This window comes from Pseudomonas sp. dw_612 (assembly GCF_018449725.1).
In the GTDB taxonomy this organism is placed as follows: domain Bacteria; phylum Pseudomonadota; class Gammaproteobacteria; order Pseudomonadales; family Pseudomonadaceae; genus Aquipseudomonas.
Genome location: NZ_JAAVVC010000026.1, coordinates 1 through 110623, shown reverse-complemented (window position 1 = coordinate 110623; position 110623 = coordinate 1). Strand labels below are relative to the sequence as shown.

Annotated in this window: 105 protein-coding genes, 1 pseudogene and 1 riboswitch; of the genes and pseudogenes, 62 read left to right on the top strand and 44 right to left on the bottom strand. The window is 60.0% G+C overall.

Annotated features, from left to right (window positions below; translation table 11 throughout):
• The 5 genes from HB680_RS29055 to HB680_RS29035 all read left to right on the top strand — a co-directional run.
• On the top strand, positions 1-267 hold a 267-nt coding region (locus tag HB680_RS29055; protein WP_213941753.1), incomplete at its 5' end, for a hypothetical protein.
• A 12-nt stretch (positions 268-279) separates the two neighbouring features.
• Positions 280-1275 carry a metalloregulator ArsR/SmtB family transcription factor gene (locus tag HB680_RS29050; protein WP_213941752.1) on the top strand — a complete coding sequence of 332 codons (996 nt, stop codon included), beginning with the start codon at positions 280-282 and terminating at the stop codon, positions 1273-1275.
• Positions 1276-1293: 18 nt separating this feature from the next.
• On the top strand, positions 1294-2484 hold the full coding sequence (metK, locus tag HB680_RS29045) for a methionine adenosyltransferase (RefSeq protein ID WP_213941751.1): 1191 nt from the start codon (positions 1294-1296) through the stop codon (positions 2482-2484).
• Positions 2485-2727: 243 nt separating this feature from the next.
• Entirely contained in the window at positions 2728-4401 is a 1674-nt protein-coding gene (ligB, locus tag HB680_RS29040; RefSeq protein WP_213941750.1) for an NAD-dependent DNA ligase LigB, read from the top strand.
• Positions 4402-4500: 99 nt separating this feature from the next.
• Entirely contained in the window at positions 4501-4896 is a 396-nt protein-coding gene (locus HB680_RS29035; RefSeq protein ID WP_213941749.1) for a DUF1090 domain-containing protein, read from the top strand.
• A 130-nt stretch (positions 4897-5026) separates the two neighbouring features.
• Here HB680_RS29035 and HB680_RS29030 read toward each other — a convergent pair whose 3' ends face one another.
• Positions 5027-5476 carry a cytochrome c gene (locus HB680_RS29030; RefSeq protein ID WP_213941748.1) on the bottom strand — a complete coding sequence of 150 codons (450 nt, stop codon included), beginning with the start codon at positions 5474-5476 and terminating at the stop codon, positions 5027-5029.
• A gap of 128 nt (positions 5477-5604) precedes the next feature.
• Here HB680_RS29030 and HB680_RS29025 point away from each other — a divergent pair, with 128 nt between their 5' ends.
• A complete protein-coding gene (locus tag HB680_RS29025) occupies positions 5605-6777 on the top strand; it encodes an MltA domain-containing protein (RefSeq protein WP_213941747.1) in 1173 nt (390 codons plus the stop codon).
• Between the two features lie 104 nt (positions 6778-6881).
• Here the strand turns inward: HB680_RS29025 and HB680_RS29020 are convergent, their stop codons facing one another.
• Both HB680_RS29020 and HB680_RS29015 read right to left on the bottom strand, forming a co-directional pair.
• The gene (locus HB680_RS29020) at positions 6882-7265 is read right to left on the bottom strand and encodes an MAPEG family protein (protein WP_213941746.1); all 384 of its coding nucleotides are present in this window, start codon (positions 7263-7265) and stop codon (positions 6882-6884) included.
• 40 nt (positions 7266-7305) lie between these two features.
• Positions 7306-8139 carry an EamA family transporter gene (locus tag HB680_RS29015; RefSeq protein WP_213941745.1) on the bottom strand — a complete coding sequence of 278 codons (834 nt, stop codon included), beginning with the start codon at positions 8137-8139 and terminating at the stop codon, positions 7306-7308.
• Positions 8140-8425: 286 nt separating this feature from the next.
• Between HB680_RS29015 and HB680_RS29010 the strand changes: the two genes are divergently transcribed.
• A complete protein-coding gene (locus HB680_RS29010) occupies positions 8426-9595 on the top strand; it encodes an MFS transporter (protein ID WP_213941744.1) in 1170 nt (389 codons plus the stop codon).
• Between the two features lie 190 nt (positions 9596-9785).
• Entirely contained in the window at positions 9786-11051 is a 1266-nt protein-coding gene (locus HB680_RS29005; RefSeq protein ID WP_123404264.1) for a sodium:proton antiporter, read from the top strand.
• On the opposite strand, the gene HB680_RS29000 is transcribed toward HB680_RS29005, so the two are convergent.
• Together HB680_RS29000 and HB680_RS28995 are read right to left on the bottom strand one after the other, a co-directional pair.
• On the bottom strand, positions 11052-11936 hold the full coding sequence (locus HB680_RS29000; protein WP_213941743.1) for a formate/nitrite transporter family protein: 885 nt from the start codon (positions 11934-11936) through the stop codon (positions 11052-11054).
• A 180-nt stretch (positions 11937-12116) separates the two neighbouring features.
• Positions 12117-12521: a hotdog domain-containing protein gene (locus tag HB680_RS28995; RefSeq protein WP_123404261.1), complete on the bottom strand. Its 405-nt coding sequence runs from the start codon at positions 12519-12521 to the stop codon at positions 12117-12119.
• A gap of 192 nt (positions 12522-12713) precedes the next feature.
• A riboswitch (S-adenosyl-L-homocysteine riboswitch) is annotated at positions 12714-12812 on the top strand.
• 23 nt (positions 12813-12835) lie between these two features.
• Here HB680_RS28995 and ahcY point away from each other — a divergent pair.
• The 4 genes from ahcY to HB680_RS28975 all read left to right on the top strand — a co-directional run bounded on the left by ahcY (position 12836) and on the right by HB680_RS28975 (position 18387).
• A complete protein-coding gene (gene ahcY, locus HB680_RS28990) occupies positions 12836-14245 on the top strand; it encodes an adenosylhomocysteinase (protein ID WP_213941742.1) in 1410 nt (469 codons plus the stop codon).
• A gap of 184 nt (positions 14246-14429) precedes the next feature.
• The gene (gene metF / locus HB680_RS28985) at positions 14430-15275 is read left to right on the top strand and encodes a methylenetetrahydrofolate reductase [NAD(P)H] (protein WP_213941741.1); all 846 of its coding nucleotides are present in this window, start codon (positions 14430-14432) and stop codon (positions 15273-15275) included.
• 193 nt (positions 15276-15468) lie between these two features.
• Positions 15469-16284 (top strand): transporter substrate-binding domain-containing protein, encoded by an 816-nt coding sequence (locus HB680_RS28980; RefSeq protein WP_213941740.1) that lies wholly within the window; start codon positions 15469-15471, stop codon positions 16282-16284.
• A 222-nt stretch (positions 16285-16506) separates the two neighbouring features.
• Positions 16507-18387: a DEAD/DEAH box helicase gene (locus HB680_RS28975; RefSeq protein ID WP_213941739.1), complete on the top strand. Its 1881-nt coding sequence runs from the start codon at positions 16507-16509 to the stop codon at positions 18385-18387.
• A 354-nt stretch (positions 18388-18741) separates the two neighbouring features.
• Here HB680_RS28975 and HB680_RS28970 read toward each other — a convergent pair whose 3' ends face one another.
• Complete coding sequence (locus HB680_RS28970) at positions 18742-19335, bottom strand: YceI family protein (protein WP_213941738.1); 594 nt, start codon at positions 19333-19335, stop codon at positions 18742-18744.
• Between the two features lie 32 nt (positions 19336-19367).
• Entirely contained in the window at positions 19368-19919 is a 552-nt protein-coding gene (locus HB680_RS28965) for a cytochrome b (RefSeq protein ID WP_213941737.1), read from the bottom strand.
• A gap of 406 nt (positions 19920-20325) precedes the next feature.
• Between HB680_RS28965 and HB680_RS28960 the strand changes: the two genes are divergently transcribed.
• Positions 20326-20838, top strand: a complete 513-nt coding sequence (locus HB680_RS28960; protein WP_213941736.1) for a hypothetical protein — start codon at positions 20326-20328, stop codon at positions 20836-20838.
• 367 nt (positions 20839-21205) lie between these two features.
• Here the strand turns inward: HB680_RS28960 and HB680_RS28955 are convergent, their stop codons facing one another.
• Positions 21206-22978: a flavin monoamine oxidase family protein gene (locus HB680_RS28955; protein ID WP_213941735.1), complete on the bottom strand. Its 1773-nt coding sequence runs from the start codon at positions 22976-22978 to the stop codon at positions 21206-21208.
• 221 nt (positions 22979-23199) lie between these two features.
• Between HB680_RS28955 and HB680_RS28950 the strand changes: the two genes are divergently transcribed.
• A complete protein-coding gene (locus HB680_RS28950) occupies positions 23200-24606 on the top strand; it encodes an adenosylmethionine--8-amino-7-oxononanoate transaminase (RefSeq protein ID WP_213941734.1) in 1407 nt (468 codons plus the stop codon).
• Positions 24607-24759: 153 nt separating this feature from the next.
• Complete coding sequence (locus tag HB680_RS28945; protein ID WP_213941733.1) at positions 24760-25479, top strand: 16S rRNA (uracil(1498)-N(3))-methyltransferase; 720 nt, start codon at positions 24760-24762, stop codon at positions 25477-25479.
• A 108-nt stretch (positions 25480-25587) separates the two neighbouring features.
• Here HB680_RS28945 and HB680_RS28940 read toward each other — a convergent pair whose 3' ends face one another.
• Positions 25588-26205 (bottom strand): hemolysin III family protein, encoded by a 618-nt coding sequence (locus tag HB680_RS28940; protein WP_213941732.1) that lies wholly within the window; start codon positions 26203-26205, stop codon positions 25588-25590.
• Positions 26206-26418: 213 nt separating this feature from the next.
• Between HB680_RS28940 and HB680_RS28935 the strand changes: the two genes are divergently transcribed.
• Positions 26419-27339 (top strand): LysR substrate-binding domain-containing protein, encoded by a 921-nt coding sequence (locus HB680_RS28935; protein WP_213941731.1) that lies wholly within the window; start codon positions 26419-26421, stop codon positions 27337-27339.
• A gap of 185 nt (positions 27340-27524) precedes the next feature.
• On the opposite strand, the gene madM is transcribed toward HB680_RS28935, so the two are convergent.
• The 11 genes from madM to HB680_RS28880 all read right to left on the bottom strand — a co-directional run bounded on the left by madM (position 27525) and on the right by HB680_RS28880 (position 35994).
• A complete protein-coding gene (gene madM, locus HB680_RS28930; protein WP_213941730.1) occupies positions 27525-28289 on the bottom strand; it encodes a malonate transporter subunit MadM in 765 nt (254 codons plus the stop codon).
• Between the two features lies 1 nt (position 28290).
• Positions 28291-28707: a malonate transporter subunit MadL gene (gene madL, locus HB680_RS28925; RefSeq protein ID WP_213941729.1), complete on the bottom strand. Its 417-nt coding sequence runs from the start codon at positions 28705-28707 to the stop codon at positions 28291-28293.
• Between the two features lie 67 nt (positions 28708-28774).
• Entirely contained in the window at positions 28775-29686 is a 912-nt protein-coding gene (gene mdcH, locus HB680_RS28920) for a malonate decarboxylase subunit epsilon (RefSeq protein WP_213941728.1), read from the bottom strand.
• Positions 29683-30303 (bottom strand): malonate decarboxylase holo-ACP synthase, encoded by a 621-nt coding sequence (locus tag HB680_RS28915; protein ID WP_213941727.1) that lies wholly within the window; start codon positions 30301-30303, stop codon positions 29683-29685. Before HB680_RS28915 ends, mdcH begins: the two co-directional genes overlap by 4 nt.
• Positions 30297-31085, bottom strand: a complete 789-nt coding sequence (mdcE, locus tag HB680_RS28910; RefSeq protein WP_213941726.1) for a biotin-independent malonate decarboxylase subunit gamma — start codon at positions 31083-31085, stop codon at positions 30297-30299. Before mdcE ends, HB680_RS28915 begins: the two co-directional genes overlap by 7 nt.
• Positions 31082-31924: a biotin-independent malonate decarboxylase subunit beta gene (locus HB680_RS28905; RefSeq protein ID WP_213941725.1), complete on the bottom strand. Its 843-nt coding sequence runs from the start codon at positions 31922-31924 to the stop codon at positions 31082-31084. The genes mdcE and HB680_RS28905 overlap by 4 nt, the downstream gene beginning before the upstream one ends.
• Positions 31917-32216 (bottom strand): malonate decarboxylase subunit delta, encoded by a 300-nt coding sequence (locus HB680_RS28900; protein WP_213941724.1) that lies wholly within the window; start codon positions 32214-32216, stop codon positions 31917-31919. The genes HB680_RS28905 and HB680_RS28900 overlap by 8 nt, the downstream gene beginning before the upstream one ends.
• The gene (locus HB680_RS28895) at positions 32216-33067 is read right to left on the bottom strand and encodes a triphosphoribosyl-dephospho-CoA synthase (RefSeq protein ID WP_213941723.1); all 852 of its coding nucleotides are present in this window, start codon (positions 33065-33067) and stop codon (positions 32216-32218) included. The genes HB680_RS28900 and HB680_RS28895 overlap by 1 nt, the downstream gene beginning before the upstream one ends.
• Positions 33068-34738 (bottom strand): malonate decarboxylase subunit alpha, encoded by a 1671-nt coding sequence (gene mdcA, locus HB680_RS28890; protein ID WP_123404220.1) that lies wholly within the window; start codon positions 34736-34738, stop codon positions 33068-33070.
• Between the two features lie 238 nt (positions 34739-34976).
• Positions 34977-35402, bottom strand: coding sequence for a hypothetical protein (locus HB680_RS28885; RefSeq protein ID WP_213941722.1), 426 nt, complete (start codon positions 35400-35402; stop codon positions 34977-34979).
• A complete protein-coding gene (locus HB680_RS28880) occupies positions 35365-35994 on the bottom strand; it encodes a transcriptional regulator (protein ID WP_213941721.1) in 630 nt (209 codons plus the stop codon). Before HB680_RS28880 ends, HB680_RS28885 begins: the two co-directional genes overlap by 38 nt.
• A 442-nt stretch (positions 35995-36436) precedes the next feature.
• Between HB680_RS28880 and HB680_RS28875 the strand changes: the two genes are divergently transcribed.
• From HB680_RS28875 to HB680_RS28850, 6 genes are all read left to right on the top strand, one after another.
• Positions 36437-36808, top strand: coding sequence for a DUF6124 family protein (locus HB680_RS28875; RefSeq protein ID WP_213941720.1), 372 nt, complete (start codon positions 36437-36439; stop codon positions 36806-36808).
• Positions 36809-37184: 376 nt separating this feature from the next.
• Entirely contained in the window at positions 37185-39257 is a 2073-nt protein-coding gene (locus tag HB680_RS28870; RefSeq protein ID WP_213941719.1) for a type VI secretion system tip protein VgrG, read from the top strand.
• Entirely contained in the window at positions 39254-40108 is an 855-nt protein-coding gene (locus HB680_RS28865) for a DUF4123 domain-containing protein (protein WP_213941718.1), read from the top strand. Before HB680_RS28870 ends, HB680_RS28865 begins: the two co-directional genes overlap by 4 nt.
• Positions 40105-40878, top strand: a complete 774-nt coding sequence (locus HB680_RS28860; RefSeq protein ID WP_213941717.1) for a hypothetical protein — start codon at positions 40105-40107, stop codon at positions 40876-40878. The genes HB680_RS28865 and HB680_RS28860 overlap by 4 nt, the downstream gene beginning before the upstream one ends.
• 12 nt (positions 40879-40890) lie before the next feature.
• Entirely contained in the window at positions 40891-43077 is a 2187-nt protein-coding gene (locus tag HB680_RS28855) for a lipase family protein (protein ID WP_213941716.1), read from the top strand.
• Positions 43078-43160: 83 nt separating this feature from the next.
• A complete protein-coding gene (locus HB680_RS28850) occupies positions 43161-44135 on the top strand; it encodes a helix-turn-helix domain-containing protein (protein WP_213941715.1) in 975 nt (324 codons plus the stop codon).
• A gap of 213 nt (positions 44136-44348) precedes the next feature.
• Here the strand turns inward: HB680_RS28850 and HB680_RS28845 are convergent, their stop codons facing one another.
• The 6 genes from HB680_RS28845 to pilG form a co-directional block, all read right to left on the bottom strand.
• Positions 44349-44804: a chemotaxis protein CheW gene (locus tag HB680_RS28845; RefSeq protein WP_213941714.1), complete on the bottom strand. Its 456-nt coding sequence runs from the start codon at positions 44802-44804 to the stop codon at positions 44349-44351.
• Complete coding sequence (locus tag HB680_RS28840) at positions 44797-50691, bottom strand: Hpt domain-containing protein (protein WP_213941713.1); 5895 nt, start codon at positions 50689-50691, stop codon at positions 44797-44799. The genes HB680_RS28845 and HB680_RS28840 overlap by 8 nt, the downstream gene beginning before the upstream one ends.
• 40 nt (positions 50692-50731) lie before the next feature.
• Positions 50732-52789, bottom strand: a complete 2058-nt coding sequence (locus HB680_RS28835) for a methyl-accepting chemotaxis protein (RefSeq protein WP_213941712.1) — start codon at positions 52787-52789, stop codon at positions 50732-50734.
• Positions 52790-53006: 217 nt separating this feature from the next.
• Positions 53007-53561 carry a chemotaxis protein CheW gene (locus HB680_RS28830; protein ID WP_213941711.1) on the bottom strand — a complete coding sequence of 185 codons (555 nt, stop codon included), beginning with the start codon at positions 53559-53561 and terminating at the stop codon, positions 53007-53009.
• Positions 53562-53571: 10 nt separating this feature from the next.
• On the bottom strand, positions 53572-53937 hold the full coding sequence (gene pilH / locus HB680_RS28825; RefSeq protein WP_007897961.1) for a twitching motility response regulator PilH: 366 nt from the start codon (positions 53935-53937) through the stop codon (positions 53572-53574).
• Positions 53938-53994: 57 nt separating this feature from the next.
• Positions 53995-54399, bottom strand: a complete 405-nt coding sequence (gene pilG, locus HB680_RS28820; RefSeq protein ID WP_008152601.1) for a twitching motility response regulator PilG — start codon at positions 54397-54399, stop codon at positions 53995-53997.
• Positions 54400-54634: 235 nt separating this feature from the next.
• Between pilG and gshB the strand changes: the two genes are divergently transcribed.
• The 9 genes from gshB (at position 54635) to HB680_RS28775 (ending at position 62585) form a co-directional block, all read left to right on the top strand.
• Positions 54635-55606, top strand: coding sequence for a glutathione synthase (gshB, locus tag HB680_RS28815; protein ID WP_213941710.1), 972 nt, complete (start codon positions 54635-54637; stop codon positions 55604-55606).
• A 105-nt stretch (positions 55607-55711) separates the two neighbouring features.
• On the top strand, positions 55712-56611 hold the full coding sequence (locus tag HB680_RS28810; protein ID WP_213941709.1) for an energy transducer TonB: 900 nt from the start codon (positions 55712-55714) through the stop codon (positions 56609-56611).
• A gap of 219 nt (positions 56612-56830) precedes the next feature.
• Entirely contained in the window at positions 56831-57403 is a 573-nt protein-coding gene (locus HB680_RS28805) for a YqgE/AlgH family protein (protein WP_213941708.1), read from the top strand.
• A complete protein-coding gene (gene ruvX / locus HB680_RS28800) occupies positions 57403-57840 on the top strand; it encodes a Holliday junction resolvase RuvX (protein WP_005792259.1) in 438 nt (145 codons plus the stop codon). Before HB680_RS28805 ends, ruvX begins: the two co-directional genes overlap by 1 nt.
• An 82-nt stretch (positions 57841-57922) precedes the next feature.
• Positions 57923-58426 (top strand): bifunctional pyr operon transcriptional regulator/uracil phosphoribosyltransferase PyrR, encoded by a 504-nt coding sequence (gene pyrR / locus HB680_RS28795; RefSeq protein WP_213941707.1) that lies wholly within the window; start codon positions 57923-57925, stop codon positions 58424-58426.
• Positions 58427-58453: 27 nt separating this feature from the next.
• Positions 58454-59458, top strand: a complete 1005-nt coding sequence (locus HB680_RS28790; protein WP_007897943.1) for an aspartate carbamoyltransferase catalytic subunit — start codon at positions 58454-58456, stop codon at positions 59456-59458.
• A complete protein-coding gene (locus HB680_RS28785) occupies positions 59455-60726 on the top strand; it encodes a dihydroorotase (RefSeq protein ID WP_213941706.1) in 1272 nt (423 codons plus the stop codon). Before HB680_RS28790 ends, HB680_RS28785 begins: the two co-directional genes overlap by 4 nt.
• 413 nt (positions 60727-61139) lie before the next feature.
• The gene (locus tag HB680_RS28780) at positions 61140-62132 is read left to right on the top strand and encodes a lipid II-degrading bacteriocin (RefSeq protein WP_213941705.1); all 993 of its coding nucleotides are present in this window, start codon (positions 61140-61142) and stop codon (positions 62130-62132) included.
• 48 nt (positions 62133-62180) lie between these two features.
• Positions 62181-62585 carry a hypothetical protein gene (locus HB680_RS28775; RefSeq protein ID WP_213941704.1) on the top strand — a complete coding sequence of 135 codons (405 nt, stop codon included), beginning with the start codon at positions 62181-62183 and terminating at the stop codon, positions 62583-62585.
• 129 nt (positions 62586-62714) lie between these two features.
• On the opposite strand, the gene HB680_RS28770 is transcribed toward HB680_RS28775, so the two are convergent.
• Positions 62715-63149: a TM2 domain-containing protein gene (locus HB680_RS28770; RefSeq protein ID WP_213941703.1), complete on the bottom strand. Its 435-nt coding sequence runs from the start codon at positions 63147-63149 to the stop codon at positions 62715-62717.
• Between the two features lie 250 nt (positions 63150-63399).
• Between HB680_RS28770 and HB680_RS28765 the strand changes: the two genes are divergently transcribed.
• The gene (locus HB680_RS28765) at positions 63400-64020 is read left to right on the top strand and encodes a C40 family peptidase (protein WP_213941702.1); all 621 of its coding nucleotides are present in this window, start codon (positions 63400-63402) and stop codon (positions 64018-64020) included.
• 106 nt (positions 64021-64126) lie between these two features.
• On the opposite strand, the gene HB680_RS28760 is transcribed toward HB680_RS28765, so the two are convergent.
• Positions 64127-65161: a type IV pilus twitching motility protein PilT gene (locus tag HB680_RS28760; RefSeq protein ID WP_201190041.1), complete on the bottom strand. Its 1035-nt coding sequence runs from the start codon at positions 65159-65161 to the stop codon at positions 64127-64129.
• Between the two features lie 56 nt (positions 65162-65217).
• On the opposite strand from HB680_RS28760, the gene HB680_RS28755 reads away from it, so the two are divergent.
• The 9 genes from HB680_RS28755 (at position 65218) to HB680_RS28715 (ending at position 72055) form a co-directional block, all read left to right on the top strand.
• Positions 65218-65904 (top strand): YggS family pyridoxal phosphate-dependent enzyme, encoded by a 687-nt coding sequence (locus HB680_RS28755; RefSeq protein ID WP_213941701.1) that lies wholly within the window; start codon positions 65218-65220, stop codon positions 65902-65904.
• Between the two features lie 25 nt (positions 65905-65929).
• Positions 65930-66748 (top strand): pyrroline-5-carboxylate reductase, encoded by an 819-nt coding sequence (gene proC, locus HB680_RS28750; protein ID WP_213941700.1) that lies wholly within the window; start codon positions 65930-65932, stop codon positions 66746-66748.
• 24 nt (positions 66749-66772) lie between these two features.
• A complete protein-coding gene (locus HB680_RS28745) occupies positions 66773-67360 on the top strand; it encodes a YggT family protein (RefSeq protein WP_213941699.1) in 588 nt (195 codons plus the stop codon).
• Between the two features lie 325 nt (positions 67361-67685).
• A complete protein-coding gene (locus tag HB680_RS28740; protein ID WP_213941698.1) occupies positions 67686-68825 on the top strand; it encodes a homoserine O-acetyltransferase in 1140 nt (379 codons plus the stop codon).
• Between the two features lie 7 nt (positions 68826-68832).
• Positions 68833-69453 carry a methionine biosynthesis protein MetW gene (gene metW, locus HB680_RS28735; protein ID WP_201198314.1) on the top strand — a complete coding sequence of 207 codons (621 nt, stop codon included), beginning with the start codon at positions 68833-68835 and terminating at the stop codon, positions 69451-69453.
• A gap of 26 nt (positions 69454-69479) precedes the next feature.
• On the top strand, positions 69480-69914 hold the full coding sequence (locus HB680_RS28730; protein ID WP_213941697.1) for a DUF4426 domain-containing protein: 435 nt from the start codon (positions 69480-69482) through the stop codon (positions 69912-69914).
• On the top strand, positions 69911-70507 hold the full coding sequence (gene rdgB / locus HB680_RS28725) for an RdgB/HAM1 family non-canonical purine NTP pyrophosphatase (RefSeq protein ID WP_213941696.1): 597 nt from the start codon (positions 69911-69913) through the stop codon (positions 70505-70507). The genes HB680_RS28730 and rdgB overlap by 4 nt, the downstream gene beginning before the upstream one ends.
• Positions 70504-71709 carry a radical SAM family heme chaperone HemW gene (gene hemW / locus HB680_RS28720; RefSeq protein WP_256735639.1) on the top strand — a complete coding sequence of 402 codons (1206 nt, stop codon included), beginning with the start codon at positions 70504-70506 and terminating at the stop codon, positions 71707-71709. Before rdgB ends, hemW begins: the two co-directional genes overlap by 4 nt.
• Positions 71710-71731: 22 nt before the next feature.
• Positions 71732-72055: a DUF3392 domain-containing protein gene (locus HB680_RS28715; RefSeq protein WP_150642306.1), complete on the top strand. Its 324-nt coding sequence runs from the start codon at positions 71732-71734 to the stop codon at positions 72053-72055.
• Positions 72056-72186: 131 nt separating this feature from the next.
• On the opposite strand, the gene trmB is transcribed toward HB680_RS28715, so the two are convergent.
• The 4 genes from trmB to HB680_RS28695 all read right to left on the bottom strand — a co-directional run bounded on the left by trmB (position 72187) and on the right by HB680_RS28695 (position 74519).
• The gene (gene trmB / locus HB680_RS28710; RefSeq protein WP_213941695.1) at positions 72187-72912 is read right to left on the bottom strand and encodes a tRNA (guanosine(46)-N7)-methyltransferase TrmB; all 726 of its coding nucleotides are present in this window, start codon (positions 72910-72912) and stop codon (positions 72187-72189) included.
• A gap of 9 nt (positions 72913-72921) precedes the next feature.
• Positions 72922-73716: a thiazole synthase gene (locus tag HB680_RS28705; protein WP_008068101.1), complete on the bottom strand. Its 795-nt coding sequence runs from the start codon at positions 73714-73716 to the stop codon at positions 72922-72924.
• 60 nt (positions 73717-73776) lie between these two features.
• Positions 73777-73977: a sulfur carrier protein ThiS gene (gene thiS, locus HB680_RS28700; protein ID WP_054044430.1), complete on the bottom strand. Its 201-nt coding sequence runs from the start codon at positions 73975-73977 to the stop codon at positions 73777-73779.
• A gap of 170 nt (positions 73978-74147) precedes the next feature.
• Positions 74148-74519 carry a DUF423 domain-containing protein gene (locus HB680_RS28695; RefSeq protein ID WP_201198306.1) on the bottom strand — a complete coding sequence of 124 codons (372 nt, stop codon included), beginning with the start codon at positions 74517-74519 and terminating at the stop codon, positions 74148-74150.
• 74 nt (positions 74520-74593) lie between these two features.
• Here HB680_RS28695 and mtgA point away from each other — a divergent pair, with 74 nt between their 5' ends.
• A complete protein-coding gene (gene mtgA, locus HB680_RS28690) occupies positions 74594-75316 on the top strand; it encodes a monofunctional biosynthetic peptidoglycan transglycosylase (protein ID WP_213941694.1) in 723 nt (240 codons plus the stop codon).
• A 13-nt stretch (positions 75317-75329) separates the two neighbouring features.
• Here mtgA and HB680_RS33155 read toward each other — a convergent pair.
• From HB680_RS33155 to ftsY, 5 genes and pseudogenes are all read right to left on the bottom strand, one after another.
• Positions 75330-75428 (bottom strand): annotated as a pseudogene (locus HB680_RS33155) (metal ABC transporter ATP-binding protein); the annotation flags it as partial.
• A 71-nt stretch (positions 75429-75499) separates the two neighbouring features.
• Positions 75500-76354, bottom strand: a complete 855-nt coding sequence (rpoH, locus tag HB680_RS28685; protein ID WP_003176698.1) for an RNA polymerase sigma factor RpoH — start codon at positions 76352-76354, stop codon at positions 75500-75502.
• Positions 76355-76467: 113 nt separating this feature from the next.
• Positions 76468-77490 carry a permease-like cell division protein FtsX gene (gene ftsX, locus HB680_RS28680; RefSeq protein ID WP_213941693.1) on the bottom strand — a complete coding sequence of 341 codons (1023 nt, stop codon included), beginning with the start codon at positions 77488-77490 and terminating at the stop codon, positions 76468-76470.
• On the bottom strand, positions 77487-78158 hold the full coding sequence (gene ftsE / locus HB680_RS28675) for a cell division ATP-binding protein FtsE (RefSeq protein WP_201190075.1): 672 nt from the start codon (positions 78156-78158) through the stop codon (positions 77487-77489). The genes ftsX and ftsE overlap by 4 nt, the downstream gene beginning before the upstream one ends.
• Positions 78155-79675 (bottom strand): signal recognition particle-docking protein FtsY, encoded by a 1521-nt coding sequence (gene ftsY / locus HB680_RS28670; protein WP_213941692.1) that lies wholly within the window; start codon positions 79673-79675, stop codon positions 78155-78157. Before ftsY ends, ftsE begins: the two co-directional genes overlap by 4 nt.
• A 344-nt stretch (positions 79676-80019) precedes the next feature.
• Between ftsY and HB680_RS28665 the strand changes: the two genes are divergently transcribed.
• From HB680_RS28665 to HB680_RS28635, 7 genes are all read left to right on the top strand, one after another.
• A complete protein-coding gene (locus tag HB680_RS28665; RefSeq protein ID WP_213941691.1) occupies positions 80020-81375 on the top strand; it encodes a pitrilysin family protein in 1356 nt (451 codons plus the stop codon).
• The gene (locus HB680_RS28660) at positions 81368-82858 is read left to right on the top strand and encodes a pitrilysin family protein (RefSeq protein ID WP_213941690.1); all 1491 of its coding nucleotides are present in this window, start codon (positions 81368-81370) and stop codon (positions 82856-82858) included. Before HB680_RS28665 ends, HB680_RS28660 begins: the two co-directional genes overlap by 8 nt.
• A complete protein-coding gene (rsmD, locus tag HB680_RS28655) occupies positions 82858-83466 on the top strand; it encodes a 16S rRNA (guanine(966)-N(2))-methyltransferase RsmD (RefSeq protein WP_213941689.1) in 609 nt (202 codons plus the stop codon). Before HB680_RS28660 ends, rsmD begins: the two co-directional genes overlap by 1 nt.
• 116 nt (positions 83467-83582) lie before the next feature.
• On the top strand, positions 83583-84929 hold the full coding sequence (locus tag HB680_RS28650; RefSeq protein ID WP_213941688.1) for a pitrilysin family protein: 1347 nt from the start codon (positions 83583-83585) through the stop codon (positions 84927-84929).
• Positions 84922-86400 (top strand): pitrilysin family protein, encoded by a 1479-nt coding sequence (locus HB680_RS28645; RefSeq protein WP_213941687.1) that lies wholly within the window; start codon positions 84922-84924, stop codon positions 86398-86400. The genes HB680_RS28650 and HB680_RS28645 overlap by 8 nt, the downstream gene beginning before the upstream one ends.
• Before the next feature lie 74 nt (positions 86401-86474).
• Positions 86475-87473, top strand: a complete 999-nt coding sequence (locus tag HB680_RS28640; RefSeq protein WP_213941686.1) for a hydrolase — start codon at positions 86475-86477, stop codon at positions 87471-87473.
• A 4-nt stretch (positions 87474-87477) separates the two neighbouring features.
• Positions 87478-88317, top strand: coding sequence for an AraC family transcriptional regulator (locus tag HB680_RS28635; RefSeq protein ID WP_213941685.1), 840 nt, complete (start codon positions 87478-87480; stop codon positions 88315-88317).
• Between the two features lie 128 nt (positions 88318-88445).
• Here the strand turns inward: HB680_RS28635 and HB680_RS28630 are convergent, their stop codons facing one another.
• Both HB680_RS28630 and HB680_RS28625 read right to left on the bottom strand, forming a co-directional pair.
• Entirely contained in the window at positions 88446-89300 is an 855-nt protein-coding gene (locus HB680_RS28630; RefSeq protein WP_213941684.1) for a sulfurtransferase, read from the bottom strand.
• A gap of 33 nt (positions 89301-89333) precedes the next feature.
• Positions 89334-90005: a TetR/AcrR family transcriptional regulator gene (locus HB680_RS28625; RefSeq protein WP_213941683.1), complete on the bottom strand. Its 672-nt coding sequence runs from the start codon at positions 90003-90005 to the stop codon at positions 89334-89336.
• A gap of 147 nt (positions 90006-90152) precedes the next feature.
• On the opposite strand from HB680_RS28625, the gene HB680_RS28620 reads away from it, so the two are divergent.
• From HB680_RS28620 to HB680_RS28600, 5 genes are all read left to right on the top strand, one after another.
• A complete protein-coding gene (locus HB680_RS28620) occupies positions 90153-91583 on the top strand; it encodes a coniferyl aldehyde dehydrogenase (RefSeq protein ID WP_213941682.1) in 1431 nt (476 codons plus the stop codon).
• A 28-nt stretch (positions 91584-91611) separates the two neighbouring features.
• Complete coding sequence (locus tag HB680_RS28615) at positions 91612-92157, top strand: twin-arginine translocation pathway signal protein (RefSeq protein WP_213941681.1); 546 nt, start codon at positions 91612-91614, stop codon at positions 92155-92157.
• Between the two features lie 154 nt (positions 92158-92311).
• Entirely contained in the window at positions 92312-93907 is a 1596-nt protein-coding gene (locus HB680_RS28610) for a GMC family oxidoreductase (protein WP_213941680.1), read from the top strand.
• A 115-nt stretch (positions 93908-94022) separates the two neighbouring features.
• Positions 94023-94502, top strand: coding sequence for a pantetheine-phosphate adenylyltransferase (coaD, locus tag HB680_RS28605; RefSeq protein WP_123509806.1), 480 nt, complete (start codon positions 94023-94025; stop codon positions 94500-94502).
• A 170-nt stretch (positions 94503-94672) separates the two neighbouring features.
• Positions 94673-94924 (top strand): YfhL family 4Fe-4S dicluster ferredoxin, encoded by a 252-nt coding sequence (locus tag HB680_RS28600; RefSeq protein ID WP_038358877.1) that lies wholly within the window; start codon positions 94673-94675, stop codon positions 94922-94924.
• Positions 94925-95085: 161 nt separating this feature from the next.
• Here HB680_RS28600 and HB680_RS28595 read toward each other — a convergent pair whose 3' ends face one another.
• The 3 genes from HB680_RS28595 to HB680_RS28585 are packed head-to-tail and all read right to left on the bottom strand — an operon-like array spanning position 95086 to position 97117.
• Entirely contained in the window at positions 95086-95409 is a 324-nt protein-coding gene (locus HB680_RS28595) for a multidrug transporter (protein ID WP_213941679.1), read from the bottom strand.
• Between the two features lie 54 nt (positions 95410-95463).
• Positions 95464-96276, bottom strand: a complete 813-nt coding sequence (mutM, locus tag HB680_RS28590; RefSeq protein WP_213941678.1) for a bifunctional DNA-formamidopyrimidine glycosylase/DNA-(apurinic or apyrimidinic site) lyase — start codon at positions 96274-96276, stop codon at positions 95464-95466.
• A gap of 25 nt (positions 96277-96301) precedes the next feature.
• Positions 96302-97117 carry an HDOD domain-containing protein gene (locus HB680_RS28585; protein ID WP_213941754.1) on the bottom strand — a complete coding sequence of 272 codons (816 nt, stop codon included), beginning with the start codon at positions 97115-97117 and terminating at the stop codon, positions 96302-96304.
• A gap of 229 nt (positions 97118-97346) precedes the next feature.
• Here HB680_RS28585 and HB680_RS28580 point away from each other — a divergent pair, with 229 nt between their 5' ends.
• The 5 genes from HB680_RS28580 to ilvD all read left to right on the top strand — a co-directional run bounded on the left by HB680_RS28580 (position 97347) and on the right by ilvD (position 104307).
• Entirely contained in the window at positions 97347-98543 is a 1197-nt protein-coding gene (locus HB680_RS28580; protein ID WP_054044466.1) for a class I SAM-dependent rRNA methyltransferase, read from the top strand.
• Positions 98544-98970: 427 nt separating this feature from the next.
• Complete coding sequence (locus tag HB680_RS28575) at positions 98971-100047, top strand: SagB family peptide dehydrogenase (RefSeq protein WP_213941677.1); 1077 nt, start codon at positions 98971-98973, stop codon at positions 100045-100047.
• Positions 100044-101009 (top strand): diiron oxygenase, encoded by a 966-nt coding sequence (locus HB680_RS28570; RefSeq protein WP_213941676.1) that lies wholly within the window; start codon positions 100044-100046, stop codon positions 101007-101009. The genes HB680_RS28575 and HB680_RS28570 overlap by 4 nt, the downstream gene beginning before the upstream one ends.
• Entirely contained in the window at positions 101002-102207 is a 1206-nt protein-coding gene (locus tag HB680_RS28565) for an MFS transporter (protein WP_213941675.1), read from the top strand. Before HB680_RS28570 ends, HB680_RS28565 begins: the two co-directional genes overlap by 8 nt.
• A 258-nt stretch (positions 102208-102465) precedes the next feature.
• Positions 102466-104307 (top strand): dihydroxy-acid dehydratase, encoded by a 1842-nt coding sequence (gene ilvD / locus HB680_RS28560; RefSeq protein WP_213941674.1) that lies wholly within the window; start codon positions 102466-102468, stop codon positions 104305-104307.
• A 174-nt stretch (positions 104308-104481) separates the two neighbouring features.
• Here ilvD and HB680_RS28555 read toward each other — a convergent pair whose 3' ends face one another.
• Positions 104482-105537: a haloacid dehalogenase-like hydrolase gene (locus HB680_RS28555; RefSeq protein ID WP_213941673.1), complete on the bottom strand. Its 1056-nt coding sequence runs from the start codon at positions 105535-105537 to the stop codon at positions 104482-104484.
• Between the two features lie 250 nt (positions 105538-105787).
• Between HB680_RS28555 and HB680_RS28550 the strand changes: the two genes are divergently transcribed.
• Positions 105788-107179 carry an L-cystine transporter gene (locus tag HB680_RS28550; protein ID WP_213941672.1) on the top strand — a complete coding sequence of 464 codons (1392 nt, stop codon included), beginning with the start codon at positions 105788-105790 and terminating at the stop codon, positions 107177-107179.
• Between the two features lie 94 nt (positions 107180-107273).
• Here the strand turns inward: HB680_RS28550 and HB680_RS28545 are convergent, their stop codons facing one another.
• Positions 107274-107786 (bottom strand): dihydrofolate reductase, encoded by a 513-nt coding sequence (locus tag HB680_RS28545; RefSeq protein ID WP_213941671.1) that lies wholly within the window; start codon positions 107784-107786, stop codon positions 107274-107276.
• Positions 107787-107871: 85 nt separating this feature from the next.
• Between HB680_RS28545 and HB680_RS28540 the strand changes: the two genes are divergently transcribed.
• Both HB680_RS28540 and HB680_RS28535 read left to right on the top strand, forming a co-directional pair.
• Entirely contained in the window at positions 107872-109242 is a 1371-nt protein-coding gene (locus tag HB680_RS28540) for a DUF2868 domain-containing protein (protein ID WP_213941670.1), read from the top strand.
• Positions 109235-110599 (top strand): GTPase/DUF3482 domain-containing protein, encoded by a 1365-nt coding sequence (locus HB680_RS28535; protein WP_213941669.1) that lies wholly within the window; start codon positions 109235-109237, stop codon positions 110597-110599. Before HB680_RS28540 ends, HB680_RS28535 begins: the two co-directional genes overlap by 8 nt.
• Positions 110600-110623 lie beyond the last annotated feature (24 nt).

Here is a 110623-nt window from a genome sequence, read left to right as displayed (position 1 = left end):
TGGCATCGCTGTTCTCCTGAGGATTCTGTATCGAGAGTGAATAAAACGAATCGGAAAAAAGGCGAGCATTTTCCCTCACCCACCCGCCTCGGGGCAATGACAGATAATCATCTAGAGGCGTTTTTCCAATGGATAACGACGGTTTCGACTGATGAAACCTTTCTGCTATTCGTTTGTAGAGACAACAGAGCATTGAGAAGTGCCATCTATCGAGCAATATCAAAACTTTTTGATATTGCTCTTGCGAGGTTTTCCGACCATCACTAGACTGCTGGCCTTATGAATTTACGCGCGCCTTCCATTCAACATGACGATTGCGATGAGCTGGCGGCCCTGTGCAAGGCCGGCGGTGATCCTCTGCGACTGAATGTATTGCGCGCACTGACCAACGATTCGTTTGGCGTGCTGGAACTGGCGCAAATCTTCGGCATCGGCCAATCGGGCATGAGTCATCACCTCAAGGTCCTGGCTCAAGCCGACCTGGTGGCGACCCGCCGTGAAGGCAATGCGATTTTCTACCGTCGCGCCCTGCCCCACACCGACCTGCCGGGCGGCAAAATGCACGCGGCCTTGCTCGAAGAAGTGGATAACCTGACCCTGCCGGCGGATGTGCAGTCGCGGATTGGTCAGGTCCATGGGCAACGGGCGGCGGCCAGCCAGGACTTTTTCTCACGGGTGGCGGAGAAGTTTCGCGCCCAGCAAGATTTGATCGCCGGCCTGCCGCAGTACCGCGAAAGCGTGGTGGCTCTGCTCGACAAGCTGAGTTTCAGCGAAGGCGCCACAGCCATTGAAGTCGGCCCCGGCGACGGCGGTTTCCTGCCGGAACTGGCGCGCCGCTTCACCCAGGTCACGGCGCTGGACAACAGCCCGGCGATGCTCGAACTGGCACGCCAGGTCTGCGAACGTGAAAGGCTGGCTAACGTCAGCTTGCAATTGGCCGATGCATTGAATGGTGTGAGCCTTACCGCCGATTGCGTTGTACTGAACATGGTGCTGCACCATTTCGCCGCGCCGGCCGAAGCGCTCAAGCACATGGCCGGCTTGCTGCAACCAGGCGGTAGCCTGCTCGTGACAGAGTTATGTAGCCACAACCAGAGTTGGGCCAGGGAGGCCTGCGGTGATCTCTGGTTGGGGTTTGAACAGGACGATTTGGCCCGTTGGGCCACCGCTGCGGGACTCGTTCCCGGGGAAAGCCTCTATGTAGGCTTACGCAATGGTTTCCAGATCCAGGTCCGCCATTTTCAGCGGCCGACTGGCGACACTCACCATCGGTAAATTCAGGAAAACATCGAGATGAGCGAATACTCCCTCTTCACCTCCGAGTCCGTGTCTGAAGGGCATCCGGACAAAATCGCCGACCAGATTTCCGATGCGGTGCTGGACGCCATCATCGCTGAAGACAAGTTCGCCCGTGTGGCGTGCGAGACTCTGGTCAAAACCGGCGTGGCAATCATCGCGGGTGAAGTCACCACGTCGGCTTGGGTCGACCTGGAAGAGATCGTGCGTAACGTCATTCTGGACATCGGCTACAACAGCTCCGATGTCGGCTTCGACGGCGCCACTTGCGGTGTGATGAACATCATTGGCAAGCAGTCCCCAGACATCAACCAGGGTGTCGACCGCGCCAAGCCTGAAGATCAGGGCGCCGGCGACCAGGGCCTGATGTTCGGCTACGCCAGCAACGAAACCGACGTGCTGATGCCTGCACCGATCACCTTCTCGCACCAGCTTGTGCAACGGCAAGCCGAGGCCCGTAAGTCCGGCCTGCTGCCTTGGCTGCGCCCGGACGCCAAGTCGCAAGTGACTTGCCGTTACGAAGGCGGCAAGGTTGTCGGTATCGACGCCGTTGTTCTGTCGACCCAGCACAACCCTGAAGTGTCGTACAACGACCTGCGCGAAGGCGTGATGGAGCTGATCGTCAAGCACGTGCTGCCTGCCGAACTGCTGACCAAAGATACCCAGTTCCACATCAACCCGACTGGCCAGTTCATCATCGGTGGCCCGGTTGGCGACTGCGGCCTGACCGGTCGCAAGATCATCGTCGACAGCTACGGCGGCATGGCCCGTCACGGCGGCGGCGCGTTCTCCGGTAAAGATCCATCGAAGGTTGACCGTTCGGCGGCCTACGCCGGTCGTTACGTCGCGAAGAACATCGTCGCTGCCGGCCTGGCCGAGCGTTGCGAGATTCAGGTTTCCTACGCGATCGGTGTGGCCCAGCCTACGTCGATCTCGTTGAACACCTTCGGCACCGGCAAAATCAGCGACGATAAAATCGTCAAACTGGTTCGCGAAGTGTTCGACCTGCGTCCATACGCAATCACCACCATGCTTGACCTGCTGCACCCGATGTACCAGGAAACCGCTGCGTACGGCCACTTCGGTCGCACCCCGGAAACCAAGACTGTTGGTGACGATACTTTCACCACCTTCACCTGGGAAAAAACCGACCGCGCCGACTCCCTGCGCGCGGCGGCCGGTCTGTAAGACTTCCCCGGCGGTACCAAAAGCCCCGCACGGTTCGCGCCGTGCGGGGCTTTTTCATGGATGAAGTTTAAAAGATCGCAGCCTTCGGCAGCTCCTACATTGAACCGACGCACACCTGTAGGAGCTGCCGAAGGCTGCGATCTTTTGATCTTTTCACCTCGAAACACCCAGCAAAATAACCAAACACTCAACACCTAAAGACCAACTAGCCTTCAAGCATCTCCCCGAGCAAGGACGCTCTCGATGCTCCCCAACCTGCGCCTGTTTTTCGCCCTCCTACTGACATCGCTGACCGCAAGCGCCACCGATTGCCCCGACTGGCCGCTCACTCGCGCCATGGTCGAGATCAACGCCGCTCAACAACAAATCGACTCGTGGGACGACAGCTACCACCGCAGCGGCCACTCACTGATTGCCGACGAACTCTACGACCAGTCCCGCGCCCGGCTGACACACTGGCGCACCTGCTTCAACCTCGGCGCTTCGGCTGAGCCACTTCGAACAGCGGCCGGCAAGGTGCCCCACCCGATCGCCCACACGGGTCTGGAAAAACTGCACGATCAGCGCGCCGTCGAAAACTGGCTGCGCGACCGTAAGGACGTCTGGATTCAACCCAAGGTCGATGGCGTGGCCGTGTCGCTGATTTACCGCAACGGCCTGCTGCACCAGGCGATCAGTCGCGGTGACGGGTTGAACGGCCAGGACTGGACTGCGTCCGCACGTCAGATCACCGCCATTCCTCAACAACTGACCCAACCGGCGGATTTGCTGGTGCAAGGCGAACTCTATTGGCGCCTGACCGATCACGTACAAGCCAAGGCCGGCAGCCTTAACGCCCGCGCCACCGTGGCGGGATTGATGGCGCGCAAGACGCTAAGTGCAGAGCAGGCAGCCGGAATCGGACTGTTTGTCTGGGACTGGCCGCAAGGTCCGGCAGCCCTGCCTGCCCGGATGACGGCACTGGATAAATTGGGCTTCCCGACCACCGAGCCCTACAGCCAACCGCTCAACACGTTTGCCGATGCAGAACACTGGCGGGATGACTGGTATCGCTCCCCGCTGCCCTTCGCCAGCGACGGCATTGTCCTGCGCCAGGATCAGCGCCCGTCTGCCGAGCGCTGGCAGGCTCGGCCGCCTTACTGGAGCGTCGCCTGGAAATACCCGTTCGCCCAGGCACTGGCCGAGGTGCGCAAGGTCAATTTCAAGATTGGCCGAACCGGGCGGATCACCCCCGTGCTGGAGCTTGTGCCGGTAAAGCTTGATGACCGGCAGATCAAGCGCGTGAGCGTCAGCTCCCTGCAACGCTGGGAGCAACTGGATATTCGCCCCGGCGACCAAGTCGCCATCAGCCTCGCAGGCCTGACCATTCCCCGGCTCGATGAGGTGGTGCTGCGCAGCACCGAACGCCCGGAAGTGAGCGCACCGCTGGCGGCGGACTTTCATTCATTGAGTTGCTGGCAGCCGACAGCGGGGTGCGAAAGCCAGTTTCTCGCACGCCTGACCTGGCTCAGCGGCAAGCAGGGGCTAGCCCTGCCCCACGTCGGCCCTGGCACCTGGCAGAAACTTCTCGAAACAGGCCGCCTCAACAGCCTGCTGGATTGGTTGACCCTCGATGCCCAAGAGCTTGCTAACATTGCCGGCTTCGGCGAGCGCAGCAGCGCTCGTCTTTTAAACAGTTTTGAAAGTGCCCGGCAACGTCCTTTCGCTCGCTGGCTCAAAGCGTTGGGTTTGCCCCCCACGGGCCAGGCGCAGCTCGCCGATTCATGGCAGGCCCTGGCTCAACGCAGCAACGAACAATGGCAGACCGAAGCGGGCATTGGCCCGGGACGCGCAGCGCAATTGAGCGCGTTTTTCCGCGACCCGCAGGTCCTCGCCTTGAGTGAAACATTACGTGCGGCAGGGATTGACGGTTTTTAGCAACCAACAATGCCTGTCAGCCCGGGAACCCAATGGTGGCGCTGCGCTCAAACAGCCCATTGCCACATCGACCCGATTGCCTTTGCGCATGGAGCTTTTATGAAACTTCTTTCACCGCTCGCCCTGCTGGCCCTTTGCGCCGCGATGGCGGCCCCCTTGATGGCCGCCGAAGAAATCCCGGAACTGACCGGCTGCGCCGCCAAGAAGCAGGGCATCGTCAACCAGATCGAGTTGGCCAAGAGCCACGGCAACGCCGAGCAGCAAGCTGGCCTGGAGACCGCCTTGAGCGAAGTCACCGCCCATTGCACCGACGCCTCCTTGAAGAAGGAACGGGAAAACAAGGTGCTCGACGCCAAGCATGAAGTCAGCAAGCGTCAGGCCGATCTCGACAAGGCCATGAGCAAGGGCGATGCCGAGAAGATCAACAAACGCAAAGACAAACTCGCCGAGTCCCGCAAGGAATTGCAGGAAGCGCTGGATGAGTTGGATAAGTAAGAAAAGGCAAAACACGAAGACGTGTGTCGACCTTCAGGCAGCCATCGCGAGCAAGCTCGCTCCCACAGGGAAATGCGGTCAACTGTGGGAGCGAGCTTGCTCGCGATGACGTCAGCCAGGACACCGCAAATCAATGATCCCGAAACTGTTTATGGCACGCACTGCAGGCATCTTCGACTTTCTGCACCGCCGGCCCAAGGTTGCTGGCCTTGTACGGCTGGACCTGGCTGGCAATCACCAATTCACCGGTGGCGCTTTCAAGATTGCGGGCCATTTCCTGAAAGCGTGCCTGCTGCTGCCACACAGTGTCCTTGGCGCTGGTGTGATCCTCTTCGCGCACCTGCGGGAAATGTTTCCATGGCTCGTGGGACAACGAATCAAGCTTGACCGCACCGTCGGCAAATGTCGGCCCGTCGAACGGAATGCGCCCACGCAACATGCCACCCAGGTCTTCGCCGGTCTTGAGCATTTGCTTGAAGATCGCCTTGCGCTGGCCCAGCGGAGAGTTCGGGTCGACACCGCCGCAGGCAGACAAGGTCAGGCAGGCCAGCAATACAACAGAAAGTCTTTTAAGAGTCATGGTGGCTTCAGGTCACGGGGAACGGCGGCCAGTATCCTCGCGTCATCGTTAAAGACCAATAGCCCTATTATCAATAAGGGTTGTTTGAGCGCATGGAGCACTCAGGCAACCGTCAAAGGAATTACTCCATGAACAGCCGTTTCAAGGCATGGCGCCCCCGCCTGACCTGGACCCTTCCGATGGTGGCCGTGCTCGCGGGCTGCACCGGCGGCGAAAACAACACACCGAAAACCCATGCCCTGGCCACTTACACCAGTGCGACCTGGGAAGCGTTGCCGGCCGTGTCCGACAGCGACCTGGTGGCGGGCTTCGGTTCCTGGCGCAGTGCCTGCACCCGACTGAAAGCCGACCCGGTCTGGGGCTCGACCTGCGCAGCGTCTGTCAATGTGCCGCAAACCGCCGGCGAGATTCGTGGTTTCCTCAAACAGAACCTGGACGTCTATGGCCTGCGCGCCGCCAACGACAACCCCAACGGCCTGATCACCGGCTACTACGAACCGGTGTACCCCGGCAGCCTGACCCAGACTGAAGTGGCTAACATTCCGGTGTACGGCGTGCCCGAAGACATGATCATTGTGTCCCTGGACAGCATTTATCCGGAACTCAAGGGCAAGCGTCTGCGCGGTCGACTGGAAGGTCGCGTACTCAAGCCGTATGACGACGCCGCCACCATCGAGAGTAAAGGAGTCAAGGCCCCGGTCGTTGCGTGGCTGACCGACCCGATGAACCTGCAGTTCCTGCAAATCCAGGGCTCCGGGCGCATCCAGCTCGACAGTGGTCGCCAACTGCGTATCGCGTATGCCGACCAGAACGGCCACCCGTATCGTCCCATCGGCCGCTGGCTGGTGGACCAGGGTGAGCTGAAGAAGGAAGACGTGACCATGGGCGCCATCAGCGCTTGGGCCAAGGCGAATCCGTCGCGTATTCCGCAACTGCTTGGCAGCAACCCCAGCTACGTGTTTTTCACCCAAAACCCGGACAGTAACGAAGGGCCTCGCGGCTCGCTGAACGTTCCGCTGACGGCCGGCTACAGCGCGGCGGTGGATCGCAAAGTGATTCCGTTGGGCAGTCTGTTGTGGTTGTCGACCACCAAACCGGACGGCAGCGCACTGGTTCGCCCGGTAGCGGCTCAGGACACGGGCGGCGCGATTGCCGGCGAAGTACGCGCAGACCTGTTCTGGGGCACTGGCGAAGCGGCCGGGCAACTGGCCGGGGATATGAAACAGCAGGGACAGATCTGGATGTTGTGGCCCAAAGGGGCTGAATTGCCGAAAGTGCCGCAAGTCGCGGATAAACCTTAACGTCAAAAGATCGCAGGCTTCGCCAGCTCCTACACCGATCGTATTTACAACAACGATCTCCGGTAGGAGCTGCCGAAGGCTGCGATCTTTTGCTCTTGCTTCAATCAGACCGACACAAAAAAGAAACTCGCAATCAACCCCATCCCCACAAACCACACCAGCGACCGCAAGATCGCCCAGTCCGCCAGATAGCAAATGATGTACAGCAACCGACTGGTGATAAATAGCACCGCCAGCACGTTGACCGTCACCAGTTGCGCCGTACCCACCAGGTGCGCCGTGAGCACTGCCACCGCGAACGCCGGCATCACTTCGAAGCTGTTCAACTGCGCCGCATGCGCACGCCTGGCGAAACCATTCAACGATTCAAGAAAGTCCCGGGGATCATGGTTGTCTTGCAACCGATACCCGCCACTGGCCTTGGCAATGGCCGTGCAGATATACGGCAGGAAAATCGCGATCAAAACACACCACAGAGCAACCGTCATAAAGCCGTCCCTTCTTCAATTTTAGAAATCCGAGCGCCGGTCAAAACTTCATCACCAACATGCCGACCAGCACCAGCCCACAGGCTAAGAGCCGTGGCCGGCCGAAAGGTTCTTTCAAGTAACGCATGCCGAACAACACCACCAGAATCACACTGATCTCACGCAGCGCCGCCGCTTCGGCAATCGAGCCCAGCTGCATGGCCCACAGCACCAAAGCGTAGCTGAACAACACGCAAAACCCGACCGCCAGCCCCAGTCGCCACTGCTCGCGCCAGAACAGCATGAACGCCGCACGTTTACGCACCAGCGCCAGCAACGGGAACGGCCAGGCACTGATCAGCGTGACCCAGACCAGGTAATCCAGCGGATGAGACCAGCGGCGCAAGGCCTGGCCATCGATGAAGGTGTAGCAACCGATGCACAGGCCGATCAGCACCACCACCGGCAGCATCGACCACGGCAAGCGTGCACCGCCACCGCCCTGCCAGAGCAGGCACAGCATGCCGAACGGGATCAGCAAAATGCCGAAGATCTGCTGGTTGGTCAGCACTTCCCCGGCGAAGATCAGCGTCAACGCCAGCACCACCAAGGGCGACAGTCCCCGCATCAGCGGATAAACCAACCCGAGGTCGCCGACCCGATAGGCCTGGATCAGCAGATAACGATAGAGCAACTCGAACGCCGCCGACGCCAGAATCCATGGCCATATTTCCATGGGTGGCACACTCACGAACGGCAGCATTGGCGCGACAACCAGCATCGCCACGCTGTCCATGCAAGCCACCACCAGCAACCGCTCGGCGCTGAATTTGATCAGGGTATTCCACGCCGCGTGCAACAGCGCCGCCACCAACACCAACGCCGTCGCAAGCACGGCACACTCCTTTTGTAGCCCGCCCCGCCCCCGTAGGAGCAAGGCTTGCCCGCGATGGCGATCTCAATGACGCCATCGCGAGCAAGCTTTGCTCCTACAGGAAGGAGGGGCAGATAATTGATTCGCCATATGTCCGCAGCTGTTTATACTGCAAGCGACCACGCCGCACTCAGTTGCGCACAGACTAATTCCAATAATTTTTGCCCCCGCCCGTCCTCATCGAGAATGGTCGTTGGCCTGCGTATGCCTGATCAGAGCGTCAAGACTACCGACAGAGACCTTGCGCATGCCACTCGCCCTGCTTGCCCTCGCTGTTGCCGCGTTCGGCATCGGCACCACTGAATTCGTCATCATGGGCTTGCTGCCCGATGTCGCCCGCGACCTCGCCGTGAGCATCCCCCACGCTGGCCTGCTGATCACCGGTTACGCCCTGGGCGTGGTGTTCGGCGCGCCGATCCTGGCGATCGGCACCGCCAACATGCCGCGCAAAGCCACACTGCTGGGGATGACGCTGATGTTTATCCTCGGCAACATTCTCTGCGCCTTGGCGCCGAATTACGCGACGCTGATGGCCGCGCGCGTGGTCACCGCGTTGTGCCACGGCGCGTTCTTCGGCATCGGCTCGGTGGTAGCCGCCGGTCTGGTGGCGCCGAACAAACGGGCCCAGGCCATTGCGATGATGTTCACCGGCCTGACCCTGGCCAACGTGCTCGGCGTGCCGTTGGGCACGGCGCTTGGGCAATACGCGGGTTGGCGCTCGACGTTCTGGGCGGTGTCGGTGATTGGCGTGATTGCCGCCATTGCCCAATGGGTCTGGTTGCCGAAAGACATCGCCATGGACAAGGCCAACCTGGCCAGCGAGTTCAAGGTGCTGGGCAAGGTCAACGTGCTGCTGGCTTTGGGCATGAGCGTGCTGGCGTCCACCAGCCTGTTCAGCGTATTCACGTACATCGCGCCGATCCTGCAAGACATCACCGGCGTCAGCCCCCACGGCGTGACCATCATGCTGCTGTTGTTCGGCGTAGGCCTGACGACGGGCAGCATGCTTGGCGGTCGTCTGGCGGACAGTCGCTTGCTGCCTTCGCTGGTGGGCATGGCGCTGGCGGTGGTCGTCGTATTGGCGGCGTTCAGCCAGACCAGCCATTCGGTGATCCCGGCGGCGATTACGTTGGTGCTGTGGGGGATTTTTGCGTTCGCCCTGTGCCCGATCCTGCAACTGCTGATTATCGATCAGGCCCATGAAGCGCCGAACCTCGGCTCGACGTTGAACCAGAGTGCATTCAACCTCGGCAACGCCGCCGGCGCCTGGATTGGCGGGCTGGTGGTTGCCAGTGGCGCGGACCTGGCGGACTTGCCGTGGACCGGTGCGCTGGTCAGTGGCCTGACGGTGCTGACAGCGCTTTTCTATATCTACCTGCAACGTCGTGGTGCGGCTGCGGTCAATGTGTCCGGCTGAATCATTGCGTTGTCCATAAGATTGCTTTCGCGAGCAAGCCCGCTCCCACAGTGGATCTCGAGTGAACACAGATTTTGTGTACGACCTGGACCCCATGTGGGAGCGGGCTTGCTCGCGAAGAAGTTGACGCGGTGTAACTGCCCAACCCTGAACTCCTTTTCTATTTACCTCTCCATCCAAAGGACCCCGGATGCTTGAACTTGTCGCTGCGTTTATCTGCCTCACCTCCCTCCTCACCTACGTGAATTTCCGCTTCATCGGCCTGCCCCCGACCATCGGCGTCATGGTCACCGCGCTGATGTTTTCCCTGCTGTTGCAAGGCCTGAGCTTCATCGGTTATCCCGGCCTGGAAGAACGCGTGCAGCAGTTGATCGGCCAGATCGATTTCGGTGATCTGCTGATGAATTGGATGTTGTCCTTCCTGCTGTTCGCCGGCGCGCTGCACGTCAACCTGAACGACCTGCGCAGTTACCGCTGGCCCATCGGCCTGTTGGCGACGTTCGGTGTGTTGATCGCCACCGCGGTGATTGGCAGCCTCGCCTGGTACATTTTTGCCCTGTTCGGCTGGCACGTGAGCTTCCTCTATTGCCTGCTGTTCGGCGCGCTGATTTCCCCCACCGACCCGATCGCGGTACTCGGCGTGCTGCGGACCGCCAACGCCTCCAAACCACTGAAAACCACGATCGTCGGCGAGTCGCTGTTCAATGACGGCACGGCCGTGGTGGTGTTCACCGTGCTGCTGGGCATCGCGCAGCTGGGTGAAACGCCAACCGTCGGCGCCACGGCGATGCTGTTCGCCCATGAGGCGATTGGCGGCGTGGTGTTCGGTGGGCTGATCGGGTATTTGGTGTACCTGATGATCAAGAGCATCGAGCAGCATCAGATCGAAGTGATGCTGACCCTGGCGCTGGTGATCGGCGGTTCGGCCATGGCCTCGGAGCTGCACGTTTCCGCACCGATCGCGATGGTGGTCGCCGGCCTGATCATCGGCAATCTGGGCCGCAACCTGGCGATGAACGACATGACGCGAAAGTACCTGGACGGTTTCTGGGAACTGCTCGACGACATGCTCAACGCCCTGCTGTTCGCGCTGATCGGCATGGAGCTGTTGCTGCTGCCATTCAACTGGCTGCACGTCTTGGCCGCGAGTTTGCTGGCGCTGGCGATTTTACTGTCGCGCTTGCTGACCGTGGCCCCGGCCATTCTGCTGCTGCGGCGCTGGCGCACCGTCCCGCGCGGGACGATCCGGATTCTGACTTGGGGTGGTTTGCGTGGCGGTGTGTCGGTGGCGCTGGCCCTGGCGTTGCCGCTGGGGCCGGAGCGGGATCTGATCTTGAGCATCACCTACATCGTGGTGTTGTCGTCGATTCTGTTGCAGGGCTTGAGCATCGGCAAACTGGTCAAGCACGTGACCAAGGATGAGCCTGCGCCAACGGCGCAGGCCGAGCATCACTGATCACTTTTTGATCTTTCGCGGGTCGGCCACGTCCGGCTGATCCGCCTTCTTCGGCGCGCCGCTTTCACTGCGCACCTGCGCATGGCTGATCAAGGCAAAGATGAAACTGCCGCCAATGATGTTGCCCGCCAACGTCGGCCCGGCGAACACCAGCCAGAAATCCTTCCACGGCAATTCGCCGGCAAACACCAGATACGACACTTCCGCCGAACCGACGACGATGTGGGTGAAGTCCCCCAGCGCCATCAGGTAAGTGATGAGGATGATGATCCACATCTTGGCGCTCTCCATGGATGGAATCATCCAGACCATGGTGGCGATCATCCAGCCGGAAATAATGCCTTTGGCGAACATCTGGCTCGCGCTGTTTTCCATGATCTTGCGGCCGATGTCGAGGAAGGCCAGGTCGGTCTTGGTGTCGAAAATCGGCAGGTGCAGCATCACGTAGGCCACCAGCAACGTACCGCACAGGTTGCCAAACAACACGACACCCCACAGACGCAGCAGCCGACCGAAATTGTTCAGCGTGGGTTTGGTCATGACCGGCAGCACGGCCGTCAGGGTGTTTTCGGTGAACAGTTGCTGGCGCGCCAGAATGACCGCGAGGAAACCGGCGCAGTAGCCGAAACTGGCGATCACCTTGAAGCCTTCACCGTCCGGCAGTCGTGAATTGAGCAGCCCCATGGCCATTAGCGACAGGCCCATGGTCAGACCCGCCGCGAGGGCCGACCACCAGAGCGCGGCGACACTGCGCTCGAGTTCCTGATCGCCCTGGGTGCGGATGATTTCGTGCAGCACCGCCGCGCGCGGTGGCTGGTTACGGTCGGCTTCGTGTTGTTCTTCAGCCGAGAGGTTCGGGGTCTTGCCGTCTTTTTGAGTGTCCATGGAGCTCCGGAACCGGTGGCGTGTCATGTAAGTACGACACGCGGGGTTCGGAGCTGTTCACTGACCGCCGACGAAACCTGCTCTGTAGGAGCGAGGCTTGCCCGCGAAGGGTCCACCTCGATTTTGGGGGTGATGCAAATGACGCCTTCGCGAGCAAGCTTTGCTCCTACAGGGCTCGCATTACTCGCTGGCGACGTCATCCTTGAACTGATCTTTGACGTACAGGATCTCGGTCCGCCCGTGCGGTGCCGGCAAGCCGTCTTCACCCAGGTTCACAAACACCATCCGCTCTACCGTGAGGATGCTTTTGCGCGTGATCTTGTTGCGCACTTCGCAGGTCAGGGTGATCGAGGTGCGGCCGAACTCGGTGGCGGTAATGCCCAGTTCGATGATGTCGCCCTGGCGCGAGGCGCTGACGAAGTTGATCTCGGAAATGTACTTGGTGACCACGCGCTGGTTGCCCAGCTGGACGATGGCATAGATCGCCGCTTCTTCGTCGATCCAGCGCAACAGGCTGCCGCCGAACAGCGTGCCGTTGGGGTTGAGGTCTTCGGGTTTTACCCATTTGCGGGTGTGGAAATTCATGGGGGGCTCCGGAGTGTTTGAGCGATTGCGGTAGATGTGCCCCCCAGCTTCAAGTTTCAAGCTACAAGCTGCAAGTAAAAACCGATCCGCTTGCAACTTGTCGCTTGCGGCTTGCAACTTGCCGCTCAAAGAAAGCTATAATCGCCACCGTTTCAGAACGGTCATCTTCACCTGATACCGTTTTCCCGCCACCTGTCCGAGGGGCGCTGCAGCAGGTCAAACCTGTCAGGCTCGGATGGGGCGTTGACTGGCCCTGGCCAGACACTAAACGCACAACGGCGCCCATTCGCATACATTACGAATGGAGGCTCATCATGAGCGCTGTTATCACGCCTGCAGATTTTTCCGATTACAAAGTCGCCGACATGTCCCTGGCTGCCTGGGGTCGTCGCGAAACCATCATCGCCGAATCCGAAATGCCAGCCCTGATGGGTCTGCGCCGCAAGTACGCCGGTGAGCAGCCGCTCAAAGGCGCCAAGATTCTCGGCTGCATCCACATGACCATCCAGACAGCCGTGCTGATCGAAACCCTGGTTGCCCTGGGTGCCGAAGTTCGCTGGTCGTCCTGCAACATTTTCTCGACTCAAGACCAGGCCGCTGCTGCTATCGCCGCTGCCGGCATCGCGGTTTATGCCTGGAAAGGCGAAACCGAAGAAGAGTACGAGTGGTGCCTGGAGCAAACCATCCTGAAAGATGGCGCGCCTTGGGATGCCAACATGATCCTCGACGACGGCGGCGACCTGACCGAGCTGCTGCACAAGAAATACCCGGCGATCCTGGACCGCGTCCACGGCGTCACCGAAGAAACCACCACCGGCGTTCACCGCCTGCTGGACATGCTGGCCAAGGGCGAGCTGAAAATCCCGGCCATCAACGTCAACGACTCGGTGACCAAGAGCAAGAACGACAACAAGTACGGCTGCCGTCACAGCCTGAACGACGCGATCAAGCGCGGTACCGACCACCTGTTGTCCGGCAAGCAAGCGCTGGTCATCGGTTACGGTGACGTGGGCAAGGGCTCGGCCCAGTCCCTGCGTCAGGAAGGCATGATCGTTAAAGTCTCCGAAGTCGACCCGATCTGCGCCATGCAGGCCTGCATGGACGGTTTCGAACTGGTTTCGCCGTTCATCGACGGGATCAACACCGGCACCGAAGAAAGCATCGACAAAGCACTGCTGGGCAAGATCGACCTGATCGTGACCACCACCGGCAACGTCAATGTTTGCGACTCGAACATGCTCAAAGCCCTGAAGAAGCGCGCTGTTGTCTGCAACATCGGCCACTTCGACAACGAAATCGACACCGCTTTCATGCGCAAAAACTGGGCATGGGAAGAAGTGAAGCCACAGGTTCACAAGATCCACCGTACCGGTCCTGGCGCATTCGATGCCCAGAACGACGACTACCTGATCCTGCTGGCCGAAGGCCGTCTGGTTAACCTGGGTAACGCCACCGGTCACCCAAGCCGCATCATGGACGGTTCGTTCGCCAACCAGGTTCTGGCGCAGATCTTCCTGTTCGGCCAGAAGTACGCCGACCTGTCGCCAGCCCAGAAAGCCGAGCGCCTGACCGTTGAAGTACTGCCGAAGAAACTCGACGAAGAAGTGGCCCTGGAAATGGTCCGCGGTTTCGGCGGCGTCGTGACTCAACTGACCAAGACCCAGGCCGACTACATCGGCGTGACCGTCGAAGGCCCGTTCAAGCCGCACGCTTACCGCTACTGACAGCAGCTGTAAGTGGCAAGCTTCAAGCGGCAAGTAAGAGCGGTTCGTTTACTTGCACTTGAGGCTTGCTGCTTGCTTCTTCATCGCTATTACGCAGCCGTGAGTTGCGGGCTTCAACTACGAGAGTCGGCGCTACGCTCTCTTGTAGCTTGCAGCTTGCAACTTGCAGCTGGAGGTCCCCTCCATGTCCCAAGACCGTCGCTACAGCTTCGAGTTCTTCCCTACGAAGACCGACGCTGGGCATGAAAAACTGCTCGCCACTGCCCATCAACTGGCGACGTACAACCCCGATTTCTTTTCCTGCACCTATGGCGCTGGCGGTTCGACCCGTGATCGCACGATCAACACCGTGTTGCAGCTGGAAAGCGAAGTCAAAGTCCCTGCCGCACCGCATCTGTCCTGCGTGGGCGACAGCAAGGACGACCTGCGTGGCCTGCTGACGCAATACAAGGCCGCCGGTATCAAACGTATCGTTGCCCTGCGCGGTGACCTGCCTTCGGGCATGGGCATGGCCAGCGGTGAATTGCGCCACGCCAACGACCTGGTTGAATTCATTCGTGAAGAAACCGGCGATCATTTCCACATCGAAGTCGCCGCCTACCCGGAAATGCATCCGCAAGCGCGCAATTTCGAAGACGATCTGAACCACTTCGTGCGCAAGGCCAACGCTGGCGCCGACAGTGCGATCACCCAGTACTTCTTCAACGCCGACAGCTACTTCTACTTCGTCGAGCGTGTACGGGCGATGGGCGTGAACATCCCGATCGTGCCGGGGATCATGCCGATCACCAACTACAGCAAACTTGCGCGCTTCTCCGATGCCTGCGGTGCGGAAATCCCGCGCTGGATCCGCAAGCAACTGGAAGCCTACGGCGACGACACCCAAAGCATTCAAGGCTTTGGTGAGCAAGTCATCACTGAGATGTGCGAACGTCTGCTGCAAGGTGGCGCTCCAGGGCTGCACTTCTACACGCTGAACCAGGCTGAACCGAGCCTGGCGGTGTGGAATAACCTGAAGTTGCCGCGATAAAAATCGTACAAGCAAGATCAAAAGATCGCAGCCTACGGCAGCTCCTACAGGGATTACACAAACCCGATGTAGGAGCCGCCGAAGGTTGCGATTTTTTGCTTTCAACGCCCTTTTATTGTGCAGCAACATACTGAGTTAGAGCTTCTGCGGCCAGTTTCTGGCTCTTTACGGTTTCTCGTCGTAATCTCAAGCCATGCCTTTGATCACGCAGTTACTGACCGTGCTTCTTTTCACTTGCCTGAGCTTTGCCGCTCGGGGCGAGAAATTGCGCATTGTCACGGAGCCGTGGGCACCCTATGTGTACGAGGAAAACGGCAAATCCTTAGGGCTTGACTACGAAACCACCGCCATCGTCTTCAAACGCTTGGGGATCGAAGTCGAATGGCAATTCCTGCCCTGGAAACGCTGCCTGTCAATGCTCGACACCGGCCAGGCCGACGGTGCGCTGGACATTTTCCACAGCGATGAACGCGACGCCACCCTGCTCTACCCCAGCGAACCGCTCTCGGAAGTCGAGTTCGTGATGTTCTACGCCAACGAACGGCCCCATCCGTTCAGCACCCTCAATGACCTGAAAGGTCTGACCATCGGCACCTCGCCGGGTTATCTCTACAGCGAGGACTTCAGCGGCTCGACGCTGTTTACCCGCGAACCGGCGCCGACTCATGAAGCCAACTTCGGCAAACTGCTGCGCGGGCGGATCGATCTGTTGATCACCGACCGCCGGGTCGGCCAGCATTTGCTCGATGAGCTGAAGATCCGCGACCAGATCACCGAAAACCCGACGATCATCAGCCACCAGAGTCAATTTCTGGCGGTTCGGCGCAACGCCGGCATGGATTTGCTGGTGCAGCGCTTCGGTGCCGAGCTCAAGCGTTTCAAGCGTGAGCCCGCCTACGCGGAGCTGAGCGCCCGCTATGGCGCGAGTCCGGCCCCGGTCGTGCAGGCGACAAGCGCTTCTGCCACGGGCGGAAAAACCGTTGAGCAGCAGGAAAGCGGCGCGCAGTGATTGCTCTGTTATACTCCGGCCTTCCCGCCAGGCTCACGCCCGGACGCTCGGAATCGTTCAAGGCATCTCGACCCCGCTACAGCGCAGCTTTTCAGCCCGCGCGAGCGCTCCAGACGAGCCTTCGAAACCCAGCAGGACCGGACGGGATTGCGTCCTCTTAAACGCCATTCGCGCCAGGCAAGACTCCCATTGGGCCAAGCCCTAACTAAAACAGGATTACTCATGTCCTTTGCTTCCCTCGGTCTCTCCGAGGCTTTAGTCCGCGCCATCGAGGCAGCGGGCTATACCGAGCCTACTCCGGTGCAACAGCGGGCCATTCCCGCCGTGTTGCAAGGTCGCGACCTGATGGTCGCGGCACAGACAGGTACTGGTAAAACCGGCGGCTTCGCCCTTCCGATTCTGGAGCGGTTGTTCCCCAACGGTCACCCGGACAAATCCCAGCGTCACGGCCCGCGCCAACCGCGCGTACTGGTCCTGACCCCAACTCGCGAACTCGCGGCTCAAGTACACGAGAGCTTCAAGGTCTATGCCCGTGACCTGAAGTTCGTCAGTGCCTGCATCTTCGGCGGCGTCGGCATGAACCCACAGGTTCAGGCCATGTCCCGCGGTGTTGACGTGCTGGTGGCCTGCCCTGGCCGCCTGCTCGACCTCGCCGGCCAAGGCAGCGTCGATTTGTCCCACGTGGAAATCCTCGTGCTGGACGAAGCCGACCGCATGCTCGACATGGGCTTTGTCCATGACGTGAAAAAGGTCCTGGCCCGTTTGCCGAGCAAACGTCAGAACCTGTTGTTCTCGGCGACGTTCTCCAAAGACATCACCGACCTCGCCGGCAAGCTGTTGCACAACCCGGAACGCATCGAAGTCACGCCGCCAAACACCACGGTCGAGCGTATCGAACAGCGTGTGTTCCGCCTGGCCGCGAGCCACAAGCGTTCGCTGCTGGCGCACCTGATTACCGCTGGCGCCTGGGAACAGGTCCTGGTTTTCACCCGCACCAAGCACGGCGCCAACCGCCTGGCCGAGTACCTGGATAAACACGGCCTGAGCGCCGTCGCCATCCACGGTAACAAGAGCCAGAACGCTCGCACCAAAGCCCTGGCCGACTTCAAGGCCGGCGAAGTGCGCATCCTGGTCGCTACCGACATCGCCGCTCGCGGCCTCGACATCGACCAGTTGCCACACGTGGTCAACTTCGAACTGCCGAACGTCGATGAAGACTACGTGCACCGCATCGGCCGTACGGGCCGTGCCGGTCGTTCGGGCGAGGCGATCTCGCTGGTGGCCCCGGACGAAGAAAAACTGCTGAAAAGCATCGAGCGCATGACCAAGCAGAAGATTGCCGACGGCAACCTGATGGGCTTCGACTCCAGCGCTGTAGAAGCCGAGAAACCAGAAGTCCGCGAGCGTCCGGATGTGCGTAACCCGCGCAACCCACGTGGCCCGCGCGGCGACGGTCCGAACGGCACTGGCGGTGGCGGCGGTCGTAAAGACAAAGGCAAGGACAAGGGCGGCAAGGAAAAAGCCCCTGCGGCCACTGGCCGTGGCGATCGCCCTGCCCGTGAACACAAACCACGCGAAGGCACCCCGGCTCGCGAACAACAGCGTCCGGCACCACGCGCGGCCGCCGCTGATCGTGCTCCGGACGAGTTCCTGGACGACGACGTGGATAACTTCGGTAACCGCGTTGACTACGTGCCGCAGGCCAAACCGGCCCAGGGTCGCGGCCGTCGTCCGGGTGCTCCGGCACAAGGCGCGGCAGCTGGCGCAGGTGCCCCGCGCACCGGCGGCAAGCCTCAGGGTCGCCAAAGTGGCCCGCGCAGCAGCGACGGCGCCACCACCGGCACTCCGCCGGCCAAGCGCAGCGGCCCACGCAACGGTGCTCCACGTGACGGTCAGGCCCGTCGCGAGGAGTCCCGCAACCGCCGCCCGGCCCGTGACGAGCAGCCTCGTTCCGAACCGGCCGTGCAAAACCCGCGTGGCCCGGCACCGAAGATCATCCATAAAGAGTCGAAGACCGATCGGTTCCCGACTCCTGAGCAACTGGATCAACTGCCAGGTCGTCCGCGCGGCGAGAAACCAGCGTTGCTGACCCGCAATCGCTGATTTAACGCTGCACTAAAAAATGCCCCGGCTCTCACGATCCGGGGCATTTTTGTTTTCGGGGACGAACACAAATCCTCAACTCACCAACAACCCCCTGTGGGAGCGAGCTTGCTCGCGATAGCGGTAGACCAGTCAGCAGAGATGTTGAATGTGAGGGCCTCATCGCGAGCAAGCTCGCTCCACAGGGGATTGGCGGTGGGGTGTAAATTTTGGCTGGCAATAAAAAACGCCCCCGGTCGCGAGATCGAGGGCGTTTTTGTGTGCGCTGAAAAATGCTTTTGTAGGAGCTGGCGAAGCCTGCGATCTTTTGATCTTTAAAAATCGCAGCCTTCGGCAGCTCCTACGGTCTCAGCATTACTTCGCTTTGACACCTTCAAACGTCACATACAACTCGACTGCATCGGACGATGGGCCCAGGTCTTTCTGCTTGCCGAAGTCGGAACGCTTCAGGCTGGTAGTACCTTCGAAGCCGGCACGGTAGCCGCCCCATGGATCCTTGCCTTCACCCAGGAAAGTCGCCTTGACCACGACTGGCTTGGTCACGCCAGCAATCGTCAGGTCGCCGGTCACGTCAGCAGTGTCTTTGCCCGCGGCGTTTTTGCCGGTGGATTTGACGCTGGTGGAGACGAAGGTGGCTTGAGCGAACTTGCTCGCGTTCAGGAAATCAGCGCTGGAGATGTGCTTATCGCGCTCAGCGTTGTTGGTGAACACACTGGAAGTGTTCACATTGAACTCGATCTTGCTGTCTTCTGGCTTGGCAGCATCGAAGCTGAACTTGCCGTCGATATCCTTGAAAGTACCGGTGATGAAGCTGTAGCCCAGGTGGCTGATCTTGAAGTCGACGAAGGCGTGCTGACCTTCTTTGTCAACTGTGTAGTCAGCAGCCATCGCGTTAACCGACAGCAGAGCAGAACCGATTGCCAGAGCGGCGAGAGTCTTTTTCAACATGCTTTCTATTCCTTTGGAGTCGAGGTTGAATTTCAAGCTTTGCGGCCGAACATTCGCGTCAGCGTCGCATCACGGTCGATAAAGTGGTGCTTCAATGCTGCCAGCGCATGGAGACCGGAAAAAATTACCAGCATCCACGCCAGATACAGATGAATCACCCCGGCGGTATCTGCCTGATCCGGTAGTCCGGAAACCAGCGCAGGAATCTCAAACAGGCCAAACACCGGAATCCCGACACCGTCTGCGGTGGAAATCAGGTAACCGGCAAGCATCACAGCGAACAGACTGATATACAGGAACGTGTGGCCGAACTTGGCGCCAAGGCGCGTCATGCGGCTATAGCTCTGCAACGCTGGCGGCGGCGGGCTGATGAAACGCCACAACACCCGCAGCAGCATGATGGCAAACAGCGTCAGACCAATGCTTTTGTGCAGGTCCGGCGCGTCTTTGCGCCAAGTGCTGTAGTAATCCAGACCGACCATCCACAGGCCCAACGCGAACAGCCCGAAGACCGCCAGCGCCACGCCCCAGTGCAGGAAAACGCTGACCCAACCGTAGCGAGAAGAAGAGTTACGTAGCTGCATTGCCCATATCCCGTGAGAACTGCGACCAAGACTATCGAGTTATCTATCGATTTAAAGCGGAAAATTTCGCTTTGAAATATCGAGAAATACGATCAAGAGTCTGAGATAGGTGAGTTAAGGAAAGATTAAAGGCCAATTTCTCGAAAAATGTGGCTCATGTGAAGAACACCCCGGCCACGGGATTTATTCGCAGCTGACCGCAATTTTCCGGCTGGGGCCCTTGGACGGCCCCTTGCTGCCCAGGTCGGCCACACCGATTCAGCGCACCGGGTGGTCGTCACGCCCGCTCTTGTTTCACCTGAATGGCAATGGATGTTTTTTACAAAAGCTATAAATATGTATGACCATTTATGTATCTGAACTTGATCAAATGAAACCTCAACCATTCATTATCAAGGTGAAATACATGGCTATTCGTTATACCCCATTTCAAGCAAGTGGCTCGCCGGTACTGCCGCCCAATCAAACGATGTCGCCGGGGCAGTACCTTATGTCCGAGAACGGAAGATTTCGATTGGTATTGCAGGCTGATGGCAACTTGGTCATCAAGGAGGGTGAAACTGCTGTCTGGGTGGCAGACGGCAATCAGCCTTATAGCAGAACCTTGCCTCAGAAAAGAATGCGTGAGCCTCTGCAGTTTGTGATCAGCAACAATGGTTTTCTTTATGATCCGTCCAGAAGGCGTTTATGGATTGCCGACAGCACCCATAGTATTGACAAGTCTCTTTGGTACAACACATGCCTGGTGATTCAAAATGATGGAAACCTGATCATCTACGATCAGCGCACAGGCGGCCTGTGCTGGGCTCGCTTTGGATTCGTCCCGGGTCGTATTCCAAAGCCAAATCAAAACTGGATCAGAGAGTTACCGGAAGGTAGACAGATTCACGAGTGGAAGTTTTCATTAGGCAATCTCTAATCATGATTGATTATTTACATACTCAAGAACTTTTGAAGAGCGGCGGTGGATCAAGGCAATCAGGGGCATAGGGATTTATCTGGCATTTGTGCGCCAATTCAGAGTTGACGCCTCGAGGAAATAGACGACCATCTACACAACCAAAAAGTGTGATCAACATTATTACCAGCGCTAGTACTTTCATAAGCCCTCCAATTTCTTGAAGAGCATAAAGATTGAACTCAAGCGCTATCTATCATTTCTTTCCGATTCATCTGTGGGAAGTCTCTGATGTGTCGCTGAAGCGTGTAGGACCGGCATATTCCTACCTGATAAATGAGCAAAAAAAAGCGCGACCCCAGGGCCGCGCTTTTTTTAACTCAAAGCCTTACTGCGCTTTGGTATCCGTCGCTGCCGGGGTCGTTGCAGCTGGCTTGGCCGCTGGTTTCTTCGCCGGTTCAGCTTTCTTCGCTGCAGGTTTGGCCGGTGCCTTTTTGGCATCGGTTTTAGCCGCAGGCTTCTTCGCCGCAGGCTTGGCCGCTTTTTTCGCTGGCTCAGCTTTAACCGGTGCCGCAGGCTTCGGTGCTTCCACCGGCGCTGGGGCCGGGGTTGGCACTGGAGCAGGCGCCGGTGCTGGCGGAGCTACAGGTTCTGGCGCCTTGACCGGTTCCGGTTTCTTGTCGTCATCCGAACCACCAAACAGGTTGGAGAAGAAGTTACCTTTCTTCGCCGCCACCGCGCCGGCCGCTGCTGCGGTGGCTGCCGGAACAACTTTCACAGGTTCAAACGACTTGCCCGCCGCCAGGTCTTCAACCTGACTGGCCGCACGCTGACCGGTGCGCAATGCGCCTTCCAGGGTGCCCGGGTACAAGGTGTCGGTGTGTTCGCCAGCAAAGGCTACACGTTGCAGCGGACGTTCCCACAGGCGCCAGTACTTGCTGATCTGGCCCGGACCGAAGGCCAGGTAAGCGCCGCCCATCGACGGGTCGGTGCTGTAGCGGCGGATTTCATAACCGGTGAACGAACCGCGGGCCTGTGGATAAAACGCGTGCAGACGGATCAGCACCTGATCGACCATCTGCTTGTCGCCGAAGGCCTGCATCACCCGGGCGTTGTCGCCGGACAGGTTGATCACCACGTTGGCGCCGCCCTTCAGCGCCGGCTCTACCCACAACATGCCGAGTCCGGCGTTGCTGTAGATCTCGCCGGACATCCGCGCCTTGCTTTCCCACACTGGCGTCTTGAACTTCAACATGATCTGGTCGCGCCAGCCGTAGTTGGTGCCCTTGATCGCTCCCATGTGCTGGGCATCCAGCGACGGGGTCATGATGATCTTGCTCAGCGCACGCAATGGCACGGCGACCACCACGTAATCAGCCTGGTAGCCCACGCTGCCGACTTTGACGGTCACGCCGTCCTTGTCCTGGGTGATGGCCGACACCGGTGAACTGGTCTTGATGGTTTTCAGCTGTTTGACAAAGGCCTGGGCCAGCACCGGGCTGCCACCGATCAGGCGCGAAGCGCGCAGGTCACGGTCGGAAACGCCTTGGTACACCCGGCTCTGTTGTGCGAAATACAGCAGCGACAGACGCGAAGGTTCGTCGTAACGAGTACGAATCTGCTGATTCACCAACTGACGGGCCGTGGCCGGCAGGGTCAAGCGATCGAGCCAGTTGGCCACGTTGATCTGGTCCAGCGCGAACAGCGTGCTGTTGGCGGCCGGGTTCTGCGGGTCGGTGATCGAGCGCGCCAAGTCATCCAGGGTCTTTTCGTAGCGCTTGAGCGCTTCGGCGGTGGCCGGTTGCTTGGTCGCCAGGTCGGCGGCGGTAAAGTATTCGCCATCGATCAAGTAGCCCGGCGTACGCACGAACTCAGGCGCTGGCGTGGTGCCGAGCTTGAAGGTGGACACGTATTTGTTCAGTACCGGCTGGGTCTTGTCGTTGCCGATCCACTCGCTGGTGGCCATGCCGGAGCGACCGCCCAGGCTTGGCTTGGCTTCCAGCAGCGTCACCTGCCAGCCTTTGTTTTGCAGCTCGTAGGCCGCGGTCAGGCCCGAAAGCCCGCCGCCGATCACGATCGCCGTTTTATCCTTGGCCAGCGCCGAAACGCTGAACAGCCCCAACATCACCAGCGCACAGGCGCGCAGCCAACCAGCAGACATTCAGCGAACTCCGGAAATACACGAGAAAAAGCAGTTGTGCGAGCCAGACGGCTCAAAGAACCGCGAAGAATACGTCAGCCATCAAAACGCCGCCAGCGACGTCTATCGCCCCTTACAAAGTAGCTCAATCGACACAATGGGTTGTCCCCGCGCGATGCATTGCATAGGCTTGCGCGATTGTTTGCCCGCGCCCGCCGCGGACCGCCTCGAGGAGACTGTAAATGGGCCTGAATAATCAGTGGATGCAACGGGACCTGGCCGTGTTGTGGCACCCCTGCACCCAGATGAAAGACCACGAACAGCTGCCGCTGATCCCGATCAAGCGCGGTGAAGGCATCTGGCTGGAAGACTTCGAAGGCAAGCGCTACCTCGACGCCGTCAGCTCCTGGTGGGTCAACGTGTTTGGCCACGCCAACCCGCGCATTAACCAGCGCATCAAGGATCAGGTCGATCAACTGGAACACGTGATCCTCGCCGGTTTCAGCCATCAGCCGGTGATCGAGCTGTCCGAACGCCTGGTGAAGATGACCCCGGAAGGCCTGACCCGGTGCTTCTACGCCGATAACGGCTCGTCCTGCATCGAAGTCGCGCTGAAAATGAGCTTTCACTACTGGCTCAACCGCGGCCAGCCGAACAAGAAGCGCTTTGTCACCCTGACCAACGGCTATCACGGCGAAACCATGGCGGCGATGGCAGTCGGCGACGTGCCGTTGTTCACCGAAACCTACAAAGCCCTGCTGATGGACACCATCAAGGTGCCGAGCCCGGATTGCTACCTGCGCCCCGACGGCATGAGTTGGGAAGAACACTCGCGCAACATGTTCGCCGCCATGGAACAGACCCTGGCCGAGAACCACGACACTGTCGCTGCGGTGATTCTGGAGCCGTTGATCCAGGGCGCCGGCGGCATGCGCATGTACCACCCGGTGTACCTCAAGTTGCTGCGCGACGCCTGCGACCGTTATGGCGTGCACTTGATCCACGACGAAATCGCCGTCGGCTTCGGCCGCACCGGCACCATGTTCGCCTGTGAACAAGCCGGCATCCGCCCGGACTTCCTGTGCCTGTCCAAGGCCCTGACCGGCGGTTACCTGCCGCTGGCGGCGGTGCTGACCACCGATGACGTCTACAGCGCCTTCTACGACGACTACCCGACCCTGCGCGCCTTCCTGCATTCCCACAGCTACACCGGCAACCCGCTGGCGTGCGCGGCGGCACTGGCGACACTGGATATCTTCGAAGAAGACAACGTCATCGAGAACAACAAAGCCCTGGCCCAGCGCATGGCCACGTCCACCGCGCACCTGGTCGATCACCCGAACGTCGCGGAAGTGCGCCAGACCGGCATGGTCCTGGCCATCGAGATGGTCAAGGACAAAGCGACCAAGGAAGCTTATCCATGGCAGGAGCGGCGTGGCTTGAAAGTGTTCAAGCACGCACTTGAGCGCGGTGCTTTACTTCGTCCGTTGGGCAGCGTGGTGTACTTCCTGCCGCCGTATGTGATTACCCCGGAGCAGATTGATTTCCTGGCTGAAGTGGCCAGTGAAGGGATCGACATTGCGACCCGCAATAGCGTCAGCGTGTCGGTGCCTGAGGACTTTCACCCGGGGTTTCGTGATCCGGGCTGATTGAACCTGCTTGATTGCTGTGGTGACTGGGCCGCCGCCTTCGCGAGCAAGCCCGCTCCCACATTTGGAATGCATTCCCCTGTGGGAGCGGGCTTGCTCGCGAATGAAGTCGACACAAATCCAGATGATTCACACCCTTTCCAGAGACCCAAGATGAGACTGTCCCGCTTCTTTATCGACGCCCCCCTGAGCACCGGCGAACACGAGTTGCCCGAGGCCCAGGCCCATTACATCAGCCGCGTGCTGCGCATGGCCGAGGGTGATGCGGTGCAACTGTTCGACGGCTCGGGCCACGAGTTTCGCGGCTCGCTGGTGGAAGTCGGGAAAAAACGCGTGGTGGTGCAGCTCGATGAAAGCTTTATCGGGCAGGTCGAATCGCCGTTGCAGATCCACCTCGGCCAGGGCTTGTCCCGTGGCGAGCGGATGGATTGGGCGATTCAGAAAGCCACCGAACTGGGCGTCACGGAAATCACCCCGATCTTCACCGACCGCTGCGAAGTCCGCTTGAAGGATGAACGCGCCGACAAACGCCTGATGCACTGGCGCCAGGTGGCAATCAGCGCCTGCGAGCAATGCGGGCGTTCACGGGTGCCGGTGATTCATCCACCGCTGCTGTTGGCGGATTGGTTGAAGCAGACCGAGGCGGAGTTGAAGTTGGTGCTGCATCCGGTGGCGGAGCCGTTGGTGAGTCATGCCAAGCCTGGCACGCTGGCGTTCCTGATCGGGCCGGAGGGCGGGTTGTCGGATGTTGAGGTGGATCAGGCCAAGGGCGCGGGTTTCCACGCGGCTCGGCTTGGGCCTCGGGTGTTGCGCACCGAGACGGCGCCGGTGGTGGCTTTAGCGGTGGCTCAGCAGCTTTGGGGTGACTTCTAAATCTTGAAAGATCGCAGCCTCGTTTCACTCGACAGCTCCTACAGTTGTAATACCAACCCTGTAGGAGCTGTCGAGTGAAACGAGGCTGCGATCTTTTGATCTACCGCGTCACAAGACGTAAAGCAAAATCGCGACGAAGTGCAGCAAACTCCCCGCAATCACGAACAAATGCCAGATCCCATGGGCATGCCGCAGGCGATGATCCAGGGCAAAAAAGATGATCCCCACGGTGTACAACACTCCGCCCGACGCCAACCAGGCAAAACCTGTGGAGCCCAGCGCCGCCAGCAGCGGCTTGACCGCCACCAGCACGATCCAGCCCATCACCGCGTAAATCACGATCGACAAAATCCGCGCTTCCGAACGCGGTTTGATCTCTTGCAGGATGCCGATCAGCGCCAGCCCCCAGACAATCCCGAACAACGTCCAGCCCCACGGCCCACGCAGGGTCACCAGGCAGAACGGCGTGTAGCTGCCGGCGATCAGCAGGTAGATCGAAAAGTGATCAACTTTCTGCATGATCTCTTTCTTGCGCCCGCGCACGCTGTGGTACACGGTCGAGGCGCTGTAGAGCACCATCAAGGTAAATCCGTAGATCGCCACGCTGACAATCTTCCACGGGCTGCCGTCCAGGCTGGCGATCACCAGCATCCACACCACCCCGACCGTCGCCGCCACCGCCCCGACCAAATGCGTCCAGGCGTTCAATCTTTCCCCGTGATACATGAATCGCTTTCCTCAAAATTCGCTACAACATGGCGCAAGGCGTAGGAGCTGTCGAGAGAAACGAGGCTGCGATCTTTTGACATTGATCTGCGGCGCCCTTGAAGACGCCGAAGATCAAAAGATCGCAGCCTCGTTTCACTCGACAGCTCCTACATGCTCCTACAAGAACCCACTTACGTGCACAATCAGGTCATTCCAAAAAGAGTCCGCGCGATGCTGATCGACGAAGAGTTGACCCTGAAAAAACTCGAGGTGTTCCTGGCCTTTATGCGCACCGGCAACCTGGCCCGGGCCGCCGCCGAGTTGCAGACCAGTAACGTCAGCGTGCACCGCGCCATTCACTCCCTGGAAAGTGCCCTGCGCTGCCCGTTGTTCAAACACGAGGGCCGCAACCTGACGCCACTGGAAAGCGCGTATGTGCTGGAAGAACGGGCGCAGAAGTTGATTCAGGACGTGGTCGAAAGCGTGCGCCTGACCCGCGAAGCCGCCGGGTTTTCGGCGGAACGCTTCAAGCTTGGCTCGCTGTATTCATTGACGGTGAAGACCGTGCCGCAGTTGATCATGGGCCTGAAGATTCGTCGCAGCGAACTCAATATCGACCTGATCCTCGGCTCCAACATCGACCTGCTCTACAAGCTCAAGAACATGGAAGTCGACGCGATCCTGGTGTCCCTGGACGATAGCGTCAACGACCCGGACTGCGAGCATATCCAGCTGTTCTCCGACGACATCTTCCTCGCCACCCCGGCGGATTCGAAGTTTGCCCAACGGGCCGAAGTCGACCTCGCGGAAGTGCGCGACGAAACCTTCATCACCCTGACCCAGGGCTTCGCCACGCACCAGGACGGGATTCGGGTGTTCAAGCAGGCGGGGTTCGAGCCGAAAGTGGCGATGCAGGTCAACGACATCTTCACCCTGCTGAGCATGGTCAGTTCGGGGGTGGGTTATGCGTTGCTGCCGGGGCGGATTGCGGCGGTGTATGAAAACCGGGTGAAGCTCATCCCGTTGCAGGAAAAGTATCGGTTGCAGCAGCACATTGGCGTGGTGTTCCTCAAGGCCAAGGAGCGCGATCCGAATCTGCTGGCGTTGTTGGCGGAGTGTCGGATGTATGCGAATCGGAATGTGGTGGGGTGATTGAGAGCCACCCCTCACCCCAGCCCTCTCCCCAGAGGGGAGAGGGAGCTGACCGAGTGGTTCTTTCGAGCTACATCGACCTGAAATATCGAGCCGAACTCAAGAGTTGAGAAGCCTGAAGATCGGCTCCCTTTCCCCCTCTCCCCTATGGGGAGAGGGCTGGGGTGAGGGGTGGCTTTTGCGGCCTACCCCACAATCCCGCGAACAATGAAGTACAACAACGAAGGCCCAAGCAAACAGCCAAGCCCGGTATGGAACGTCGCAGTCAACGCGCCATAAGGCACCAACCGCCGATCCGTCGCCGCCAGCCCCGCCGTCACGCCACTCACGGTTCCGGCCAACCCGCCAAACACCATCGCCGAACGCGGGTTATCCAGGCCCATCCATTTCGCGGCCATCGGCGTGCCGACCATCACCAGAATCGCTTTGATCAACCCGGTAGCAATCGACAACGCCACCACATCCGAACTGGCACCAATCGCCGCCCCGGTCACCGGCCCGACGATGTACGTCACCGCGCCCGCGCCGATGGTGGTCATGCTGATCGCATCGCGATAGCCGAAGGCCCAGGCAATGCTCGCGCCGACAATGAACGGCAACACCGTGCCCAGCAGCAGCGCAATCGCGCCGACCAACCCGGCCTTTTTCGCTTCGGTGGCTTGCACTTCGAACGCGGTCGCCACAATGGCGAAATCCCGCAGCATGGCGCCGCCCATCAAACCGATGCCAGAGAATAACGACAGATCCGCCAGGCCTTTTTGCCCGCCGGTCATGGTGCCGCCGACCCAAGCCAGCACCAGACCGATGACGATGGCAATCGCCGAGCCGTGAATGCGTCCGTAGGTCAGGCGTTTGGACAACACCACCGAGACCCACATGATGACGCCGACGAACGCGAACGCGGTGACCAGACCATTGGCGGTCAGGCCTTTATCAATGAGTTCCCACATATCAGCGACCTCCTACTGGGGTGCCGAGCGGGGTCACTTCCGCCGGTTCATCGGGCAAGGGCTCGCCTTTATGAGTCCGGCTGATCAGGGCAATCGTGCAGCCGCAGATCACCACCGAACCGATGGCCGCCAACACCGCCACCGGGCCACCGTGCAACGCGGTCACGACGTTTTGTTGCGCCGCCATCGCCACCACCACCGGAATGTACATCGCGCCCCAGAAGCCGACGCCCATCTCGCAATCCTTGGTCATGCCACCGCGTTTTTGCATGTACAGCCGCGCGCAGATCAGCAGGATCATCGCGATCCCGACTCCGCCGACGTTGGACTTGACGCCCAATAACACGCCCAGCGCATCCCCCAGAATCACCCCTGCCAGCGTACAGATCGCCAACAGCGCCACACCGTAAATAATCATTGTTGTAGTCCTCAAAGTGCATCGTCGAAGTTGTTGTTTTTGTGCTTCGCAAGCCTGAGTCGGTGTTCTAGGATTGGCGGCTTCCCTCCTCACGCAACAGCGCTTGCAAGGTGTCCAGCCGGGCACCGTCGAAAGCAATCACGGTGCCCGGCTCGAACACCCGGCGCGCCAGCCCGGTTAACACCGCACCGGGCGGCAGTTCGATGTGTAGACGCACGCCACGCTCGTAAGCGCTTTGCACGGTGCCGCGCCAATCGACGACGCGGCACATGTTGAAAGCGAGGTCGTCGCGCAGGGCTTCAATGTTGACGATGGGCCGCGCGCGACTGCCGCTGAGGTAACCCATCGTCGGTGTTTTCAGTGTCACTTTGGCGAAAGCTTCTGCCAGGGTTTTCGCGGGTGCGTCCAGTAAAGGACAGTGCGACGGGACGCTGACAGCCAGACGTTTGGCCAGACCTGCACCCCGACTTTTCGCCAACTTCGCCACAGCTTTCATCGCTTCGTCGCTGCCCGCAATCACCACCTGGTTATCGGCGTTGATATTGGCCAGATAAACTGGCGATTCGATGCTATGCACCTGCGCCAGCAAATCTTCGACTGTGGATAAATCCAGACCGATGATCGCGGTCATGCCGTAGCCCTGTGGATAAGCCTGTTGCATCAACTCACCGCGCAGGCTGACCAAGTGCAGCGCATCGCTGAAACTCAGGGCCCCGGCGACTACCGCTGCCGGATAGGCGCCGATGGACAATCCGGCTACGTAATCCGCTGGTTCCAACAGTTGCCGTGAAGCCGCAACTCCAGCGATCAGCAGGCAAAGCTGAACCGCCCGCGTCGTCTTAAACGCCTCGGCGCAATCCAGCAGCAACGCGTCTTCGCCGAGGATTTCACTCGCCTCATTCACCGTTTCCCGAGGCAAACGCTGCAGCATGCCCGGCTGCTGCGCGCCTTGGCCGGGGAACACCAGCAGGCTGCTCACGCTGCTTGCTCCTGAGGGTTCCACGGATCAATCACCAGGCAGGCTTCGCGCGCATTTTTCAGCAGGACCCGACGCGCAGGACCGGCCCATTCGCGCAGCGCAACGGCACCCAAAGGTGTTTGCAACTGCATGTCCACCTGGCATGCGGCGGTATCAAAAATCTTCACCCATTCCCGAGCCTGTTCACGCCCCAACGGCTGCGGTGTGCGCAGGATCAGGTCGAGATCGCTGCGCTCATGCAGCGCTTCGATACCGCTGGCCAACTCAAACCCGGCGCTGCCGCTGATGCCCCAAACCCGACCACTGGCATCCAGCATCGCCCGCACCTGAGTCAGGGCACGCAAGGCTGGCAGATCCCGATCCAGCGAAACATGACAAAGTTCTTCCGGTTTGACCCGGCGCTGAATCGAATCCACCGACATCACCGTCGCATAACGCTGTTCACGTAACGGCCCACGCACCCCGACGGCCACCTGACCCGGCGCGCTCAACGCCCGCCGAACCACCACAGGCTGACCGGCACCGAGGGACTCAATCGCCCACGCGGGCGCGTCGGCGGGCAACTGCGCCGGGCTCATGCCCCAGAGCAAGTCGTGCGCCAGAAACGTGTTCACCACTGCGCCCTCAGCAGTTCGCGAACCTTGCTCGACGCGGCGCGATTGCTGGCGCCCAAGCGGCTGCTCAAATCGCGACCGCTGGCGGCGACATCGCTGATCGCCTGATTCAGGCACTCCGTCACGCGCGTCAGATCCTGCGCCGTCGGCTGTTCAATCTGTTCCACCGACAGGGTTTCCCAGAGCAAACCGAGGCTGGCGTAGCTGTCGATGTCATACGCCATCGGCGGCACGCTGGCGGCCAGGGCTTCGAGTTCTTCAACACTGCGCAACGTCACCCGGGCCGCCGAGGCCTTGCCCATGGCATGCACCATCACGCCCGGATCACGCAGGGCAATTAAGCGGTTGGCCTGATACCCGTGAGCGAGAAACGCCCCGGACATCGCCTTGCCCACCAGCAAACCGATCACGGCATGCCCGGCCAAACGTGCGCGAGCGTAACTGTCCGCCGCACCGGCCAATGCCTGGTGAATGCCGAGGGCTTCTTCGCGGCGACCGTAGGCTTGGCTCGGTACGTCGACGATGGCGACCAAGGCGCGCTTCTGCGCTTTGTCGGCATCCGCCGCAATAGTTTCATCAACAGCCTTGGCCAAACCCCAGCCTTCCAGCAAACCCACTTCACCATGGCGGGCGCGGGGGAAGCGGTTGTCGGGGTCAGTCACCACCGCGATAAATCGCACGGGTTGATCACCCAAAAAGCCGTCAGCGACTTTCAACGACGCCGGCAAACCTTCGACCGGTTTGGCGCCGGCACTCAACGCATTGAACCAGTTCAAACCTCTCATGAGCGCTCTCCTTGATACAGATCGCGAACCACCGACGGTTCGATTTGCGGCTCGGCATCCAGGCGCGCCAGCCGTTGCAGAAACAGTTCGGACTGTTGGCTACGTTGCTGCGCCGGCAAACCTAGCTGAAGCAATTCACCGACCTGCCGCTGAATCTGCGCCACATCATCGGCGGCATAACGATCCACCAAACCACTGGCAAACCGCTGCTCGCCACCGGTCAGGCTCCAGATGAAAGGACGGTCGCGAGAGTCGTATTCCTCAATCCCGGCTTCCTGCTCGATCACCTGCGGACCGTTCAGGCCAAGCCGCGCTTCCTGGGTCACCAGCAAATAACTGCACAACCCGGCGGCAATCGACATCCCGCCAAAGCAACCGACGCTGCCCGCCACCACGCCAACCACCGGTTGGTACTGGCGCAAATCGACAATCGCCGCGTGAATATCGGCAATCGCCGCCAGCCCGAGGTTGGCTTCCTGCAAGCGCACGCCACCGGTTTCCAGCAGCAACACGGCGCGGGTCGGAATGCCGTTGCGGTTGTCTTCCGCCGCCAGCTCCAGCGCACCGGCCATTTTCGCCCCGCCGACTTCGCCGAGGCTGCCGCCCTGGAATGAACCTTCAATCGCCGCGATGACCACCGGCAAACCATCGATGCTGCCCTTGGCGATCACCACGCCGTCATCGGCCTGCGGCACCACGCCCTGGCGCGACAGCCATGGCGACATGACGCGTTGAAACGGGTCAAGCAATTCGCGGAAGGTGCCGGCATCGAGCAAGGCTTTCGCCCGTTGCCGCGCGCCGAGTTCGACGAAGCTGTGTTTGTTGAGGAGATCAGTCATGGCCAATCTCCTCAAAGCCTTGCTCCAGACGCAAGCGCACCACCCCCGGCGTCGCGCCGAAGTCGTGAATATCGATGGCCATCGCTGGCGGTGTCTGACCGTCGAACATCCGCGCAAACAGATGCTGCCAGCGTTGTTCGGCGCCGTTGACGGAGGTCTGTACCTGAATGGTCAACTTGCCGGGCTGCCCCGGTTCGATCAGCACTTCCAGATCGCCCGAGCCGACACAGCCCACCAGCGTCCGGCCCCGGGGCGGCTGCCCGGCGGGGAATTCAAAGGATAAGGTTTCCATCAGAAAGCTCCGGATTCGATGCGGTCGATGAACAGGCACGCGGCGAGCAAATCAGCAGCGCCGCCGGGCGAGGCGTTCAACGCGATTAATTGTTCATCCAGTTCATGCAAGCGCCGACGGCCGCCGAGGCTGGCACTGCCGCCGGCATCGAGCACAGCCTGGGCGCCGAGTTGCATGGTTTGCAGACCGGTTTCGCCGGCGCGGTAGAGCACGCAGGTGTCGGCCAGTCGGGTCATGATCGCCAGCAAGGCATCGAGGCGCGCATTTTGTTCGCCGTGGCCCAAGGCGCGGCTGCGCTTGAGTTGGGGCAGTGCGCGTTGCAGGACTGAAGGGAAGCCGAGTTGCGCTTCTTCACGGGCGCCGCGTGCGCCGTAACGTTGGGCGACTTGCGCGCCATGGCTCAGTGGACGTGGCGCGTAGCGGTCGTCGAGCAATGCCAGGCGTGCGGCGCACAGCGTAACGGTGCTGGCGCTTGTGTTTTCGAGGGCGGCGGCAGCCACCAACAAACCCAAGGCCCAAATCGCCCCTCGATGGGTATTCACGCCATTGGTGGTCGCAAGCATTGCCTGCTCCCCTTCCCGACCAATCCGCCCGAGGGCTTCGCGCAGCGGCAGACCGACGTCGCCAAACTCGATGGCTGCGTCGGCCATTTCCTTGAACGCTGGCCACAAAGACAGCGCCGAAGCGTGCATCAGCCCGAGGTGCAAATCGGTGTGCGCGCCATTGCCGCGACGGTCCACCAGCGCCGGTTTCGGCGACAGGTCCGCTTCGTCGATCAGCGCATCCACCGCCAAATCCGCCAGCCGATCAGCCAGGGTCAGTGTTTTGGGTTGCAGGTTAAGTGCGTGCATTTACCAGCTCCTGAACTTGGCGGGCGGGTTGTAGAGGCCCCCGGACCACTCCACCAGATCGGCCACGCTTTTCGCCGCGAGCAATTCGCGAGTGGCGTCGGTGCGGCGGATGCCGAGGTCTTCGGGCAAGGCGATCAAGCCTTCGCGGCGCATGCGCGCGGTGTCTTTCGGGTTGTGGCGCATGCCGATCACGGTGACGCCAGCGACCGCCGCGATCATCGCCTGGCGTTCTTCCAGCGAACGGGCCTTGTACAGATAGGCGATGCCTTCTTCGGTCAGCAGGTGCGTGACGTCATCGCCGTAGATCATGATCGGCGCCAGTGGCATGCCGCTTTTGCGCGCGACTTCCACGGCGTCGAGGGTTTCGACGAAGGTCGGTTTGCCGCCCTCCTGGAACGTCTCGACCATTTGCACCACGAGTTTTTTACCGCGTTCGAGCAACGCTTCCGGCGCATCGTCGTGGCGCATGTCGAGCCAGGCCGGGGTGCCGTGACGGCGACCGCGTGGGTCGTGACCCATGTTTGGCGCGCCACCGAACCCGGCGAGTCGTCCGCGAGTCACCGTAGAGGAATGACCGTCGCCATCGACTTGCAGGGTCGCGCCGATAAACAGGTCCACCGCGTATTGCCCGGCCAATTGGCAGAACATCCGGTTGGAGCGCAGCGAGCCGTCGCGCCCGGTGAAGAACACGTCGGGCCGGGCGGCGATGTAGTTTTCCATCCCCAGTTCGGTGCCGAAGCAATGCACGCTTTCGACCCAACCACTTTCGATGGCCGGGATCAGGGTTGGGTGCGGGTTGAGCGTCCAGTTGCGGCAGATCTTGCCTTTGAGGCCGAGGGATTCGCCGTAGGTCGGCAGGATCAATTCGATGGCGGCGGTGTTGAAACCGATGCCGTGGTTCAGGGACTGCACGTTGTGTTTTTCGTAGATCCCGCGAATCGCCATCATCGCCATCAACACATGCACAGGCTTGATGTGCCGTGGGTCGCGGGTGAACAGCGGTTCGATGTAGAACGGCTTGTCCGCCACCACCACGAAATCGACCCAGGACGCGGGAATATCAACGCGCGGCAGGTCAGTCACGTCGTCCACCAATTGGTTGACCTGGACGATGACAATGCCGTCGCTGAAGGCTGCCGGTTCGATCAATGCCGGGGTGTCTTCGGTGCTCGGGCCGGTGTAGATGTTGCCGGCGCGGTCGGCCATGAAACCGGCCGACAGCACGACGTTGGGGATCAGATCCACCACCAGCCGCGCATAGAGTTCGATGTAGGTGTGGATCGCGCCGATTTCCAGCAAGCCGTCTTCCAGCAACTGGCTGATGCGCAGGCTCTGGGTGCCGGCGAAGGAGAAATCGAGCTTGCGGGCAATGCCGCGTTCGAACAGGTCCAGGTGCTCGGAGCGTCCGACACTGGGCATGATCATGTGCAAATCGTGCAGCTTCGCCGGATCAGCCTTGGCCAGGGAGCGCGAAAGGAAATCCGCCTGCTTCTGGTTATTGCCCTCCAGCACCACCCGGTCGCCGGGCAGGATCAACGCCTCCAGCGCCGCGACGATCTTGTCGGTGGGCAACACCACGCCGTCGGCAAAGCCTTTGACCAACTCAAGACGCCGCTGCTTCTCGCTGCGCCGCCGCGTCCATCGCGCGTCGGGGGATATTGTTGTTGTCATGACCACTCCACGGGTTCGCTGTCGTGGGGTCACCATAGGAGGGTTGGGTGTGGGGTATCAATCAAGCAGAGCGACGGATCGTTACGGTTGGAGTAACGATTCGCTCAAGAGGTAGGCAGCCAGTGCTGACGCCTTCGCGAGCAAGCCCGCTCCCACAGTTTGGAATGCATTCCCCTGTGGGAGCGGGCTTGCTCGCGAAGGGGCTAGAACAATCACCACAACTTCCAATGACAGAGCATCACAGCCCGGCCATCTGCTCCTGCACCCGAATCAAAAGCTGCTCAGCACTTTCCAACAACTGCGCCAACAACGCCGGGTCTTCATCCATATAGCCTTCGTACTCCGCCAGGTTCCGTCGCTCATGACACAGGGCAAACAACCGCACCTGCACCTTGCCAATATCCGCCGTGTGAACCAGACACTGAAACACCAGATACCGCTTGTCTGAACGGTAACCACACAAGCGAAGTGCCGTCAGAGCCAAGGCATGGGCAGCGTTGTAAGCCAGGTCGAAACGACTCGCGAAAGACAGCGAAGCCGTCTGCGCATCCTTCAATCTATCCACCGCCGAACGCATCAGCCCTTCGCATTCCTTGCGATCTGGCGGTTCGGCTTTCAGTCCACCGCTACGTAACAGGTTTTCCAGATTCTCGTTGCTGCCCATCCTTGGACTCCAAAGGGTTTTGCCCCATCAGATTGATCTTGTCCTGCTGCGCCACACGCACGACAAAGCTGTTTTCAGCCGCCAGTTTCGCGGCCCAGTCGCCGGGGGTGTAGAGCGTCGGGTTGAGGACGCGACCCAGTTGCTCCTCCAGGGGCATGAGCCGCTCCATCACTTCACTGTAGTGCAGGCCTTCGCCGATCAGCATGAGATCAATGTCACTGGATGCGTTTGCCGAATCCTTGGCGATGGAGCCGTACACAAAGGCCCAAGTGATCTGTTCGGCAAAGGGTTGCAGCGCCTGGCGCAGGGGCTCGGCGATGCCGAAGGTTTTGCGGGCGATGCCCAGCAGTTCGGCATAGATCGGGCAGTCGGGATTGGCTTGGTAATGGGTCTGGTTGCCCTGGCGGGTCAAGGTCAGCACGCCGGCCTGCTGCAACCGATCCAGCTCACGCATCAGGCTGCCTTTACCCACTTGAGCCCAGCGGGCGATTTCGTTGGCGTAAAAGCTCTGGTCGGGTTTGCCGAACAACAAGCCCAGCACTTTTTGCTGGGTGGTGGTGAACAAGGCTTCGCTGAGGGAAAGGTTTTTCACAGTGGCAACCGAAGAGTCCCAAAAAGGGAACGATAGGTCCCTTTTTGGGAATCTTCAACTTTTGGCAGCCGAATGGGGATTTGTGTTTAAAAGTTGCGCCACAGGAGGGGTGAGCGGCTACGTGGTCTGGCGTCGTGGACTACAGCAATGCGGGAAGCCGCTGACTGGTGGGGTTTTGGGTTGATCGTTATCGTTTGTGGGTCGCTGCAAACTCAGCGACCGGGCTTGGAAACCCGTGGTGTAAACGACACAAAAGCGCTGTTCTTAACGTATGCTTGCGCACCTTTAATGAGTGCGCTCCGTTATGGCGGTTGTGCGCGGGAGACCTTCGGGTCTGCCGGGTTTTGTCCGTTTACCCCGGGTTTCCAGCCCGCGTACAGCTGCCACCCTTTCGCCTGGAAGCCTAATGGAGCAGCTAAAACTCGTTAGACGGAGATTCACTATGTTCAAAGCTACCCCCAACCCCCCAGAATCCGGGACCGATTCCCAAGCATCCCTCGATGCAGAAAAAATGAAAGAAGCCGCCGACCGCGCCTTCGCCCATTACTTTCCCCCTGCTGACGAAAAACGAACCAAGCGCCGTAAATACCACCTCTTCGCCGTTGCCCCGGATGTCGACGACCCCGAGGCTATGCTGGCCAATGCTTCCGAGGACTTGATGTCCATCAGCGCGATTGCGGCTAACCTGGCGGACGATGTGGAAGGCTCACGCCGCTCCGTCGCCCTGGCGATCAGCCGTTTGACGGATGGCGTGCAGTTGTTGGTGGAGCGGGTGTTGGATCACCATGAGGCGATGGCTGAGGGTAAGGTTTAGCCGTTAATTTTGCGGTGAATTGAAGGCTGCCTTCGCGGGCAAGCCTCGCTCCCACAATTTGGAAGGCATTTCCCTGTGGGAGCGAGCCTGCTCGCGAAGAGGCCATAAAATTCACCATCAATGGTGGCAGGCCTGCCGCTTTCGCGATCAGGCTCGCTGCCGCAATTGATCTTCAGTGAACACTGATGGGTAGGAATCTGCTCGTGAGCGCGTAAGTAAAAAACATCGCCAACGCAACATTCAGAGTCGCGTCCTACGACGTTTAAAGAACCGCCTTACATTTTTTCTTCGGCACGCTTGTTAGTTTTTGGGTCACTCGCATCCGCCTCATCGAATGAGGATGTGAACACCTCAGCGGCCGTCGAAGGAACAAAGGATGTTTGGTCACAGCCCTCCAAAGCGTTTCACTCTGACGATTCAAGACCTGAAGACGGATCTTCAAGTGCTTGAGTTCACAGGCCGGGAAGCGATCAGCACGCCCTATGCCTTCGACGTGGTGCTGGTCAGCGAAAAGCCCAATCTCGATCTTGAAAGCCTGCTGCACAAACAAGCCTTTCTGGCGTTCAGCGAAGGTGGCGGCATTCACGGGCAAATCTATCGCGCGGGCCAAGGCGATGCCGGCAAGCGCCTGACCCGTTACAGCGTGACGCTCGTGCCTCGGGTGGCTTACCTGAGCCACCGCATCAACCAACGAATCTTTCAGCAGTTGAACGTCCCGCAGATCGTTGCGCGAGTGCTGGAAGAGCACGGCATCCACCGCGATCTTTATCTCTTTCAGCTGGGCTCCGACTATCCACCGCGTGACTACTGCGTGCAGTACGACGAGTCGGATTTGTTCTTCATCCAACGGCTGTGCCAAGAGGAAGGTATTCATTACCACTTCCAGCACAGTCACGAAAAACACGTGATGGTGTTTGGCGATGACCAAACCGTATTCCCCAGGCTTGAGCGGCCGACCCTCTACAAACAGGACAACGGCATGGTGGCCGAGGAATCGGTGATCAATCGGTTTGAACTGCGCGTCGAAACGCGCACCAGTCGCACCACCCGCCGCGACTACGACTTTGCAAAAGCCCGGATTCTGCTGGAGTCCGACTACCAGCCGGACGTTCATCAGGCTCAGCCCGACTTGGAGGATTACGACTACCCTGGCCGCTTTACCTTGCGAGAGCGTGGCAAGTTTTTAACCAAGCGAGCCCTCGAACGCCATCGGGCCGACTACCAGCAAGCGGAAGGCGAAAGTGATCAACAGCAGTTTGTTTCCGGGCATTTTCTGCACATGTCGGAGCATTCATGCACGCATTGGAATGACCTGTGGCTGCTGACGGAAGTCCGCCACGAATGCAAACAGCCGAACGTCCTGGAAGAGAGCGCGCCCAGTGCTGCATCCAGTCGCGAAAACGACTTTGTTCAAGGCTATCGAAACCAGTTTGTTGCCATACCGTGGGACGTTTCATACCGTCCGCCACACCTTTATAAAAAGCCGAAAGTGCTGGGCAGCCAGACTGCCATCGTCACTGGCCCTAAAGGTGAGGAAATCCACTGCGACGCGTACGGTCGGGTCAAAGCCCAATTTTTCTGGGACCGCCAGGGTCGCAACGACGACAAAAGCAGTTGCTGGTTGCGGGTGTCATCCAATTGGGCCGGCAATGTCCATGGCGGCGTCACCATCCCGCGAGTAGGCATGGAGGTGCTGGTCAGCTTTTTGGAAGGCGATCCTGATCAACCGTTGATCACGGGGTGTCTGGCCAACAGCGCCAACCCGACGCCTTACGAATTGCCCGCCCACAAAACCCGAAGTGTATTTCGCTCCCGCAGTTCGCCGGACAGCGGCGGGTTCAACGAATTGCACCTGGAAGACCGTGCCGGCCGGGAGTTGATTTACCTGCGCGCCCAGCGCGATATGGAGCAGAAGGTCGAACACGACAGCCGCCTGGAAGTCGGAAACGAACGCCGGGAAACCATCAGGGGCAACAGCATCAGCGTGCTGGAAGCCGAAGAACACCGCACCGTCACCGCCGACCGCAGAGTAGAACTCAAGGCCAACGACTACCTGCATATCGCCAGCAACAGCCACACACGAGTCGATCAGACGCTGGTGGTTGAGGCGGGTCAGCAGGTGCACATCAAGGCCGGGGCGCACCTGACGCTGGAGGCCGGAGCGAGCCTCAGTTTAAAGGCCGGCGGCCAGCACATCGTGATCGGCCACGCTGGCATTTTCAGCAGCAGCGAAATCCAGTTAGGGGGTGATCCGGTTGCGGGTTCAGCCGCCGCGTTATCCCTGCCCGGCACCCTTGACGCCTTGTTGGAACCATCGGAACTGCCCCCCATGATTGCGCCCAGCCAAGGCGCCCTCATGTCGGCCAGCAAAGTGCTGGGAGCAGATTTCTGCCCCCTCTGCGAAGCCTGCCGAGAAGGTATTTGCATGACGCAGGGAGCCGCCGCATGACCGACGCCCTGCCCCGTCATTGGATGATCGAGCAGCAACGGCTTGGCCATCTGTTGTGCATCGTTCTCGACTCGGAGAACGAACGCGACACCCGCCAATCCCTGTTGAAGACCTGCCAGTTCAACCAGTACATGAGCGTATACGGCGACACCCTGATCGCTGACCTGGCGGATGCCGGGCCTTTTGTCTTCGCCTTCGATCAAGTCGATGACAGGCGCATTGATGAACTGCGCAAACATCCACAGCGCAACTGGGGCTGGTTCGCCAGCCTGCAAAAAGACGATCTGCCCACACTGGTCAAACACTGGCAAGCACGCTTGCTCATCGGCACACGGCCTCAGCAGGCGCTGTATCGCTTTCACGATAATCGGGTGTTGAGCCGCGCTCTGGCGCAACTGCCTGTCGAGGCATACCCCGCCTACCTCGGGCCGGCTATCAGTGTGTGTTACTGGAATGGAGCTCGCTGGGAATGCACGGATAACCCGGCCCCAGGCACGTATCCCGTGCCGGATCAGCCGCTGTGGCACCAGGTTCCTTTACCCGATGAGCAGGCCGATGAAATTCGCTTGGCCAATGCACGCCGCTACCTGCTGGCGGAACATGTCGGGGCCTACGCCGAACTGGCCGAACAGGATGATCCTGAAGCGTGGCTGCGCGACAGACTGGCTCAGGCACAGGCGTGGGGCTGGTTCGAACCGGAGCAATTGGCGTTTCTATTGATTCAAACCTTGCAGGCACCGGGCTATGCATTGTCGTCGCACTGGCAAGTGCGTCCGGGCGAAACGCCGAGTGACCATTTTGAGCGGGTGCAACAGACGATGGCGTTTTGGCGGGGGGATGGGCCGTTATGAATCGTCTGGTGCTTAACGCAAGTTTGGGGGCCTGTTTCGCGCTAATCGCAGGTTGCGCCAGCAGCCAGCCGAACACTTTTACCTTTACCGCCGACCTGCCGCCCGACTTCGCCTATCAGGCCATTGCCGTGTATGTGCCGGCCAAGGGCGAAACCTGCACCGTGCCGGGAGGGCGCAACACCGCCGTCGGCTACAACATGAAATGGCGTGAAAACTACCAACCAACCGCTGAAATCGCCCTGCGCCGAACGGTCGGTGGCTGCCCGCTGGTCATTAGTCGCATCAAGTTGGATATCAACGCGACCTATGGAAAAGCCCGGGGAGATTTTGGAGGGGACATCGCCAGCGTGTTTGTTCGCGACGAGGTGGCGGATCAGTACAAAAGCGTCGTTAACGAAGCGGGCGAAAGTGACTTCTTCGGTGAATGCCAATGGCTGTTCCGCACCTCAGGCAAGCCCCGCATCCTCAGGAAAATTCTCAACTGCAAAACAATCGATGCACAGGGCGAGCGGGGACGTGGCCAGCCTTTCGCGGCGTTCACCCCGGACCAGTTGCCGGGTACGACCGTGAAGATGCACATCAAGTTGGCCGCAGAAGAAACGCCTGGATGGGGAGATACGTGGGTCAAAGTTCCGAACGGCTGGAAGCGCTGTTTGGGCAAAGGATTTGAGGATCAGCGAGCTTACTGCAATGGCAATTACAAAGACTTCAGCGGCTTTCAGATGCCTGACGGCAGGCAATGCACCATTTACCCAGGCTGCACCGAATAAGGAGCTTTCGGCATGACCTCAATGGAAAAAGAATTGGAATCCCCGCTGAGCAGCCGAGTATTGGCGTGCCCCGCACAGGGTCGATGGAGCAGCTTTCAGCTAGTCGATGAGTTCGGCTCTGGTGAACCCTACGCGGGGTTGACCTACGTCGTCACCGATTCAGAAAGGAAAACCTACGAGGGGCATCTGGATGTCACGGGCACCGGTAAAATTACTGATCACTTCGCAGGCCCCATTTCGCTTTTACTTGATCAAAAGTACCAAGGGTCAGAACAGCTATATAAAGACTTACAAACAAGACCCCATTACCCCCTCAAAATCACTGAACTCCAAGTCCGCGCCGAGCAAACCCGTTACCTGAACCAAAACGCCACCCGCACCAAAGAAAATCCCGCACAAGCCTGCGCCGATGCATTTTTCCAGTTGGAAGTGCGTCATCTGGTCGAGCATGTCGCACATTTACCGCCCCAGGTTTACAGCCATTACCCGATGAGATCGGGGCCGGCGAAAATCATGGGCAAGTCGGGTGGCCACGGTGTTGCCCTCATGCCGCTAAAGCACACAGTACTGGAAGTGCGCCCGCTGCGGGCCTTGCGTCTCATGCTGTCCACCGACGCCGATTACTGTGCGCTCAACCTCTATCAATTGGCGCTGATGGCCACTTTGAGTTATTGCCCCTTTGGCCAAAAGCCCGATGAGCAACCCGTCAAAACCAAGACTGTTAGCTTCCCCCAGCAACCCAGCGTGGGTAACTGGTTCGGCGACGCACTGGCCAAGTTTGAAGAACTCGGGAAAGTCGATTCCGGACAAAAAACCGCTTACTACCCACTGTATGAGGACGTGCCGTACTCCAAACGCCTGGAAATCGTGCCCTTCGACCCAGACCTCTATGCCGTAAACAACCCTGCACTGGGAGACGATCAGGAACACCCTGCCAACATTCACTTCTTCGACGACCGGGACCTTGGCTCGGAATCTACCGATACCCAGGCCTTCATTACCCACCACGACGAACTGATCCTGATTTCAGTGCGTGGCACCTACGAACTCATGGCGGATGGCCTGCGCGACGCCGATGCGTTTCAAATACCGTTTGAAGATACCGGCAGCAAAGTTCACCGTGGCTTTTACGAGGGCGCGCAAAAAGCTTATGACTTCGTCGTGAAATACCTCGACAAGTTTTATGCCGGTCAAAAACTATTGATCTGCGGCCACAGCCTCGGTGGCGCAGTGGCATTGCTGCTCTCGGAAATGCTGCGTCGCAGACCTGAAGGCTACAACATCCAGCTCTACACCTACGGCGCCCCCCGTGCCGGCGATGCCAATTTCATAAAAGGTGCAGAACCGCTGACGCATTACCGCATGGTCGCCCACAACGACCCGGTGCCCAGCGTGCCCGGCACCTGGATGAACACCAAGGCCCGCATTTTCGGTGCAGGCGTGGCGCTGACCTTCGTCAACGTGCCGGCTGGCGTCTCGGTTTTTGTAGCGGGCATCACCAACTGGACAGGCGAACCCTACGGCCATCACGGCACCTTGCATCATGCGATGCCGGTGGAGTTCAGCCGCAACGAAGTGTCCATGATCCTGTGGGAACCCGGCTGCGACACCATTACCCAGCATGCCGCGTGCTCGGTGGCCATCCAGCAACTAAACGGGCTCCCGGATCGACCTGGTTTGCTGATTCAACTGCTCAATGCGGCCAGCCATTCGATGGTCGGCAGCTACATTCCCGCCTGCTGGGCATCACTCAAGCGTTCGCAGGAAGCCATCAAGGAAAAACGCCCACTCGTGACCCACGCGGAGTTTGAACGGATATCGACTGCGCTTAAAAGCGTCAACGATCAATTGCGCTCCGGGCAAAACAACCTATCGAACAAAAACATGAAATATAAGGAAACCTACGAGGCAGACATCAACGCCATAAGTCTTGAGATCAACAAAGTAAACGTGACGCTCAAACGACTGGATCCCCTTCGGTATAACCACATCACCGAAAAAAAGGTCTACGGGTCGCTCGTCACTGAGCCCGAACGGTTGGCAGAAAACCTGCAACGCTGGCTCGACCATGCTGAAAATCAAGTCAAAGAACAAATGGCCATGGCCCCACGCCGCGAAAGTGATGACCAACTGGTGGCTTCGATCTACGGCCATGCCGTGGGGGCACCGCATGACTTTGATATTGATTCGGTGATTTGAAAGAAATGCAGCAACCCCTCACCGGATACGCATCTTCAGGAGCCCACGTCCCGAGGCTAAACGGTTAACCCGCTAGATTCTCTATGAAAAATTCAAGCTCAACGTCCGATGCTCACACGCCACCCGACTACCACATCTGCCTTCCCGTCGAACTCCACGGCCAAGCAGAAGCCTTTATCCGCTATCTACACGACCTGCCCAATACATCACCGGTTGAGTGCCCAAAGTGCGGTCATCCTCGCTTCAGACTGGACGCCAGCCTAAGCCTGCGGCTGCCTTTTTACCGCTGCGTTGCTTGCGACAAAGGTTTCAATTGTCTGACGAAAAACCCCTTTAAGAATTACGGGCTGATGCACCTGTGGTGGATCTATGGTCAATACCTGTTAGCCGGTTGGCCGACGCCCACTATCGCCATCGCCATGGGTATTTCCCCCAGCACCACGTGGCGCTGGATCAAGCCCTGCCGAGCCGTGATGGCTAAAGAATTTCCAGCGTTGTACCGCTGGTGGTCAGCACGGCAAGATCGAACCAACCTGGAGCCGCCCGCGCATATTGCGATCCAGGCACAGGCGTTTCTGAGTGGGTTGGAGCAGTTGTTGACCATTCAGCAGGTGGCCTGCCTGAAGTGTGGTTCACCTCATATGCAGCGTATAGACGAGCGACGCCCTGACTTTCGTTGCTACGGTTGTTGGAGCACGAGGAGCTTGCTCCATGGCACTTTGCTGTCCCGTCTAGGTTATCCGGACCTCTGGCTGGGTTTTGTCCAAGGGCTGATCAATGGCGAGAGTGTGGTTGACCTGCAGCGACGAACAGGGCTTTGCGGGGCGGCGTGCAAACGCTGGCAGGTGCGTTTCCTGCAGATGTTTGAACAACAGGGTTACACCGAGCTGGCCAAATGGATTACCTGGCTACGAAGTCGCCGAGTCAAAGAGGTGAATGATTTTGTGCGAGACGGCGGGGCGTTGATCGTTGTAGCAGGCTCTCGACATAACCCCGAATCAAAGCGGCACCTTACCGTTCCACCCAAGTACTCCCGGAGGCGGAGTTCAGATTCGTGAGCCGATATGGCGGAGGGTGCGCAGGTGTTGGTCGAGCGAGTGCTGGACCGCCATGAGGCGATGGCTGAGGGTAAGGTTTAGCCGTCAGATTTGAGGTGAATTGAAGGTCGCCTTCGCGAGCAAGCCCGCTCCCACAGGGGGTTCCGGTCGTGCACACAAGTTGTGTTCACTGAAGATCCAATGTGGGAGCGGGCTTGCTCGCGAAGGGGCCCGTCAGACGAGCCCGGCATTCACTAACAACTCCTCCAGCGCCAGCAAATCCGGCACCTTGGCCACTTGCTCCCCCACCTGCACCGCCGCCTGTTCCAGCGGACACAACGGCACATCCACATAGCTCAACTGGCTATCGAGCTTGTAAGACCGCGGAATCCCCTGCACCAACAGCGCAATGAACTTCAACTCCGGCCGCCCGCCCAGCGCATTGAGGATGACGATCCTTACCCGCTCGCCAATCACCACTTTGTTGCCACACGCCGACTCAAAACTGAGCAACGGAATCTGCCGATCCCGCCACGTCACCAGCCCCAAATACCACGGCGGCGTATCAAGATCGAACGCCGCCGGTTGATAGTCGATCAGTTCAGCCACAGCGACGTTGGGCAGGATCAAATTGCGATCCGCCAAGGGCAGCAACAGCCCGGTGAGGTTGCTGGTGCGATGCTCAAGCATGGGTTTTGCTCCACAGCGCGATGCTTTCGAGCAATACCGATTCCTGGTACGGCTTGCCGAGGTAGTCGTTGACGCCGATGGCCATCGCACGGTCGCGGTGTTTTTGGCCGGTGCGGGAGGTGATCATGATGATCGGCAGGTGCTGCAAACGTTCGTCGGCGCGCACTTGTGTGGCGACTTCGAAGCCGTCCATGCGCGGCATTTCGATGTCCAGCAGCATCAAGTCGGGCAGGTGATCTTCGAGCAGCAGCATGGCGTCGACGCCGTCCTTGGCGGTCAGCACGTTCATGCCGTGGCGTTCGAGCAAGCGGCTGGTGACCTTGCGCACCGTCACCGAGTCGTCCACCACCAACACCAGCAAGGGTTTGTGCGGCTCAGCCTCGGTTTCCTGGGGCACCGGCCGTTGCGGCACGCGGGTTTGCATGGCACGGATCGGCGCCAGCAAATCGAGAATCAGCACCACCCGACCATCGCCCAAAATCGTCGCCCCGGACAACCCCTGCACCGCCGCAAATTGCGGGCCGAGGCTCTTGACCACGATCTCGCGAGTGCCGGCCATCGAGTCCACCTGCACGGCGATGTGCCGTTCGTTGCACTGCACCAACAACACCGGCAGCGGCAGGCTCTGGCCCAGCAGTTTCGGGCGGGTGCTGGTTTTCAGCAGTTCGCCGAGGTAGCACAGTTCATAGTGCTGCCCGGCGTATTTATAGGTCGGAGGATCGAGGCGGTAATGCCCTTCGAGCTCGTTGGGCAGCACGCGGACGATGCCGTCGATGGTGTTCAACGGGATCGCGTATTGATCATCAAAGCACTGCACCATCAGCGCCCGGTTGACCGACACGGTAAACGGCAGGCGAATGCGGAAATGCACGCCCTGCCCCGCCGTCGAGTCGATGCTCATGCTGCCACCGAGTTGGCGCACCTCTTCGTGCACCACGTCCATGCCCACACCGCGCCCGGAAATCTGGGTGATTTTCTCGGCGGTGGAGAACCCGGGTTGCAGGATGAATTGCAGCACGTCGCGGTCGCTGATATCGCTGTCCGGTGCGAGCATGCCGCGCTTGATCGCCTTGCGCCGCACCGCGTCCAGTGGCACACCGGCGCCGTCATCGCGAATGTCGAAAATGATGTCGCCGCCCTCTCGCGACAGATCCAGCGTAATGCGCCCCTGAGCCGGTTTCCCCGCCGCGATCCGCACTTCAGCGGATTCCAGACCGTGATCCACAGCGTTGCGCAGCATGTGCTCCAGCGGCGCGGCCATGCGTTCCAGCACGTTGCGATCCATCTCGCCTTCGGCGTTGCCGACCACGAATTCCACGTCCTTGCCCAACTCGCCGGACACCTGCCGCACGATGCGTTTCAGGCGCGGCAACATCCGTTCGAACGGCACCATGCGCGTGCGCATCAGGCCTTCCTGCAATTCGGTGTTGATGCGGCCCTGCTGTTGCAGCAGGTTTTCCGCGTCCTGATTGGTCCGGTCGAGGGTTTCCTTGAGGTCGAGCAAGTCGGAGGCGGATTCGAACAGCGCCCGGGACAGTTGCTGCAATTGCGAATGACGGTCCATTTCCAGCGGATCAAATTCTTCGTAGCCCAGGCGTTCGGCTTCGACTTGTTGACGACTGAGAATCCGGCCTTGGGTTTCGGTGTCGAGGCGGCGCAACTGATCGCGCATCCGTTCGATGGTGGTTTCCATCTCGCTCAGGGCGACGCGGGCATCGTTGACCTGCTGCTCGATGCGGCCACGGAAGATCGAGGTTTCCCCGGCAAGGTTGACCAGATCGTCGAGCAGCTCGGCCGAGACCTTGACCATGTCGACACCGGCATCCGGTGCCGGCACTTCAATTTTGGCAGCCACCGGCGCGACGACCGGGGCTTCGGGAACGACCGGATGGCTGAAGTTCTTGATCGCGTCGATCAGCCGATCCGCCGGCGGACAAGGCTGGCCAGCGCGGGTGGCATCAAGCATCTGCGCCAACCGGTCGTGGCTGCTTTGCAACAGCGTGAACAACGCTGACGTCGGTTGCAGCACACCCGCCGACAGGCCTTCGTAAAGGAATTCCAGTTCATGGGCCAAATCGCCGATCGGGGCGATTTCCACCATCCGCGCGCCGCCCTTCAGCGTATGCAAATCCCGCAGCAGGGTTTCGACTTCCTGGCGATTCGACGGCTCGGCTTGCCAGCGCACCAGCGCCGCGCCGGAGTTTTCGATGATGTCGAAACCTTCCTCCAGGAAGATTTCCAGCAGCTCCGGGTCATGGCCCGGGGAGTCATGTTCGTGTTTGGGTTCGACGGTTTCAACGGTGGCGGTATTGCCCTGACGAAACGCGCGAATCGCGTCGATCAGCTCATTCGGATCACCCAACGCCTTTTGGTTTTGCAGTTGCTCCAGCAGCACCGCCAAGCGGTCATGACTGGTTTGCAGCAACCGCGCCAGCGCTTCGCTGTGGCTGTAGCGGCGGTCCACCAAACCTTCGTAAAGGTTTTCCAGTTCATGGGCGAGGTCACCCACCGCCTCGACCTCGGCCATTCGCGCGCCACCCTTGAGGGTGTGCAAATCCCGCTGCAAGGATGACAGCGGCGCGGCGTTATCCGGGTCGTTCAACCAGCGCTGCAAAGCCTGGCCGGCGCTTTCGAGGATATCCACGGCTTCTTCGAGGAAGATCGAAACGATCTCGTCGTCGTGTTCAATCTGCGTCGCGGTGTGCGACAGCTCAGCAGTGGCGCTACCGAGTTCGCGAATGCTCAACGCGCGGCTGCCGTCGCTGCGAATCAGGCCCATGGCCGACGGATCGAGGCTGGTATCGAGCAACCCGTGCAAGGCCCGCACGCGTTCCGGTTGCGGGCTGACTTCCTGGCCCGCCGCCAGTTCGTCGAGCATGTTGATCAGCGCTTCGTGGGCACTTTGCGCTTCATGGAAAAACGCGTCGCTGACCGCCAGGCTGCTCTCTTCCACCGCGCCGTAGAGGTCGAGCAACGCTTCGCAGAGTTCATCCACCGGATGCAGATCGGCCAGATGCGCGCCTTCGCCGAGGGTGGTCAGTTCGTCCAGCAACGCGCTGAGTTCCTGACGCTCGCCGGGATGCTGCTGCCAACGCTGCAACAGGCTTTCGGCGTCGAGCAGGATGTCCATGCCCTGGGCCAGAAAGTTGTTGATCAGTTGCGGATCACGCTTGACCCGCAGGGCCCGGTTTGGCGCGCTGAGGATCGCTTCCAGGCGTTCGTCCAGCATTGCGTGGGTGCGTTCGATCAGCGAGCGAGCGTCCGGAATGTCTGCCAGCGGATCGGTCTTGAGCTGACGCAAACCGAGGCGAAACAGCCCTTCGGCTTCCAGCAGCAATTCGACTTCGTCCAGATCCAGGGCGATCAGGTGCGCCTTGTACTCACGGGCCAGTTGGTCCAGCGGCGCGGCGAGTTCGGCAATCGGCACCACGCCGGCCATGGAGGCACTGCCCTTGAGCGTATGCAGGGCGCGTTGCAACTCGTCGCTGGCTTGCAACGGCACGTGCTCGGCGGCTTGATCAAGGAAGCGATTGAGGCTGGCGAGGTGGGTTTCGGCTTCGTTGCGGAAGATCTCCAGCAGCAACGGATCGAGGGCGGCGACGTCTTGGGTGTCTTCGTCGGACAGCGACTCATCACCCTTGGCCAAAGCGTGGGCCCGGGCGGCCAAGCGGTCCACGTCGTCGCGCTGGCGCTGGGCATTGGCGGCGAATTCTGTGATGAGTTCCGGCAGCAGATTGAGTGCATCGGTCAGCAGTTGTTGCACCGCGAGCCCAGGTTTAACGCTGTGTTCCAGCACTCGATTGAGCAGGTTTTCCATGGCCCAGGCGAGTTCGCCGAGCACCAATGCGCGGACCATCCGACCACTGCCTTTCAAGGTGTGAAAGGCGCGGCGCAGTTCGCTCAAGGCAGCGGCGTCGTCAGCGTTGGCCGACCAGCGCGGCAGGTATTGGTGCAGCACGTCGAGGACTTCGTCGGTTTCTTCGAGGAAGACTTCCCGCAGTTCATCGTCCACCGGTTCTTCGCCGGACGGCGGCGGCAACAGACTGCCCGGTGTGTTCAGGGCGGGCGGGTTGACGGCGGACACCGGGCTGGCCAACACAGCGGCCAGCGATTGCACGGTTTCGGGATCGTCCAGTTCCTGCAGGTCTTGCATAACCTGGGCTTCGTTGGGGCTAAGCACGTCTTCAAGTACGGGGACGAGTTTTTCGCTGGGGAAAAACCCGAGGGCCGCCAAGCTGTTTTCCGCGACATCGAGCAGCTGTTCGCCGACCTCCTGTGGGTCGTCGTTCAAGCGTTCCAGGTAATACTCGATGCTGGTGATAACGTCGGCCAGGCTGTCGAGTTGCTGCCAACCGGGATGATCGGTGTCCACCAGCAAGTGTTCGCGGATAAAGCCGTTGCAGGCTTCGATCAGGCTCGCGGCACGGGTCAGCGGAATCATCGCCAATGCACCGCGCACCTGGGTCAGCAACGCCGGCAACGGTTGCAGTTGCTGGCGGTCCCAATCGGCATCGATGTAGTCGACGATCATGTCCTTGGCTTGTTGCAGGCAGATTCGCGCTTCGCGGATCACGATCTGATGAATCTGGGTCAGGTCGGTGGTCGGCAGGCGACTTTCTTCCTGACTTTCCGGCTCGACGGTGCCGACCATCCCGGCCAGCGTCGCTTCGACGTAGAGTAAGGCCCCGGCGACGTCCATGAGGATCGCGTCGTTGGGTTCGCGTTGGCCTTGGGCCAGGCTCAGCACCACTGCCAATTGATCGATGATGACTTTGCGCGGCTGGCCGAAACCGAGCACCGCCAACGTGTCGGCGATTTGCCGCAGGGGCGCGAGCAGGCTTTCGAGGTCCGAGGTGTGCTGGCGGTCGCTGCGCACAAACAGGTCCAGGCGTTCCTTGACCCGCACCAGTTCTTCGCACAATGCGGCGAGCACCGAGCGCATGGCATCGCGGTCGGGGCCGGCGAGGCGTGCGCGTTCTTCGTCGACCATCGCGCTGTCGGGCAGCGCATCGTCCAGTCCGTAGCGATCTTTCATGGTCAGCATCTGCCCGGTGGGATGTTCGGCTTTGGCAATGTAGAACAACAAGCTTTTCAGCAGCTCGGGCGGCGGCGCCTGATTGATGCCGGCCATGCCCTGTTCCAGCAAGCGTTTGAGTTCCTTGTCGGCGTCCTTGAACAGGCTGCGCAGCGCCGGGCTGTTGGCAATCACGCCTTTGCGCAGGCCTTCGACCAGCGCCGAAGCCACCTGCCACAACGGGCTCAGCGGCGCATCGCCACACAACGTCTCAAGCTTGGCGAAGACCTTGGTCAGGTAATCCAGATTGGTTTCGCCATCCTGCTCGCGAAGCAAACCGACCAACGCCATTTGCAGCATCTGCCGCAACTTGCGCAGCACATTGGGTAATTCGGGTAGTTCCAGCAGCGCCAGGTCGTCCTGATCCAGCGGTGGCAAGTCCGGCAGTTGCGGGCTGAACAGGCTGGTTTCCGACAACAGGCTTTCGCCGCGTGCACTGCGCAGATCGTTGATCAGCGGCAGCACCACCAGCGGCAAATCCCGCCGTGCGCCTTGCACCCGGTCGAGGTAGATCGGCAGTTGCCCCAAGGCCTGTCTTAACAGATGAATGGCTTCATCGCGATGACTGACGCGGTTTTGTTGCAACGCGGCGGTCAGTTGCTCCATTTCTTCGGCGAGCAGGGCCGCACCGTAGAACTCGACCATTTGCAAACTGCCGTGAACCTGATGGATGCACGTCAGGCACTCGTCCAGCGCGTGCGTCGCCTGCGGATCATCCAGCAGTTGTTCCAACGCTTGATGAGCCTGCTTCAGCGTTTCGGCAATCTCGCCTTTGACCCACTCGAGGGCCACATAGTCGTGCCGATCACCCATAACCACTCCGCTACTTTCAATTCAGACGCCCAAGGGCGGTTCAAGCGTTGTCCGTGGCCTGCCTGGGCTCGGTCGGCAAAGTGAAGCCCGACACCGAGCGCCGCAACTGGCTGGCCATTTTCGCCAGGTTGCCGATGCTTTCGGCGGTCGCCGTGGAGCCGGACGACGTCTGCGTGGTGATCTGCTGAATCACGTTCATGGTCAGGGAGATCTGCCCGGCCGACGACGTCTGTTGCTGCGCCGCGTTGGAAATGCTCTGGATCAGCGCCGCGAGGGTCTTCGACACACCTTCGATTTCTTCCAGGGCCACCCCGGCATCCTGCGCCAGCCGCGCGCCGCGCACCACTTCGGTGGTGGTCTGCTCCATGGAGATCACCGCTTCATTAGTATCGGTCTGGATCGCCCGGACGAGGGTTTCAATTTGTCGGGTCGCGGCGGACGAACGCTCCGCCAGGCGTTGCACTTCGTCGGCGACCACGGCAAACCCGCGCCCGGCGTCACCGGCCATGGATGCCTGAATGGCCGCGTTGAGCGCGAGGATGTTGGTCTGGTCGGCAATGTCGTCGATCAGGCTGACGATGTCGCCGATTTCCTGGGAAGACTCGCCCAGACGCTTGATGCGCTTGGCGGTGTCCTGGATCTGCTCGCGAATGTTGTCCATGCCGTGGATGGTGTTGTGCACCACCTCGTTGCCCTTGTTGGCGATTTCCACTGAACGCTCGGCCACCGCTGAAGACTCGGCGGCGTTGGCCGACACCTGATCGATGGACTGCGCCATGTCGTTGATCGCCGTGGAGGCTTCGGAAATCTGCTGCGCTTGGTGCTCCGAGGCCTGGGCCAGGTGCATGGCGGTGGCCTGGGTTTCCTGCACGGCGGCGGCGACCTGCCCGGCAGTGAGGTTGATGGTCGCCACCAGATCGCGCAATTGGTCCACGGAATAGTTGATCGAATCGGCGATGGTCCCGGTGAAGTCTTCGGTCACCGAAGCGGTCACGGTCAGGTCGCCGTCGGCCAGGTCTTCGATTTCATCCAGCAGACGCATGATCGCGTTCTGGTTGCGTTCGTTCTTCTCGGCGGTTTCCTGCAACTGACGGTTGGTTTCGCGGACCATCACCAGACCGATGAGGATGATCGACATCAGCGCCAGCAAGCCCAGTACATAGCCGCCGATGGTGTCGGTGTTGCGCCCACCGGCCAGGTTCTCAAAACCGGTGGCCAGGTGCGAGGCCTCGTCGAGTAGGGTTTGCGACAAGGTGAAGATGTTGGTGGCCGATTCGCGGACCTTGAACAGCTCCGGCGAGGTTTCGAGGATTTCATCCACCGAGCCGGAAACGAATTCGAACAGTTCGGAGATTTCCGTGAGTCGGGCGCGGGCGTCCTTGTCTTCGACCTGACTGACTTTCAGCGCCGGATTGCCCTGGAGCATGCCGGTTAACACCTGGCCGAAACGTGCGGCATCACGGCCAAAGGCATCGGCGGCTTGCTGGGAGTTTTCGTCGCCGGACAACACGGTGTTCACCGCGCCGAGAATTCGTTCGGCCAGCAGCGACTGACGCTGGGCCATGGCGACTTGAGCCGCCGGAGCGCCGCGCTGGAGCAAGATTTCGACGACTTTTTCGTACTCGACCTGCAACTGCGGCACGGTTTCGGCCAGGGTCGCGGCGACTTGATGCAGGGACAGCACGGTTTGTTCGCTGGAGAGAATGGCGTCGGTGTTTTTCAGCAGGCGTTCCCAGTCCAGCTGCACGGCGCGCATTTCCGGGCGCACAATGGACGGCGCGGGCGGCAGGCCGGTGCTCGGGTCGCCCTTCTTCAGGTATCCCCAGCGCTGGGCAAAGTCGTTGCGCGCATCGCTGAGCAACTTGAACGCCGCAGCCTTGCCGGCGGCGGCTTCGGTGGCGTTCTTGGCGATACGCTGGGACAACACACGCAGCTCACCGGCGTGGCCGATGTACTGTTTGTCGTAGGTGGCCTGGGTATTGAGGTAAGCGAAGTTGGCGAACAGCAGCATGATGAAGATGATCAGCGCGATAAACAGCACGATGATCTGCGAACGGCTGCGCGACCCTTCTGGCTTGCCTGTTTTTGCTTTTGTCATCGGTCCTCGCCTGAACAGCTTAATTATCTGTAGCCGCCAATCACTCGACGCCGACGCGATCCCTTGTAGCAGCTGGCGCAGCCTGCGTTCGGCCGCGAAGCGGTCGTAAATTCTGGCGTCGCGGTGTATCTGGAAAACCGCGGAGCCTGATTATGCGAGGGCTCCGCCCTCGAACGCAGCCTTCGGCAGCTGCTACAGAAAAGCAGCGCGTTCGAGCCTACACCGCCACATGCATGAAGTCCTGGGACTGCGCCAACGCAAACGGGCTGAACACTTGCCAGCTCTGCTCGCGCTGGAACCGGCCCTGGACGAATGCGTCAATCGCGCCGTTCAACTCGCTCGGCGGCACCGCTTCCAGGCTGTCCTGGGCAAAATGCTGCAAACCGTAGACTTCATCGACCATCAACCCGGCAAACACGTCTTTGTATTCCACCACCAGCACCCGCCGCTGCTTGCGCCCCCCCGACAACTCATGCCCAAGCTCTTTATCCGAAAAGAAGGCGCAAATATCCATGATCGGCAGCAACCGCCCGCGCAGGTTGGCCACGCCCTTGACCCAGGGTTTCACGCCGGGCAGTTGGGTGCAGCGCGGTTCATGCAGGACTTCGCTGACTTCGCCCATCGGCGCGACGTACCAGTGCTCGCCCAGGCGAAAACCGATGCCGCTCCAGCGATCCTGTCGGGTCGGCTGGGACGGCAAGTCCGCCGCCAGCACGCGACAACGCTGGTCGATCTGCAGCAGCAGTTCGAAAGCCGTCAGCGACTCGGTCATGGCCGGGGGATCAACCGGCCAGCACGTTGTTCAGGGTTTTGATCAGTGTGTCTTCGTCGACCGGTTTGGTCAGGTAGTCCTTGGCGCCCTGGCGCGTGCCCCAGACCTTGTCGGTTTCCTGATCCTTGGTGGTGATGATGATCACCGGGATGTGCCCGGTTTCCGGGTCTTTGGTCAACTGGCGGGTAGCCTGGAAACCGTTGAGGCCGGGCATGACGATGTCCATCAGCACCGCGTCGGGTTTTTCCTGGCGGGCCAGAGCCACGCCGTCGGCGCCGTTTTCGGCTTTCAACACCTCATGACCGTGCTTTTCCAGCATGCCGGTCAGTTTGTACATTTCAGTCGGCGAATCATCGACGATCAGAATACGTGCCATGGTCTTCCCCATTCTTGTCAACGCCGGGCCCGCTGGCCGAGCGTCACTGTGCGTGTCCTACTGCGGCAAAACGGCGGCGAAGCCCGGTACATGGGCCTGGATCGCGTTCAGCAGTTCTTCCTTGCTGAAAGGCTTGGTCAAAAACTGGTCGGAGCCGACGATGCGCCCCTTGGCCTTGTCGAACAGCCCGTCCTTGGACGACAGCATAATCACTGGCGTGGACTTGAACGCACTGTTGTTCTTGATTAAAGCGCAGGTCTGATAACCATCCAGACGCGGCATCATGATGTCGACAAAGATAATGCCGGGGTGATTGTCGGCAATCTTGGCCAGCGCATCGAAACCGTCGATGGCCGTGATGACTTCACAGCCTACGTTTTTCAGCAGCGTTTCGGCGGTGCGGCGAATCGTCTTCGAATCGTCAATCACCATGACCTTCAAGGCGCTGGAATGCTGTTCCATAAATGCTCTACCGTCGCCTTTGAGAAACAATTTGTCCGTTTTCAGGTAATCGATGGCTCGAAACCCTTGATACTTAAGGGCCAGCACGACATGGCGACCTTTTTAGCACAGTCTCAATAACCAATCTATCGGCCGACCCGCGCAGTGGTTTTTCCTTGACCGGGAACACACTCAGCGCCACTCTGACGCCACTTTTTCGTGTCCATTCGGACCATCCCATTTCGAGGAAAAACCCATGAGCGTTCGCGTCGGGATTGTCATGGACCCTATCGCCAGCATTTCCTATAAAAAGGATAGCTCGCTGGCCATGCTGCTGGCCGCACAGAAGCGCGGTTGGGAACTGTTCTATATGGAACAGAAGGATTTGTACCAGGGCGAAGGTGAAGCACGGGCGCGGATGCGGCCGCTGAAAGTCTTCGCCAACCCTGAGAAGTGGTTCGAACTGGAAGCCGAGACCGACGCGCTGCTGAGCGATCTGGACGTGATCCTGATGCGCAAGGATCCGCCGTTCGACATGGAATTCGTCTACTCCACGTATCTGCTGGAGCAAGCCGAGCGCGCCGGCGTGCTGGTGGTCAACAAGCCGCAGAGCCTGCGTGACTGCAATGAAAAGCTGTTCGCCACGCTGTTCCCGCAGTGCACGCCGCCGACCGTGGTCAGCCGCCGCGCCGATGTATTGCGTGAATTCGCCGCCAAGCACGGCGATGTGATCCTCAAGCCGCTGGACGGCATGGGCGGCACGTCGATTTTCCGCCACCGCGCGGGCGATCCGAACCTGTCGGTGATTCTGGAAACCCTGACCGCGCTGGGCACCCAGCAGATCATGGGCCAGGCTTACCTGCCGGCGATCAAGGATGGCGACAAGCGCATCCTGATGATCGACGGCGAGCCGGTGGATTACTGCCTGGCGCGGATTCCCGCCGCTGGCGAAACCCGTGGCAACCTCGCGGCCGGTGGCCGTGGCGAAGCCCGTCCGCTGAGCGACAAGGATCGCTGGATCGCTGCCCAGGTCGGCCCGACTCTGCGTGAGAAAGGCCTGCTGTTTGTTGGACTGGACGTGATCGGCGAGCACCTGACCGAAATCAACGTCACCAGCCCGACCTGCATTCGCGAGATTGATAATGCGTTCGGCACTGACATCGGTGGCCTTTTGATGGATGCCATAGAGAAGAAGCTGCAAGCCGCAAGCTTCAAGCCGCAAGCTTGAAGCGCGCGACAGACAGCTTGTCGCTTGCCGCTTGAAGCCTGAAGCTAAAAACCAACATTGCGTTATCATGCCGAGCCCGGAAAAACGTGATGTTGGTTTTTTGTTATGACGCTCCCGTCCGATCTGCCCGCTGAACTCGCCCATACTGGCGTGCGCCCGGCCGATCGCCTCGGTTTTACCCTGTTTCTCGCGGCGTTGATTCACCTGGCCTTGCTGTTGGGCGTCGGTTTTACGATGGTCGAGCCCAAGCAGATCAGCAAAACCCTGGAAATCACCCTCGCCACGTTCAAAAGCGAAACCAAGCCGAAAAAGGCCGATTTTCTTGCCCAAGAGAATCAGGAAGGCAGTGGCACCCTGGATAAAAAGGCGATTCCCAAGACCACCGAGGTCGCGCCGTTCCAGGACAACAAGGTGCAGAAAGTCACCCCGCCGCCGGCCGCCAAGCCTGAAATGCCAGAGGCCGCGCCCAAGGCTGCCGTGACCACCGTCGCGCCGAAGCCGAAAAAAGCCCCGGCCAAAAATGAAGAACCCAAGACCCAGCCCAAACCCGCCGTGGCCGCGCCGACGTTCGACAGCTCGCAGCTGTCCAGCGACATCGCCAGCCTGGAAGCGGAACTGGCCAACGAACAACAGCTGTACGCCAAGCGCCCGCGTATCCACCGCTTGAGCGCGGCCTCGACCATGCGCGACAAGGGTGCCTGGTATAAGGACGAGTGGCGCAAGAAGGTCGAGCGCATCGGCAACCTCAACTACCCGGACGAAGCGCGGCGCAAGCAGATCTACGGCAATTTGCGTTTGATGGTTTCGATCAATCGCGATGGCTCGCTGTATGAAGTGCTGGTGCTGGAGTCCTCCGGGCAACCGCTGCTGGATCAGGCGGCCCAGCGGATCGTGCGGCTGGCGGCACCGTTTTCGCCGTTTACCGGGGATTTGTCGGACATCGACCGACTGGAAATCATCCGCACCTGGAAATTTGCGCGCGGCGACAAATTGTCGAGTAATTAAAGGTTACGCAGTCTGTGTAGCAGCTGGCGAAGCCTGCGTTCGAGGACGCAGTCCTCGCAAACTCGCAAAACGCGGTCATCCTGAAGAAATGATGTATGGCTTTTTACGACTGCTTCGCAGCCGAACGCAGGCTTCGCCAGCTGCTACAGGGGCATACGACACCATTTCCGGTGCATCCCCAGCTTGTCAGTTCGCCCCTCCAACGCCACACTAGCGCTCATGAAGAACGTCAGCCCCAGCTACCTCAAGCATCACTTCCTGATCGCCATGCCGCACATGGCCGACCCGAACTTTGCGCACACCTTGACCTACATCGTCGAGCACACGGCCAATGGCGCCATGGGGCTGGTGGTCAACCGTCCGCAAGAACTGAACCTGGCCGATATCCTCGAGCAATTGCGCCCTGACATCGAGCCACCCGTGCTCTGTCAGCATGTGCCGATCTTTATTGGCGGGCCGGTGCAGACTGATCGTGGTTTTGTCCTGCACCCGTCGGGGAAAAGCTATCAGGCGACCGTTGATCTGGAAGGCGAGTTGTCGTTGTCCACCTCCCAGGACGTGCTGTTCGCCATCGCTGACGGCGTCGGCCCGGCGAAAAGTGTAATCACCCTCGGCTACGCAGGCTGGGAAGCCGGGCAACTGGAGGCCGAACTGGCCGACAACGCCTGGCTGACCTGCCCTTACGACGCCGACATCCTGTTCAACACCAGCAGCGAATCGCGCCTCGAAGCGGCGGCCCGGCACTTGGGGATCAACCTCAGCCTATTGACCAGCCAGGCGGGCCACGCCTGATGGCCCTGCGACTGATTCTGGGTTTTGACTACGGCACCAAACAGATCGGCGTAGCGGTCGGCCAGGTGATTACCGGCCAGGCCCGCGAGCTGTGCACCTTGAAGGCACAAAACGGGATTCCCGACTGGAATCAGGTCGAAGCCCTGATCAAGGAATGGAAACCCGACGCCGTGGTGGTTGGCCTGCCGCTGAACATGGACGGTACGCCGAGCGACATGTGCCTGCGAGCCGAGAAGTTCGCCCGCCGCCTTAACGGTCGCTACAACCTGCCCTTTTATACCCACGATGAACGCCTGACCACCTTCGAAGCCAAGGGCGAGCGGCGGGATCGTGGCGGGCAGAAAGGCAGTTACCGCGACAACCCGGTCGACGCCATCGCCGCCGCCCTGCTGCTGCAAGGCTGGCTCGACGAAAACACCGCATTGTTCGAATCCTGAAGAGCTGCAACAAGCGACTCTCTATAGCGACAACCCGAGCCAAACCCCGCACGCACCGGCTCGGGCCCAAGAAGGAGCAACCATGAGCCTGCCCAATCCCGCCGAACTGATCAGCCAGATGGCGATCCGTCTCAAGGCACACCTGGAACACCGTGGCATCAGCGAACCGCGCTACATCGGTATTCGTACCGGCGGCGTCTGGGTCGCCCAGGCATTGCTCGATGAACTGGGCAGCGACTCGCCGCTCGGGACCCTCGATGTCTCCTTCTACCGCGACGACTTCAGCCAGAACGGCCTGCACCCGCAAGTGCGCCCGTCGGCCCTGCCGTTCGAGATCGAAGGCCAGGACCTGGTGTTGATCGACGACGTGCTGATGAGCGGCCGCACCATCCGCGCCGCCATGAACGAATTGTTCGACTACGGCCGCCCGGCCAGCGTGACGCTGGTGTGCCTGCTGGACCTGGACGCCGGCGAGCTGCCGATCCGCCCGAACGTGGTCGGCGCGACCCTGGCGCTGGCCGCCCACGAGCGGGTGAAGCTGTCCGGCCCGGAGCTCAAGCTCGAACTGCAAGACCTCGCCCTTTAATTCGCCCTATTGAGAGTCCCCCTCGCGATGACGCCTCTAGAAACCAAGCGCCCGCTGCAGCTCAATGATCAGGGCCAGCTGCGCCACTTCCTCTCGCTCGACGGTTTGCGCCGAGAGCTGCTGACGGAAATCCTCGACACCGCCGACTCGTTCCTTGAAGTCGGCGCCCGGGCGGTGAAGAAAGTCCCGTTGTTGCGCGGCAAGACCGTGTGCAACGTGTTCTTCGAGAACTCGACCCGCACCCGCACCACCTTCGAACTGGCGGCCCAGCGCCTGTCGGCGGACGTGATCACCCTGAACGTGTCGACATCGTCGGCCAGCAAGGGCGAAACCCTGCTCGACACCCTGCGCAACCTGGAAGCCATGGCCGCCGACATGTTTGTCGTGCGTCACGGTGACTCCGGCGCGGCGCACTTCATCGCCGAACACGTGTGCCCGCAAGTGGCGATCATCAACGGCGGCGACGGCCGTCATGCGCACCCGACCCAGGGCATGCTCGACATGCTGACCATCCGTCGGCACAAGGGCGGCTTCGAAAACCTCTCGGTGGCCATCGTCGGCGACATCCTGCACTCGCGGGTCGCACGCTCGAACATGCTCGCGCTGAAAACCCTCGGTTGCCCGGACATCCGCGTGATCGCCCCGAAAACGCTGCTGCCGATCGGCATCGAGCAATACGGCGTGAAGGTCTACACCGACATGACCGAAGGCCTGAAAGACGTCGACGTGGTGATCATGCTGCGCCTGCAACGGGAACGCATGACCGGCGGCCTGCTGCCGAGCGAAGGCGAGTTCTATCGCCTGTTCGGCCTGACCACCGCGCGCCTGGCCGGGGCCAAACCGGATTGCATCGTCATGCACCCGGGGCCGATCAACCGTGGGGTGGAGATTGAGTCGGCGGTGGCCGACGGCCCGCACTCGGTGATCCTCAACCAAGTCACCTACGGTATTGCCATTCGTATGGCCGTGTTGTCCATGGCCATGAGCGGGCAGACCGCCCAGCGCCAATTCGAGCAGGAGAACGCCCAGTGAAGCTCAGCATTCTCGGCGCCCGCGTCATCGATCCAACCTCAGGGCTGGATCAAGTAACCGACATTCATATTGAAGCCTGCAAGATCGTCGCCCTTGGCGCTGCGCCGGCCGGTTTTGTCCCGGTCGAGACCATCGACGCCAAAGGTTTGGTGGCGGCACCTGGCCTGGTTGACCTGAACGTCGCCCTGCGCGAACCGGGTTACAGCCGCAAAGGCTCGATTGCCAGCGAAACCCGCGCCGCGGCGGCCGGTGGCGTGACCAGCCTGTGCTGCCCGCCGAAAACTAAACCGGTGCTGGACACCTCGGCCGTGGCCGAACTGATCCTCGACCGCGCCCGCGAGGCCGGTAACACCAAGGTCTTCCCGATTGGCGCCCTGAGCAAAGGCCTGGACGGCGAGCAGTTGGCTGAGCTGGTCGCATTGCGCGATGCCGGTTGCGTGGCCTTCGGCAACGGTCTGGAGAGCTTCCGCAACACCCGCACCCTGTGCCGGGCGCTGGAATACGCGGCGACCTTCGACCTGACGGTGATTTTCAATTCCCAGGACCACGACCTGGCCGAAGGTGGCTTGGCCCACGAAGGCCCGACCGCGAGTTTCCTCGGCTTGCCAGGCATTCCGGAAACCGCTGAAACCGTGGCCCTGGCCCGGGATCTGCTGCTGGTCGAGCAAAGTGGCGTGCGCGCGCACTTCAGCCAACTCACCAGCGCGCGCGGCGCGGCCCTGATCGCCCAGGCCCAGGCCCGTGGGTTGCCGGTGACTGCCGATGTGGCGTTGTACCAACTGATCCTGACCGATGAAGCGCTGATCGACTTCAGCAGCCTCTATCACGTCCAGCCGCCGCTGCGCACCCGCGCCGACCGCGATGGCCTGCGCGCGGCGGTGAAGTCCGGGGTGGTCTCGGCGATCTCCAGCCATCACCAACCCCATGAGCGCGATGCCAAACTGGCGCCGTTCGGGGCGACTGAACCGGGAATCAGCAGCGTTGAACTGCTGCTGCCGCTGGCGATGACCTTAGTAGAAGACGGTTTGCTGGATCTGCCGACGCTGCTGTCCCGCTTGAGCGCTGGCCCTGCCGAGGCGTTGCGCCTGCCGGCGGGCAAGTTGGTGGTAGGAGGCGCGGCGGATATCGTGCTGTTCGACCCTGCGGCCTCGACCGTGGCCGGTGAAACCTGGTTGTCCAAGGGTGAAAACTGCCCGTTTATCGGCCATAGCCTGCCGGGCGTGGTGCGCTACACCTTGGTGGATGGGCGGATTAGCCACCAGGCGTAAGACCGCGTCGCCTGCATTCGCGAGCAAGCCCACTCCCACAGGGGGAACGCATTCCCATGTGGGAGCGGGCTTGCTCGCGAAGTCTTACTGACAGGTGTCTTTGTCCTTAGGTCATTCAGCACTCTCATTACCACACCAACTCTTATCTACTACGAGCTAACATCCTCGCCTCACATCATCATTAACCCATCTGTAACAAGAACACTCCTTCAAGCCATAAAGAAAACAGCCACTTATCAGTACGAAAGTTCTGACGTCTCACAATCCAAATGAAAAGAACCTCATAACAATAAGAAACACCCTACAAGTTATCAGATGCAAATTTTCAGTCCGCCATCTAGCATTCAAACACCCTAAGGAGAACCACCCAAACAACTCTCTATATACAGAGACGCAAAACAAAGGAGCAGCACATGAAAAATGGACTTACATTGCCACCTATCATTACGAAAGGCACGACGGGAAACTCAGGTGGCTTTACGGTTAACCCAGGGTTCAGATGGGGAACCTATGCAACAGCTGATTGGCAGGGTGCCGGAGAGGCCGTTATAACCAACGACGGCAGGACTTATACACTGCCACTGTGCGATGGCCCCGTCATCACGCCAGCTGAAATGGACATGTTCCATGAATGGCTGGAAATGAAAACCAGCATCAAGGCATTCACTTACGAACTGCAAATGCTGGGTAGAACAATTAACAACAACGATGCCCTTGGCGCCATCAGAGATCTTTGGAGAATCACAGAAAGCGATAATTACTTACTCAACAATGCTTCAATAGTCACTCATGCCTATTTCAAAAACAAACTCATAAACTTCAGCCTTGCGGACGCCTTCGCCGCTCAACAAAAGCTGAGTGACAGAGACGCTTTGATCAAGGTAGCAGCAACCAGTCCTTACAGCATTGAATACAAGACAACGACGCCAGAGCTCTCAGGTGGCCCCTTCAGCCCGGTGAAAGCCTTTGCTCATTACTTGTGGGGGAAGGGGGAGAAATTGCGCGTTGACATAAACAACATCGGCCTGAACGTAAGGCCCCATGAAATCCCCCTTTTGGCTAATACAATTGCCAGCACCCGCGCAACTGGAACGTATCATCTATCCGACCCCAAAGTACCTTACGCAACTATCAACGACAATGTTGGCACAGGTGCTTATCTAGGAAGAATAACCTTGAAGGTCGAAGGAGACTTTACCAGAAACGAAAATGGCTCCTGGATTTTTGACGGCACAATAAAGGCGTATACAGACACGTACGATTTCGATGAAAGCAACAGATCAACATTTCTCGAAGTACTCACTACAGCCGGGAGGGCATTTTCCGGCGCGAGTTATGAAATCGATATCTCTGGCGAACATAAAATAATGCTCAACGGCACCGGGTATCAACCTAACCCACACTGACATCCGTCAGGCCATTTGACAGTCCGCGCTAAGCAGGCAGCCCTAAAAATGAAAAAGCTCAGTAACCAAATGCATTATGCCTATCCAGTGCTTCTCTTGATCACCTCCGCCATAGGCATATTCACCGTAGTGAATAACCTTACCGCAGGGTTATACGGAATTGACAGGGACTCGATCGGCCTGCCAATAGGTGCGATGTTTATTATTTGCATAATGCTATTGGCCATGCATTTACTGCAGGTTTTCAGCAGTAAAAAAGCCAAAGTCCATTTTCCGGGAAAGATTCTGCTTACTGCATTATCACTGATCGCTGCGGCCCTTTCGTCGGCCATTCTCGCTGGTTGTATCTTTTACTGGTCCATTCCTGACCATATCGTTATTGCAATCTCTTATAGTTTCACTGCGGTCGCATTTGGTACGTTTCAACTTCAATTATTGAAAACAGCCAAATAGTTTGGCAAGAAGATGTCGACAGGCTTAAGACCGCGTCGCCTGCATTCGCGAGCAAGCCCGCTCCCACAGGGACTGAATCATTCCTGTGGGAGCGGGCTTGCTCGCGAAGTCTTACTGACAGGCACCTCTTTAGCGGGAGGCTGCTCGGTTACTGATGGTATTCACCACCGAAACCTGGGTATTGAGCGTCCAGAAGTCAAACAGCACCCCCAGAAAGAACACCCCGCCCGTTACCAGGTACAACAAGCCGCTGAGCCACTTCCCCTGATACATCCGGTGTACGCCGAATACCCCGAGAAACGTCAGCAGAATCCACGCCACGCTGTATTCGATCGGCCCGGCGGTAAAACGCAGGTCGGCCTCGCGGTCCATGGACGGGATCAGGAACAGGTCGATCAGCCAGCCGATACCCAGCAAACCGAAGGTGAAGAACCAGATCGTGCCGGTTACCGGCTTGCCGTAATAGAAGCGGTGAGCCCCGGTAAAACCGAAAATCCACAGCAGATAACCGATCAGTTTGCTGTGGGTGTCTTGATAGGTTGAGGGGTGTTGATAGGTGTTCATGAGGATCCTCGAATCACACGATAGATAAATATTGTTGAATTCTTTGTGACTTTTTTACAGGCGTCCGACGTATGGCAAATGCTACCTTCACTCCCGCCAAAGCCTTATAGCAGCTGACCTCTGTCAGACAATCGCGTCAATTTGCCGCTTATTTGGTTCCGTTGACTCCAAGGTCCAATCGACCAACGGCCTCGGAAGGGCCAAAAAAGCTGTTATAAAGTTGCGCGCTAACCCATATGAGCCTTGCCTAATGCGTCCATTTTTCAAGACATGGCTAACCATTTGCCTTTTGATGCCACTGGCCGCCCACGCCACCAATCGTGAGCAACGTCTTCCTAACGTTAATGGTTACACCCCGAAATCCCATGTTTCTGCTCCTTCGAGCAAAAACAAGCAAACCGCCAAGCACTCCGCCACTCTGGCGACGCTCAACAGCAAGCTGGTACCGCCGATGGCGACCAAGCAAAGCAGCAATGTGTTGAGCCGTGCGGTAAACGTCCTCGGTACTCCTTACCGTTGGGGCGGCAGCAGCCCAAGTAAAGGGTTCGATTGCAGTGGTCTGGTGAAATACGCGTTTAACGACGCGACATTCGACCTGCCACGCACCTCGAACGCCATGGCCAGCGGTCATGGACAGAAAGTCGAACGTGCGGATCTGAAGCCGGGCGATCTGATTTTCTTCAACATCAAGAGCCGCCGGGTCAATCACGTTGCCATCTACCTGGGCAACGACCGCTTCATCCATGCACCGCGCCGTGGCAAAGCGGTGTCGATCGACACGCTGAAGAAGCCGTACTGGGAAAGCCACTACGTGGTAGCCAAGCGGGTTCTGCCGAAAGAGCCGAACCAGATGCGCGTCGTACAGCGCTGATTTAAAGCAAGATCAAAAGGTCGCAGCCTTCGGCAGTTCCTGCACAGGGATTCACGTTTCCCGGTAGGAGTTGCCGAAGGCTGCGATCTTTTGCTTTTTAAAGACCTCAGAAATTATCCGGCGACCGCGCCTTCTCCCGCGCATGCTCGCGGCTGATCAAGCCCTTGGTCACCAATTCCTTCAAGCACATATCCAGCGTTTGCATCCCCAGGTTGCCCCCGGTCTGAATCGACGAGTACATCTGCGCCACCTTGTCTTCGCGGATCAGGTTACGGATCGCTGACGTGCCGAGCATGATTTCGTGCGCCGCGATCCGCCCGCCGCCGATCTTCTTGACCAGCGTCTGCGACACCACCGCCAGCAACGACTCGGACAGCATCGAGCGCACCATCGACTTCTCATCCCCCGGAAACACGTCCACCACCCGGTCGATGGTTTTAGCCGCCGACGTGGTATGCAGCGTGCCGAACACCAAATGACCGGTCTCGGCCGCAGTCAGGGCCAGGCGAATGGTTTCCAGATCGCGCATCTCGCCGACCAGAATCACGTCCGGGTCTTCCCGCAATGCCGAGCGCAGTGCCGTCGCGAAGCTGCGGGTATCACGATGGACTTCGCGCTGATTGATCAAGCATTTTCGCGATTCGTGGACGAACTCGATCGGGTCTTCGATAGTGAGAATGTGGTGATGGCGATGGTTGTTCAGGTAATCGATCATCGCCGCCAGGGTGGTGGACTTGCCGGAACCGGTCGGGCCGGTCACCAGCACCAGGCCTCGGGGCGCTTCGGTAATCTTGCGAAACACATCACCCATGCCGAGGTCGTCCATGCTCAGGACCTTCGACGGAATGGTCCGGAACACCGCGCCGGCGCCGCGATTCTGGTTGAACGCGTTGACCCGGAAGCGTGCCACGCCCGGCACTTCGAAGGAGAAGTCGGTTTCCAGGTGCTTCTCGAAGTCCACCCGCTGGGTGTCGTTCATGATGTCGTAGATCAGCTCGTGCACCTGTTTGTGGTCCAGGGCCGGCAGGTTGATGCGCCGCACATCGCCGTCGACGCGAATCATCGGTGGCAGGCCGGCAGACAAGTGCAAGTCGGACGCGCCCTGTTTGGCGCTGAATGCCAGCAGCTCAGTGATATCCATAGCGCTCCTCAATTCCAGTAGAATGCCGCGAACCTTCAGACCGGCGGCGCCTCTTGATGTCCACGATAGCAGACAACATTCTCCAGGTTAGTTCGCGTATCCAGGCTGCGACCCAAGCGGCTCATCGCGACGAGCACAGCGTCCAGCTGCTGGCCGTGAGCAAGACCAAGCCTGCCGACGCCCTGCGTGAAGCCTACGCCGCCGGGCTGCGCGACTTTGGCGAGAACTATCTGCAGGAAGCGTTGGGCAAACAGCTCGAATTGGCCGACCTGCCCTTGATCTGGCACTTCATCGGCCCCATTCAATCGAACAAGACTCGCGCTATCGCCGAGCACTTCGCTTGGGTGCATTCCGTGGATCGTTTGAAAATCGCACAACGCCTGTCCGAACAACGTCCTGCCGATCTGCCGCCGCTGAACATCTGCATTCAGGTCAACGTCAGCGGCGAGGACAGCAAGTCCGGCTGCACTCCGGCCGACCTGCCAGCCCTGGCCAAGGCCATCAGCGAATTGCCGCGCCTGAAGTTGCGCGGGCTGATGGCGATCCCCGAGCCGACTGAAGATCGCGCCGCCCAGGACGCCGCTTTTGCTGCCGTGCAGCACCTGCAAGCCAGCCTTAATCTGCCGCTCGACACCCTTTCCATGGGCATGAGCCACGACCTTGAGTCGGCCATCGCCATGGGCGCCACGTGGGTCCGCATCGGTACAGCCCTGTTTGGCGCCCGTGATTACGCACAGCCTTGACTACTTTCTTTTCTAAGGACCTGACATGAGCAAGACCCGTATTGCCTTTATCGGTGCCGGCAACATGGCCGCCAGCCTGATCGGTGGCCTGCGCGCCAAAGGTCTGGAAGCGGCACACATCCGGGCCAGCGCTCCAAGTGCTGAAACCCGTGCGCGCGTGAACGCCGAATACGGCATCGAAGTATTCGCTGACAACGCCGACGCCATCCAGGACGCGGATGTCGTCGTGCTGGGAGTCAAACCCCAAGCGATGAAAGCCGTGTGCGAAGCCATTCGCCCGAGCCTCAAACCAAATCAACTGGTGGTTTCCATCGCCGCTGGCATTACCACCACCAGCCTGAACAACTGGCTCGGCGCCCGGCCGATCGTGCGCTGCATGCCCAACACCCCGTCGCTGCTGCGTCAGGGCGTGAGCGGTTTGTTTGCCACCGCCCAGGTGTCTGCCGAACAACGCCAACAAGCTGAAGCCTTGTTGTCCGCCGTCGGCATCGCGCTGTGGCTGGGCGAAGAACAACAACTGGACGCGGTCACCGCCGTTTCCGGCAGCGGCCCGGCGTACTTCTTCCTGTTGATCGAAGCCATGAGCGCTGCGGGCGTGAAACTCGGCCTGCCTGCGGACATCGCCGCACAACTGACCCTGCAAACCGCACTGGGCGCCGCCCACATGGCGGCCGCCAGTGACGTCGACGCCGCGGAACTGCGTCGCCGCGTGACCTCGCCTGCGGGCACCACGGAAGCGGCCATCAAGTCGTTCCAGGCCGGGGGCTTCGAAGCCCTGGTAGAAAAAGCACTCGGCGCCGCTGCGCACCGTTCGGCCGAGATGGCTGAGCAACTTGGTCGCTAATCAGTTCTTACAAAGGAATCAATGATGCTCGGACTCAATGACGCTGCCATTTTTGTAATTAAAACCTTGGGCAGCCTGTACCTGCTGATCGTGCTGTTGCGTTTCATCTTGCAATTGGTTCGGGCGAACTTTTACAACCCGCTCTGCCAGTTCATCATGAAAGCCACTCAACCGCTGCTCAAGCCTCTGCGCCGGGTCATCCCGAGCATGTTCGGGCTGGACATGTCGTCACTGGTACTGGCGCTGATCATTCAGATGCTGTTGATCGCGGTGATCCTGCTGCTCAAAGGCTTCATGGTCGACTGGCTGTTCCTGATTCCCTGGGCACTGATCGCGATCTTCTCGCTGTTTTTGAACATCATTTTCTACGCGATGATCATCAGCGTGATTCTGTCCTGGGTCGCCCCGGGCAGCCACAATCCGGGCGCCGAACTGGTGGCGCAGATTACTGAACCGGTCCTCGCGCCGTTCCGTCGGATCATTCCGAACCTCGGCGGCCTCGACATCTCGCCGATCTTCGCGTTTATCGTGATCCAGTTGCTGCAGAGCTGGCTGATCCCGCGTCTGGCTTACTTTGCCCTCATGCCGAACGGACTGCTTGGGTTGATCTGATCGGGTGAGTGACTCGCTTTAATCAGGTGGTGCTTCTTAGAACCACCCCTCACCCCAGCCCTCTCCCCCTAGGGGAGAGGGAGAAAGGGAGCCGATCTCCATGCTTGTCAAATCCTGAGTTCGACTTGATATCTCAGGTCGATGCAACTCGAAAGAACAACTCGGTCAGCCCCCTCGCCCCTTTGGGGCGGTCCGACGTTTCGGGAGGGTTAGGGTGAGGGGCGATCCAAAGCCGACCACCTATTTCCCAAACACCCAGCCCTTTGCTTGCCGCTAGCCACACTGGTCTTTAGACTTACGCCTCATTTCAACGAGAGCAGGGTCGATGCCAACTGCCTTTCCCGCCGATTCTGTTGGTCTGGTGACGCCGCAAATGGCGCACTTCAGTGAACCCCTGGCCCTGGCCTGCGGCCGTTCGCTCCCAGCTTATGACCTGATCTACGAAACCTACGGCACGCTGAACGCCACGGCGAGCAACGCCGTGCTGATCTGCCACGCTTTGTCCGGCCATCATCACGCTGCCGGTTTCCACAGCCATGACGAGCGCAAACCCGGCTGGTGGGACAGCTGCATCGGCCCCGGTAAGCCGATCGACACCAGCAAGTTCTTCGTGGTCAGCCTGAACAACCTCGGCGGCTGCAACGGCTCCACCGGCCCGAGCAGTATCAACCCGGAAACCGGCAAGCCCTTCGGTGCCGACTTCCCGGTGTTGACCGTGGAAGACTGGGTGCACAGCCAGGCGCGCCTGTCCGACCTGCTCGGCATCAGCCAGTGGGCGGCGGTGATCGGCGGCAGCCTCGGCGGCATGCAGGCCTTGCAGTGGACCATCACTTACCCCGATCGCGTGCGGCATTGCCTGGCCATCGCCTCGGCGCCCAAGCTGTCGGCGCAGAACATCGCGTTCAACGAAGTGGCACGCCAGGCGATCCTCACCGACCCGGAGTTCCACGGCGGTTCGTTCCAGGAAGCGGGCGTAATCCCCAAGCGCGGGTTGATGCTGGCACGGATGGTCGGGCACATCACCTACCTGTCCGACGATTCCATGGGCGAGAAATTCGGCCGTGGCCTCAAAAGCGAAAAGCTCAACTACGACTTCCACAGCGTCGAGTTCCAGGTCGAAAGCTATCTGCGTTATCAGGGTGAAGAGTTCTCCGGCCGTTTCGACGCCAACACTTACCTGTTGATGACCAAGGCCCTGGATTACTTCGACCCGGCGGCGAATTTCGACGATGACCTGGCGAAAACCTTTGCCGGCGCCACGTCCAAGTTCTGCGTGATGTCCTTCACCACCGACTGGCGCTTCTCCCCTGCCCGCTCCCGGGAACTGGTGGATGCGCTGATGGCGGCCAAAAAAGACGTGTGCTACCTCGAGATCGACGCTCCGCAAGGCCACGACGCCTTCCTGATTCCGATCCCGCGTTATTTGCAGGCGTTCAGCAACTACATGAACCGAATTAGTTTGTGAGAAAGCCATGAGAGCTGATCTGGAAATCATCCAGGAATGGATTCCCGCCGGTAGCCGCGTGCTCGACCTCGGTTGCGGCGACGGCGAATTGCTGACCTGGCTGCGGGACAACAAGCAAGTCACCGGTTATGGCCTGGAAAACGACGCGGACAACATCGCTGAATGCGTGGCCAAAGGCATCAACGTGATCGAGCAGGACCTGGACAAGGGCCTCGGTAACTTTGCCAGCAACAGCTTCGACGTCGTGGTCATGACCCAGGCCCTGCAAGCCGTGCATTACCCGGACAAAATCCTCGACGAAATGCTGCGGGTCGGGCGCCAGTGCATCATTACCTTCCCGAACTTCGGTCACTGGCGCTGCCGCTGGTACCTGGCGAGCAAGGGCCGGATGCCGGTTTCGGAGTTCCTGCCATACACTTGGTACAACACGCCAAACATCCACTTCTGCACTTTCGGCGACTTTGAAGAACTGTGCCGCGAACGTGAAGCGAAGGTCATTGATCGGCTTGCCGTGGATCAACAGCACCGACATGGGTGGGCCAGTAAGCTATGGCCTAATCTGTTAGGTGAGATTGGTATCTACCGCGTCAGCAGCCCCGGGCTGCAAGACCACAAGGTCGCGGTCTGAACCACGACATTTCAAGGAGAACGATCATGGGTCGTCTAGCGCTGTTTGTACTTACTGCCTGCCTGAGCGTCACTGCCATGGCCGCCGATGTCATCAAGGGCGAGCGCCAGGAAACCTTTGGCGACGTGACGGTGCATTACAACACCTTCAACTCGACGTTCCTGCAACCGGACATCGCCAAAGCGGCGGAACTGGTGCGCAGCAAGAACCAGGGTGTGATCAACGTTTCGGTGATCAAGGACGGCAAGCCGCTGATCGCTCAGGTCAACGGCACGATCAAAGACCTGACCAGCCAAAGCGTGCCGCTGAAATTCAAACAGATCACCGAACAAGGCGCGGTCTATTACATCGCGCAATACCCGGTAGACCAGCAGGAAGTCCGCACCTTTGAAATCAAGGTGCAGAACGGCGACAAAATCAACACCATCAACTTCAACCAAGAGCTTTTCCCCGGCGAATGATGAACTTCACGCAACTCGTACTGGCCAGCCATAACGCCGGCAAACTCAAGGAACTCCAGGCCATGCTCGGCGCTTCGGTGCAACTGCGCTCGATCGGCGAGTTCAGCAGCGTCGAGCCTGAAGAAACCGGCCTGTCGTTCGTCGAAAACGCCATCCTCAAGGCCCGCAACGCGGCGCGCATCTCCGGTTTGCCTTCTCTGGCGGATGATTCTGGGCTGGCGGTGGATTTCCTCGGGGGTGCGCCAGGGATCTATTCCGCACGTTACGCTGACGGCAAGGGCGATGCGGCGAACAACGCCAAATTGCTCGACGCGTTGAAAGACGTGCCGGAAGCCGAGCGCGGCGCGCAGTTTGTCTGCGTCCTGGCGCTGGTGCGACATGCTGACGATCCGTTGCCGATCCTGTGCGAAGGTTTGTGGCACGGCCGTATCCTGACCCAAGCCAGCGGTGAACACGGGTTCGGCTACGATCCGCTGTTCTGGGTGCCGTCGCGCGATTGCTCCAGCGCCGAGCTAAGCCCGAGCGAGAAGAACCTGATCAGCCACCGCGCCCGTGCAATGGATCTGCTGCGCCAGCGTCTAGGCCTGATATGACCCACGACTCATCCGCGTCGCCGCTGATCTTCGGCGGCGCCGCACAATCGCCGCGGGCCGCGTTGCCAACGCTGCCGCCCCTGGCGCTGTACATCCACATCCCGTGGTGTGTGCGCAAATGCCCTTATTGCGATTTCAACTCCCACACCGCCAGCCCCGTTCTGCCGGAAGAAGAGTATGTCGACGCCTTGCTCGCCGACCTTGATCAGGATTTGCACGCGGTCTACGGCCGTGAGTTGAGTTCGATTTTCTTCGGCGGCGGCACGCCGAGCCTGTTCAGCGCTGCGGCACTGGGCCGTTTGCTCAAAGGCGTGGAACAGCGCATTGCGTTTGCCAGCGACATCGAAATCACCCTGGAAGCCAATCCCGGGACCTTCGAGCAGGAGAAGTTCGTCGCCTATCGCGCGCTGGGGATCAATCGCCTGTCGATCGGCATCCAGAGCTTCCAGGAAGAGAAACTCAAGGCCCTGGGCCGCATTCACAACGGCGACGAAGCGGTGCGAGCCGCCGGCATGGCGCGTCAGGCCGGGTTCGACAACTTCAACATGGACCTGATGCACGGCTTGCCCGATCAGTCCCTGGACGATGCGCTGAGCGACCTGCGCCAGGCCATCGCCCTGAAGCCGACCCACTTGTCCTGGTATCAACTGACCCTGGAGCCGAACACGGTGTTCTGGAACCAGCCGCCGACGCTGCCGGAAGACGACACGCTGTGGGACATTCAAGAGGCTGGCCAGGCGTTGCTCGCCGCACACGGTTACGCGCAATACGAAGTCTCGGCCTATGCCCAGCCCGGTCGTGCGGCGCGGCATAACCTCAATTACTGGAGTTTCGGCGACTTCATCGGCATCGGCGCCGGCGCCCATGGCAAGCTCAGCCACCCGGACGGGCGCATCGTCCGCACCTGGAAGACGCGCTTGCCGAAGGATTACCTCAACCCGGCCAAAAGCTTCAAGGCTGGCGAGAAGGCGCTGACCAATGACGAGTTGCCGTTCGACTTCCTGATGAACGCCTTGCGCCTGACCGAAGGCGTGGAATCACGGCTGTATCCGGAACGCACCGGCCTGCCCCTGGAAAGCCTCGCCGAAGGTCGCCGGGAAGCCGAACAAAGCGGCTTGTTGCAGGTCGAACCGTCACGTCTGGCGGCCACCGAGCGCGGACAACTGTTCCTCAATGACTTGCTGCAGACATTTCTGAGCTGATTTCAGCCTTAAGGGAAAACCAATGGATTTGATCCTCGACCTGCTCGCCACCGTGTCCCGCTGGAGCCGTAGCAACCTGTCGGAAATCTCTCTGGCCCTGGTGGGCTGCCTGCTGGTGCTGTTCGGCGCCGACATCAAAGGCTGGGTCGAACAACGCCTGGGCGGCATCGCCGGCGCCTTGCGCGTCCCGCTGATGGCCCTGCTGTGCATGGTCGGCAGCGGCGTGGCACTGATCTACGCCACACCCTGGATAATCAAAGGCCTGAGCCAGTTCAACAACTACAGCCTGGCGCCGGTGTTGTTGGTAGTGTTGGTGTTGATCGGCGTCGTAGCCGACCGCCGCTGATTTAGCGACAACCGAAAACACCTGTGGGAGCGAGCTTGCTCGCGATGGCGGTGTAACAGTCAACATAGATGTTGAATGTTAGGACCTCATCGCGAGCAAGCTCGCTCCCACAGTTTTTATTGCGTTACGGCTTAAGACTGCTTTTCGAACTTCAGGTCCCACACGCCATGCCCAAGTCGTTCGCCGCGGCGCTCGAACTTGGTGATCGGGCGTTCGGTCGGGCGTGGGACGCATTTGCCGTCTTCGGCGAGGTTGCGGTAGCCCGGCGCGACGTTCATCACTTCCAGCATGTACTCGGCGTACGGTTCCCAGTCGGTGGCCATGTGCAGAATGCCGCCGACCTTCAACTTGCTGCGCACCAGTTCAGCGAACGACGCCTGAACGATACGGCGCTTGTGGTGACGGCTCTTGTGCCATGGGTCCGGGAAAAACAGCATCAGACGATCGAGGCTGTTGTCGGCCACGCAATTGTTGAGCACTTCGATCGCATCGCAATCGTAGACCCGCAGGTTGGTCAGGCCCTGAGTCAGCACACCATTAAGCAGCGCGCCGACACCCGGACGGTGAACCTCCACACCGATGAAATCCTGTTCCGGCGAAGCCGCGGCCATTTCCAGCAGCGAGTGGCCCATGCCGAAACCGATTTCCAGCGAACGCGGCGCCGAGCGGCCGAACACCTGGTCGAAGTCCACCGGCGCATCGGCCAGCGGCAGGACGAACAGCGGCGTGCCCTGCTCCAGGCCTTTTTGCTGGCCTTCGGTCATGCGTCCGGCGCGCATCACGAAACTCTTGATGCGGCGGTGTTGGCGTTCTTCGCCTTCTTCCGTCTGGATAGGCGTGTCGTTCGATTCAGTCATCAATGGCTCTTACTTGATCAGACCATCCAGCGGCGAGGAGGCGCTGGCATAGAGTTTTTTCGGCATGCGGCCGGCGAGGTAGGCCAGGCGGCCCGCGACGATCGCGTGTTTCATGGCTTCGGCCATCATGATCGGCTGCTGGGCATGGGCGATGGCCGAGTTCATCAGCACCGCTTCGCAACCCAGTTCCATGGCGATGGTGGCGTCGGAGGCAGTACCGACACCGGCGTCGACCAGTACCGGAATCTTGGCTTCTTCGAGGATGATCTGCAGGTTGTACGGGTTGCAGATCCCCAGGCCCGTGCCGATCAGACCGGCCAGCGGCATGACCGCAATCACGCCGATTTCCGCCAGTTGACGGGCGATGATCGGGTCATCGCTGGTGTAAACCATCACATCGAAGCCTTCCTTGACCAGCACTTCGGCGGCCTTGAGGGTTTCGATCACGTTCGGGAACAGCGTTTTCTGGTCCGCCAGCACTTCCAGCTTCACCAGGTTGTGGCCACCGAGCAGCTCACGGGCCAGGCGGCAGGTGCGCACGGCCTCGGTCGCGTCGAAGCAACCAGCGGTGTTCGGCAGGAAGGTGTAGCGATCCGGCGACAGGACTTCGAGCAGGTTCGGTTCGCCCGGGTTCTGGCCCAGGTTGGTGCGGCGCACGGCGAAGGTGACGATCTCGGCACCCGAGGCTTCGATGGCCAAGCGGGTTTCTTCCATGTCGCGGTACTTGCCGGTGCCTACCAGCAAACGCGACTGGTAAGTACGACCGGCCAGGACGAAGGGCTTGTCGCTACGAACGATGCTCATGGGAAATCCTCTGTAGGGGTGAGGTTCTTGCAGAATTCTGTGCCCTTGCGGGCCGGGCGACTAGCCGCCGCCGATGGCGTGCACGACTTCGACACTGTCGCCGTCGTTCAGCGTGGTGTCAGCATGCTGGCTGCGCGGGACGATATCCAGATTGAGTTCGACCGCCACCCGGCGTCCGGTCAGATCCAGACGGGTCAGCAGGGCCGCAACGGTTTCACCGTCGGGCAGTTCAAGGGATTCGCCGTTCAACTGAATGCGCATGCAAGAAGCCGCCATCATTTTTAGGGGCTGGCATTCTAGCCCGATCGGTCAGGCTGACCCAAGCCATTCGTCTTGAAACACGATCCCGTAGGAGCTGCCGAAGGCTGCGATCTTTTGATCCTACTCTTTTGAAGATCAAAAGATCGCAGCCTTCGGCAGCTCCTACAAGGTCAAGTCAATCGCCAAGCGGCGAGGCCCAGGCAGAACCAGCCGACTAGAAACGCCAAGCCACCGAACGGCGTGATGATGCCGAGCTTGCTAACGCCAGTGATCGTCAGCAGATACAAACTGCCGGAAAACAGCAGGATGCCGATCGCAAAGGACGCTCCGGCCCAAGTGATCAAGCGACCCGGAATCTGCGTGGCCAGCAGCGCCACACCCAGCAGCGCCAAGGTATGCACCAATTGATAGGTGACACCGGTGTGGAAAATCGCCAGGTATTCGGGGGTCAGACGGTTTTTCAAACCATGGGCGGCGAACGCGCCAAGGGCAACGCCGGTGAAGCCGAAGAAAGCGGCCAGCATCAGAAAGCCACGCAGCATGAAGAACTCCAGTCAGACTCGATCAACAGGGTCTGTATAATGGCCCGCTCAACGGGTTCGGCCAAGCCATCTCTATGCTGCGTTTAATATTGCGACGATTCACGAAGGCCTTGCTCTGGTTCGCGGGCGGCAGCGTGTTGCTGGTTCTGATCTTTCGCGTGGTGCCGCCACCGGGGACGGCGTTGATGGTCGAGCGCAAGATCGAATCCTGGTTCGACGGCGAGCCCATCGACCTGCAGCGCACCTGGCAACCTTGGGATCAGATCTCCGACGACCTGAAAGTCGCGGTGATTGCCGGCGAGGACCAGAAATTCCCGGAGCATTGGGGTTTCGACTTCGGGGCGATCCAGGCAGCCCTGGCTCATAACGAACTCGGCGGTTCGATTCGCGGCGCCAGCACGCTCAGCCAGCAAGTCTCGAAGAACCTCTTTCTGTGGTCCGGCCGCAGTTGGCTGCGCAAAGGGTTGGAAGCGTGGTTTACCGGATTGATCGAGGTGTTCTGGCCCAAGCAGCGGATTCTCGAGGTGTACCTCAACAGTGTCGAGTGGGATGACGGGGTGTTTGGCGCTGAGGCGGCGGCCAGGCATCACTTTGGTGTGAGCGCTAAAGGGCTTAGTCGTCAGCAATCGAGCTTGCTGGCGGCGGTATTGCCCAATCCGCGAGTGTGGAGTGCCAGTCATCCGACTAATTACGTAGCGCGCCGGGCCGGGTGGATTCGGCAGCAGATGAGTCAGTTGGGGGGCGATAGCTATTTGCTGGGACTCAACGATTCGCGCCGGGCACCTTGGGCTCAGTAACACGGAAGATCCCCTGTGGGAGCGAGCCTGCTCGCGAATGCGGTGTGTCATTTGGCAATGATGTTGACTGACACGCCGCATTCGCGAGCAGGCTCGCTCCCACAAAGGTTATGCGTTGAGCACAGAAACAAAAAACGCCCCGATCATCACTGATCGGGGCGTTTTTTATTGCCGGTGCGCAGGTTAAGCGGCGATCGACAACTTGAGCTTGTTCATCGCGCTTTTCTCAAGCTGACGAATTCGCTCGGCCGACACGTTGTACTTCTGCGCCAGGTCGTGCAGCGTGGCTTTTTCTTCTGCCAGCCAGCGCTGGTAGAGGATGTCACGGCTGCGGTCGTCCAGCACTTCCAGCGCTTCGTGCAGGTTGTGGTTGGAGTTGTCGCTCCAGTCGGCATCTTCCAGTTGACGGGCCGGGTCGTACCGGTGGTCTTCCAGATAGTTGGCCGGCGATTGGAAAGCGCTGTCGTCATCCGCTTCTGCGGCCGGATCGAAGGCCATGTCATGGCCGGTCAGGCGACTTTCCATCTCGCGCACTTCCCGCGGCTCTACGCCGAGGCTTTCCGCCACACGGTGGACTTCCTCGTTGTTCAGCCACGCCAGACGTTTCTTCTGGCTGCGCAGGTTGAAGAACAGCTTGCGTTGGGCCTTGGTGGTCGCGACTTTCACAATGCGCCAGTTGCGCAGGATGAACTCGTGAATTTCCGCCTTGATCCAGTGCACAGCGAACGAAACCAGGCGCACACCCATCTCAGGGTTGAAGCGCTTCACGGCCTTCATCAGGCCGACGTTGCCTTCCTGGATCAGGTCAGCCTGGGCCAGGCCGTAGCCGGAATAGCTACGGGCAATGTGTACGACAAAACGCAGGTGGGCGAGCACCATCTGCCGAGCCGCCCCCAAATCCTGCTCATAATAGAGACTCTCGGCCAGTTCACGCTCCTGCTCCGGTGTCAGCAATGGAATGCTGTTCACCGTGTGCACATAGGCCTCCAGGTTTGCGCCTGGGACCAGAGCATAAGCAGGTTGCAAAGAAGTGGTCATACGAAAAAACCTCCGACTTACATAACTCGTGCAGTTCAGCACTGCGAAAATTGACCGGAAACCGTAGGACAAGTTCCCATAAAAACCGAAAGGTCAATACGCGCAAAAAGATACTACTTCGGCGCCAACTCCCTGAGATGACGTGCGACTGCAATCCATGCACCGATATAACCCAACAGCACCGCGCCAAGCAAGAGCGACAGACCATCGGCAACTGGCACTCCGGCCAGCGCAAAATTACTGCCGTACAAGCCGGCCAAACCAACCACTGCGTCGTTCAGCCAGTTCAGGCCGAACGCCAGGACGCCCCAGGAAAGAATCCCCGCACCGAAGCCATATAACGCGCCCATATACAGAAAGGGCCTGCGCACATAGCTGTCCGTGCCGCCGACGAGTTTAATCACTTCTATCTCTGTGCGGCGGTTTTCAATATGAAGACGAATGGTATTGCCTATCACCAAAAGTAATGCAGACACCAAAAGCACGGTCAGACCGAAGACAAACCGGTCGCCGAGCTTGAGGATGGCGGCCAGACGCTCGACCCAGACTAGATCAAGTTGTGCCTGTTGTACCTTCGGCAGCTCGGAAAGTTTTTGTCGTAATGCTTCAAGCGTCGGCTTGTCGACCTCGTTCGGCGTCACCAACACCACGCCCGGCAGCGGGTTTTCCGGCAGCTCCTTGAGCGCCTCGCCCAGACCGGACTGCTGCTGGAACTCTTCCAGCGCCTGATCACGACCAACGTATTCAGCATCAGCAACGCCGGGCATGCCTTTGATCTGCTCGCGCAACGACTCGCCCTGTTCCGGGCTGGCGTTGAGTTCCAGGTACAGAGAAATCTGCGCCGCACGCTGCCAGGAACCGCCCAACCGCTCGACGTTATTCAGCAAAAGTGACAGCCCCATCGGCAAACTCAGGGCCACCGCCATCACCATGCAGGTGAAAAAGCTACCGATCGGCTGCTTGCCCAACCGGCGCAGACTGTCCAGCAGGCTCGCGCGATGGCTTTCGATCCAGGCACGCAACAACGTGGCGAAATCCGGGCCGTCGTCATCGTCGCGCTTTTTCTTTTGCGGTTGCGGGTCAGCAGCTTTCGGGGCTACACGCTCGGAAACCTTGGGACTGCGTGTCGCACTCATACGCCGGCCTCCCCGTCACCAATCAATCGGCCACGCTGCAAGGTCAGCATGCGGTGGCGCATGCGGGCGATGAGGGCCAAGTCGTGACTGGCGATAAGCACGCTGGTGCCCAGACGGTTGATGTCTTCGAACACGCCCATGATTTCGGCCGCCAGGCGCGGGTCGAGGTTACCGGTCGGTTCGTCCGCCAGCAGCAAGGCAGGGCGGTGAACGATGGCGCGGGCAATGCCGACGCGCTGTTGCTGACCGGTGGACAGGTCGCCAGGGTACAAATCGGTTTTATCCGAAAGCGCCACGCGCTCCAGGGCCGAATCAACACGCTTGGCAATCTCGGGCTTCGAAAGACCCAGAATCTGCAACGGCAGTGCGATGTTATTGAACACCGTGCGATCGAACAACAACTGGTGATTCTGGAACACCACGCCAATCTGCCGGCGCAGATAAGGAATCTGCGCATTGCTGATGGTGCCCAGGTCTTGCCCGGCCAGCAGCAATTTTCCGGTGGTCGGACGTTCCATGGCCAGCAACAGCCGCAACAAGGTGCTTTTACCGGCACCGGAATGGCCGGTGACAAACAAGAATTCGCCCCGACGGACTCGAAAGCTCAGCTCATGCAAGCCGACGTGACCGTTCGGGTAGCGTTTACCGACCTGTTCGAAACGAATCATGAACGCTCCCGCTCGGCAAACAATGCCTGGACAAAGGGTTCTGCTTCAAAGGTACGCAAATCATCGATGCCTTCACCGACGCCGATGTAGCGGATGGGCAAGCCAAACTGCTTGGCCAGGGCGAAAATCACCCCGCCCTTGGCGGTGCCGTCGAGTTTGGTCAACGCCAGGCCCGTCAACTGCACGGTCTGGTTGAACTGCTTGGCCTGGTTGATGGCGTTCTGACCAGTACCGGCGTCAAGCACCAGCAGCACTTCGTGCGGCGCGTCGACGTCGAGCTTGCTGATGACGCGGCGAACCTTTTTCAGTTCTTCCATCAGGTTGTCTTTGGTGTGCAGACGACCGGCGGTGTCGGCGATCAGCACGTCGATGCCACGGGCCTTGGCGGCTTGCACGGCGTCGAAGATCACCGAAGCCGAATCGGCGCCAGTGTGCTGGGCGATCACCGGGATCTTGTTGCGCTCACCCCAGACCTGCAATTGCTCCACGGCAGCAGCACGGAAGGTGTCACCGGCGGCGAGCATGACTTTCTTGCCTTCCAGTTGCAGCTTCTTCGCCAGTTTGCCGATGGTGGTGGTCTTGCCGGCGCCGTTGACGCCGACCACCAAAATCACGAACGGCTTGTTCTGCGAAGTGATTTTCAGCGGCTGCTCGACGGGCTTGAGCATCGCTGCCAATTCCGCTTGCAGGGATTTGTACAGCGCGTCGGCGTCGGCCAACTCTTTGCGCGCGACTTTCTGGGTCAGGCGCTGAATGATCACCGACGTCGCCTCGACGCCCACGTCGGCGGTCAGCAGACGGGTTTCGATGTCTTCGAGCAGCTCGTCATCAATGATTTTCTTGCCGAGGAACAGGCTGGCCATGCCTTCGCCGATGCTGGCGCTGGTCTTGGACAGGCCTTGCTTGAGACGGGCAAAGAAACCGGCCTTGGTTTCTTCGGTGCGCGGCGACTCGGCCGGGGTTTCGACGATGGCGACGGGAGCATCAACAATGGGTGCCACGATCGGTGCAAGCTCTGGCGCTTGAACAATCGGCGCAACAGGCGCTACGAAGGCCGGCACTTCTGGCTCTGGAACAACAACCGGAACAGGCTCAGCCACGAAGACGGGCGCTACAACCGGTTCAACCACCGGCACATGAACCGGCTCAGGGGTAAACGCAATCGGCGCTGGAATCGGCGGCGTGACGTGCGGTGCCAGCTCGTCTTCAACCAACGCCACCGGCTCTTCCGCCACAGGCAGTGTCAACCATGGCTCAGCGGCTGGCGTCAGCGGCAACTCGGCCGCAACTTCAACTTGAGGCTCAGGTTCAGGCTCAACCGGTTGCAACACCGGCTCGACGCTCGGCAGAACGATCGGTGCCGGCTCTTCTTCTATTACCGGTGCAGGAATGGGCTCAGGAGTGGGTTGTGGCTGTTCGACGACGGTTTCCTGCGGCTTTTTGCGCAGCCATCCGAACAGGCTTTTCTTCTCGCCAGCCGCAGCTGGGGTCTTCTTGTCGTCGTTGGAACCAAACATGGAGGACGGCTATCTCACGGTAGCGACGCGCCAAAGGGCGCCCCGGCAAATAAATATTCGATGCTGAACAGACTGCAATTGACCCAGCTTGTTCACGCGCAACAATTTGTCGAAGTGCCAACGGCACCTCAAAGGTCGACTAATACCAAGGACTGGACCGGCATCGTCGGCGAAAACGCAGAGTTTAGCTGACAAACTCAAAGCTTCTGCCGGGAACCCATACAACCTGCGGACCGATAAAAGGTTCACAGGCGTGGCCGCCAGTAAAACGGACCGTTATCCTAGCACCCTCTCGCCCGCTGACGCTAAGAACAAGCGGGCAGCTCAACAGGTTTAAAAAACGAATGAATGCTCTAGCCCGCCGCGCTGCTGGCCTGCTGTTCAGCACAGTTTGTCTGCCCCTCTCGGCCCTGGCTGCCGATCCGCAACCCACCCACGAATTCACCCTCGACAACGGCTTGAAGGTCGTCGTGCGCGAAGACCATCGTGCGCCGGTGGTGGTTTCCCAGGTCTGGTACAAGGTCGGCTCCAGCTACGAGACCCCGGGGCAGACCGGCCTGTCCCACGCCCTGGAACACATGATGTTCAAGGGCAGCGAGAAAGTCGGTCCCGGCGAAGCGTCGCTGATCCTGCGCGACCTCGGTGCCGAAGAGAACGCCTTCACCAGCGATGACTTCACGGCCTATTACCAAGTGCTGGCCCGCGATCGCCTGGGCGTGGCCTTCGAGCTCGAAGCCGACCGCATGGCCAACCTGAAATTGCCGGCCGACGAGTTCAGCCGCGAGATCGAGGTTATTAAAGAAGAACGTCGCCTGCGCACCGACGACAAGCCGATGTCCAAGGCCTACGAACGCTTCAAGGCCATGGCCTACCCGGCCAGCGGCTATCACACGCCGACCATCGGCTGGATGGCTGACCTGGACCGCATGAAGGTCGAAGAACTGCGCCACTGGTACAAATCCTGGTACGTGCCGAACAACGCCACGCTGGTGGTGGTCGGCGATGTCACCCCGGATGAAGTCAAAGCCCTGGCCCAGCGCTACTTCGGCCCGATCGCCAAGCGCGACGTGCCACCGGCGAAAATTCCGATGGAATTGGCTGAGCCCGGCGAACGGCAGATCACCCTGCATGTGCAAACCCAACTGCCGAGCCTGATGCTGGCCTTCAACGTGCCGAGCATCGCCACGGCTGAAGACAAACGGTCGGTGAATGCCCTGCGCCTGATTTCGGCCCTGCTCGACGGCGGCTACAGCGGGCGCATCCCGACGCAGCTGGAGCGTGGCGAAGAGCTGGTGTCCGGCGGTTCGTCGAGCTACGACGCCTACACCCGGGGCGACAGCCTGTTCACCCTGTCGGCCAGCCCGAACACGCAGAAGAAGAAAACCATCGCCCAGGCCGAGGCCGGTCTGTGGAAATTGCTCGAACAGCTGAAAACCACCGCGCCGTCGGCTGAAGAACTGGAGCGCGTGCGGGCCCAGGTCATTGCCGGTCTGGTCTACGAGCGTGACTCGATTACCAGCCAGGCGACCGCCATCGGTCAACTGGAAACCGTCGGCCTGTCGTGGAAACTGATGGACACCGAGCTGGCCGACCTGGAAAGCGTCACCCCCGAAGACATCCAGAAGGCCGCCAAGCTGTATTTCACCCGCGAACGTCTCAGCGTCGCCCATGTACTTCCACTGGAGACGACTCATGAGTGAGCGTAAAAAACCGCGCCTGGCGCTGATCGGGCTGATCCTCGTGGCGTTGATCGGCTCGGCAACGGTTTACCTGTTGCGGCCCGATGACTCCAAGGCCAGCGAAGCCCTCGACAAAGCCAAGTCCACCCAGAAGCTGCAATCCCTGGCCGAACTCGACGGCAAGGCCCCAAGCCACCGCAACATGAACGTGCAGACCTGGACCACCGCCGAAGGCGCCAAGGTGCTGTTCGTCGAGGCCCGGGAACTGCCGATGTTCGACATGCGCCTGATCTTCGCCGCCGGCAGCAGCCAGGACGGCAACGCACCGGGTCTCGCCCTGCTGACCAACGCCATGCTCAACGAAGGCGTGGCCGGCAAGGATGTCGGCGCCATCGCCCAAGGCTTTGAAGGCCTGGGCGCGGACTTCGGCAACGGTGCCTATAAAGACATGGCGGTGGCGTCGCTGCGCAGCTTGAGTGCCGTGGACAAACGCGAGCCAGCCTTGCAGTTGTTCTCTGAAGTCATCGGCAAACCGACCTTCCCCGCCGACTCGTTCGCGCGTATCAAGAACCAGATGCTCGCCGGTTTCGAATACCAGAAACAGAACCCCGGCAAACTGGCCGGCATCGAGTTGATGAAGCGTCTGTACGGCGATCACCCTTACGCCAACTCCAGCGACGGCACGGCGCAAACCGTTCCGGCGATCACCCTCGCCCAGCTGCGCGCTTTCCACGAGAAAGCCTATGCGGCCGGCAACGTGGTGATTGCGCTGGTGGGCGATCTGTCCCGCGCCGAGGCCGAGGCGATTGCCGCGCAAGTCTCCGGCGCCCTGCCAAAAGGCCCGGCCCTGGCGAAAATCCCGCAACCGACCGAACCCAAGGCCAGCGTCGGCCATATCGAGTTCCCATCCAAGCAGACCAACCTGATGCTCGCGCAACTGGGCATCGACCGTGATGACCCGGACTACGCGGCACTGTCCATGGGTAACCAGATCCTCGGCGGCGGTGGCTTTGGCACCCGATTGATGAGCGAAGTGCGCGAGAAACGTGGCCTGACCTACGGCATCTATTCGGGCTTCACCCCGATGCAGGCTCGCGGTCCGTTCATGATCAACCTGCAGACCCGCGCCGAAATGAGCGAAGGCACCCTGAAACTGGTGCAGGACGTGCTCGCGGATTACCTTAAAACCGGCCCGACCGAGAAAGAACTCGACGACGCCAAGCGTGAACTGGCCGGCAGCTTCCCGCTGTCCACCGCCAGCAACGCCGATATCGTCGGCCAACTCGGCGCCATGGGTTTCTACAACCTGCCGCTGAGTTATCTGGAAGACTTCATGCAGCAGTCCCAGAGCCTGACCGTCGAGCAGGTCAAGAACGCACTGAACAAACACCTGAGCACGGACAAAATGGTCATCGTCACCGCTGGCCCGACCGTGCCGCAAAAGCCGTTACCGGCCCCATCTGATAAACCCACCGAGCAGCCGCTCGGGGTTCCGGAGCATTAATGGCCACTCGTCCAAAAAAACCTGTTCACAACGTGCACAACGGCGTGAACCAACTGCGCATCATCGGCGGTGAATGGGGCAGCCGAAAGCTGAGCTTCCCTGACGCGCCGGGCCTGCGTCCGACACCGGACCGGGTGCGTGAAACGCTGTTCAACTGGCTCGCGCCGTACATCGCCGGGGCCAAGGTGCTGGACCCGTTTGCCGGCAGCGGCGCGTTGTTCCTCGAAGCCCTTTCCCGTGGCGCCGCCATGGGCCAGGCGCTGGATGCCAGCAACATTGCAGTGTCCAGCATCAAGGAACACCTCGGCACCCTGCGCTGCACCACCGGCCAGGTGCAGACCGCCGACGCCCTGCGCTACCTGGAAACCCAGGTTGCGACGGCGTACGACGTGGTGTTCCTCGACCCGCCGTTCAACCAGGACCTGTTGCCGGGCGTTTGTGCCTTGCTCGAAGAGCGTCAGTGGCTGGCCGACGACGCCTGGGTCTACACCGAAAGCGAAAACGCGCCATCGGCGCTGGGTTTGCCGGGCAACTGGCGCCTGCACCGGGAGCAGAAATCCGGGCGCGTTTACTACGCGTTGTGGCAGCGCAGTCCGTTGGCAAGCTAAACCCGCCATCCCATGAAGCAACCCGGCCCGTGCGGTAAATAATTACCGCCAACGGCCTCGTCCGATTCTCCACAGTGGTTTACGCAATTTTTGTAAACCACTGAGGATGAACACGGATGAACATCGCTCGCAGCAGGATGCTGCTCTTTACCTGGCTACTGCCGTTCACGGCACTGGCCGAACCCGCGCAACCCACCCACGAATTCACGCTCGATAACGGCCTCAAGGTCGTCGTGCGCGAGGACCATCGCGCCCCCGTGGTGACTTCGCAACTCTGGGTCAGGGTCGGCTCCAGCGGCGAACCGCCGGGAAAATCCGGCCTGTCTCACGCCTTGGAACACATGCTTTACAAGGGCAGTAGCAAGACCTGCTCCGGCGAAGCTTCGGCGATTCTGGACAACCTTGGCGCGTCACAAAACGCCTTTACCGACAAGGACGTGACCACTTACTACCAGACCCTGCAACCGCATCAACTGGGCGTCGCTTTCGAGTTGATGGCCGACATGATGTCCACCGCGCACCTGCGCGCCGAGGATTTCATTCCGGAACTGGCGGTCATTCAGGAAGAACGTCGGTTTCGGGTCGATGATGATCCAGACGGGGTCGCACACGAGCGCCTCACGCGCCTGGCCTTCCCGGCCAGCAGCTACGGCGCACCGATCATCGGCTGGATGCACGACTTGCAGCACCTGACCGCCGACGACCTGCGCCACTGGTATCAAAGCCGCTACGCCCCGGGTAACGCCACGCTCGTTATTGTCGGGGACGTGACACTGGAAAAAGTGCAGCCCCTGGCCGAGCGTTACTTCGGCGCCCTCCCTGCCAAACCATTTGTCACCACCCGCCCCCCCCCCCTGGAACTGGCCGATCCCGGCGAGCGCAAAATCATCCTGCACCAGGCGATTTCCGCGCCTCGGCTGAGCATGTCGTTCAACGTTCCGAGCCTGGCCAGCGCCGAAAACCGTCGCTCGGTGCACGCGCTTCAACTGCTCGAGACCTTGCTGGCCGGCTCGAACAGCGCCCGCCTGAATAAGCGCCTGCAATTCACCGAAAGGTTGTTTTCGGGCATTTCATCCAGTTACAACCCGTTGTATCGCGGCGACAGTCTTTTCACCCTCAACGCCCAGCTCAACACTCAAAGCACCGCCAGCCTTGAACAGGCACAGGCGCAGATCTGGACGCTGCTCGACGAACTCAAGGCTACCCCGCCCGACAGCGTCGAACTGGAACGCGCCCGTACGTTGCTGATTGCCCGGCAAATCTATAACCGCGATTCCATCGAAAACCAGGCGGATCACCTCGGTGGGCTAGAGAGCATCGGCCTGTCCGGGCGGCTGATGGACGAGGACGTCAATGAACTGAACCGGGTGACCCCGCAAGACATTCAGCAAGTCGCGCAGACCTACCTGACCCGCCAACGCCTGAGCACCGCCCATGTTCTCGTGGAGAAAACCCATGAATAAATTCACCTGCGTGACGCTGGGACTCTTAGTCCTGGGTGGCCTGCAAGGCTGCCTCGCCTTGGCCGACACCGAGCCGCAGCAACCTGCCGCTATCGAACCCTCACGCCTGCAATCCCTGGCAGAGCTGGACGAACAGGCAGTCACCCCGCGCGCCCTGAAAATTCAAGGCTGGAAATCGCACTCAGGCGGCAAGGTGTTGTTTATCCGCACCCCGGAACTGCCGATGTTCGACCTGCATGTGAGCTTTCCTGCCGGCAGCGCGCAAGATGGCACCCATCCCGGATTGGCGGCAGCAACCTTCAGCCTGCTCAATGAAGGTGTGCCGGGCAAGGATCTGTCAGCGATCATGGAAACCCTGGATGGCCTCGGGGCGAAACTCGGTATGAGCATCGAGCAGGACCGCGCCTCTTTTTCCCTGCGCAGCTTGTCGGCCACCGAACAGCGCGATCCGGCCCTGTTGCTGCTTACGCAGATCCTGGGCCAGCCATTGCTGAGTGAGGAAGCGTTGGTCAACGTCAAAAAAGAACTGACCAATCTCCTCAAGGCCCGGCAGCAGGACCCCGATTCACAAATCGCCCACGCCATGAATGAGCTGCTGTTGCCGGGGCACCCATATGCCCAGCCGATTTACGGTACGGAACAAAGTGTGGAGCTGCTCTCCCGGGAACAGGTCCAAGCGTTTCATCGACAAGCCTATGCCGGAGCTAACGCGGTAATCACGCTGGTCGGCGACCTGACACTGGAACAAGCCCAGAACATGAGCTTGCAGGTTTTCAATGCGCTGCCCGTCGGCACCGAAATGGCATCGGTGACGCCAGTCCCGCGCCGACAAGACGCGACAGCATCGCGCCATATAGAACGCCCTTTGACCCAGACGCAAATTTTGTTGGGTCAGCCTGGGGTGACACGCCAACATCCCGATTACGTAGCGCTGACCGTGGCCCACACGATTTTCGGCGGACAGAAAGTCTCTTCCCGATTGATGACAGAACTCAGGGAAAAACGCGGACTGACCTACGCGGTGCAACTGAAGACAGCTTTCTTGCAAGAGGGCGGCACAGCCATCATCCGTATGAAAACCAGCCCGCAGTTCAGCGATGGCGCGGTGAAACTGGTGCAGTCGATGTACCGCGATTACTTGCAAACGGGTCCGACCCAGCAGGAACTCGACGATACCCTGCGCCAACTGCGCAGCACCAGCGTGCTCAACAGCGCCAGCAACTCGCAGATTCTTTCCCGGCTGGTCACGATCAACCAACACGACTTGCCCCTTGACCTGGATTTTTCACTCGAGCAAGCCCAAGCGCTGACCGTTGCGCAAATCAAAGAGGCCTTGAACAGACACTTTGATGCGGACCAATGGTCGGTGGTGACGTTGGGCCCGACCGTGGAACAACTGCCTTTGCCTCTGCCTGCCAGCGAAGTGCCGAAGAGCATGTGTCGCGCCGAGACGGGGTTTGTGGCAAGTTAGTTTCTTTGGACATCGGTGGCCGGGCCTGGTTTGTCAGCCTTGCCGCCGACTGGTTTACCTTTCAGAGAAACATCGTGCTCCCGCCCAGTAAACGCTTCACCCCGGCCTTCGGGCTCAGTAACCCGCACTTGCAAACCTTGTGGGGACCGCTTTGGCGCAAAACCACGCATATCGAACGCGAACGTGAACGTCTGTGGCTCGAGGATGGCGATTTCCTCGACCTCGACTGGCACGGCCCGCATACCGCCACGGCGCCGTTGGTGCTGGTGTTGCACGGGCTGACCGGATCGTCGAACTCGCCTTATGTGGCGGGCCTGCAAAAAGTCCTCGGGGATCAAGGTTGGGCCAGCGTGGCGTTGAACTGGCGCGGCTGCTCGGGCGAACCCAATTTGTTGCCGCGCAGCTACCACTCCGGCGCCAGCGAAGACCTGGCTGAAGCCATCAAACACCTGAAAGCCAAGCGACCGCTCGCGCCGCTGTATGCGGTCGGCTATTCCTTGGGCGGCAATGTGTTGCTCAAACACTTGGGCGAAACCGGCAGTGGCAGCGGTGTGCTCGGTGCCGTGGCAGTGTCGGTGCCGTTTCGGCTGGACCAGTGCGCAGACCGGATCGGCCAAGGATTCTCCAAGGTCTATCAGGCGCATTTCATGCGTGAGATGGTCGCCTACATCAGGAACAAGCAGCGCCAGTTCCAGCATGACGGACGCAAGGATGGCCTGGCGGCATTGGCGGCCCTGGGGTCGCTGGAAAACATGCGCACCTTCTGGGATTTCGATGGCCGCGTCACCGCGCCGCTGCATGGTTTTGTCGATGCAGAGGATTACTATCGCCGCGCCTCGAGTCGTTATTTCCTTGGGGAAATTCGCACGCCGACCCTGATCATTCAGGCGTCGGACGATCCGTTCGTCTTCCCCCACAGCTTGCCCGACGCCAGCGAACTGTCGGCCTGCACGCAATTCGAATTGCAGGCCAAGGGCGGGCATGTCGGCTTCGTCGACGGCTCGTTCCGGCAACCGGGTTACTACCTGGAACGACGCATTCCCCAATGGCTGACCGCTGCGGGTCGCGAGTAAGGCCATGGACACCGATCAGGGCGAGTCGATTCGCTTTTGGCAAACGGCACCGTTGGCCGGGGTCGAGCTGTTGTCCGCGCGCTACATCGAACACCGCTTCGCGCCCCATGTGCATGACGGTTATGTGATCGGCATGATCATGGCCGGCGCCCAGCGTTATCGCTATCGCGGCGCCGAGCATCTGGCGGACAGCGGCACGCTGGTGTTGATCAACCCGGATGAACTGCACACGGGCCATAAAGGCACGGAAGACGGCTGGTTGTACCGGGCGTTTTATCCGGACAGCGGACAGATTCTGTCGCTGTTGGCCGAGCTGGAATTGCCGACCAACGAATTGCCGGCGTTTGGCGCCACGCTGTACCGCGATCCGGATCTGGTGAAGGGTTTTTGCCAGTTGCACCGTTTGCTGGAGAGCCCGTCCACCGCGCTGCAACAGCAAACGGTCTGGCGGGAAATGATGCTGTCGCTGCTGCAACGCCACGCCGCCGTGCCGATTGCCGGCAAACCCGGCAAGGAACATCGGGCGGTGACCCAGGCCAAGGACTTGCTGCATTCGCAACTGGCGGCGCCACCCTCGCTGGAAGAACTGGCGGCGGCCGTCAACCTGTCGCCCTTCCACTTCGCCCGAGTATTCCGCCGCGCCACCGGCATGCCGCCGCACACCTGGCTGATGCAACAACGTATCGCCCGGGCGCGGGCCTTGTTACAGGGCGGGTGTTTGCCGCTGGAGGTGGCTACGCAGTTGGGATTTGCGGATCAGAGCCATCTGAGCCGACAGTTCAAGCAGGTCTATGGCGTGGGGCCGGGGGCGTATCGCAGTGCTCGAGCTTTCCTCAGGAATTAAGACTGGCGCAGAACCAATGTGGGAGCGGGCTTGCTCGCGAATGCGGAGTGTCAGTCAACTTATTTGCTGAATGACACACCGCATTCGCGAGCAAGCCCGCTCCCACAGGGGATTTGTATGTATGTGGGTTATTCGCCGGTAGCGATGCCCCGCGCCGGCTCATTGATCCACTCACTCCACGACCCGGCATACAACGCCCCCAACGGATAGCCCGCCAGGCATAACGCAAACAGGTTGTGACACGCCGTCACGCCAGAGCCGCAATACGCCACCAGTTCCGTCGGTGAGCGATCAGCGAGTTTCGCCGCAAAGCGCTGCTTGAGCTGATCGGCCGGCAGAAAGCGCCCGTCGCTGCCCAGGTTCTCGGTGAACGCCGCACATTGCGCGCCCGGGATGTGCCCGGCAATCGGATCGATCGGTTCCACTTCACCTTTGAAGCGCGGCAAGGCGCGGGCGTCGAGCAAGGTCAGTGCCGGTTGGCCGAGACGTTGCTGGAGTTGTTCAGCGCTGAGTAACAACGAAGCGTCCGGCGTACCGCTGAAGGTGCCACGCAACACGGAAGGCGCATCGAGACTCAACGGCAACCCGGCTGCGTGCCAGGCTTTGAGCCCGCCATCAAGGATGAACACGCCATCGCGCTTGCCCAGCCAAGCCAGCAACCACCATGCCCGCGCCGCGAAGGCACCGGGACCGTCGTCGTACAAAACCACTTCGCTGTCCGCGTTGATGCCCCAGGCTTGCAGGCGCTCGATCAGGTCTTCGGGCTCAGGCAACGGATGACGCCCGGTGACACCCTTGACGATCGTCCCGCTCAGATCACGCTCCAGATCGGCAAAGCTCGACCCGGCGATATGCCCTTCGGCATAGCTGCGCTGACCGTAGTCCGGGTCTTCCAGGGCAAAACGACAATCCAGAATCACCAGCCCCGGCTGCTCCTTTTTCTGGTCCAACGCTTGCGGGCTGATCAGTTGCGCAATGGGCATAACGGGCTCCTGTGCTTAAGTCGGTGCTTGATCCTACTTCACTTCTTCCAGCGCTTGGGCCAGTGGCACATAAAACTCTTCGAACAGGGCATTGACCTCGTCGCGTGCCTGATCCGTGACAAATCCGGCTTCGAGCACCAGCACCTGATACACCCCGCGTTTGATCGCCTGTTCGCTCAAGTGCTTGGAATTTTCCCGCGTGGTGCACAGGAAACGCACCCAGGACGTGAGGATGATCCAGGCATTGATGGTCAGGGATTCGATCTGCACGCGGTCCATGTTCAGGATCCCGGCCTCGACGAACCCGACATAGATGGCCGTGCCCTGAATCACGCAACGCTGGGAAAAGCGCCGGTAACGGGCGGCCAGGTCCGGGTCGCTCTCGAGCAGATGTTCGAGGTCGCGGTGCAAAAACCGGTAGCGCCACATGGCCGACAGCAGTTCCTTGAGGTAGTAGCGCTTGTCTTCCACCGTGGCGGCGCGGCCCTGGGGTGGGCGCAGGAAGCTGTCGACCAGGGTTTCGTACTCACTGAACAACACGGCGATGATCGCCTGCTTGTTGGGGAAGTGGTAGTACAGGTTGCCCGGGGAAATTTCCATGTGGGCAGCGATGTGATTGGTGCTGATGCTGCGCTCGCCCTGCTGATTGAACAGCTCCAGGCTGTTCTGCACGATGCGCTCGCTGGTTTTGATCCGTGGGGCCATGGCTTGAGCTTTAATTCAGAGTGCGATGACGGTGCATCTTACGGCCTATCCGGCGATGGATAAAACAAAGCTGCGTCAGGAAGTCATTTGACTTTATAGAGCATAGACTCTAAAAAGTCCCTCATTACAATAAATCCGGAGCCGACCATGACTGCCGACATTGCCTACCTGCAGAACCTACAGCAGCCGTTGGACGAGCTCCAGACGTTGTTCGAGGCGCAACGCGCCGCTTATGCCGCCAACCCGATGCCGCCGGCGGCCCAGCGCCAGCAATGGCTCAAGGCGTTGCGTGATCTGTTGAGCAATGAACGCCAGGCGTTGATCGACGCCATCAGCCAGGATTTCAGCCACCGCAGCGCCGACGAAACGCTGCTCGCCGAGCTGATGCCCAGTCTGCACGGCATCCATTACGCCAGTTCGCACCTCAAGGGCTGGATGAAACCGTCGCGGCGCAAGGTCGGTATCGCTTTTCAACCGGCGTCAGCCAAAGTGGTTTATCAGCCATTGGGCGTGGTCGGCATCATCGTGCCCTGGAACTACCCGTTGTACCTGGCCATCGGCCCATTGGTGGGGGCGTTGTCGGCAGGTAATCGGGTGATGCTCAAACTCAGCGAATCCACGCCGGCCACCGGTTTGCTGCTCAAGGCATTGCTCGCGCGGATCTTCCCGGAGGATCTGGTCTGCGTGGTGCTCGGCGAGGCGGATATCGGTGTCGCGTTCTCTCGGCTGCGCTTTGATCACTTGCTGTTCACCGGTGCCACCAGCATCGGCAAACACGTGATGCGCGCGGCGGCCGAGAACCTGACCCCGGTGACCCTCGAACTGGGCGGCAAGTCCCCGGCCATCGTCTCCCGCGACGTGCCACTCAAGGATGCCGCCGAACGCATTGCCTTCGGCAAGACCCTCAACGCCGGACAAACCTGCGTGGCCCCGGACTACGTGCTGGTGCCGGAAGAGCGTGTCGGTTCTTTCGTCGAAGCCTATCGCCAGGCGGTTCGCGGGTTTTATCCGACGCTGGCCGACAACCCGGACTACACCGCCATCATCAATGACCGACAAATGGCGCGGCTCAACGATTACCTCAGCGATGCCACCAGCAAAGGTGCGCTGCTGATTCCGTTGTTCGACCAGGGCCAGGGCCGGCGCATGGCGCATAGCCTGTTGCTCAACGTCAGCGACGACATGACGGTGATGCAGGACGAAATCTTCGGCCCGGTGCTGCCGATCGTGCCGTACAGCGATCTCGATCAGGCGTTTGCCTACATCAATCAACGCCCTCGCCCACTGGCGCTGTACTACTTCGGCTACGACAAGCGTGAACAGAATCGCGTGCTCCACGAAACCCATTCCGGCGGTGTGTGCCTGAACGACACGCTGCTGCATGTGGCTCAGGACGATATGCCCTTCGGCGGCATCGGCGCCTCGGGCATGGGTCATTACCATGGCCACGAAGGGTTCCTGACCTTCAGCAAGGCCAAGGGTGTGCTGATCAAACAGCGCTTCAACGCGGCGAAGTTGATTTACCCGCCGTACGGCAAAGCGATCCAGAAACTGATTCAGAAGCTGTTTATCCGCTAACGCTCCTCACCGCCGGGTAATAACAATAATGAGCCCAAGCCTGTCCGATACACCCGCGCTGTCACGGCGCGGCCTGCTGAAATTCAGCCTGGGCGCCAGCGCCTTCCTGGCCACGGCCGGATTGGGCGCCAGCCTCAGTGGTTGTTCGTCGAGTATCTCCGCTGACGGTTTTGCGATGCTGCGCACCGGTGATTTGCTGTTTTTGCGGGCACTGATTCCGGTGATGCTCGACGGCGCCGTGGCCGTTGAGAAAATGCCGTCCGCCGTCGAAGGCACTCTGAAAACCCTGGATAACGGCCTCAATCATTTGTCGCCGGAAATGCTCAAGCTGACCCGGCAATTGTTCGATGTGCTGGGGATGGCTGTGACCCGCGGGCCGCTGACCGGGATCTGGGGCAGTTGGGAAAACGCGTCCGCCGAAGAGATCCGACACTTCCTCGAGCGCTGGGAAAACAGTTCGTTGAGTTTGCTGCGCATGGGGCACAGCTCGTTACTGCAACTGGTGATGATGGCGTGGTACAGCCGGGCGGAGTCGTGGGCGCACTGTGGGTATCCGGGGCCGCCCACCGTTTAAGACCGAGTCGCCCCCTTCGCGAGCAAGCCCGCTCCCACAGGGTTTGAGTCGTTCACAAATGTGTGGTCCACCTCAAATCCTGTAGGAGCGAGGCTTGCCCGCGAAGACGCCAGCCGCCTCACCATCAAATCCAAAATAAGAAGAGAAACCAAGCATGCCCGTACCCGATCCGTTCCGCGAAGGCCTGGCCCGTGGCTGGAAAACCTACAACGGCGCGCAATTGACCCAGGACCTGACCCTGGAAGCCGACGTGGCGATCATCGGCAGCGGCGCCGGCGGCGGCACCACGGCGGAAATCCTCAGCGCCGCGGGTTACAAAGTGCTGCTGATCGAGGAAGGCCCGCTCAAGACCAGCAGCGACTTCAAGATGCTCGAAGACCAGGCCTACGCCAGCCTCTATCAGGAAGGCATCGGCCGCATGAGCAAGGACGGCGCGATCACCATTCTTCAGGGACGGGCGGTGGGCGGCACCACGCTGATCAACTGGACCTCAAGCTTCCGCACCCCGGATCCGACCCTGGAACACTGGGCCAAGGAACACAACGTCATAGGCCACAGCCCCGCCGAGATGGCGCCGTGGTTCGAGAAAATGGAGCAACGCCTGGGCGTCGCGCCGTGGCTGGTTCCGCCCAACGCCAACAATGACGTGATCCGCAAAGGCTGCGAACAACTCGGCTATAGCTGGCACGTGATCCCGCGCAACGTGCGCGGCTGCTGGAACCTCGGTTACTGCGGCATGGGCTGCCCGACCAACGCCAAGCAATCGATGATGGTGACCACCATTCCGGCGACCCTGGAAAAGGGCGGCGAGCTGCTCTACCTGGCCCGCGCCGAGAAACTGTCGATCAAGGATGGCAAGGTTACCGGCTTGCAATGTGTCGCGATGGATGATCGCTGCGTGGCGCCTACCGGCAAGACCATCACCGTCAAGGCGCGGCATTACGTGCTGGCTGGCGGCGGGATCAACAGCCCGGCGTTGTTGTTGCGTTCCGACGCACCCGATCCGCATAAACGCCTGGGCACCCGGACCTTTCTGCATCTGGTGAACATGTCCGCCGGGCTGTTCGACGAGGTGATCAACCCGTTCTACGGGGCGCCGCAGTCGATCTATTCCGACCATTTTCAATGGCAGGACGGCACCACCGGCAAAATGTCCTACAAGCTCGAAGTTCCGCCGCTGCAACCGGCGCTGGCGGCGACGTTGCTCGGCGGCTTCGGCAAAGAAAACTCGCAACACATGGAAAACCTGCCTCACACCCACGCCATGCTCGCGTTGCTGCGGGACGGTTTCCACCCGGACAGCCCCGGCGGGCGTGTCGAGTTGCGCGGCGATGACACACCGGTGCTCGATTATCAGGTTTCAGCCTACGCCTGGGACGGCTTGCGCCGGGCGTTCCACAGCATGGCCGAGATCCAGTTTGCCGGTGGCGCCAAAGCGGTGATGCCGATGCACGCCGACGCGCGCTACGTAAAATCCATCGCCGAGGCCCGCAGCCTGATCGACGGCTTGAGCCTTGAGCTGTATCGCACGCGCCTGGGCAGCGCCCATGTGATGGGCGGTTGTGCGATGGGGGAAGACCCGCAAAACGCCGTGACGGACAGCCTGGGCCGGCATCATCAGATCAGCAATCTGTCGATCCACGATGGCTCGCTGTTCCCCACCAGCATTGGCGCAAACCCGCAATTATCGGTGTACGGGCTGACCGCGCAACTGGCGACGGCGCTGGCCGAGCGCCTGAAAAATCCATGAAAAACCGCCATATTCCCATCGTCTATAGTGCTTTCTTACCTAACAGGCGACTTTCCCGACCGGGAAGGCTGCGATACCATCCGAGTCCCCAACGGACTCCCGCCAGGACGACGCGATGAACCGAGTGTTGTACCCAGGTACCTTCGACCCTATTACCAAGGGCCATGGCGATCTGGTCGAACGCGCCGCGCGCCTGTTCGATCACGTGATCATTGCCGTCGCTGCCAGCCCGAAGAAAAACCCGTTGTTTCCCCTGGAACAGCGTGTGGAGCTGGCCCGCGAGGTCACTAAACATCTGCCCAACGTTGAAGTCGTCGGCTTCTCGACGCTGCTCGCACACTTCGCCAAAGAGAAGAATGCCAACGTGTTCCTGCGTGGCTTGCGCGCGGTCTCGGACTTCGAATACGAATTCCAGCTGGCCAACATGAACCGCCAGTTGGCGCCGGATGTGGAAAGCCTGTTTCTCACGCCTTCGGAGCGTTATTCGTTTATTTCCTCGACGCTGGTCCGTGAAATCGCAGCCCTGGGCGGCGATATCACCAAGTTTGTCCACCCGGCGGTGGCGGACGCCCTCACCCAGCGGTTCAAGAAGTAGGAGCTGCCGAAGGCTGCGATCTTTTTGGGCTGACACCCCCATTTGCGCAGCCACCGCAGACCGCTATCCCCTGCACTTGATCGCGCCCGCGTGCACTGCGGGCGCCAATGCGGCACAATTGCGCGCATTGGTTTATTGCGCCCGGGCCTGCCGCCCTGGCTGGAGTTAGCATGTCCCTGATCATCACCGACGATTGCATCAACTGCGACGTCTGCGAACCCGAGTGCCCGAACGCCGCCATTTCCCAAGGCGAAGAGATCTACGTGATCGACCCGAACCTGTGCACCCAGTGTGTCGGTCACTACGACGAACCGCAGTGCCAGCAAGTCTGCCCGGTGGATTGCATTCCGCTGGACGAAGCTCATCCAGAGACTGAAGAACAGTTGATGGAGAAGTATCGGATCATTACCGGTAAGGCTTGAGCCTGATGGTTTTGCGGTGTGTTTGCGGGCCTCTTCGCGAGCAAGCCCGCTCCCACATGGGATCTGCAGTGTTTACAAGTTCTGATTAACAACACAGAACCCATGTGGGAGCGGGCTTGCTCGCGAAGGCGTCATCCGCCACACCAAAAATGTAACGGCCTTCATTCCCGCTGCTCAAACCCCTCCCCGATACACCCCAGGCATCGCACAAACGCGGCTTTCGCCGGGTCGACCACCAATGCCTGCCCCGCGTCGCCCACGCCGCCACCCAGCGCGGTAAACGGCAGCGACACCACAAACACCCCGGCACCAATCACCGTCGCCGCCACCAGCAAAGGTCGGGCAATCAGCAAGTCGCCGATCATGGCGTAGGCCGGTGGGTTCTGGATGGTGTAACGCGGGTCGCCGCTGCCGTTTTCAGCCGCCATCGCCGGCACACCGACGCTCAGCAACAAGACAACGACAAAGGTTCGAAACGAATTCATGGCACGGTCCTTCGGCTAGGCAGTGAGAACACTGACTATAGACCGTCGGGCGTATCAGCTCTGGCAGCGCGGGCAAAAGACGCTGGCGCGCTGGCCCAGCGTCACGCTACGCAACTCCGTGCCGCAGACTTTGCACGGCTCGCTGCCACGGCCGTAGACGAACAGTTCCTGCTGGAAGTAGCCCGGCTGGCCGTCACCGCCGATAAAGTCGCGCAACGTCGTACCGCCACGCTCGATGGCATGGGCGAGGATGCGTTTGATCTCGATCGCCAGTTTCAGGTAGCGCGCCCGGGAAATGCTCTTGGCTTCGCGACGCGGGTCGATGCCGGCGGCGAACAGCGCTTCTGTCGCATAGATATTGCCGACCCCCACCACCACCGCGTTGTCCATGATGAACGGCTTGACTGCCATCGAGCGATTGCGCGATTGCTGGAACAGACGCTCGCCGTCGAACAGGTCGGTCAACGGCTCCGGCCCCAGGCGAATCAGCAACTCATGATTGAGCGGGTCGAGACTCCAGAGCATCGCGCCAAACCGACGCGGGTCGGTGTAACGCAGGGCCAGGCCGGATTCGAGTTCGATATCCACATGTTCATGCTTGGCCGCCGGCGTGCCGACTTCCACCAGACGCAAATTGCCCGACATGCCCAAATGGCTGATCAACGTACCGACCTCGGCATTGATCAACAGGTACTTGGCGCGGCGCTCCACCAGCACAATGCGCTGGCCGGACAGGCGCACGTCCAGGTCCTCGGGAATCGGCCAGCGCAGACGCCGGTCACGCACGATGACCCGGCTGACCCGCTGGCCTTCCAGGTGCGGGGCGATGCCCCGGCGGGTGGTTTCGACTTCTGGCAGTTCAGGCATGCTGTTCTCAGGAAATACCGGACACTCAGTGATGAGCGCCGAGGTCGCGAATCGTTTGTTTGAGGGTCTCGAAATCGTAATCCGAGAGGCCGACATAATCGAGCACCAACGGCCCGATGCTGTTCCACTCGTGGTCCTCGGTCTGGTTGCCCAGCACGCGATAGGACGCGCAAATGTGTTCGGCCATTTTCAGGATCGACAGCAGGTTTTTCAGCTGACTGTTGCGCGAAGACTCGTCACTGAAGATCGCCAGGGCATTGTGGTGATTGGCGATGGCGGCGCTGATGTGTTCCGGCAAACGCCAGGACTTGGCCGTGTAGTAACCGACCACCGCATGGTTGGTGTTGTACACCCGGTTCTCGGTGTCCACGACCCGGCATTCGGCACTCGCGCTGGCGTAGGCCTCTTCCAGGGTTTTCATGTAATCGGGGAAACGCTTGAGCATCAGCGGCACGCCGCAGTCGTGGAACAGGCCCAGCGCATAAGCCTCGTCCCCGGCCTGGGAGCCGATGCGCTTGGCCAGGGTCAGGCAGGTCATCGCCACATCCTGGGCCGTGTCCCAGAACCGGTTCAAGGTGACGATAGTGTCGTCGTTCATCTCGCCCTTGATCGACTGCGCGTTGATCAGGTTGATGATCGAACGGCTGCCCAGCAGATTCACCGCACGCTGGATCGAGGCGATCTTGTTACTCAAGCCGTAATACGGCGAGTTGACGATTTTCAGCAGTGCCCCGGAGAGGCCTGGGTCCTGGGCGATCAGTTTCGCGATCACTTCCAGGTCCGGGTCAGGCATGTACTGCTCCATCTGCAGATCCACCATGATCTGCGGCTGGGCCGGCACGCTGATGCCTTGCAGGGACTGTTGAATCTGTTCGGAACTCAGCTCTTGGGACATAAGTACACACTCTGGGACAGGCGCCGATTCTAACCCTTATAAAGTTGGATCCGACACACTGGCCGGCAGATCGGTGAAAATTTCATCTGATAGCCCGCATCGCCACAGGTCTATCTGCCGAGCCGGGGCCTTGCGCAACACGCTATACTCCCGCTCTTTTTTCCGGAGCGACGTCATGTCCCTGCCTAGCCTGCGCCTCAAAGCCAACGCCGACCGACGCCTGCGAAACGGCCACTTGTGGGTCTATAGCAACGAAATCGATGTAGCGGCGACCCCTTTGCACGGTTTCCAGGCCGGTGACCAGGCGATCCTCGAAGCCGCCAGCGGCAAACCGCTGGGCATCGTAGCCATGAGCCCGAACAACCTGATCTGCGCGCGTTTGCTGTCGCGCGACATCAAGTTGCCACTGGACAAGTCGCTGCTGGTGCATCGCCTGAACGTCGCCCTGTCCCTGCGCGATCGCCTGTTCGACAAGCCGTTCTATCGCCTGGTCTACGGTGATTCCGACTTGCTGCCGGGCCTGGTGGTCGACCGTTTCGGCGACATCCTGGTGGTGCAGATCGCTTCGGCAACCATGGAAGCCCATAAAGAAGACGTGATCGCGGCGCTGACCCAAGTGCTCAAGCCAAGCGGCATTCTGTTCAAGAACGACTCCGCCGCCCGTGACGCCGAAGGCCTCAACCGCTACGTCGAAACCGTGTTCGGCCTGGTGCCGGAGTGGGTTGCGCTGGAAGAAAACGGCGTGAAATTCGAAGCGCCGGTCATCCAGGGCCAGAAAACCGGCTGGTTCTACGACCACCGCATGAACCGCGCACGTCTGGCCCCTTACGCCAAAGGCAAACGCGTGCTCGACCTGTACAGCTACATCGGCGGTTGGGGCGTGCAAGCGGCCGCGTTCGGCGCCAGCGAAGTGTTCTGCGTTGACGCTTCGGCCTTCGCCCTCGACGGTGTCGAGCGCAACGCCGCGCTGAACGGCGTCGCCGAGAAAATGACCTGCATCGAAGGCGACGTGTTCGAAGCCCTGAAAGAGCTGAAAGCCAGCGAAGAGCGTTTCGACGTAATCGTGGCCGACCCGCCGGCCTTCATCAAACGTAAAAAAGACATGAAAAACGGTGAAGGTGCCTACCGTCGCCTGAACGAGCAAGCCATGCGCCTGCTCAGCAAGGACGGCATCCTGGTCAGCGCGTCGTGCTCGATGCACCTGCCGGAAGATGACCTGCAGAACATCCTGCTGACCAGCGCCCGTCACCTGGATCGCAACATTCAAATGCTGGAACGTGGCGGTCAGGGTCCGGATCACCCGGTGCACCCGGCCATCGCCGAAACCCGCTACATCAAGAGCATCACCTGCCGCCTGCTGCCAAACAGCTGATGACGCGGGTTTGACGGGGAGCCAACAGGCTCCCCGCTTGCTTTATCCCCCCTCTGAATTTTTCTATTTCTTACACTTGCCGTCCTACTGACGTGCAGGAAGTTTCCCTGCATCTTTTACTCTAAAGAATAAGGCCTACAAGTTAGCCTGGACCTGAAGATCGCTCCCACAAAATTACTGGAACATTCCTACCGAATTCCCCCTTGATAAGAACTCATTACAAACTATGATTGAGTTGTCACCAAGAAGTGACACTCACTATCACTTACAAGGAGTTCAAAACATGAAAGCAGTTATTCTGGAAACCAACAAAATCGCTAACCTGGCTTTTCTGGTTGCGCCAAAAGCCCGCTAAGTAATTGAGACGCTGGGGAGTGCCGGCTTACCCAGCGTTTTCTATGGCACAGCCCAGAGCGAACCGCCCTTCATGCAGATAAACCCTCATCTCTTCATACTGCCCCGCACGCCTGGCCAAATCGTCTGGGATTACCGAAACCACAAGCAGTTCGAACTTAATCTTGAGTACTCCACCCGACTTGCACAACTTACCGACAATCCAGAAGCGTTCGACAACAACAATATAATTGACATCCAATTACTGGAAACAGGAATACTGACAACTTCAACACAAAGCACTTCCGAATGGGGCTGGGACGAACTATCAAAGATATTTCATATCGGCACCAAGAATATACCGTGCGCATATACCCCACAGAATATCCATGAATGGTCGAGACATTATCTGGACCATTGCAATGACGTATTGACCTCCAACGCACCAGCCTCCGGCCTCGCGCAGCGTGCTGCCAGCGAGCTGATCAACCTGCCTGCGCCCTCCGGCTTGCCGGCCGACAGCCTCGTTGATGCACTGGTTCTGCGTAAAACCTGCCGGTCTTTCACCGGCAAAGCGGCGTCCCTTGGGGATATCAGCACGTTGCTTTATCTGTCCCTCGGCTACCTCAAAGAGCGCGAAGGCGACGTGGACGAGACGGTCGCCGAAGGCTTGAGCGCCCGCCGCAGCAGCCCTTCGGGTGGAGGATTGAACGCCTGCGAAGGTTTTCTTCACGTGCAAAACGTCGATGGCCTGGCGCCCGGGCTCTACGCCTATCATCCGACCGATCACGCATTAAGCTTCGTCAACACACTGCCGGCCGCGCCGCTGGGTCAATTGCTGTGCGGACAACATTTCATCAACAACCTGCCCGTGGGCCTGTTCATTACCGCGCGCTTCGACAAGTTGTGGTGGAAATACCAACACTCCCGCGCTTATCGGATGGCCTATGTCGAGGCGGGTCATATTTCCCAGACCTTCCAACTGGTGGCCACCGCATTGGGCCTCGGCACCTGGCTGACGGGGGCGCTGACGGACGATCAGGTCGAAACGCTGCTGGGGCTTGAGGAGAGCGCGGAACAACCGTTGTTTTTTGTCGGCTGCGGTCAGAGCGACGGGCAGGTAATGTGCAAGGAATTGAAAGCTCTGCTGAACGAGGGGCGCCCACAATGACCGGAACCTCCGCTCTCCCGGATTTCTGGGCCCGGCGTTTCACCTTGGGTGACTGGAATACCCGAGCCTCGGTGCGTGCCAGTGAACATACCTACCTGTTGCCGCCGGATCTGGAGCAGCAACTGGAAACACGACACTGGTTCCCGCCAGCCTTTCTGCCCTATCTGAGTCACCCAAGCATCAAGGCAGCAGGCCCATCGGTCATCCATCGCTTGTCGGCCAACCACCTGGTGTATTTCCTCGACTACACCACCCTGCTGGAACACCGAATCGTCAACCGTTCGGTGGAAACCATCGTCCACGATGAACTGGGCATCAGCATCCCGCAGCGGATGAAAACGGCCGCTTTGCAGCTCTACACCGATGAAGGTTTTCATGCACTGTTCTCCAATAGTCTCGCCGAGCAGATTGCGGGGCATTACGGCATCACCCAGCGTCCAGTGATGCCCCAACGGATAACCCGGTTGAACACCCTGCTCGAGCAAACCCCGCTCCGGCACAAGACGCTGGCGTTGTTCCTCGTTGGCTTCGTATCCGAAACCATCATCGCCCGAGAACTGCTCGATGTTTGCCGCGACACACTGGTGTCCAGCGTCCAGGAAATGCTCAGGGACCATCTCACGGACGAGGCGCGTCACAGTCGCTATTTCTCAGAGGTATTCCATTATCTGTGGCTGACCCTGAACAGCAGTCAACGCACGTTCGCCGCCAAATGGCTGGTGGAAATCATTCTGGTGTTCTTTGAAGTCGATGAACGATGGCTTAAGGAAAGCCTGCACAGTGCGGGGCTGAATGGCACCTGTATTGCAGAGATTCTCGGCGGCCTGACTGGCGCGCAAGCCGCCGTGTTGCGGGCCCGCTCAGGGGCGGGTGCTACGCTCCAGGCCCTACACAACGCCGGGTTCTTCGACCTGCGCAGCAACCAGCAACTTTTCTCACAGGCAGGACTTGTCGATGGATGAAGGAAAACCGGCTGTCGTTCTCAAAAAACGCCGTGCCGCGGTCATCCTGTTGATGACCATGGTATTGCTCGGAGTCTTTCCGCTGGACGTCCTGCTGCCCTCATTTCCGGCACTGGCCGAACACTTTCGAACCACCCCGGCCGACATTGCGTTTTCCATCAGCCTGTTTGCCGTCGGCATCTCCCTGTCGCAACTATTGATCGGGCCGTTGTCGGACGCCATCGGGCGCAAGGGGCTGCTGTTGGCAGGCATGGCGGTGTCGATCATCGGCGCGGTGGGTTGCCTGTGGTCCACCGAGTATTCCTGGTTCCTGTTGTTCCGGGTGGTCCAGGCCATCGGGTGCGGCTGTTTTGTGCTCACTCAGGCCCTGGTTCAAGATTTGTTCGAAGGCAAGGAGCGGGACCGCCTGAGGATTCTCATGGTGACCGCCAGCGGAATCTTCATTTCCATTTCGCCCCTGGCCGGGACCCTGTTGCAGCAAGCCCTGGACTGGCCCGGCAGCTTTGTGGCCTTCATCGCCCTGGCCGGTGCCGTGTTTCTGAAAGCCTGTTTCTTCCTTGAAAACCAGCGCCCGGCCAAGCTCATGCGCCAAGGCATCGTCCAGTCATATCGCGTGGTCTACCGCGATGCCGGGTTTCTGGGCTACTGGTTGATTGCCGCGATTGCCTTCGCCTGTCACTTTTCCTTTATTGTCATTTCGCCGCTGATCTTCATGGATCAGTTGCAGCTTTCGCCCTACGCGTTCTCGCTAACGTTGTTGCTCTACGGTTTGGCGTATATCTTCGGCGGCATCGTCGCCCGGCTCATCGGCGGTCGAATCGCCCCCAACACACAGATCATCGTGGGTCTGGGCCTGATCTTTTTTTCAGGCCTGATAATGCTGATGCTTTCGACCTTGCTGGGGCTGTCGACCCTGACGGTGTTGATTCCAATGATTATCTGCACCGCCGGCACCACCATTGCCCGCCCTGTCGCCACCTCCAAAGCCATGGAGATCTTTCCGGACAAGGCCGGCACATCAGCCGCGGCGGGCAACACCCTGGTGTTCATCTTCGGCGGGTTGATCAGTGCCCTGATCAACCTGAGCAGCACCGATTTGCAGACGACCCTGGCCCTCAGTTTTCTACTCTTGAGCGCCGCCGGTATCAGCCTCAATGCGCTGATTACCCGGCGTCACCGGCTGCTGACTGTCGGATGAAAGCTGCCGGTCGTCATCCCACACACTGCGTCAGCGCTGGATCAACACTTTCCGGCATTCCCTCCTGACGCCAGCGGTGTAGAATCGCGAGATTCATCGCCATTCATCCCCCGGCGGGTTTATGAGCTCAGGCTGAGGCAAGCGGCGATCCCGCAAAGTCATCGGCAACTTCCGGACACACGGCCATTTCTGAGTGTTCCAGACGTCAATAGAAGCTCACTCCCCATTTGTTACCTGATTAGCCGCCCGGAGTGCTCCATGCCTGATTACCGCTCGAAAACATCCACCCACGGCCGCAACATGGCCGGTGCCCGCGCATTGTGGCGCGCGACGGGGATGAAAGATGACGACTTCAAGAAGCCGATCATCGCCATTGCCAACTCGTTCACCCAGTTTGTACCGGGCCACGTCCATCTCAAGGACCTGGGCCAACTGGTCGCCCGGGAAATCGAACGGGCCGGTGGCGTAGCGAAAGAATTCAACACCATCGCCGTGGATGACGGCATCGCCATGGGCCACGACGGCATGCTGTATTCGCTGCCGAGCCGCGAGATCATCGCCGACTCCGTCGAATACATGGTCAACGCCCACTGCGCCGACGCCATCGTCTGCATCTCCAACTGCGACAAGATCACCCCTGGCATGCTGATGGCCGCTTTGCGCCTGAACATCCCGGTGATCTTCGTTTCCGGCGGCCCGATGGAAGCCGGCAAGACCAAACTCGCCAGCCACGGTCTCGATCTTGTCGATGCCATGGTGATCGCCGCCGACTCCAGCGCTTCTGACGAGAAAGTCGCTGAGTACGAGCGCAGCGCCTGCCCGACGTGCGGTTCGTGCTCCGGCATGTTCACCGCCAACTCGATGAACTGCCTGGTCGAAGCCCTGGGCCTGGCATTGCCGGGCAACGGCTCGACCCTCGCGACCCACAGCGATCGCGAGCAACTGTTCCTGCAGGCCGGCCGCACCATCGTCGACCTGTGCAAGCGTTACTACGGCGAAAACGATGAGTCGGTATTGCCGCGCAACATCGCCAACTTCAAGGCGTTCGAAAACGCGATGACCCTGGACATCGCCATGGGCGGTTCCACCAACACCATCCTGCACTTGCTGGCCGCGGCCCAGGAAGCCGAGATCGACTTCGACCTGAAGGACATCGACCGCCTCTCCCGCCACGTACCGCAACTGTGCAAAGTCGCGCCGAACATTCAGAAGTACCACATGGAAGACGTGCACCGTGCCGGCGGGATCTTCAGCATCCTCGGTTCGCTGGCTCGTGGCGGTCTGCTGCACACCGAGTTGCCGACCGTGCACAGCAAGAGCATGGCCGAAGGCATCGCCAAGTGGGACATCACCCAGACCACCGACGAAGCCGTGCATCACTTCTTCAAGGCCGGTCCGGCGGGCATCCCGACGCAAACCGCGTTCAGCCAGTCGACCCGCTGGGAAACCCTGGACGACGACCGTGAAAACGGCTGCATCCGCAGTGTCGAGCACGCCTACTCGCAAGAAGGTGGCCTGGCCGTTCTGTACGGCAACATCGCGCTCGACGGTTGCGTGGTGAAAACCGCCGGTGTCGATGAGTCGATCCACGTGTTCGAAGGCAACGCGAAGATCTTCGAAAGCCAGGACAGCGCCGTACGCGGCATCCTCGCGGACGAAGTGAAGGCCGGCGACATCGTGATCATCCGTTACGAAGGCCCGAAAGGCGGCCCGGGCATGCAGGAAATGCTGTACCCGACGTCCTACCTGAAATCCAAAGGCCTGGGCAAAGCCTGCGCCCTGCTCACCGACGGCCGTTTCTCCGGCGGCACCTCGGGCCTGTCCATCGGTCATGCTTCGCCGGAAGCTGCTGCTGGCGGCGCGATTGGCCTGGTGCAGGATGGCGACAAGGTACTGATCGACATTCCGAACCGCTCGATCAACCTGTTGGTCAGCGATGAAGAACTGGCAGCACGCCGGGTCGAGCAGGATCAGAAAGGCTGGAAACCGGTTGAAAAACGTCCACGTAAAGTGACCACCGCGCTGAAAGCCTACGCCCTGCTGGCCACCAGTGCCGACAAGGGTGCTGTGCGCAACAAAGCGATGCTCGACGGGCTGTAAGGCTTAATCGTCACCATAAAAATGCCCCGCGAAGTGCGGGGCATTTTGTTTTCGCAGATCCCCTGTAGGAGCTGCCGAAGGCTGCGATCTTTTGATTTTCAGCCGTCGCGCCAAAGAAAGATCAAAAGATCGCAGCCTTCGGCAGCTCCTACATTTGATTCCGCGACTCTGGGATTACTGAATTTCTTCCGGTTTCACAATCACCCAGTTTTTATCCGCCGTCACCGGCAAGCCTTCTTTGGCCTGGGCCGCGGCGTGCTTGGCCATCATGCCGTTAATCTGAGTCATGTATTTGTCTTTGCGGTTGACCCACAAGTGAATGCCGCCCTTGGCCACGTCAACACTGTGGAACAGCATGTAGCCGTCGCTGCTCGGGGTGTCACCGCCCACCAGTACCGGTTTTTTCCATTCATCGATGTAGGTCAGGATCGCCGCTTGTTTACCGGCCATCCAGGTGGCGGGTGTCCACAGGTATGGGGTCAGTTCGAGGTCGAGGTTGGCCTTCTCGTCATACTTGCCGGCGGTGATCTGCTTGCGTGCCGTGGTCAGTTCGCCAGTCTTGCGGTCCTTGAGCAGCGTGGTCACGCCGATCACGTTCTGCGGTTTGACGTTGTAACCGTACTTGGGGTCGGCCGCGACCATGCGCACCAGTTCTTCGGAGGCAGCGGTCATCACGTAGACCTCAATGCCGTTCTCCATCAATTTGTTGTACAGCTCAGCCTGGCCGGTGAAGACTTTCGGCGGCTGGACGTCGATGGTCTTGACCACATCACCGTCGTAATACGTGCTTGGCACCGGTTTGCCGGACGCCATCAGCTCGTCGACGTAGCCCTTGAGTTCTTTAAGCGTGAAGCCGGAGAACACCTGGGCGACCCATGGGTAGCACACCATGTCGTCGATTTCGCAGAGGCGATAGTAGTAGCTGAACAGACTTTCCTTGTGGTCGGCGGTGTCCTTGAACGGAATCAGTTTCAGCGAGGGGTCGAGCGTCTCGCGAGTGATCAGGCCCTTGTTTTCCATGAACGGCAGCAAAGACTCTTCGAGGTCGTAGCGGTAACTGGTGTTGTCCATGTCGAACACCGCGAAGTTACCCTTGTTGGCATTGGCCGCAATCATCGCGTCCAGCGCCTTGGCCTGATCGGCTGGCCAATGCTTCAAATCCGTGGCAAATACCTGGCCGACGAGGCCGAGGCAGAGCGCAGCAGCCAGCATTTTCGGTGCGAACTTCATCTGCATGCTTCCTTATAGAGGGACCTGATTCAAAGAGATCGACGCTATCAAAAAACTGTGACAATTCTCGCCCGCCCGCGACCGCTTGCGTCCTGATTCCGTCAGGCGCATTCCCCACAGCGGCACCGGCTTATTCCAAAAACGACAGTTCACCGCTTTTTTCGGTATTAATTCATTAGATATCAAGCTGTTAGGCTTGCCGGTTCGCAGTCACACACGAAGGTGGCTGGCACAAGTCTATGGAGTCTTTATGAATCTGCCGCTGATTCTCAATCTGCTGGTGTTCCTCGCGCTGCTCGTTGGCCTGGCGCAAACCCGTCACACCACTTGGAGTCTAGCCAAGAAGGTTCTGCTCGCCTTGGTGTTGGGCGTGATCTTCGGTGTGGCGTTACATACTATTTATGGCGCGGGCAACCCGGTGCTGAAAGCCTCGATCGGCTGGTTCGATCTGGTCGGCAACGGTTACGTGCAGTTGCTGCAAATGATCGTGATCCCGTTGGTGTTCGCCTCGATCCTCAGCGCCGTGGCCCGTCTGCACAACGCTTCGTCGTTGGGCAAAATCAGTTTCCTGACCATCGGCACGCTGCTGTTCACCACCGCCATCGCGGCGCTGATCGGTATCGGCCTGACCAACCTGTTCGGCCTGACCGCCGAAGGTCTGGTTGCCGGCACTCAGGAAATGGCCCGGCTGCAAACCATCCAGACCGACTACGCGGGCAAGGTCGCGGACCTGAATGTGCCGCAGTTGCTGCTGTCGTTCATCCCGCAGAACCCGTTCGCCGACCTGGCCCGGGCCAAGCCGACCTCGATCATCAGCGTGGTGATCTTCGCCGCGTTCCTCGGGGTCGCCGCGCTGCAACTGCTGAAAGATGACGTCGAAAAAGGTCAGAAAGTGATCAACGCCATCGACACCCTGCAAGCCTGGGTGATGCGTCTGGTGCGTCTGGTGATGAAACTGACCCCGTACGGCGTGCTGGCGCTGATGACCAAAGTAGTCGCCGGCTCCAACCTGCAAGACATCATCAAACTCGGCAGTTTCGTGGTGGTGTCCTACATCGGCCTGGGCCTGATGTTTGTGATCCACGGTGTGCTGGTGTCGGCGGCCGGGATCAACCCGCTGCGTTTCTTCCGCAAGATCTGGCCGGTGCTGACGTTTGCCTTCACCAGCCGCTCCAGCGCCGCAACCATTCCGCTGAGCATCGAAGCGCAGACCAGCCGTTTGGGCATCCCGCAATCCATCGCCAGTTTCGCCGCTTCGTTCGGCGCGACCATTGGCCAGAACGGCTGTGCCGGTCTGTACCCGGCGATGTTGGCGGTTATGGTCGCGCCGACCGTGGGCATCAACCCGCTGGATCCGCTGTGGATCGCGACGCTGGTGGCGATTGTGACCCTGAGTTCGGCCGGTGTAGCGGGCGTGGGTGGCGGCGCGACGTTTGCCGCGTTGATCGTGCTGCCGGCCATGGGCTTGCCGGTGTCACTGGTGGCGTTGCTGATTTCGGTCGAGCCGCTGATTGATATGGGGCGCACGGCGTTGAACGTCAGTGGGTCGATCACGGCGGGGGCGATTACCAGCCAGATCATGCAGCAGACGGATAAAGAATTGTTGGATGCGGATGAGCATGCGGAGTTGGCTCAGGCTTAAGATTTTCAGCGACTGAGCGGGCCCCTTCGCGAGCAAGCCCGCTCCCACATGGAGTACGCGTTCCAATGTGGGAGCGGGCTTGCTCGCGAAGCTTTCAGGCCTTTTCCCAAACCTCAAAGTTGTACGCCGGCTTGTCATCTACCGCCGGATTCTCGATGTTGGAAACCAGCTTCCACTGGTTCAAATCAAACTCCGGAAACCACGCATCTCCCTCCGGGCTCAGCGCCACGCGCGTCAGGTACAGCCGATCGGCCTGTGCCAGCCCTTGGGCATACAACTGCGCCCCGCCAATCAGCATCAACTCATCGACGCCCTGCGCTTTCGCCCATTCTTCAGCGCGAACGACCGCAGCCTCCAGCGACGGATAAACCTCTGCGCCTTCCAGCACCAGATCCGCCTGACGGCTGACCACGATGTTCAGCCGGCCCGGCAGCGGACGACCGAGGGAATCCCAGGTCTTGCGACCCATGATGATCGGCTTGCCCAGGGTGGTGGCCTTGAAGTATTTGAAGTCCCCCGGCAGGTGCCAGGGCATGCTGTTGTCGACGCCGATCACACGGTTTTCACCGAGGGCTGCGATCAGGCTGAGGGGGAGTGATTTAGTCATGCCGGCGAGGATACCAGAGCCTCCCTTTCCCCGATAAGCGCCACAGCGGTTATGCTCACCGTTCATTTGAGCGACGGGATGCCGCGTGACTGAACTGAATAACCTCTGGCTGACGGAAACCATTCGCCTGCGCGAAGAACACGCCGGCCCTCTGGACGATCTGGAAGCCAACCGACTGGCCCGCAGCGCCGGCGGCGATCTGCCGAGCCGCATTCAACGCCGCGCCTTGTGGCTGGCTGAACGTGATGGACTGACCAGCGCTCTCAAACACTGGCTGCAAGGTGCACGCCTGGCGTTGTTGGTGCTCGCGGTACTGGCCGTGGTCAGCGGCGCTGGCCTGGCGTTTGCCGCACTGGGCGACGGGCAAGTCCCGGTGAATGTGTTCTGGGCCTTGGGCAGTTTGCTCGGGCTGAACCTGATTCTTCTGCTGAGCTGGGCCCTGGGCCTGGTGTTCGCCGGTGAACACGGCGCCACGCTGGGACGACTGTGGCTGTGGCTCAGCGAAAAACTCGCCCGGGATGCCAAAGCCGCGCAACTGGCGCCGGCCCTGCTGCTGTTGCTGCAACGACACAAACTCAATCGCTGGGCCGTCGGTGTGCTGGTCAACAGTTTGTGGTTATTGGCGATGCTCAGTGCGTTGACGATTCTGCTGACGCTGATGGCGACCCGCCGCTACGGGTTCGTCTGGGAAACCACCCTGCTCAGCGCCGACACTTTCGTGGCGATGACCCAAGCCCTCGGCGCTCTGCCTTCCATGCTCGGCTTTAACGTGCCGACCGTTGAGATGATTCGCGCCAGCGGCGACTCCGCGCTCAATATCGAAAGCGCCCGACAGGCCTGGGCGACATGGCTGGTCGGTGTGCTGGTGGTTTACGGTGTGCTGCCGCGTCTGCTGCTCGCGCTGTTTTGCCTGTGGCGCTGGAAAACCGGTCAGGCGGGATTACGCCTGGACCTGAACCTGCCCGGCTATGCGCAATTGCGCGAACGATTGATGCCCACCAGCGAACGCCTGGGCATCAGCGATGCCGCCCCGGATCAGCTTCACCGCGTCGAAAGCGGCGTCAGCCAATTACACAGCGAGGGCGCGCTGTTGGTGGCCATCGAACTGGACGATCAACGACCATGGCCGCCGCCACTGCCAAAATCCGTGAGCGACGCCGGCATCCTCGACAGTCGCGAGTCCCGGCACAAGCTCCTCGAACAACTGAGCCGCTTTCCCCCGGCACGCCTGGCGATTGCCTGCGATCCACGCCGTTCGCCGGATCGCGGCAGTCTGGCATTGATCGCCGAACTGGCGCGCAACGCCACGGCCACCCGCGTCTGGCTGCTGCAAGCGCCGGCCGGCGAAGCGCTGGATGCCGCGCGTCTGGGCGACTGGCACGTGGCGTTGCAACAACTGGAACTGCCCTTCGCCGATTGCGCGCCCATGAATTGGCTGGAGACCGGTCATGATTAAGCCGTTGAAGCTCGCCGTCGTCGGCCACACCAACGTCGGCAAGACCTCGTTGCTGCGCACCCTGACACGGGACGTCGGTTTCGGTGAAGTGTCCCATCGGCCCAGCACCACCCGGCATGTCGAAGGCGCGCGGTTATCGGTGGACGGCGAGCCGCTGCTCGATCTCTACGACACGCCGGGCCTGGAAGACGCCATCGCCCTGCTCGATTACCTCGAACGCCTGGAACGTCCGGGCGAACGCCTCGATGGTCCGGCGCGACTGGCGCGATTCCTTGAAGGCAGCGAAGCCCGGCAACGCTTCGAACAGGAAGCCAAGGTCCTGCGCCAACTGCTGGCCTCGGACGCCGGCCTCTATGTGATCGACGCTCGGGAACCGGTGTTGGCCAAGTACCGTGACGAACTGGAAGTGCTGGCCAGTTGCGGCAAACCGTTGCTGCCAGTGCTGAATTTCGTCAGCAGTGCCCAGCATCGCGAACCGGATTGGCGTGAAGCGTTGGCGCGTCTCGGGTTGCATGCGCTGGTGCGTTTCGACAGCGTCGCCCCGCCAGAGGATGGTGAACGTCGACTGTATGAAAGCCTCGCGTTGCTACTGGAAAACGCCCGTCCGCAATTGGAGCGTTTGATCGTCGATCAACAGGCCCAACGCCTGGCTCGCCAGCAGAGTGCAGCGCGATTGATTGCCGAATTGTTGATCGACTGCGCCGCGTGCCGCCGCAGTGTCAGCAGCGAGGCGGAACAGGAACAACAAGCGATCAGCGAATTGCGCAAAGCCGTGCGCCAACGGGAACAGCGTTGCGTCGAAGCGCTGCTCAAGCTCTATGGCTTCCGCCCACAGGACGCGGCGGCCAGCGACTTGCCGCTGCTCGATGGTCGTTGGGGTGATGACTTGTTCAACCCGGAAACCCTCAAGCAACTCGGGGTTCGGGTCGGCGGTGGTATCGCAGCGGGCGCGGCGGCCGGTGCCGGCGTGGACCTGCTGGTCGGCGGCCTGACCCTCGGCGTAGCGGCACTCGCCGGAGCCATCGCCGGTGGTGCCCTGCAAACCGCGCGCAGTTATGGCAGTCGCTTGCTGGGCAAGATCAAAGGCCAGCGCGAACTGACCGTCGATGACAGCGTGCTGCGGCTATTAGCTCTGCGCCAGCGGCAGTTGGTGCAAGCCCTGAACCAGCGCGGGCATGCGGCGATGGACAGCATCCAAGTAGCCACGCCGCAGGACAAGACCTGGCGCGAAGGCAAGCTGCCCGAAGCGCTGAACAAGGCGCGGGCGCATCCGCAGTGGTCGTCGCTTAATCCGCAGGCGAAGTTGAGCCAGGCGGAAAGGCAGGAGCAGGTTGAGGGGTTGGCGCAGCAGCTCTGAATTTGCGTAGGCAGGACGGGCCTC

Coding starts and splice junctions, on each gene's coding strand:
- HB680_RS28805 (WP_213941708.1), top strand. CDS start 56,831: ATGAAGAACGTCAGCCCCAGCTACCTCAAGCATCACTTCCTGATCGCC.
- HB680_RS28995 (WP_123404261.1), bottom strand. CDS start 12,521: ATGAATTTCCACACCCGCAAATGGGTAAAACCCGAAGACCTCAACCCC.
- HB680_RS28975 (WP_213941739.1), top strand. CDS start 16,507: ATGTCCTTTGCTTCCCTCGGTCTCTCCGAGGCTTTAGTCCGCGCCATC.
- HB680_RS28950 (WP_213941734.1), top strand. CDS start 23,200: ATGGGCCTGAATAATCAGTGGATGCAACGGGACCTGGCCGTGTTGTGG.
- pilG (WP_008152601.1), bottom strand. CDS start 54,399: ATGGAACAGCATTCCAGCGCCTTGAAGGTCATGGTGATTGACGATTCG.
- pilH (WP_007897961.1), bottom strand. CDS start 53,937: ATGGCACGTATTCTGATCGTCGATGATTCGCCGACTGAAATGTACAAA.
- HB680_RS28860 (WP_213941717.1), top strand. CDS start 40,105: ATGAATCGTCTGGTGCTTAACGCAAGTTTGGGGGCCTGTTTCGCGCTA.
- HB680_RS28665 (WP_213941691.1), top strand. CDS start 80,020: ATGAATGCTCTAGCCCGCCGCGCTGCTGGCCTGCTGTTCAGCACAGTT.
- ligB (WP_213941750.1), top strand. CDS start 2,728: ATGCTCCCCAACCTGCGCCTGTTTTTCGCCCTCCTACTGACATCGCTG.
- HB680_RS29010 (WP_213941744.1), top strand. CDS start 8,426: ATGCCACTCGCCCTGCTTGCCCTCGCTGTTGCCGCGTTCGGCATCGGC.
- HB680_RS28895 (WP_213941723.1), bottom strand. CDS start 33,067: ATGCACGCACTTAACCTGCAACCCAAAACACTGACCCTGGCTGATCGG.
- HB680_RS29000 (WP_213941743.1), bottom strand. CDS start 11,936: ATGGACACTCAAAAAGACGGCAAGACCCCGAACCTCTCGGCTGAAGAA.
- ruvX (WP_005792259.1), top strand. CDS start 57,403: ATGGCCCTGCGACTGATTCTGGGTTTTGACTACGGCACCAAACAGATC.
- HB680_RS28855 (WP_213941716.1), top strand. CDS start 40,891: ATGACCTCAATGGAAAAAGAATTGGAATCCCCGCTGAGCAGCCGAGTA.
- HB680_RS28760 (WP_201190041.1), bottom strand. CDS start 65,161: ATGGATATCACTGAGCTGCTGGCATTCAGCGCCAAACAGGGCGCGTCC.
- HB680_RS28570 (WP_213941676.1), top strand. CDS start 100,044: ATGACCGGAACCTCCGCTCTCCCGGATTTCTGGGCCCGGCGTTTCACC.
- HB680_RS28775 (WP_213941704.1), top strand. CDS start 62,181: ATGAAAAAGCTCAGTAACCAAATGCATTATGCCTATCCAGTGCTTCTC.
- HB680_RS28630 (WP_213941684.1), bottom strand. CDS start 89,300: ATGCCCATTGCGCAACTGATCAGCCCGCAAGCGTTGGACCAGAAAAAG.
- ahcY (WP_213941742.1), top strand. CDS start 12,836: ATGAGCGCTGTTATCACGCCTGCAGATTTTTCCGATTACAAAGTCGCC.
- HB680_RS28965 (WP_213941737.1), bottom strand. CDS start 19,919: ATGCAGCTACGTAACTCTTCTTCTCGCTACGGTTGGGTCAGCGTTTTC.
- metK (WP_213941751.1), top strand. CDS start 1,294: ATGAGCGAATACTCCCTCTTCACCTCCGAGTCCGTGTCTGAAGGGCAT.
- thiS (WP_054044430.1), bottom strand. CDS start 73,977: ATGCGCATTCAGTTGAACGGCGAATCCCTTGAACTGCCCGACGGTGAA.
- HB680_RS28555 (WP_213941673.1), bottom strand. CDS start 105,537: ATGAAGTTCGCACCGAAAATGCTGGCTGCTGCGCTCTGCCTCGGCCTC.
- ftsE (WP_201190075.1), bottom strand. CDS start 78,158: ATGATTCGTTTCGAACAGGTCGGTAAACGCTACCCGAACGGTCACGTC.
- HB680_RS28620 (WP_213941682.1), top strand. CDS start 90,153: ATGACTGCCGACATTGCCTACCTGCAGAACCTACAGCAGCCGTTGGAC.
- HB680_RS28740 (WP_213941698.1), top strand. CDS start 67,686: ATGCCAACTGCCTTTCCCGCCGATTCTGTTGGTCTGGTGACGCCGCAA.
- HB680_RS28865 (WP_213941718.1), top strand. CDS start 39,254: ATGACCGACGCCCTGCCCCGTCATTGGATGATCGAGCAGCAACGGCTT.
- HB680_RS28780 (WP_213941705.1), top strand. CDS start 61,140: ATGAAAAATGGACTTACATTGCCACCTATCATTACGAAAGGCACGACG.
- HB680_RS28935 (WP_213941731.1), top strand. CDS start 26,419: ATGCTGATCGACGAAGAGTTGACCCTGAAAAAACTCGAGGTGTTCCTG.
- HB680_RS28970 (WP_213941738.1), bottom strand. CDS start 19,335: ATGTTGAAAAAGACTCTCGCCGCTCTGGCAATCGGTTCTGCTCTGCTG.
- rsmD (WP_213941689.1), top strand. CDS start 82,858: ATGGCCACTCGTCCAAAAAAACCTGTTCACAACGTGCACAACGGCGTG.
- proC (WP_213941700.1), top strand. CDS start 65,930: ATGAGCAAGACCCGTATTGCCTTTATCGGTGCCGGCAACATGGCCGCC.
- metW (WP_201198314.1), top strand. CDS start 68,833: ATGAGAGCTGATCTGGAAATCATCCAGGAATGGATTCCCGCCGGTAGC.
- HB680_RS29025 (WP_213941747.1), top strand. CDS start 5,605: ATGAACAGCCGTTTCAAGGCATGGCGCCCCCGCCTGACCTGGACCCTT.
- HB680_RS28835 (WP_213941712.1), bottom strand. CDS start 52,789: ATGACAAAAGCAAAAACAGGCAAGCCAGAAGGGTCGCGCAGCCGTTCG.
- rpoH (WP_003176698.1), bottom strand. CDS start 76,354: ATGACCACTTCTTTGCAACCTGCTTATGCTCTGGTCCCAGGCGCAAAC.
- HB680_RS28575 (WP_213941677.1), top strand. CDS start 98,971: ATGCAGATAAACCCTCATCTCTTCATACTGCCCCGCACGCCTGGCCAA.
- HB680_RS28730 (WP_213941697.1), top strand. CDS start 69,480: ATGGGTCGTCTAGCGCTGTTTGTACTTACTGCCTGCCTGAGCGTCACT.
- HB680_RS28810 (WP_213941709.1), top strand. CDS start 55,712: ATGACGCTCCCGTCCGATCTGCCCGCTGAACTCGCCCATACTGGCGTG.
- HB680_RS28960 (WP_213941736.1), top strand. CDS start 20,326: ATGGCTATTCGTTATACCCCATTTCAAGCAAGTGGCTCGCCGGTACTG.
- HB680_RS28885 (WP_213941722.1), bottom strand. CDS start 35,402: ATGGGCAGCAACGAGAATCTGGAAAACCTGTTACGTAGCGGTGGACTG.
- HB680_RS28955 (WP_213941735.1), bottom strand. CDS start 22,978: ATGTCTGCTGGTTGGCTGCGCGCCTGTGCGCTGGTGATGTTGGGGCTG.
- HB680_RS28565 (WP_213941675.1), top strand. CDS start 101,002: ATGGATGAAGGAAAACCGGCTGTCGTTCTCAAAAAACGCCGTGCCGCG.
- trmB (WP_213941695.1), bottom strand. CDS start 72,912: ATGACTGAATCGAACGACACGCCTATCCAGACGGAAGAAGGCGAAGAA.
- HB680_RS28550 (WP_213941672.1), top strand. CDS start 105,788: ATGAATCTGCCGCTGATTCTCAATCTGCTGGTGTTCCTCGCGCTGCTC.
- coaD (WP_123509806.1), top strand. CDS start 94,023: ATGAACCGAGTGTTGTACCCAGGTACCTTCGACCCTATTACCAAGGGC.
- HB680_RS28945 (WP_213941733.1), top strand. CDS start 24,760: ATGAGACTGTCCCGCTTCTTTATCGACGCCCCCCTGAGCACCGGCGAA.
- HB680_RS29020 (WP_213941746.1), bottom strand. CDS start 7,265: ATGACGGTTGCTCTGTGGTGTGTTTTGATCGCGATTTTCCTGCCGTAT.
- HB680_RS29035 (WP_213941749.1), top strand. CDS start 4,501: ATGAAACTTCTTTCACCGCTCGCCCTGCTGGCCCTTTGCGCCGCGATG.
- HB680_RS28940 (WP_213941732.1), bottom strand. CDS start 26,205: ATGTATCACGGGGAAAGATTGAACGCCTGGACGCATTTGGTCGGGGCG.
- HB680_RS28850 (WP_213941715.1), top strand. CDS start 43,161: ATGAAAAATTCAAGCTCAACGTCCGATGCTCACACGCCACCCGACTAC.
- gshB (WP_213941710.1), top strand. CDS start 54,635: ATGAGCGTTCGCGTCGGGATTGTCATGGACCCTATCGCCAGCATTTCC.
- HB680_RS28770 (WP_213941703.1), bottom strand. CDS start 63,149: ATGAACACCTATCAACACCCCTCAACCTATCAAGACACCCACAGCAAA.
- mdcA (WP_123404220.1), bottom strand. CDS start 34,738: ATGACAACAACAATATCCCCCGACGCGCGATGGACGCGGCGGCGCAGC.
- HB680_RS29050 (WP_213941752.1), top strand. CDS start 280: ATGAATTTACGCGCGCCTTCCATTCAACATGACGATTGCGATGAGCTG.
- mtgA (WP_213941694.1), top strand. CDS start 74,594: ATGCTGCGTTTAATATTGCGACGATTCACGAAGGCCTTGCTCTGGTTC.
- HB680_RS28830 (WP_213941711.1), bottom strand. CDS start 53,561: ATGACCGAGTCGCTGACGGCTTTCGAACTGCTGCTGCAGATCGACCAG.
- HB680_RS28600 (WP_038358877.1), top strand. CDS start 94,673: ATGTCCCTGATCATCACCGACGATTGCATCAACTGCGACGTCTGCGAA.
- ftsX (WP_213941693.1), bottom strand. CDS start 77,490: ATGAGTGCGACACGCAGTCCCAAGGTTTCCGAGCGTGTAGCCCCGAAA.
- HB680_RS28695 (WP_201198306.1), bottom strand. CDS start 74,519: ATGCTGCGTGGCTTTCTGATGCTGGCCGCTTTCTTCGGCTTCACCGGC.
- ilvD (WP_213941674.1), top strand. CDS start 102,466: ATGCCTGATTACCGCTCGAAAACATCCACCCACGGCCGCAACATGGCC.
- HB680_RS28705 (WP_008068101.1), bottom strand. CDS start 73,716: ATGAGCATCGTTCGTAGCGACAAGCCCTTCGTCCTGGCCGGTCGTACT.
- HB680_RS28635 (WP_213941685.1), top strand. CDS start 87,478: ATGGACACCGATCAGGGCGAGTCGATTCGCTTTTGGCAAACGGCACCG.
- HB680_RS29030 (WP_213941748.1), bottom strand. CDS start 5,476: ATGACTCTTAAAAGACTTTCTGTTGTATTGCTGGCCTGCCTGACCTTG.
- HB680_RS28755 (WP_213941701.1), top strand. CDS start 65,218: ATGTCCACGATAGCAGACAACATTCTCCAGGTTAGTTCGCGTATCCAG.
- pyrR (WP_213941707.1), top strand. CDS start 57,923: ATGAGCCTGCCCAATCCCGCCGAACTGATCAGCCAGATGGCGATCCGT.
- HB680_RS28715 (WP_150642306.1), top strand. CDS start 71,732: ATGGATTTGATCCTCGACCTGCTCGCCACCGTGTCCCGCTGGAGCCGT.
- HB680_RS28650 (WP_213941688.1), top strand. CDS start 83,583: ATGAACATCGCTCGCAGCAGGATGCTGCTCTTTACCTGGCTACTGCCG.
- HB680_RS28900 (WP_213941724.1), bottom strand. CDS start 32,216: ATGGAAACCTTATCCTTTGAATTCCCCGCCGGGCAGCCGCCCCGGGGC.
- HB680_RS28615 (WP_213941681.1), top strand. CDS start 91,612: ATGAGCCCAAGCCTGTCCGATACACCCGCGCTGTCACGGCGCGGCCTG.
- HB680_RS28595 (WP_213941679.1), bottom strand. CDS start 95,409: ATGAATTCGTTTCGAACCTTTGTCGTTGTCTTGTTGCTGAGCGTCGGT.
- HB680_RS28660 (WP_213941690.1), top strand. CDS start 81,368: ATGAGTGAGCGTAAAAAACCGCGCCTGGCGCTGATCGGGCTGATCCTC.
- metF (WP_213941741.1), top strand. CDS start 14,430: ATGTCCCAAGACCGTCGCTACAGCTTCGAGTTCTTCCCTACGAAGACC.
- HB680_RS28790 (WP_007897943.1), top strand. CDS start 58,454: ATGACGCCTCTAGAAACCAAGCGCCCGCTGCAGCTCAATGATCAGGGC.
- HB680_RS28980 (WP_213941740.1), top strand. CDS start 15,469: ATGCCTTTGATCACGCAGTTACTGACCGTGCTTCTTTTCACTTGCCTG.
- HB680_RS28625 (WP_213941683.1), bottom strand. CDS start 90,005: ATGGCCCCACGGATCAAAACCAGCGAGCGCATCGTGCAGAACAGCCTG.
- HB680_RS28905 (WP_213941725.1), bottom strand. CDS start 31,924: ATGACTGATCTCCTCAACAAACACAGCTTCGTCGAACTCGGCGCGCGG.
- mdcE (WP_213941726.1), bottom strand. CDS start 31,085: ATGAGAGGTTTGAACTGGTTCAATGCGTTGAGTGCCGGCGCCAAACCG.
- HB680_RS28765 (WP_213941702.1), top strand. CDS start 63,400: ATGCGTCCATTTTTCAAGACATGGCTAACCATTTGCCTTTTGATGCCA.
- HB680_RS28545 (WP_213941671.1), bottom strand. CDS start 107,786: ATGACTAAATCACTCCCCCTCAGCCTGATCGCAGCCCTCGGTGAAAAC.
- HB680_RS28610 (WP_213941680.1), top strand. CDS start 92,312: ATGCCCGTACCCGATCCGTTCCGCGAAGGCCTGGCCCGTGGCTGGAAA.
- HB680_RS28745 (WP_213941699.1), top strand. CDS start 66,773: ATGCTCGGACTCAATGACGCTGCCATTTTTGTAATTAAAACCTTGGGC.
- madL (WP_213941729.1), bottom strand. CDS start 28,707: ATGATTATTTACGGTGTGGCGCTGTTGGCGATCTGTACGCTGGCAGGG.
- HB680_RS28645 (WP_213941687.1), top strand. CDS start 84,922: ATGAATAAATTCACCTGCGTGACGCTGGGACTCTTAGTCCTGGGTGGC.
- HB680_RS28840 (WP_213941713.1), bottom strand. CDS start 50,691: ATGGGTGATCGGCACGACTATGTGGCCCTCGAGTGGGTCAAAGGCGAG.
- HB680_RS28580 (WP_054044466.1), top strand. CDS start 97,347: ATGTCCCTGCCTAGCCTGCGCCTCAAAGCCAACGCCGACCGACGCCTG.
- mutM (WP_213941678.1), bottom strand. CDS start 96,276: ATGCCTGAACTGCCAGAAGTCGAAACCACCCGCCGGGGCATCGCCCCG.
- ftsY (WP_213941692.1), bottom strand. CDS start 79,675: ATGTTTGGTTCCAACGACGACAAGAAGACCCCAGCTGCGGCTGGCGAG.
- HB680_RS28875 (WP_213941720.1), top strand. CDS start 36,437: ATGTTCAAAGCTACCCCCAACCCCCCAGAATCCGGGACCGATTCCCAA.
- HB680_RS28870 (WP_213941719.1), top strand. CDS start 37,185: ATGTTTGGTCACAGCCCTCCAAAGCGTTTCACTCTGACGATTCAAGAC.
- hemW (WP_256735639.1), top strand. CDS start 70,504: ATGACCCACGACTCATCCGCGTCGCCGCTGATCTTCGGCGGCGCCGCA.
- madM (WP_213941730.1), bottom strand. CDS start 28,289: ATGTGGGAACTCATTGATAAAGGCCTGACCGCCAATGGTCTGGTCACC.
- rdgB (WP_213941696.1), top strand. CDS start 69,911: ATGATGAACTTCACGCAACTCGTACTGGCCAGCCATAACGCCGGCAAA.
- HB680_RS28535 (WP_213941669.1), top strand. CDS start 109,235: ATGATTAAGCCGTTGAAGCTCGCCGTCGTCGGCCACACCAACGTCGGC.
- HB680_RS29005 (WP_123404264.1), top strand. CDS start 9,786: ATGCTTGAACTTGTCGCTGCGTTTATCTGCCTCACCTCCCTCCTCACC.
- HB680_RS28845 (WP_213941714.1), bottom strand. CDS start 44,804: ATGCTTGAGCATCGCACCAGCAACCTCACCGGGCTGTTGCTGCCCTTG.